This window comes from Methylobacterium cerastii, from assembly GCF_022179125.1.
Lineage (GTDB): Bacteria > Pseudomonadota > Alphaproteobacteria > Rhizobiales > Beijerinckiaceae > Methylobacterium > Methylobacterium cerastii.
The window spans coordinates 55,814-162,741 of record NZ_BPQG01000036.1 but is presented as its reverse complement, the minus strand read 5'-3'; the positions used below and the strand labels follow the sequence as shown (position 1 = coordinate 162,741).

Annotated in this window: 122 protein-coding genes and 2 pseudogenes (1 of these 124 cut by a window edge); 66 read left to right on the top strand and 58 right to left on the bottom strand. The window is 71.3% G+C overall.

The features are described 5' to 3' along the window. Positions 1–253 precede the first annotated feature (253 nt). The 18 genes from rplN (at position 254) to rplQ (ending at position 10,914) form a co-directional block, all read left to right on the top strand. Positions 254–622 (top strand): 50S ribosomal protein L14, encoded by a 369-nt coding sequence (rplN, locus tag MFF13_RS13230; protein WP_147725857.1) that lies wholly within the window; start codon positions 254–256, stop codon positions 620–622. Further along, positions 622–936 (top strand): 50S ribosomal protein L24, encoded by a 315-nt coding sequence (rplX, locus tag MFF13_RS13225; protein ID WP_147752904.1) that lies wholly within the window; start codon positions 622–624, stop codon positions 934–936. The genes rplN and rplX overlap by 1 nt, the downstream gene beginning before the upstream one ends. Continuing rightward, on the top strand, positions 929–1,495 hold the full coding sequence (rplE, locus tag MFF13_RS13220; RefSeq protein ID WP_147752903.1) for a 50S ribosomal protein L5: 567 nt from the start codon (positions 929–931) through the stop codon (positions 1,493–1,495). Before rplX ends, rplE begins: the two co-directional genes overlap by 8 nt. A 43-nt stretch (positions 1,496–1,538) precedes the next feature. Then, positions 1,539–1,844 (top strand): 30S ribosomal protein S14, encoded by a 306-nt coding sequence (rpsN, locus tag MFF13_RS13215; protein WP_147752902.1) that lies wholly within the window; start codon positions 1,539–1,541, stop codon positions 1,842–1,844. A 10-nt stretch (positions 1,845–1,854) separates the two neighbouring features. Continuing rightward, the gene (gene rpsH / locus MFF13_RS13210; RefSeq protein WP_147752901.1) at positions 1,855–2,250 is read left to right on the top strand and encodes a 30S ribosomal protein S8; all 396 of its coding nucleotides are present in this window, start codon (positions 1,855–1,857) and stop codon (positions 2,248–2,250) included. A 23-nt stretch (positions 2,251–2,273) separates the two neighbouring features. Then, positions 2,274–2,807 (top strand): 50S ribosomal protein L6, encoded by a 534-nt coding sequence (rplF, locus tag MFF13_RS13205; RefSeq protein WP_147752900.1) that lies wholly within the window; start codon positions 2,274–2,276, stop codon positions 2,805–2,807. 12 nt (positions 2,808–2,819) lie between these two features. Beyond that, a complete protein-coding gene (gene rplR, locus MFF13_RS13200; RefSeq protein ID WP_147752899.1) occupies positions 2,820–3,182 on the top strand; it encodes a 50S ribosomal protein L18 in 363 nt (120 codons plus the stop codon). A gap of 96 nt (positions 3,183–3,278) precedes the next feature. After that, positions 3,279–3,866: a 30S ribosomal protein S5 gene (rpsE, locus tag MFF13_RS13195; protein WP_147752898.1), complete on the top strand. Its 588-nt coding sequence runs from the start codon at positions 3,279–3,281 to the stop codon at positions 3,864–3,866. Positions 3,867–3,878: 12 nt separating this feature from the next. Further along, positions 3,879–4,070 (top strand): 50S ribosomal protein L30, encoded by a 192-nt coding sequence (gene rpmD / locus MFF13_RS13190; RefSeq protein WP_238272294.1) that lies wholly within the window; start codon positions 3,879–3,881, stop codon positions 4,068–4,070. Positions 4,071–4,080: 10 nt separating this feature from the next. Beyond that, positions 4,081–4,605 carry a 50S ribosomal protein L15 gene (gene rplO, locus MFF13_RS13185; RefSeq protein ID WP_147830480.1) on the top strand — a complete coding sequence of 175 codons (525 nt, stop codon included), beginning with the start codon at positions 4,081–4,083 and terminating at the stop codon, positions 4,603–4,605. A 137-nt stretch (positions 4,606–4,742) separates the two neighbouring features. Next, positions 4,743–6,086: a preprotein translocase subunit SecY gene (gene secY / locus MFF13_RS13180; RefSeq protein WP_147752896.1), complete on the top strand. Its 1,344-nt coding sequence runs from the start codon at positions 4,743–4,745 to the stop codon at positions 6,084–6,086. A 178-nt stretch (positions 6,087–6,264) separates the two neighbouring features. Continuing rightward, the gene (locus MFF13_RS13175; RefSeq protein ID WP_147752895.1) at positions 6,265–6,867 is read left to right on the top strand and encodes an adenylate kinase; all 603 of its coding nucleotides are present in this window, start codon (positions 6,265–6,267) and stop codon (positions 6,865–6,867) included. Between the two features lie 26 nt (positions 6,868–6,893). Continuing rightward, a complete protein-coding gene (locus MFF13_RS13170; RefSeq protein ID WP_147830482.1) occupies positions 6,894–7,124 on the top strand; it encodes a hypothetical protein in 231 nt (76 codons plus the stop codon). A gap of 262 nt (positions 7,125–7,386) precedes the next feature. Beyond that, on the top strand, positions 7,387–7,755 hold the full coding sequence (gene rpsM, locus MFF13_RS13165; protein ID WP_147752893.1) for a 30S ribosomal protein S13: 369 nt from the start codon (positions 7,387–7,389) through the stop codon (positions 7,753–7,755). Positions 7,756–7,924: 169 nt separating this feature from the next. Beyond that, a complete protein-coding gene (rpsK, locus tag MFF13_RS13160) occupies positions 7,925–8,314 on the top strand; it encodes a 30S ribosomal protein S11 (protein WP_147725843.1) in 390 nt (129 codons plus the stop codon). Positions 8,315–8,331: 17 nt separating this feature from the next. Next, complete coding sequence (locus tag MFF13_RS13155; protein WP_238272293.1) at positions 8,332–9,204, top strand: MBL fold metallo-hydrolase; 873 nt, start codon at positions 8,332–8,334, stop codon at positions 9,202–9,204. A gap of 105 nt (positions 9,205–9,309) precedes the next feature. Beyond that, positions 9,310–10,329 carry a DNA-directed RNA polymerase subunit alpha gene (locus MFF13_RS13150; RefSeq protein WP_147752891.1) on the top strand — a complete coding sequence of 340 codons (1,020 nt, stop codon included), beginning with the start codon at positions 9,310–9,312 and terminating at the stop codon, positions 10,327–10,329. 168 nt (positions 10,330–10,497) lie between these two features. Beyond that, positions 10,498–10,914 carry a 50S ribosomal protein L17 gene (gene rplQ / locus MFF13_RS13145; protein ID WP_147752890.1) on the top strand — a complete coding sequence of 139 codons (417 nt, stop codon included), beginning with the start codon at positions 10,498–10,500 and terminating at the stop codon, positions 10,912–10,914. A 76-nt stretch (positions 10,915–10,990) separates the two neighbouring features. Here the strand turns inward: rplQ and MFF13_RS13140 are convergent, their stop codons facing one another. The 8 genes from MFF13_RS13140 to MFF13_RS13105 are packed head-to-tail and all read right to left on the bottom strand — an operon-like array spanning position 10,991 to position 22,339. Continuing rightward, positions 10,991–12,856, bottom strand: coding sequence for a response regulator (locus tag MFF13_RS13140; RefSeq protein WP_147830486.1), 1,866 nt, complete (start codon positions 12,854–12,856; stop codon positions 10,991–10,993). Beyond that, a complete protein-coding gene (locus MFF13_RS13135) occupies positions 12,853–14,586 on the bottom strand; it encodes a response regulator (protein WP_147830488.1) in 1,734 nt (577 codons plus the stop codon). Before MFF13_RS13135 ends, MFF13_RS13140 begins: the two co-directional genes overlap by 4 nt. Next, positions 14,583–15,662 carry a chemotaxis-specific protein-glutamate methyltransferase CheB gene (gene cheB / locus MFF13_RS13130; protein ID WP_238272299.1) on the bottom strand — a complete coding sequence of 360 codons (1,080 nt, stop codon included), beginning with the start codon at positions 15,660–15,662 and terminating at the stop codon, positions 14,583–14,585. Before cheB ends, MFF13_RS13135 begins: the two co-directional genes overlap by 4 nt. A 17-nt stretch (positions 15,663–15,679) precedes the next feature. Then, on the bottom strand, positions 15,680–18,019 hold the full coding sequence (locus tag MFF13_RS13125; RefSeq protein WP_147830490.1) for a hybrid sensor histidine kinase/response regulator: 2,340 nt from the start codon (positions 18,017–18,019) through the stop codon (positions 15,680–15,682). Between the two features lie 16 nt (positions 18,020–18,035). Continuing rightward, positions 18,036–19,709: a methyl-accepting chemotaxis protein gene (locus tag MFF13_RS13120; RefSeq protein ID WP_238272292.1), complete on the bottom strand. Its 1,674-nt coding sequence runs from the start codon at positions 19,707–19,709 to the stop codon at positions 18,036–18,038. Positions 19,710–19,765: 56 nt separating this feature from the next. Then, positions 19,766–20,302 (bottom strand): chemotaxis protein CheW, encoded by a 537-nt coding sequence (locus MFF13_RS13115; RefSeq protein WP_147830494.1) that lies wholly within the window; start codon positions 20,300–20,302, stop codon positions 19,766–19,768. 17 nt (positions 20,303–20,319) lie between these two features. Continuing rightward, entirely contained in the window at positions 20,320–21,819 is a 1,500-nt protein-coding gene (locus tag MFF13_RS13110) for a CheR family methyltransferase (protein WP_238272291.1), read from the bottom strand. A gap of 19 nt (positions 21,820–21,838) precedes the next feature. After that, positions 21,839–22,339, bottom strand: coding sequence for a chemotaxis protein CheW (locus MFF13_RS13105; RefSeq protein WP_238272290.1), 501 nt, complete (start codon positions 22,337–22,339; stop codon positions 21,839–21,841). A gap of 431 nt (positions 22,340–22,770) precedes the next feature. Here MFF13_RS13105 and MFF13_RS13100 point away from each other — a divergent pair, with 431 nt between their 5' ends. The 8 genes from MFF13_RS13100 to MFF13_RS13065 all read left to right on the top strand — a co-directional run bounded on the left by MFF13_RS13100 (position 22,771) and on the right by MFF13_RS13065 (position 29,199). Next, positions 22,771–24,546 carry an acetolactate synthase 3 large subunit gene (locus MFF13_RS13100; RefSeq protein WP_147754013.1) on the top strand — a complete coding sequence of 592 codons (1,776 nt, stop codon included), beginning with the start codon at positions 22,771–22,773 and terminating at the stop codon, positions 24,544–24,546. 134 nt (positions 24,547–24,680) lie between these two features. Next, positions 24,681–25,223 (top strand): acetolactate synthase small subunit, encoded by a 543-nt coding sequence (gene ilvN, locus MFF13_RS13095; protein ID WP_147754014.1) that lies wholly within the window; start codon positions 24,681–24,683, stop codon positions 25,221–25,223. Positions 25,224–25,242: 19 nt separating this feature from the next. After that, positions 25,243–25,578, top strand: a complete 336-nt coding sequence (locus tag MFF13_RS13090; protein ID WP_238272289.1) for an AbrB/MazE/SpoVT family DNA-binding domain-containing protein — start codon at positions 25,243–25,245, stop codon at positions 25,576–25,578. Continuing rightward, the gene (locus MFF13_RS13085) at positions 25,562–25,933 is read left to right on the top strand and encodes a type II toxin-antitoxin system PemK/MazF family toxin (protein ID WP_147830502.1); all 372 of its coding nucleotides are present in this window, start codon (positions 25,562–25,564) and stop codon (positions 25,931–25,933) included. The genes MFF13_RS13090 and MFF13_RS13085 overlap by 17 nt, the downstream gene beginning before the upstream one ends. Continuing rightward, positions 25,930–26,568, top strand: coding sequence for a glutathione S-transferase family protein (locus MFF13_RS13080; RefSeq protein ID WP_147830504.1), 639 nt, complete (start codon positions 25,930–25,932; stop codon positions 26,566–26,568). Before MFF13_RS13085 ends, MFF13_RS13080 begins: the two co-directional genes overlap by 4 nt. 85 nt (positions 26,569–26,653) lie before the next feature. After that, positions 26,654–27,289, top strand: coding sequence for a TetR/AcrR family transcriptional regulator C-terminal domain-containing protein (locus MFF13_RS13075; RefSeq protein ID WP_147763789.1), 636 nt, complete (start codon positions 26,654–26,656; stop codon positions 27,287–27,289). 31 nt (positions 27,290–27,320) lie between these two features. Then, complete coding sequence (gene ilvC / locus MFF13_RS13070; protein ID WP_147754019.1) at positions 27,321–28,340, top strand: ketol-acid reductoisomerase; 1,020 nt, start codon at positions 27,321–27,323, stop codon at positions 28,338–28,340. A 205-nt stretch (positions 28,341–28,545) separates the two neighbouring features. Beyond that, positions 28,546–29,199: a pyridoxamine 5'-phosphate oxidase family protein gene (locus tag MFF13_RS13065; RefSeq protein WP_147830508.1), complete on the top strand. Its 654-nt coding sequence runs from the start codon at positions 28,546–28,548 to the stop codon at positions 29,197–29,199. Between the two features lie 3 nt (positions 29,200–29,202). Here the strand turns inward: MFF13_RS13065 and MFF13_RS13060 are convergent, their stop codons facing one another. The 4 genes from MFF13_RS13060 to MFF13_RS13045 all read right to left on the bottom strand — a co-directional run bounded on the left by MFF13_RS13060 (position 29,203) and on the right by MFF13_RS13045 (position 32,941). Beyond that, entirely contained in the window at positions 29,203–29,904 is a 702-nt protein-coding gene (locus tag MFF13_RS13060) for a haloacid dehalogenase type II (RefSeq protein WP_147830510.1), read from the bottom strand. Further along, positions 29,904–30,968 carry a tryptophan--tRNA ligase gene (trpS, locus tag MFF13_RS13055; protein WP_147754022.1) on the bottom strand — a complete coding sequence of 355 codons (1,065 nt, stop codon included), beginning with the start codon at positions 30,966–30,968 and terminating at the stop codon, positions 29,904–29,906. The genes MFF13_RS13060 and trpS overlap by 1 nt, the downstream gene beginning before the upstream one ends. Before the next feature lie 293 nt (positions 30,969–31,261). After that, positions 31,262–32,029, bottom strand: a complete 768-nt coding sequence (locus MFF13_RS13050) for an endonuclease III domain-containing protein (RefSeq protein WP_147830512.1) — start codon at positions 32,027–32,029, stop codon at positions 31,262–31,264. 102 nt (positions 32,030–32,131) lie between these two features. Then, complete coding sequence (locus tag MFF13_RS13045) at positions 32,132–32,941, bottom strand: GyrI-like domain-containing protein (protein ID WP_238272288.1); 810 nt, start codon at positions 32,939–32,941, stop codon at positions 32,132–32,134. A gap of 313 nt (positions 32,942–33,254) precedes the next feature. Between MFF13_RS13045 and dapF the strand changes: the two genes are divergently transcribed. Both dapF and mtaB read left to right on the top strand, forming a co-directional pair. Continuing rightward, on the top strand, positions 33,255–34,145 hold the full coding sequence (gene dapF / locus MFF13_RS13040) for a diaminopimelate epimerase (protein ID WP_147829537.1): 891 nt from the start codon (positions 33,255–33,257) through the stop codon (positions 34,143–34,145). Continuing rightward, the gene (gene mtaB / locus MFF13_RS13035; protein ID WP_147829539.1) at positions 34,145–35,383 is read left to right on the top strand and encodes a tRNA (N(6)-L-threonylcarbamoyladenosine(37)-C(2))-methylthiotransferase MtaB; all 1,239 of its coding nucleotides are present in this window, start codon (positions 34,145–34,147) and stop codon (positions 35,381–35,383) included. The genes dapF and mtaB overlap by 1 nt, the downstream gene beginning before the upstream one ends. Before the next feature lie 39 nt (positions 35,384–35,422). Here mtaB and MFF13_RS13030 read toward each other — a convergent pair whose 3' ends face one another. Continuing rightward, entirely contained in the window at positions 35,423–36,121 is a 699-nt protein-coding gene (locus MFF13_RS13030; RefSeq protein ID WP_238272287.1) for an RluA family pseudouridine synthase, read from the bottom strand. Positions 36,122–36,163: 42 nt separating this feature from the next. Here MFF13_RS13030 and ftsY point away from each other — a divergent pair, with 42 nt between their 5' ends. Further along, positions 36,164–37,549, top strand: coding sequence for a signal recognition particle-docking protein FtsY (ftsY, locus tag MFF13_RS13025; RefSeq protein ID WP_147829543.1), 1,386 nt, complete (start codon positions 36,164–36,166; stop codon positions 37,547–37,549). Between the two features lie 43 nt (positions 37,550–37,592). Here the strand turns inward: ftsY and MFF13_RS13020 are convergent, their stop codons facing one another. Further along, complete coding sequence (locus MFF13_RS13020) at positions 37,593–38,501, bottom strand: LysR family transcriptional regulator (protein WP_238272286.1); 909 nt, start codon at positions 38,499–38,501, stop codon at positions 37,593–37,595. Positions 38,502–38,593: 92 nt separating this feature from the next. On the opposite strand from MFF13_RS13020, the gene MFF13_RS13015 reads away from it, so the two are divergent. Together MFF13_RS13015 and MFF13_RS13010 are read left to right on the top strand one after the other, a co-directional pair. Beyond that, positions 38,594–39,526 carry an NAD-dependent epimerase/dehydratase family protein gene (locus tag MFF13_RS13015; RefSeq protein WP_238272285.1) on the top strand — a complete coding sequence of 311 codons (933 nt, stop codon included), beginning with the start codon at positions 38,594–38,596 and terminating at the stop codon, positions 39,524–39,526. Positions 39,527–39,659: 133 nt separating this feature from the next. Continuing rightward, positions 39,660–40,268, top strand: a complete 609-nt coding sequence (locus MFF13_RS13010) for a septation protein A (protein ID WP_238272298.1) — start codon at positions 39,660–39,662, stop codon at positions 40,266–40,268. 117 nt (positions 40,269–40,385) lie between these two features. Here the strand turns inward: MFF13_RS13010 and MFF13_RS13005 are convergent, their stop codons facing one another. From MFF13_RS13005 to relB, 11 genes and pseudogenes are all read right to left on the bottom strand, one after another. After that, positions 40,386–40,979 (bottom strand): DsbE family thiol:disulfide interchange protein, encoded by a 594-nt coding sequence (locus tag MFF13_RS13005; protein ID WP_147829547.1) that lies wholly within the window; start codon positions 40,977–40,979, stop codon positions 40,386–40,388. Further along, positions 40,976–41,128, bottom strand: coding sequence for a heme exporter protein CcmD (ccmD, locus tag MFF13_RS13000; protein WP_147829549.1), 153 nt, complete (start codon positions 41,126–41,128; stop codon positions 40,976–40,978). Before ccmD ends, MFF13_RS13005 begins: the two co-directional genes overlap by 4 nt. A gap of 39 nt (positions 41,129–41,167) precedes the next feature. Beyond that, positions 41,168–41,648 (bottom strand): annotated as a pseudogene (locus tag MFF13_RS12995) (VOC family protein). 35 nt (positions 41,649–41,683) lie between these two features. Next, the gene (locus tag MFF13_RS12990; RefSeq protein WP_147751419.1) at positions 41,684–42,484 is read right to left on the bottom strand and encodes a heme ABC transporter permease; all 801 of its coding nucleotides are present in this window, start codon (positions 42,482–42,484) and stop codon (positions 41,684–41,686) included. Between the two features lie 83 nt (positions 42,485–42,567). After that, positions 42,568–42,837: a Txe/YoeB family addiction module toxin gene (locus tag MFF13_RS12985; RefSeq protein ID WP_147751420.1), complete on the bottom strand. Its 270-nt coding sequence runs from the start codon at positions 42,835–42,837 to the stop codon at positions 42,568–42,570. Then, a complete protein-coding gene (locus tag MFF13_RS12980; protein WP_147751421.1) occupies positions 42,834–43,088 on the bottom strand; it encodes a type II toxin-antitoxin system Phd/YefM family antitoxin in 255 nt (84 codons plus the stop codon). The genes MFF13_RS12985 and MFF13_RS12980 overlap by 4 nt, the downstream gene beginning before the upstream one ends. Positions 43,089–43,211: 123 nt before the next feature. Further along, the gene (locus tag MFF13_RS12975; protein ID WP_147751422.1) at positions 43,212–43,559 is read right to left on the bottom strand and encodes a DUF4189 domain-containing protein; all 348 of its coding nucleotides are present in this window, start codon (positions 43,557–43,559) and stop codon (positions 43,212–43,214) included. Positions 43,560–43,689: 130 nt separating this feature from the next. Continuing rightward, complete coding sequence (gene ccmB / locus MFF13_RS12970) at positions 43,690–44,358, bottom strand: heme exporter protein CcmB (RefSeq protein WP_147751423.1); 669 nt, start codon at positions 44,356–44,358, stop codon at positions 43,690–43,692. Beyond that, entirely contained in the window at positions 44,355–45,002 is a 648-nt protein-coding gene (gene ccmA, locus MFF13_RS12965; protein WP_147829553.1) for a heme ABC exporter ATP-binding protein CcmA, read from the bottom strand. Before ccmA ends, ccmB begins: the two co-directional genes overlap by 4 nt. 35 nt (positions 45,003–45,037) lie before the next feature. Continuing rightward, positions 45,038–45,292: a type II toxin-antitoxin system RelE family toxin gene (locus MFF13_RS12960; protein ID WP_147829555.1), complete on the bottom strand. Its 255-nt coding sequence runs from the start codon at positions 45,290–45,292 to the stop codon at positions 45,038–45,040. Continuing rightward, positions 45,276–45,500 (bottom strand): type II toxin-antitoxin system RelB family antitoxin, encoded by a 225-nt coding sequence (gene relB, locus MFF13_RS12955; protein ID WP_147751426.1) that lies wholly within the window; start codon positions 45,498–45,500, stop codon positions 45,276–45,278. Before relB ends, MFF13_RS12960 begins: the two co-directional genes overlap by 17 nt. 214 nt (positions 45,501–45,714) lie before the next feature. Between relB and MFF13_RS12950 the strand changes: the two genes are divergently transcribed. Continuing rightward, a complete protein-coding gene (locus tag MFF13_RS12950) occupies positions 45,715–45,921 on the top strand; it encodes a hypothetical protein (protein WP_147751427.1) in 207 nt (68 codons plus the stop codon). A gap of 267 nt (positions 45,922–46,188) precedes the next feature. Beyond that, the gene (gene acnA, locus MFF13_RS12945) at positions 46,189–48,888 is read left to right on the top strand and encodes an aconitate hydratase AcnA (RefSeq protein WP_147829557.1); all 2,700 of its coding nucleotides are present in this window, start codon (positions 46,189–46,191) and stop codon (positions 48,886–48,888) included. A 101-nt stretch (positions 48,889–48,989) separates the two neighbouring features. Here acnA and MFF13_RS12940 read toward each other — a convergent pair whose 3' ends face one another. Continuing rightward, positions 48,990–49,592, bottom strand: coding sequence for a glutathione S-transferase family protein (locus MFF13_RS12940; RefSeq protein ID WP_147829559.1), 603 nt, complete (start codon positions 49,590–49,592; stop codon positions 48,990–48,992). A 73-nt stretch (positions 49,593–49,665) separates the two neighbouring features. Here MFF13_RS12940 and MFF13_RS12935 point away from each other — a divergent pair, with 73 nt between their 5' ends. Continuing rightward, positions 49,666–50,352 (top strand): helix-turn-helix transcriptional regulator, encoded by a 687-nt coding sequence (locus tag MFF13_RS12935; protein WP_147829561.1) that lies wholly within the window; start codon positions 49,666–49,668, stop codon positions 50,350–50,352. A gap of 94 nt (positions 50,353–50,446) precedes the next feature. Then, positions 50,447–51,130 carry a metal ABC transporter permease gene (locus MFF13_RS12930; protein ID WP_147829563.1) on the top strand — a complete coding sequence of 228 codons (684 nt, stop codon included), beginning with the start codon at positions 50,447–50,449 and terminating at the stop codon, positions 51,128–51,130. Between the two features lie 89 nt (positions 51,131–51,219). Here the strand turns inward: MFF13_RS12930 and MFF13_RS12925 are convergent, their stop codons facing one another. Beyond that, positions 51,220–52,338 (bottom strand): AI-2E family transporter, encoded by a 1,119-nt coding sequence (locus MFF13_RS12925; RefSeq protein WP_147751432.1) that lies wholly within the window; start codon positions 52,336–52,338, stop codon positions 51,220–51,222. A 240-nt stretch (positions 52,339–52,578) separates the two neighbouring features. Between MFF13_RS12925 and MFF13_RS12920 the strand changes: the two genes are divergently transcribed. The 3 genes from MFF13_RS12920 to MFF13_RS12910 are packed head-to-tail and all read left to right on the top strand — an operon-like array spanning position 52,579 to position 54,536. After that, positions 52,579–52,887, top strand: a complete 309-nt coding sequence (locus MFF13_RS12920; RefSeq protein ID WP_147727326.1) for an acyl carrier protein — start codon at positions 52,579–52,581, stop codon at positions 52,885–52,887. 45 nt (positions 52,888–52,932) lie between these two features. Further along, the gene (locus MFF13_RS12915) at positions 52,933–53,412 is read left to right on the top strand and encodes a 3-hydroxyacyl-ACP dehydratase FabZ family protein (RefSeq protein WP_147829565.1); all 480 of its coding nucleotides are present in this window, start codon (positions 52,933–52,935) and stop codon (positions 53,410–53,412) included. Beyond that, entirely contained in the window at positions 53,409–54,536 is a 1,128-nt protein-coding gene (locus MFF13_RS12910) for a beta-ketoacyl-ACP synthase (RefSeq protein ID WP_147829567.1), read from the top strand. The genes MFF13_RS12915 and MFF13_RS12910 overlap by 4 nt, the downstream gene beginning before the upstream one ends. A gap of 213 nt (positions 54,537–54,749) precedes the next feature. On the opposite strand, the gene MFF13_RS12905 is transcribed toward MFF13_RS12910, so the two are convergent. Together MFF13_RS12905 and MFF13_RS12900 are read right to left on the bottom strand one after the other, a co-directional pair. After that, the gene (locus tag MFF13_RS12905) at positions 54,750–55,970 is read right to left on the bottom strand and encodes an ABC transporter substrate-binding protein (RefSeq protein ID WP_147829569.1); all 1,221 of its coding nucleotides are present in this window, start codon (positions 55,968–55,970) and stop codon (positions 54,750–54,752) included. Between the two features lie 111 nt (positions 55,971–56,081). Next, positions 56,082–57,014, bottom strand: coding sequence for an alpha/beta fold hydrolase (locus MFF13_RS12900; RefSeq protein ID WP_147829571.1), 933 nt, complete (start codon positions 57,012–57,014; stop codon positions 56,082–56,084). Positions 57,015–57,188: 174 nt separating this feature from the next. Between MFF13_RS12900 and MFF13_RS12895 the strand changes: the two genes are divergently transcribed. The 3 genes from MFF13_RS12895 to MFF13_RS12885 all read left to right on the top strand — a co-directional run bounded on the left by MFF13_RS12895 (position 57,189) and on the right by MFF13_RS12885 (position 61,483). Next, positions 57,189–59,294 carry a putative bifunctional diguanylate cyclase/phosphodiesterase gene (locus MFF13_RS12895; protein ID WP_147829572.1) on the top strand — a complete coding sequence of 702 codons (2,106 nt, stop codon included), beginning with the start codon at positions 57,189–57,191 and terminating at the stop codon, positions 59,292–59,294. A gap of 102 nt (positions 59,295–59,396) precedes the next feature. Next, positions 59,397–59,837, top strand: a complete 441-nt coding sequence (locus tag MFF13_RS12890; protein WP_238272284.1) for a TadE/TadG family type IV pilus assembly protein — start codon at positions 59,397–59,399, stop codon at positions 59,835–59,837. 8 nt (positions 59,838–59,845) lie between these two features. Continuing rightward, positions 59,846–61,483, top strand: coding sequence for a TadG family pilus assembly protein (locus tag MFF13_RS12885; RefSeq protein WP_238272283.1), 1,638 nt, complete (start codon positions 59,846–59,848; stop codon positions 61,481–61,483). 40 nt (positions 61,484–61,523) lie between these two features. Here MFF13_RS12885 and MFF13_RS12880 read toward each other — a convergent pair whose 3' ends face one another. Continuing rightward, on the bottom strand, positions 61,524–62,144 hold the full coding sequence (locus tag MFF13_RS12880; RefSeq protein WP_147762831.1) for a PAS domain-containing protein: 621 nt from the start codon (positions 62,142–62,144) through the stop codon (positions 61,524–61,526). 573 nt (positions 62,145–62,717) lie between these two features. Here MFF13_RS12880 and MFF13_RS12875 point away from each other — a divergent pair. Continuing rightward, complete coding sequence (locus MFF13_RS12875) at positions 62,718–62,942, top strand: hypothetical protein (protein ID WP_147751440.1); 225 nt, start codon at positions 62,718–62,720, stop codon at positions 62,940–62,942. Positions 62,943–63,059: 117 nt separating this feature from the next. Here the strand turns inward: MFF13_RS12875 and ureG are convergent, their stop codons facing one another. Genes ureG through MFF13_RS12835 form a run of 8 tightly spaced genes read right to left on the bottom strand, consistent with a single transcriptional unit; the run spans position 63,060 to position 68,526 of the window. Continuing rightward, positions 63,060–63,674, bottom strand: coding sequence for an urease accessory protein UreG (ureG, locus tag MFF13_RS12870; protein WP_147751441.1), 615 nt, complete (start codon positions 63,672–63,674; stop codon positions 63,060–63,062). A gap of 22 nt (positions 63,675–63,696) precedes the next feature. Then, the gene (locus tag MFF13_RS12865) at positions 63,697–64,371 is read right to left on the bottom strand and encodes an urease accessory protein UreF (protein ID WP_147829574.1); all 675 of its coding nucleotides are present in this window, start codon (positions 64,369–64,371) and stop codon (positions 63,697–63,699) included. Further along, positions 64,364–64,897: an urease accessory protein UreE gene (locus MFF13_RS12860; RefSeq protein ID WP_147829576.1), complete on the bottom strand. Its 534-nt coding sequence runs from the start codon at positions 64,895–64,897 to the stop codon at positions 64,364–64,366. Before MFF13_RS12860 ends, MFF13_RS12865 begins: the two co-directional genes overlap by 8 nt. Positions 64,898–64,901: 4 nt before the next feature. Beyond that, the gene (locus tag MFF13_RS12855; RefSeq protein WP_147829578.1) at positions 64,902–65,387 is read right to left on the bottom strand and encodes a DUF29 domain-containing protein; all 486 of its coding nucleotides are present in this window, start codon (positions 65,385–65,387) and stop codon (positions 64,902–64,904) included. A 31-nt stretch (positions 65,388–65,418) separates the two neighbouring features. Then, on the bottom strand, positions 65,419–67,137 hold the full coding sequence (gene ureC / locus MFF13_RS12850; RefSeq protein WP_187273668.1) for an urease subunit alpha: 1,719 nt from the start codon (positions 67,135–67,137) through the stop codon (positions 65,419–65,421). A 28-nt stretch (positions 67,138–67,165) separates the two neighbouring features. Next, positions 67,166–67,567 carry a type II toxin-antitoxin system VapC family toxin gene (locus tag MFF13_RS12845; RefSeq protein ID WP_147829582.1) on the bottom strand — a complete coding sequence of 134 codons (402 nt, stop codon included), beginning with the start codon at positions 67,565–67,567 and terminating at the stop codon, positions 67,166–67,168. Then, a complete protein-coding gene (locus MFF13_RS12840; protein ID WP_238272282.1) occupies positions 67,564–67,863 on the bottom strand; it encodes an AbrB/MazE/SpoVT family DNA-binding domain-containing protein in 300 nt (99 codons plus the stop codon). Before MFF13_RS12840 ends, MFF13_RS12845 begins: the two co-directional genes overlap by 4 nt. Positions 67,864–67,905: 42 nt before the next feature. After that, on the bottom strand, positions 67,906–68,526 hold the full coding sequence (locus tag MFF13_RS12835) for an urease subunit gamma (protein WP_147829584.1): 621 nt from the start codon (positions 68,524–68,526) through the stop codon (positions 67,906–67,908). A 191-nt stretch (positions 68,527–68,717) separates the two neighbouring features. Here MFF13_RS12835 and MFF13_RS12830 point away from each other — a divergent pair, with 191 nt between their 5' ends. From MFF13_RS12830 to MFF13_RS12815, 4 genes are read left to right on the top strand one after another with little or no spacing between them, the layout of a single operon-like run. After that, positions 68,718–69,866 carry an acyl-CoA dehydrogenase family protein gene (locus MFF13_RS12830; protein ID WP_147829586.1) on the top strand — a complete coding sequence of 383 codons (1,149 nt, stop codon included), beginning with the start codon at positions 68,718–68,720 and terminating at the stop codon, positions 69,864–69,866. Between the two features lie 27 nt (positions 69,867–69,893). Then, positions 69,894–70,628: a PIG-L deacetylase family protein gene (locus MFF13_RS12825; protein WP_147829588.1), complete on the top strand. Its 735-nt coding sequence runs from the start codon at positions 69,894–69,896 to the stop codon at positions 70,626–70,628. Then, a complete protein-coding gene (locus tag MFF13_RS12820) occupies positions 70,625–71,224 on the top strand; it encodes a class I SAM-dependent DNA methyltransferase (protein WP_147829590.1) in 600 nt (199 codons plus the stop codon). Before MFF13_RS12825 ends, MFF13_RS12820 begins: the two co-directional genes overlap by 4 nt. After that, the gene (locus tag MFF13_RS12815) at positions 71,221–72,069 is read left to right on the top strand and encodes a glycosyltransferase family 2 protein (RefSeq protein ID WP_147829592.1); all 849 of its coding nucleotides are present in this window, start codon (positions 71,221–71,223) and stop codon (positions 72,067–72,069) included. The genes MFF13_RS12820 and MFF13_RS12815 overlap by 4 nt, the downstream gene beginning before the upstream one ends. A gap of 22 nt (positions 72,070–72,091) precedes the next feature. Here MFF13_RS12815 and MFF13_RS12810 read toward each other — a convergent pair whose 3' ends face one another. The 4 genes from MFF13_RS12810 to MFF13_RS12795 all read right to left on the bottom strand — a co-directional run bounded on the left by MFF13_RS12810 (position 72,092) and on the right by MFF13_RS12795 (position 76,920). After that, positions 72,092–73,153, bottom strand: coding sequence for a glycosyltransferase (locus MFF13_RS12810; RefSeq protein ID WP_147829594.1), 1,062 nt, complete (start codon positions 73,151–73,153; stop codon positions 72,092–72,094). Then, the gene (locus MFF13_RS12805; RefSeq protein ID WP_147829596.1) at positions 73,150–74,235 is read right to left on the bottom strand and encodes a glycosyltransferase family 2 protein; all 1,086 of its coding nucleotides are present in this window, start codon (positions 74,233–74,235) and stop codon (positions 73,150–73,152) included. The genes MFF13_RS12810 and MFF13_RS12805 overlap by 4 nt, the downstream gene beginning before the upstream one ends. Before the next feature lie 2 nt (positions 74,236–74,237). After that, on the bottom strand, positions 74,238–75,341 hold the full coding sequence (locus MFF13_RS12800; protein ID WP_147829598.1) for a glycosyltransferase family 4 protein: 1,104 nt from the start codon (positions 75,339–75,341) through the stop codon (positions 74,238–74,240). Positions 75,342–75,573: 232 nt separating this feature from the next. Continuing rightward, on the bottom strand, positions 75,574–76,920 hold the full coding sequence (locus tag MFF13_RS12795; RefSeq protein ID WP_147829600.1) for a PQQ-dependent sugar dehydrogenase: 1,347 nt from the start codon (positions 76,918–76,920) through the stop codon (positions 75,574–75,576). 202 nt (positions 76,921–77,122) lie between these two features. On the opposite strand from MFF13_RS12795, the gene MFF13_RS12790 reads away from it, so the two are divergent. The 3 genes from MFF13_RS12790 to MFF13_RS12780 all read left to right on the top strand — a co-directional run bounded on the left by MFF13_RS12790 (position 77,123) and on the right by MFF13_RS12780 (position 79,678). Next, positions 77,123–78,097, top strand: a complete 975-nt coding sequence (locus MFF13_RS12790; protein ID WP_147829602.1) for a threo-3-hydroxy-L-aspartate ammonia-lyase — start codon at positions 77,123–77,125, stop codon at positions 78,095–78,097. Then, positions 78,094–78,846, top strand: coding sequence for a trypsin-like serine peptidase (locus MFF13_RS12785; RefSeq protein WP_187273666.1), 753 nt, complete (start codon positions 78,094–78,096; stop codon positions 78,844–78,846). The genes MFF13_RS12790 and MFF13_RS12785 overlap by 4 nt, the downstream gene beginning before the upstream one ends. A 148-nt stretch (positions 78,847–78,994) precedes the next feature. Continuing rightward, positions 78,995–79,678, top strand: a complete 684-nt coding sequence (locus tag MFF13_RS12780) for a cell wall hydrolase (RefSeq protein ID WP_373322530.1) — start codon at positions 78,995–78,997, stop codon at positions 79,676–79,678. Positions 79,679–79,787: 109 nt separating this feature from the next. Here the strand turns inward: MFF13_RS12780 and MFF13_RS12775 are convergent, their stop codons facing one another. Together MFF13_RS12775 and MFF13_RS12770 are read right to left on the bottom strand one after the other, a co-directional pair. Then, positions 79,788–80,033 (bottom strand): hypothetical protein, encoded by a 246-nt coding sequence (locus MFF13_RS12775; protein WP_147829605.1) that lies wholly within the window; start codon positions 80,031–80,033, stop codon positions 79,788–79,790. A 112-nt stretch (positions 80,034–80,145) separates the two neighbouring features. After that, on the bottom strand, positions 80,146–80,676 hold the full coding sequence (locus tag MFF13_RS12770; protein WP_187273667.1) for a PRC-barrel domain-containing protein: 531 nt from the start codon (positions 80,674–80,676) through the stop codon (positions 80,146–80,148). A gap of 243 nt (positions 80,677–80,919) precedes the next feature. Between MFF13_RS12770 and lipA the strand changes: the two are divergent. Together lipA and MFF13_RS12760 are read left to right on the top strand one after the other, a co-directional pair. Next, positions 80,920–81,891, top strand: a pseudogene (gene lipA, locus MFF13_RS12765) (lipoyl synthase); the annotation flags it as partial. A gap of 124 nt (positions 81,892–82,015) precedes the next feature. Further along, entirely contained in the window at positions 82,016–82,474 is a 459-nt protein-coding gene (locus MFF13_RS12760; RefSeq protein ID WP_147752042.1) for a type II toxin-antitoxin system RatA family toxin, read from the top strand. Positions 82,475–82,556: 82 nt separating this feature from the next. Here the strand turns inward: MFF13_RS12760 and MFF13_RS12755 are convergent, their stop codons facing one another. The 4 genes from MFF13_RS12755 to MFF13_RS12740 all read right to left on the bottom strand — a co-directional run bounded on the left by MFF13_RS12755 (position 82,557) and on the right by MFF13_RS12740 (position 84,938). Beyond that, entirely contained in the window at positions 82,557–83,042 is a 486-nt protein-coding gene (locus MFF13_RS12755; RefSeq protein WP_147829610.1) for a CinA family protein, read from the bottom strand. A 3-nt stretch (positions 83,043–83,045) separates the two neighbouring features. Continuing rightward, a complete protein-coding gene (locus MFF13_RS12750; protein ID WP_238272281.1) occupies positions 83,046–83,231 on the bottom strand; it encodes a type II toxin-antitoxin system RelE/ParE family toxin in 186 nt (61 codons plus the stop codon). 108 nt (positions 83,232–83,339) lie between these two features. Further along, complete coding sequence (locus tag MFF13_RS12745; RefSeq protein ID WP_147829612.1) at positions 83,340–83,567, bottom strand: hypothetical protein; 228 nt, start codon at positions 83,565–83,567, stop codon at positions 83,340–83,342. Between the two features lie 60 nt (positions 83,568–83,627). Continuing rightward, the gene (locus MFF13_RS12740) at positions 83,628–84,938 is read right to left on the bottom strand and encodes a bifunctional 2-C-methyl-D-erythritol 4-phosphate cytidylyltransferase/2-C-methyl-D-erythritol 2,4-cyclodiphosphate synthase (protein ID WP_238272280.1); all 1,311 of its coding nucleotides are present in this window, start codon (positions 84,936–84,938) and stop codon (positions 83,628–83,630) included. Positions 84,939–85,113: 175 nt separating this feature from the next. On the opposite strand from MFF13_RS12740, the gene dusB reads away from it, so the two are divergent. The 3 genes from dusB (at position 85,114) to ntrC (ending at position 88,771) form a co-directional block, all read left to right on the top strand. After that, positions 85,114–86,118 (top strand): tRNA dihydrouridine synthase DusB, encoded by a 1,005-nt coding sequence (dusB, locus tag MFF13_RS12735; RefSeq protein ID WP_147829616.1) that lies wholly within the window; start codon positions 85,114–85,116, stop codon positions 86,116–86,118. 80 nt (positions 86,119–86,198) lie between these two features. Beyond that, complete coding sequence (locus tag MFF13_RS12730) at positions 86,199–87,302, top strand: two-component system sensor histidine kinase NtrB (RefSeq protein WP_147752054.1); 1,104 nt, start codon at positions 86,199–86,201, stop codon at positions 87,300–87,302. 5 nt (positions 87,303–87,307) lie between these two features. Continuing rightward, the gene (ntrC, locus tag MFF13_RS12725) at positions 87,308–88,771 is read left to right on the top strand and encodes a nitrogen regulation protein NR(I) (RefSeq protein WP_147752036.1); all 1,464 of its coding nucleotides are present in this window, start codon (positions 87,308–87,310) and stop codon (positions 88,769–88,771) included. 16 nt (positions 88,772–88,787) lie between these two features. Here ntrC and MFF13_RS12720 read toward each other — a convergent pair whose 3' ends face one another. Continuing rightward, complete coding sequence (locus MFF13_RS12720) at positions 88,788–89,582, bottom strand: flagellar hook basal-body protein (RefSeq protein WP_147830186.1); 795 nt, start codon at positions 89,580–89,582, stop codon at positions 88,788–88,790. 230 nt (positions 89,583–89,812) lie between these two features. Further along, on the bottom strand, positions 89,813–90,511 hold the full coding sequence (locus MFF13_RS12715) for a DJ-1/PfpI family protein (RefSeq protein ID WP_147830188.1): 699 nt from the start codon (positions 90,509–90,511) through the stop codon (positions 89,813–89,815). A 189-nt stretch (positions 90,512–90,700) separates the two neighbouring features. Here MFF13_RS12715 and MFF13_RS12710 point away from each other — a divergent pair, with 189 nt between their 5' ends. From MFF13_RS12710 to MFF13_RS12695, 4 genes are all read left to right on the top strand, one after another. After that, positions 90,701–91,996, top strand: coding sequence for an alpha-hydroxy acid oxidase (locus MFF13_RS12710; RefSeq protein WP_147752035.1), 1,296 nt, complete (start codon positions 90,701–90,703; stop codon positions 91,994–91,996). A gap of 178 nt (positions 91,997–92,174) precedes the next feature. Further along, complete coding sequence (locus tag MFF13_RS12705; RefSeq protein ID WP_238272279.1) at positions 92,175–93,920, top strand: ArnT family glycosyltransferase; 1,746 nt, start codon at positions 92,175–92,177, stop codon at positions 93,918–93,920. Further along, positions 93,917–94,654, top strand: coding sequence for a glycosyltransferase family 2 protein (locus tag MFF13_RS12700; RefSeq protein ID WP_147830192.1), 738 nt, complete (start codon positions 93,917–93,919; stop codon positions 94,652–94,654). The genes MFF13_RS12705 and MFF13_RS12700 overlap by 4 nt, the downstream gene beginning before the upstream one ends. Continuing rightward, on the top strand, positions 94,654–94,989 hold the full coding sequence (locus MFF13_RS12695; protein WP_147762798.1) for a lipid-A-disaccharide synthase N-terminal domain-containing protein: 336 nt from the start codon (positions 94,654–94,656) through the stop codon (positions 94,987–94,989). Before MFF13_RS12700 ends, MFF13_RS12695 begins: the two co-directional genes overlap by 1 nt. 46 nt (positions 94,990–95,035) lie before the next feature. Here the strand turns inward: MFF13_RS12695 and MFF13_RS26400 are convergent, their stop codons facing one another. After that, positions 95,036–95,170: a hypothetical protein gene (locus MFF13_RS26400; protein WP_281406034.1), complete on the bottom strand. Its 135-nt coding sequence runs from the start codon at positions 95,168–95,170 to the stop codon at positions 95,036–95,038. Between the two features lie 226 nt (positions 95,171–95,396). Between MFF13_RS26400 and MFF13_RS12690 the strand changes: the two genes are divergently transcribed. After that, entirely contained in the window at positions 95,397–96,008 is a 612-nt protein-coding gene (locus tag MFF13_RS12690) for a pyridoxamine 5'-phosphate oxidase family protein (protein WP_238272278.1), read from the top strand. A gap of 7 nt (positions 96,009–96,015) precedes the next feature. On the opposite strand, the gene metC is transcribed toward MFF13_RS12690, so the two are convergent. Together metC and MFF13_RS12680 are read right to left on the bottom strand one after the other, a co-directional pair. Beyond that, complete coding sequence (gene metC / locus MFF13_RS12685; protein WP_147762796.1) at positions 96,016–97,203, bottom strand: cystathionine beta-lyase; 1,188 nt, start codon at positions 97,201–97,203, stop codon at positions 96,016–96,018. Between the two features lie 121 nt (positions 97,204–97,324). Further along, positions 97,325–97,498 (bottom strand): ribosome modulation factor, encoded by a 174-nt coding sequence (locus MFF13_RS12680; RefSeq protein ID WP_187273697.1) that lies wholly within the window; start codon positions 97,496–97,498, stop codon positions 97,325–97,327. Positions 97,499–97,582: 84 nt separating this feature from the next. Between MFF13_RS12680 and MFF13_RS12675 the strand changes: the two genes are divergently transcribed. From MFF13_RS12675 to MFF13_RS12655, 5 genes are all read left to right on the top strand, one after another. Then, complete coding sequence (locus tag MFF13_RS12675; RefSeq protein ID WP_238272277.1) at positions 97,583–97,855, top strand: hypothetical protein; 273 nt, start codon at positions 97,583–97,585, stop codon at positions 97,853–97,855. Positions 97,856–97,967: 112 nt separating this feature from the next. Continuing rightward, complete coding sequence (rarD, locus tag MFF13_RS12670; protein WP_147765132.1) at positions 97,968–98,870, top strand: EamA family transporter RarD; 903 nt, start codon at positions 97,968–97,970, stop codon at positions 98,868–98,870. A 48-nt stretch (positions 98,871–98,918) separates the two neighbouring features. Continuing rightward, entirely contained in the window at positions 98,919–101,285 is a 2,367-nt protein-coding gene (locus MFF13_RS12665; protein WP_238272276.1) for a hybrid sensor histidine kinase/response regulator, read from the top strand. Between the two features lie 105 nt (positions 101,286–101,390). Next, complete coding sequence (locus tag MFF13_RS12660; protein WP_147752028.1) at positions 101,391–101,597, top strand: hypothetical protein; 207 nt, start codon at positions 101,391–101,393, stop codon at positions 101,595–101,597. Between the two features lie 13 nt (positions 101,598–101,610). Continuing rightward, positions 101,611–101,889 carry a hypothetical protein gene (locus MFF13_RS12655; protein WP_147752027.1) on the top strand — a complete coding sequence of 93 codons (279 nt, stop codon included), beginning with the start codon at positions 101,611–101,613 and terminating at the stop codon, positions 101,887–101,889. Positions 101,890–101,914: 25 nt separating this feature from the next. On the opposite strand, the gene MFF13_RS12650 is transcribed toward MFF13_RS12655, so the two are convergent. Next, complete coding sequence (locus MFF13_RS12650) at positions 101,915–102,931, bottom strand: P1 family peptidase (protein WP_373322529.1); 1,017 nt, start codon at positions 102,929–102,931, stop codon at positions 101,915–101,917. A 75-nt stretch (positions 102,932–103,006) separates the two neighbouring features. Here MFF13_RS12650 and MFF13_RS12645 point away from each other — a divergent pair, with 75 nt between their 5' ends. Continuing rightward, positions 103,007–103,468 (top strand): GNAT family N-acetyltransferase, encoded by a 462-nt coding sequence (locus MFF13_RS12645; RefSeq protein ID WP_147752025.1) that lies wholly within the window; start codon positions 103,007–103,009, stop codon positions 103,466–103,468. Between the two features lie 116 nt (positions 103,469–103,584). Continuing rightward, positions 103,585–105,147, top strand: coding sequence for an ATP-binding protein (locus tag MFF13_RS12640; protein WP_147765130.1), 1,563 nt, complete (start codon positions 103,585–103,587; stop codon positions 105,145–105,147). Positions 105,148–105,165: 18 nt separating this feature from the next. Here MFF13_RS12640 and cysC read toward each other — a convergent pair whose 3' ends face one another. The 4 genes from cysC to MFF13_RS12625 form a co-directional block, all read right to left on the bottom strand. After that, entirely contained in the window at positions 105,166–105,795 is a 630-nt protein-coding gene (gene cysC / locus MFF13_RS12635; RefSeq protein ID WP_147830196.1) for an adenylyl-sulfate kinase, read from the bottom strand. Between the two features lie 99 nt (positions 105,796–105,894). Continuing rightward, complete coding sequence (locus MFF13_RS12630) at positions 105,895–106,320, bottom strand: acyl-CoA thioesterase (protein ID WP_147754715.1); 426 nt, start codon at positions 106,318–106,320, stop codon at positions 105,895–105,897. Positions 106,321–106,386: 66 nt separating this feature from the next. Next, positions 106,387–106,515 carry a hypothetical protein gene (locus MFF13_RS26395; protein WP_281406758.1) on the bottom strand — a complete coding sequence of 43 codons (129 nt, stop codon included), beginning with the start codon at positions 106,513–106,515 and terminating at the stop codon, positions 106,387–106,389. A gap of 161 nt (positions 106,516–106,676) precedes the next feature. Next, a protein-coding gene (locus MFF13_RS12625) for a hypothetical protein (RefSeq protein ID WP_147729335.1) crosses the window boundary here: on the bottom strand, positions 106,677–106,928 show its 3' portion. Its footprint extends 30 nt past the window's final position; the window shows 252 of its 282 coding nt (coding positions 31–282); the start codon falls outside the window, past its right edge; its stop codon occupies positions 106,677–106,679.

Sequence of the window (106,928 nt, the reverse complement as noted above, 5' to 3'; positions counted from 1 at the left end):
GACCCTCCGTGCTCCTGCCCGTAGAGCTTGCACGAATCGTCGCCTTGCTGTAGGCGACCTTTCTTCGCGACAGATCAGCGGTGACCGGTTCTCCGGTTCCCCATCGACTGCGGTGACCGCGCCGGCGCTGAAAAAGCGCCGATAGCGCGGTCTGTTATATGAGCCGGGGACATCAGATCCCCATCAGGCGTCGTCCGCCGGGCAATACCGCCCGTGTGCGGAAACCCGCCTGAAACAAGGAAAGGTCACTCCTGTGATCCAGATGCAGACGAATCTGGACGTCGCCGACAACTCTGGTGCGCGTCGCGTGATGTGCATCAAGGTCCTCGGCGGGTCGAAGCGGCGCTATGCCGGCGTGGGCGACATCATCGTCGTGTCCATCAAGGAGGCGATCCCGCGCGGCCGCGTCAAGAAGGGCGACGTCATGAAGGCGGTGGTCGTGCGGACCGCCAAGGAAGTGAAGCGTCCCGACGGTTCGGTGATCCGCTTCGACAAGAACGCGGCCGTTCTGATCAACAACCAGAAGGAGCCGATCGGGACCCGCATCTTCGGGCCGGTGCCGCGCGAACTGCGCGCCCGCAACCACATGAAGATCATCTCGCTGGCTCCGGAGGTGCTGTGATGGCAGCCAAGATCAAGAAGGGCGACACGGTCGTCGTCCTCACCGGTCGCGACTCCGGTCGCTCCGGCGAGGTCATCCAGGTGATGCCGAAGGACGACAAGGCGCTCGTCCGCGGGATCAACCTGGTGAAGAAGCACCAGAAGCAGTCCCAGAGCCAGGAAGGCGGCATCATCTCCAAGGAGGCCGCGATCCAGCTCTCGAACCTCGCGTTGCAGGACGCGAACGGCAAGCCGACCCGCGTGGGTTTCCGCATCCTCGAAGACGGTCGCAAGGTCCGCTTCGCCAAGTCCACGGGGGACCAGATCGATGGCTGAGGCCAACAAGGACGCCTACGTCCCGCGCCTGCGCACCCACTACGACGAAGTCATCCGCCAGAAGCTCATCGAGCAGTTCGGCTACAAGAACCCGATGCAGGTTCCCCGGATCGACAAGATCGTCATCAACATGGGCGTCGGCGAGTCCACCGCCGACTCCAAGAAGGCCGCCGTCGCCGCCGGCGACTTGGCGCTGATCGCCGGCCAGAAGCCGGTGATCACCAAGGCCCGCAAGCCGATCGCGACCTTCAAGGTCCGCGAGGGCATGCCGATCGGCTGCAAGGTCACCCTGCGCCGCCAGAAGATGTACGAGTTCATGGACCGCCTGGTCACGATCGCGCTGCCGCGCGTCCGCGACTTCCGCGGCCTGAACCCGAAGTCGTTCGACGGCCGCGGCAACTACGCCCTCGGGCTCAAGGAACACCTCGTGTTCCCGGAGATCTCGTACGACAAGGCCGAGCAGACCTGGGGCATGGACATCGTCGTCGCCACCACCGCCACCACCGACGAGGAGGCCCGCGCTCTGCTGGCCGCCTTCCAATTCCCGTTCCGGCAGTAGGCGTCCCTCGGGGCACCTAGACGCGGACACCGGAGGATAGACAATGGCAAAGAAGAGTTCAGTCGAACAGAACAACCACCGGAAGGAGCTGGTCAAGCGCTTCGCTGCGAAGCGCTCGGCCCTGCTCGCGACCGCCAACGACGAGTCCCTCGAGATGGAGGAGCGCTTCGAGGCGCGCCTCAAGCTCGCGGAGCTTCCCCGCAACTCGTCGCCGACCCGCGTCCGCAACCGGTGCGAGATCACCGGCCGGCCGCGTGCCTACTACCGCAAGATGGGCGTCTCGCGCATCGCACTGCGCGAGCTCGGGAACCGGGGTCTGATCCCGGGCCTCGTCAAGTCGAGCTGGTAAGGAGGCACCCATGGTCAACGATCCCGTGGGCGATATGCTCACCCGCATCCGCAACGGCCAGATGCGCCGTCGCAACGTGGTCTCGACGCCCGGCTCACGCCTGCGCGCCAACGTCCTGAACGTGCTGAAGTCGGAAGGCTACATCCGCGACTTCGCGACCACCGACCTCGGCAACGGCCGGACGGAGTTCGCGATCGAGCTGAAGTACTATGACGGCCAGCCCGTCATCCGCTCGATCCAGCGCGTGTCGAAGCCCGGCCGCCGCGTCTACTCGGCCGTCGGAGACCTGCCGCGCGTCGCCGACGGCCTCGGCGTCACCATCGTGTCCACCCCGCAGGGCGTCATGGCCGACCACGAGGCGCGCGAGCGCAACGTCGGCGGTGAAGTGCTCTGCAAGGTGTTCTGATCCCCGGATAAGGAGAGAGGCAGATGTCTCGCGTAGGCAAGAAGCCCGTCCCCGTTCCGGCCGGCGTCACGGCGTCGGTCACGGGTCAGACGGTGAAGATGAAGGGCTCGAAGGGCGAGCTCGAGTTCGTGGTTCCCTCGCTCGTCCTGGTGGCGTTGGAGGACGGCGCCGTCACGGTGACCCCGAAGGACCAGTCCAAGGCGGCCCGTTCGCTCTGGGGCACCTCGCGGGCCCAGGTCGCGAACCTCGTCGAGGGCGTGTCCAAGGGCTTCGAGAAGAAGCTCGAGATCACCGGCGTCGGCTATCGCGCCGCGATGGCCGGCAAGGCGCTCAAGCTCTCGCTCGGGTACAGCCACGACATCGAGTACCAGATCCCGGCCGGCATCACGATCGTGACGCCCAAGCCGACGGAGATCACCATCTCCGGCATCGACCGCCAGGTCGTCGGCCAGGTCGCCGCGGAAATCCGCGACTACCGCGGCCCCGAGCCCTACAAGGGCAAGGGCGTCAAGTACGCCGGCGAGTTCATCTTCCGCAAGGAAGGCAAGAAGAAGTAAGGGGGCTGAGACATGTCACGCAAACTCGAAGCCCTCGACCGCCGCAAGGCGCGGGTGCGCCGGGCGCTCCGCGCCTCGGCCAACGGCCGGCCGCGCCTGTCGGTGTTCCGCTCGTCGAAGCAGATCTACGTCCAGGTCATCGATGATGCGGCGGGCGTCACGCTCGCTGCCGCCTCGTCGATCGACAAGGGCCTGCGCGCCGACCTGAAGACCGGCGCCGACATCGCCGCCGCGTCCGCAGTCGGCAAGCTCGTCGCCGAGCGCGCCAAGGCTGCCGGCGTCTCGAAGGTCGTGTTCGACCGCTCGGGCTACCAGTACCACGGCCGGATCAAGGCTCTGGCCGACGCCGCCCGCGAGGGTGGCCTCGACTTCTAAATCTCGGCGGTGCGGAGGCGGCTCGCCCGCCTCCGTCGATGACGAATCAAGCGAGCGGGCCCGCCGCCTGCGCCAGTGAGATGAAACGGGAACAACATGGCACGTGAACGTGAAGGCGGTGGCCGCGGCCGCCGCGACGATCGCGAGGAGCGCGACAGCGAGTTCGTGGACAAGCTCGTCCACATCAACCGCGTCGCCAAGGTGGTGAAGGGTGGCCGTCGCTTCGGCTTCGCCGCCCTCGTCGTCGTCGGCGACCAGAAGGGCCGCGTCGGCTTCGGCCACGGCAAGGCTCGCGAAGTCCCCGAGGCGATCCGCAAGGCGACGGAAGCCGCCAAGCGCGGCCTCGTCCGCATCTCGCTCCGCGAGGGCCGGACGCTGCACCACGACGTGCAGGGCCGTCACGGCGCCGGCAAGGTGATCCTCCGCGCGGCGCCCCAGGGTACCGGCATCATCGCCGGCGGCCCGATGCGCGCCGTCTTCGAGACGCTGGGCATGCAGGACGTCGTGGCCAAGAGCCTCGGCTCCTCGAACCCCTACAACCTCGTGCGCGCCACCTTCGAGGCGCTCAAGAACGAGGACAGCCCGCGCTCCGTCGCCGGTCGTCGCGGTCTCAAGGTGTCCACGCTCCAGGCGCGGCGCACCGATGCGGACCCGTCCGACCAGTCCGAAGCCGCAGTCGCGTAAGGGGAGGGCAGCATGGCTAGCAAGACTGTCCGCGTCGAGCAGATCGGTTCGCCGATCCGCCGCGAGGCCTCCCAGCGTCAGACGCTGGTGGGCCTGAAGCTGAACAAGCTTCACCGTATCTCCGAGCTCGAAGACACCCCCGCCGTTCGCGGCATGATCCGAAAGGTCGCGCATCTCGTGCGCGTCCTCGACGACGCGGCTTGAGGAGGGCGCGATGAAGCTCAACGAAATCCGCGACAACGAAGGCGCAACCAAGAACCGGATGCGCGTCGGCCGGGGCATCGGCTCCGGTAAGGGCAAGACCGCAGGGCGCGGCGTGAAGGGTCAGAAGGCCCGGACCGGCGTGGCCATCAAGGGCTTCGAGGGCGGCCAGATGCCGCTTCACCGTCGCCTGCCGAAGCGCGGCTTCAACAACCTGTACTCGACCGACCTCAACGAGGTGAACGTCGGCCGCGTCCAGCAGGCGATCGACGCGGGCCGTCTCGACGGCGCCGCGACCGTGACGGTCGGGGCCTTGGTCCAGGCCGGGATCATCGCCCGTCCCCGTGACGGCGTGAAGCTGCTCGGTGTCGGCGAGCTCACCGCGAAGGTCGCCTTCGAGGTGACCCGGGCGTCGAAGTCGGCGGTCGAAGCGGTCGAGAAGGCCGGCGGCAGCGTCGTCGTCGCCTACGGCGCCGGCGTCTCGGTCCGCGGCAAGGGCGGCAAGGACTTGGGCGGCAAGGGCGAGGCGACCGCCTGAGCGCGGTTGCCTCTCCGTCACCGACCCCTTAAGTCGAAGCCTCGAGCGGCGGCCCATGCGACCTCGCATGTGGCCGCCGCTCCCGTTTTCAGGGATGCCCCGCGGCACCCTCGTGACCCATCATCAGGACACAGGCCATGGCCTCAGCCGCCGAGCAGCTCGCCGCGAACCTCAATTTCGGTGCCATCGCCAAGGCCGATGAGCTCAAGAAGCGCATCTGGTTCACCTTGGGTGCACTCGTGGTGTTCCGGCTCGGGACCTACATCCCGATCCCCGGCATCGATCCGGAGCAGTTCGCGCGGAACTTCCAGAGCCAAGCCGGCGGCGTGCTCGGGCTGTTCAACATGTTCTCCGGCGGTGCCGTGGAGCGCATGGCGATCTTCGCGCTCAACATCATGCCCTACATCTCGGCCTCGATCATCATCCAGCTCCTCACCTCGGTGATCCCGAGCCTCGAGACGCTGAAGAAGGAGGGCGAGTCCGGCCGGAAGGTCATCAACCAGTACACCCGCTACCTCACCGTAGTGCTGGCGCTGGTCCAGTCCTGGGGCATCGCCGTGGGGCTACAGAGCTCGAGCGCGGCGATCGATCCCGGCCCGTTCTTCCTCGCCTCCACCGTGATCACGCTGACCGGCGGCACGCTGTTCCTGATGTGGATCGGCGAGCAGATCACCTCGCGCGGCATCGGCAACGGCTCGTCGCTGATCATCTTCGCCGGCATCGTCGCCCACCTGCCGACCGCCATCATCGGCGCGCTCGAGCTGTCGCGCACCGGCGCGCTGTCCTCTGCGGTGATCCTCGGCGTCGGCGTCGCCGCGATCGGCCTCGTCTACTTCATCGTGTTCATGGAGCGCGCCCAGCGCCGCCTTCTGATCAACTACCCGAAGCGCCAGGTCGGCAACCGAATGTACGAGGGCCAGACCTCGTTCCTGCCGCTGAAGCTCAACACCTCGGGCGTGATCCCGCCGATCTTCGCCTCGTCGCTGCTGCTGCTGCCGGCTACCGTGGCGAGCTTCTCGGCCAACCAGGGCACGGGCTTCCTCTCGACGGTGACGACTTATCTCGGCCACGGGCGGCCGCTCTACATGGCGCTCTACGCGGCGCTGATCATCTTCTTCGCGTTCTTCTACACCGCGGTCGTGTTCAACCCGCAGGAGACCGCAGACAACCTGAAGAAGCATGGCGGCTTCATCCCGGGCATCCGCCCGGGCGAGCGCACCGCCGCCTTCATCGACAAGGTTCTGACGCGCATCACCCTGATCGGCGCCCTCTACCTCACCTTCGTCTGCCTGGTGCCCGAGATCATCGCCTCCTACGCCTCGGCGAGCCTCGGCTTCGGCGGCACGTCGCTGCTCATCGTGGTCTCGGTGACGATGGACACGGTGGCCCAGATCCACGGGCATCTGATGGCGCACCAGTACGAGGGCCTCGTGAAGAAGGCCAAGCTGCGCGGTGCTTCGACGACCCAGCGACGGCGCTGAACGGCCGCGTTCGGCGACACGAGAGACACAATCGCCGGAATGACGGGCGGACGGCGATTTGTCGCTCGCCCGCCCGGTGGAAGCCGCTACAAGACGACCCCGACGCGGAACGATGTCGCCAAGGCATCGCCGCACGGCACCGAGCCCTGAGAGACGGGCAGGGACGAGGACAACGCCAATGCGGATCATTCTGCTCGGACCACCCGGCGCGGGGAAGGGGACACAGTCCGAGCGGATCGTCGCGCGGTTCGGCATCCCGCAACTCTCCACCGGCGACATGCTGCGGGCCGCGGTCGCGGCCGGCACCCCGGTCGGCCTTCAGGCGAAGGCGGTGATGGAGAGCGGCGGGCTCGTGTCCGATGCGATCGTCGTCGGGATCGTCGCGGACCGGATCGAAGAGCCTGACGCGCGCGGCGGCTTCATCCTCGACGGGTTCCCCCGCACCGTCGAGCAGGCCAAGGCCCTCGACGTGATGCTGAAGGAAAAGGGCCTGCGGCTCTCGACCGTGATCGAGTTCAAGGTCGACGAGGCGGCCCTGGTCGGCCGCATCGCCAAGCGCGCCGAGGAGACGGCGGCCCGCGGGCAGCCGGTGCGCAAGGACGACACGCCGGAGGTGTTTGCTTCCCGGCTTGAAGCCTACCGCATCCAGACCGCGCCGCTCTCGGCCTATTACGAGCGTGCCGGGATGCTCGAGACGGTGGACGGCATGGCACCGATCGGGTCGGTGACGGAATCGTTGATGACGATCCTCGAGTCGCATCGGGAAGGCGTAACCTCCTGACGTTCTTATCTCCAGGACCCGCGACCATGATCTCTCATTCGGCCCGGGCGTTCCTCGCCACTCTGACGTTGACGGTGGGTCTCGCGCCGGTGACGGCGTTCGCCGGCCCGGCGCAGTCGTACCAATACGAGCGGCGCACGACGGGCCGGATGTGCCGGCCGCCGTTGAAGTTCGCGGCCGGAGCCTGCGTTCGGCGCTGCCCGGCGGGCTTTCGTGACAACGGCGGCTATTGCCGCCAGCTCAGCCAGCGCTTCTGACGTCGCCGCCGGGACACCGAAGCCCGGCGCCTCGGCACCGGTCCGATCGGCGCTTCTTATCGTCCCTGCCGTTGACATCGGGATCGGCCCGCGCTAGCAGGCCGGTCTTCGTCTGCACAGCCGTTGGTCCGAGGTGCCCTTAAAGGGGCGGCCGCGGGCCGATTTGTCGTTGACGGGCGTGCAAGGGCCGGCCTCCACCGGACGCGCGCTTTCTCGATCACACGGCCCGGGCGGACGCCCGCGCGCCACATGGAGCATGACCTTGGCCCGTATCGCCGGCGTTAACATCCCGACCAACAAGCGCGTCGTCATCGCGCTCCAGTACATCCACGGCATCGGCGCGAAGAAGGCCGAGGAGATCACGGGGAAGGTCGGCATCCCGGCCGAGCGCCGCGTGAACCAGCTCACCGACGCCGAGGTGCTGCAGATCCGCGAGACGATCGACCGCGACTACCTCGTCGAGGGCGACCTGCGCCGCGACGTGTCGATGAACATCAAGCGCCTGATGGACCTCGGCTGCTACCGCGGACTGCGCCACCGCCGCAACCTGCCGGTCCGCGGCCAGCGCACGCACACCAACGCGCGCACCCGCAAGGGCAAGTCGAAGCCGATCGCCGGCAAGAAGAAGTAAGTTTTCGACATTCGGAGGCAGCGCGCCGCGCTGCCCCCGTTTCATCGTGCCGCGCGTCCCCGATCGGATGCCGGCGTGACGGGTCGGTGCTCCGCAGGCGCCCCGGCTGAACTCCAAAACATCCCGAGCACCTGGAATTACGGGTGCGCTTGAAGGACGAGAGACACAGATGGCCAAGGAACCGACCCGCGTCCGCCGGCGCGAACGCAAGAACATCGTCTCGGGCGTGGCGCACGTCGCCGCCTCGTTCAACAACACGATGATCACCATCACCGACGCGCAGGGCAACACGATCTCGTGGTCCTCCTCGGGCGCCATGGGCTTCAAGGGCTCGCGGAAGTCGACCCCCTACGCCGCGCAGGTCGCCGCCGAGGACGCCGCCCGCAAGGCCGCCGAGCACGGCATGCGCACCCTCGAGGTCGAGGTTTCCGGCCCCGGTTCGGGCCGCGAGTCGGCGCTCCGCGCCCTCCAGGCCGCGGGCTTCACCGTGACCTCGATCCGCGACGTCACCTCGATCCCGCACAACGGTTGCCGTCCGCGCAAGCGTCGGCGCGTCTGAGGAGGCCGGAGACACACGTGGCGAATTCGAAGATCCTTCCGGGCGTCAAGCGCTGGGGCGTCGGCGACCTCACGGTCACCGTGCTCAACGACGGGTGGTTCCAGGGATCCCTCGATCTCGTCACGGGTATCTCGAAGGACGAGGCCGGCGCGCTGCAGCGGGCCGGCTTCCGTACCGAAGCGCCGCGGGTGACGCTCAACGCGTTCCTCGTCACCGGCCCCGGCCGCAAGCCGGTGATGATCGACACGGGCTATGGCGCGTTCGGTCCGCCGACCATGGGCCGCGTGTCCGAGGCGCTCGCCGTCGCCGGCGTGAGCCCCGACGAGATCGAGACGATCCTCGTCACGCATTGTCATCCCGACCACGTCGGCGGCCTGCTCGCCGGCGGGAAGGCCGCCTACCCGAACGCGGAGATCGTGCTGCATTCGGACGAGGCGAAGCACTGGCTCCCCGACGCGGCGCTCGCCGCCGCGCCGGACGGGGCCAAGCCGTATTTCGAGAACGCGCGCAAGGCCCTGGCACCCTATGCCGGCCGGATGCGCGAGCAGTCCGGCGGCGAGGTGCTGCCGGGGATCACGGCGGTCCACCTGCCCGGCCATACGCCGGGCCATTGCGGCTTCCGGATCGTTTCGGGGGACAAGTCGCTGCTGGTGTTCACGGATGTGGTGCACCTGCCCGCGATCCAGTTCAAGCAACCGGAGGCGGGCGTCGGCTTCGATGTCGACGGCGACCAGGCGCGGGCGACGCGCACGGCGATCCTTGCGGATCTCGCGGCCGACGGCACCCGCATCGCCGGCTCGCATCTCGAATTCCCGGCCGTCGGCTTCGTGGCGCGGGACGGGGATGGATACCGGTTCGTGCCGGAGCTCTGGGTCGCCGACGAGGCGTAGGCCCGGAGCCATCATTTTAGGGACCGACCGGGGCTGGGGGCAGCATCGTTCGGCCGAAGCGCGGACCCGGACGTCGCGGGCTCGTGCGTCAGGAGAGGTAGGATCGTGGTCATTCAGAAGAACTGGCAAGAGCTGATCAAGCCCAACAAGCTGCAGGTCTCGACCGGCGACGACCCGAAGCGGGTCGCCACCGTCGTCGCCGAGCCGTTGGAGCGCGGCTTCGGCACGACGCTCGGCAACTCCCTGCGCCGGGTGCTGCTGTCGTCCCTCCAGGGCGCGGCCGTGACCTCGGTCCAGATCGACGGCGTGCTGCACGAGTTCTCCTCGATCCCGGGCGTCCGCGAGGACGTCACGGACATCGTCCTGAACATCAAGACGATCGCCATCCGTTCGCAGACCGACGCCCCGAAGCGCATGACCCTGCGCAAGACCGGCCCCGGCCTCGTCACCGCCGGCGACATCGGCACGGTCGGCGACATCCAGATCCTGAACCCCGACCTCGTGATCTGCACGCTCGACGACGGCGCCGAGATCCGGATGGAGTTCACCGTCGCCACCGGGAAGGGCTACGTTCCGGCCGAGCAGAACCGCCCCGAAGACGCGCCGATCGGCCTGATCCCGGTGGACGCGCTGTTCTCGCCGGTGACCAAGGTCAGCTATCGCATCGAGACCACCCGCGAGGGCCAGGATCTCGACAAGGACAAGCTGACGATGACGGTCGAGACCAACGGCGCGGTGTCGCCGGAGGATGCGCTCGCCTACGCCGCGCGCATCATCCAGGACCAGCTCCAGGTGTTCGTGAACTTCGAGGATCCCCGCAAGGAGGAGGCCGCCCCGCTCGCGCCGCAGCTGCCCTTCAACCCGGCTTTGCTCAAGAAGGTCGACGAGCTGGAGCTCTCGGTCCGTTCGGCGAACTGCCTGAAGAACGACAACATCGTCTACATCGGCGACCTCATCCAGAAGTCGGAGGGCGAGATGCTGCGCACCCCGAACTTCGGCCGCAAGTCGCTCAACGAGATCAAGGAAGTGCTCGCCGGCATGGGCCTGCACCTCGGGATGGACATCCCCGGCTGGCCGCCGGAGAACATCGAGGATCTCGCCAAGCGCTTCGAAGAGCACTACTGAACCGAAGCCGGTTCGGTCCCAAGCCGGCGGTGTGTCGCCGCCGGGTCAGGACCGTCGAAAAAAAGAATCCCGCCGCGGGGTCATGCGGACCAACGAAGACGCCCCGCTCACGGGGCATCCGGCCGTACCGTGGCACGGCGGCCGGAGACATAAAGAAGGGCCAAGCACATGCGTCACGGATTTCGCGGTCGTCGTTTCAACCGCACCACCGAGCACCGCAAGGCGATGTTCGCCAACATGTCCGCCGCGCTGATCAAGCACGAGCAGATCATCACCACGCTCCCGAAGGCCAAGGACCTGCGTCCGGTCATCGAGAAGCTGATCTCGCTCGGCCGCATCGACAGCGTCCACACCCGCCGTCTGGCGATGTCGCAGATCCGCGACCACGACATGGTGAAGAAGCTCTTCACGGTGCTGGGCCCGCGCTACACCGCCCGTCCAGGCGGCTACTGCCGCATCATGAAGGCTGGCTTCCGCAAGGGCGACAACGCCCCGCTCGCCGTGATCGAGTTCGTCGATCGCGACGTGACGGCCCGCGGCAAGGATTCCGGCCCTGTGCTGGGCGGCGAGAGCGAAGCGGCCTGATCGGCGGCATCTCAGTCAAGATCGATCGAAAGGCGGCCTTCAGGCCGCCTTTTTCGTTTCGGGTTTAGTGCTTCCCTCAGGCGCCGGGGCCGTCGCCGAGCAGGGACGAGACCCGGCGGGCGAGCTCGGCCGACTGGAACGGCTTCGTCAGCACCGGCAGGTCGTGCGGGATCTCGACCGCCTCGGCATGCCCGGTCACGATCAGCACCGGAACCTCGGACCAGCGGCTGCGGACTTCCGCGGCGAGCTCGACGCCGGTCATGCCGGGCATCGCCAGGTCTGCGACGACGAGGTCGAAGCGGCGCTGCTCCATCAACGCGAGCGCGGCCGCCCCGTCCGCGGCCTCGATCTCGTCGTAGCCGAAGCCGTTGAGGAACGATGCCGTGACGTGGCGGACCTCGGCGTCGTCGTCCACCACCAGGATCGCGGCCGCCCGCGCGGCGACCGGCGCACTCGCGGTGTCGGCTTCCTCGGCCGCCACGAAAGCCGAGGCCTCCGGCAGGGCGAGGTCGACGCGGGTCCCGTGCCCGACGCGGCTCTCGATCCGCAGGCGGCCGTGCGATTGCTGGGCGAGGCCGAACACCATCGCGAGGCCGAGGCCGGTGCCCTGGCCGACGGCCTTGGTGGTGAAGAACGGCTCGCAGACCCGCGCCAGGATCTCGGGCGGTATGCCCTCGCCGGAATCGCTCACGGACACGCCGACATACGCGCCCGGGCTCAGGTCAGGGTCGTCCTCGATCGTCAGGGCCTCGGTCTCGACGACGATGGTGCCGCCCTCGCGCATGGCGTCGCGGGCGTTGATGCAGAGGTTCAGGATCGCGAGCTCGAGCTGGTCCGGGTCGACCTGGGCGGGGCCAAGGTCGGCGCCGAGACGGGTCTCGACCGCGACGAGGCCGCCGAGGCTGCGAGAGAGCAGTGCCGACATGCCCTCGACCAGGGCGTTCACGTCGGTGGGCCGGGCGCGCAGGTCGTTGGCGCGGCTGAAGCTCAGCAGGCGCTTGGTCAGCGAGGCACCGCGCTCGGCCGCACCCCGGGCGTTCTCGATCAAGCGCAGCACGCGCGGCTGCTCCTGCACCTTGGGGGCGGCGAGTTCGAGGCTGCCGAGGATCGCGGTTAGCAGGTTGTTGAAGTCGTGCGCGATGCCGCCGGCCAGGGTCCCGAGCGCCTGCATCTTGTCCGACTGGCGCAGGCGCGCCTCGAACCCCTTCTGCTCGGTGATGTCCCGCTCGATGGTGGCAAGATGCGCGACCCCGCCGGCCGGCCCGCGGATCGGCACGCGGACCACGTGGCTCCAGCGTTCGGCGCCGAGCGGCCCTTCCGCCGACACCACGTCGCCGACCTCGCCCGAGCGGATCGCGGCGGCGTCGGCCTCGGCGCTCTCGTCGGCGCGGGCGACGGCCAGCTCGGCCTCGCTCCGGCCGAGGCAGGTCGCCACGTCGAGGCCGAGGAGCGCGGCCTTCCGCGCGTTGAGGCGCAGGAAGCGCCCCTCCGCGTCCTTGAACGAGATCGCGTCGTCGGAATGGTCGAGGAGGCCGCGCAGCAGGGCCCGCTCGGTGGCGAGCTCGCGCCCGAGGGCATGCCGCTCGAAGGCGTTGCGCACGGTGCCGCGCAGCAGGTCCGCGTCCCAGGGCTTGGCGACGTAGCCGCTGATGCCGCCCCGGTTCAGCGCGCCGATCACGGCGGAGATGTCGGCGTATCCCGTGAGTAGGATCGCCTGGGCCTCGTGGAAGCCGCGCATCTCGGAGAGCATCGCGTCGCCGGCCATGCCCGGCATGCGCTGGTCGGAGAGGACGACGGCGATGTCGGGGTCGTCGCGCAGGATGGCGAGGGCGTCCGCGGGCTTCGTCGTGGTGACGACACGGTAGGTGTCCTCGAACAGGTCCTCGAGGGCGATCAGGATGTCCGGCTCGTCGTCGACGGCCAGGATCGTGCCTCTGGTCATACGGTCGCCGTCTGCCTCGGAATCCCGATCACGAAGCAGGCCCCGCCTCCGGGAGCCGTCTCCACCGTGAGCGAGCCGCTATGCGCCTGAACCACGCTGTAGGCAATCGCGAGGCCGAGGCCGGTGCCGGCTCCGACCGGCTTCGTCGTGAAGAACGGCTCGAAGATCTTTTCGCGCAGGTCCTCGGGTATCCCCGGGCCGGTATCGCTGATCCGGATCAGGTCGGTCTCTGGGGTCGTCTCCGTGACGACGTGGATCTGCCCGCCCTCGGGCATCGCGTCGGCGGCGTTGCCGAGGATGTTCATCACCACCTGGTTGAGCAGGGCAGGGGTGCAGTGGATCTCGGGCCGGCCCAAGAAGGTGCGTTCGACGGTGATGCGCCCGCCGAGCTTGTGCTGGATCAGCGCGAGCACGGTCTCGATCGCCTCGGGCACGTTGACCAGCGAGCGCTCGCCTTCGTCGAGCCGCGAGAACTTGCGCAGGTTCAGGACGAGATCCTGGATGCGGGTGAGGCCCATGCGCATCGCGCCGACGCGGTCGCGCGCCTTGGCGAGCCCCTTCTGCGCCGCGGGGTCGGTCTCGGGCATCGGCAACGCGGCGAGCACCCGCTCGACGGTGCCCTGATGCGCGAGGATGAAGGCCAGCGGATTGTTGATCTCGTGGGCGATGCCGGCGACGAGCTCGCCGAGCGAGGCCATCTTGGCGGCCTGGACGAGTTTGGCCTGGGCGTCGGTGAGCTTGCGGTTGGCGAGCGCAAGGTCGGCGTTGGCGCGCTCCAGCGCGTCGGCCAGCCGCGCGCGGGCCTCGGCTGCTTCGGCTTCCGCGCGCGCCCGCTCAACCGCCTGCTGCCTTGCGCCGAACTCGCCGGCGATGCGGCGGTCGTCCTCCTCCAGGAAGCGGCGGCGCACCAGCCCGCGCACCCGCAGCGCCAGGACCTCGGCGTCGGATTTCGAGACCACGTCGTCCGCGCCGGCCGCGTAGGCCTGGACGAGGAAGTCCTTGGGCGGGTTGCTGCCGGCGATCCCGACGAGATGGAAGCCGGCACCCGCGACCCGGGCGCCGCGACGCTGGTCGATCGTGCGGCACAGGGCGAGGCCGTCGAAGGTCGGCCCGAGCAGATCGACGGTGACGCAGTCGAAGGCCGTCGCCTCGCCCTCGGCGTCGAGGGCGGCGAGCGCCTCCTCCGCCCCCGCGCCGACGGTGACCGCGTGTCCGTCCTGGCTGAGCAGGCCGGCCAGGAAGGTGCGGTAGGTGGCGCTGCCGTCGATCACCAGCACGCGGCCGCGCCGGAAGGCCGCCGCCGACGGCGTCTCCCCGGCGCCGGGCGCCACGCTGCCGAGCCGCTCGCGCAACAGGGCACGGATGCGCAGGATCAGCAGGTCGCGGTCGCCGGATTTGGCGACGTAGGCGTCGGCGCCGCTCTCCAGGCCCTGCCGCTCGCCGTCGCGGGCGCCGGTGAGCATCAGCAGGGGGAGGGCGCGGGTGCGCAGCGACAGCCGGAGCTGGCGCGTCAGCTCGTCGCCGTTCATGCCGGGCAGGTGGTAGTCTGCCACGACGAGGTCGGGCAGGCCGTGGTTGAGGTGATCCAGTGCCGCCTCCGCGGTGGCACAGCGCTCGACCCGGAAGCCATGGCTCTCCAGCAGCAGGCGCAGCTCCAGCGCCTGCGTCTCCGAATCCTCCACCAGGAGGATGCGGGCGGGCTCCGTCGCGGTGGCGGCATCGGCGTTCATGCTGGCCGGTCCGGCCAGGCGCCGGGCGAGGTGGCGGGCATGGCAGGAGGCATGGCGAGCCGCAAGAGGTGGGCGGCGATGCGGTCGAGGGGCAGGACCGCGCGGGCGGCCTTGAGGCGCACGGCCGCCGCCGGCATGCCGTAGACCACGGCGGTGCTCTCGTGCTCGGCCACCGTCTGCGCGCCGGCGGCGTGCATGTCGAGGAGGCCGAGCGCCCCGTCCTCGCCCATGCCGGTGAGCAGCACGCCGAGCCCCGAGGCGCCGGCCTGACGCGCGACGGAGCGGAACAGCACGGTCGCCGCCGGACGCTGGCCCGAGACCGGCAGGCTGTCGAGGAGGCGCAAGGTCCGGCCGGGCCCGTATTCGAGGTGCCGGTCGCCCGGCGCGACGTAGACCCGGCCGGGCTCGGCCCGCTCGCCGTCGCGGGCGACCGAGACGGGCATCGGAACGACGCCGTCGAGCCAGCTCGCGAACCCGTCCATGAAGGCCGCACCCATATGCTGGACGACCAGCACCGGCAGCGGGAACGTCTCGGGCAGGGCGCCGATCACCCGGGCGAGGGCCGGCGGGCCGCCGGTCGAGGCGGCGATCGCCAGCACCGTCGGCGGCAGGGACGCCGCGGACGCGAGTATCGCCGTCGCCGGGCTGCGCCCGAGCCATTCGGTGCCGATCGGGCGGCGGCGGATCACCGGGACCTGCGCCATGATGCGCAGTTGCGTGCAGATCTCGCCGGCCACCGCGTCATAGCCGGCATGGGTCGTCGCCACCGGCTTCTCGACCACCGAGAGCGCGCCGGCCCGCAGGGCGTTCATCGAGATGCGCAGCGAGGAATCCTCGACCGCGTCGGCGATCACCACGATCGGCGTCGGGTGCTCGGACATGATGCGACGGGTGGTCTCCAGCCCGTCGATGCCGGGCAGCCGGATGTCCATCGAGATCACGTCGGGCCGGACGCTGTCGATCGCGGACAGGGCCTCCTCCCCCGACGCGACGGCGGCGACGCAGGCCAGGCGCGGATCGCGCGAGAGGATGTGGCGCAGCAGCTCGCGCACCACCAAGCTGTCCTCGACGAGCATGACGCGGACCGGATCGCTCACAGCAGCTGCCCGATCGTGTCGAGGAGCTGGCGCTGGTCGAACTTCTGCTTGGTCAGGTAGGCGTCGGCGCCGAGATCGAGGCCGCGGGCGACGTCGGCCGCGTCGCCGCGCGAGGTCATCAGCACCACCGGCAGGCGTGCGAACCGGCTCTCGGCACGGATCGCGCCGAGCAGGCCGAAGCCGTCGAGCCGCGGCATCTCCACGTCGGCGAGCACGAGGTCGAAGACCTCGATGTCGGCGTGCAGGCGGTCGAGGGCGTCCTGCCCGTCGACGCACACGACCACGCGATAGCCGGCGGCTTCCAAGATGCCCTTCTCCAAGGTGCGGGTGGTGATCGAGTCATCGACGACGAGAATGGTCGCGCGGTGTTTCGAACGTGGCGCCTCCCCCAACGTTCCGCCGGGTCCTGCGGCGGAGTCGACCGGCGACGCCGCCGCGCCGACGAGGCCCGCCCGGGCGGCGAGCCCGTCGGGATCGAGCACCAGGGCCGGCACGTCGCCGGGCAGCACGACGGTGCCGGCGACGAGGCCGGAATCGCCGCCGACCGGCGGGGCCGGCAGCACGAGGAGCGTGCGCACGTCGCGGAGCGCGTCGACGGACAGCGCGAACCGGCGCCCGCCGGCCCGCACCAGGATCGCGGTGAGGTGCGGGCTCGCGGACGCGCCGCCGCCGAGGATCTCACCCAGCGCGACGATCGGGAAGGTCTCCTCGGTACCGGAGGGGTTCGGGACCCGCAGCACCGGGCGGCCCATCGCCCGGGGCAGGGTGGACTGGTGGAGTCGCAGCAGGCGCTCCACCGCGGCTCCGGGCAGCGCATAGGTCGCCCCGCCCGCCTCGACGAGGAGCATCGCGCGGCGTGCCGCCGAGAGCGGTGCGGCGATCGTGAGGACGCTGCCCCAGGGCTCGCGGGCTTCGAGCCGGACGACGCCCTGCAGCGCGCGGGCGGCGTCGGCGACCACCGAGAGGCCGAAGCCGCGACCGGACAGGGCGTCCACCGCTCCGGCGGTCGAGAAGCCCGGCTCGAACACCAGGGCCAGGAGCGTCTGCGCGTCGGCCGGGTCCTCGGGCCGGAGCAGGCCGCGGCGGCGCGCCGTCGCCTCGATCGCGGCGAGGTCGGGACCCGGCCCGTCGTCGGCCACAGACACGACGAGGCGGCCGCCGCGGATCGCGACCTCGAACAGGATCGCGGCCGCGTCGGGCTTGCCCGCCGCCCGCCGGACCGCGAGCGGTTCCGCGCCGTGGCTCAGGGCGTTGCGCAGGGCGTGCAGCACCGGATCCTTGAGGGCCTGCAGCATGCCGCGGTCGACGGGAAGGTCGAGGCCGCGGACAGTGAGGTCGATCTCGCGGCCCTGCTCGCGGGCGGTCTCGCGCAGCGAGCGCGGGAAGCTGCCGAACACCGTCTCGGCCGGCACCAGGGCGAGGCGCTCGGCCTGCAGCCCGACGCGGGCGGCCGCGCCCTCGACGGAGCCGGCGGCCGCCGCCTGCCGGCGCGACAGGTCGGCGGCGTCCCGCGCCAGCACGGCGAGGCTCGCCTCGACCGCGCGCATCTCGGTGCGGACGGCCTCCACCGCGAGGTCGACGGCGTCGTCGGCCCCGGTCTCCTGCCGCGCGAGGCGGACGAGCCCGGCCACGGCGCCGCGGGCGAACGACGCCTCGGCCTGCCGCCGCAGGTCCTCGGACAGGCGGGCGAGCCGCACGAGCCCGTCCGAGATCGCGGCGCCGGCACTAAGGGTGGTCGCGAGCTCGTGGTTCGCGCGGGTCAGCGCCTCGACCGCGTCGGCCGGAACGCGCAGCAGCGCCGACCCGGCTTCGGGCGACGGCTCGACGGCGGGCGGTGGGGAGACAGGGGGCGAGGCCGGAGCCACGGCCGGGGCAGGAGCCGCCTCGATCGTCGGCACCGGTGCGGGCTGATCCGGCGGTTCCGCCTCGGCCGTCGGGGTTTCGGCGTCGTTCGCCGGCCGGGCTCCCTCCAGGCAGCGGTCGAGGGCTGCGATGGCGTCGTCCGGCATCGCGAGATCCGGGTCGGCCTTCATCCCGGCGACGTAGGCTTCGATCCGGTCGAGCGCGAGGTGGGTCGCGTTGCGGGCCTCGCGATCGAGGGGGGCGCCGGCCGAGACCTGCTCGAACAGGCTTTCGAGCCGGTGCGCCACCGCCTCGACCGGCGGCAGGTCGACGGCCCGGGACGCCCCCTTGAGACTGTGCGCCCGGCGGAAGATGTCGTTCCAGTCGGGCGCACGGCCGGTGCCCTCGGCCCCCAAGGCCGCGCGGATCGCGTCGATGTGCTCGCGGTGCTCGACCTCGAAGGCCGCGAGCAGAAGCTGGCGGATGTCGGTCACGGCGCCCTGCGGCCGATCAATGCCGGTAGCGCTCGGCGAGCGCCATCAGCGCGCCGGCCAGTTCCGTGAGGTTGGCCGAGGCGGCCTCGACCTCGCGGGTGCCGGCGGCCGTCTGCTGGCTCGCCTGCCGGATGTTCTGGAGCGCGCCCATCACCTGCTCGATGCCGAGCTGCTGCTGGTTGGTGGAGGCCACGATCTGCTGGAAGGTCTGGACGTTCTCCTCGACGCGCGCCGTGATCTCCTCGATCGTCCGCTGTGTCGTGTCGGAGCGCGACTTGCCGGTGGCGGCGCGCTTCACCGCCTCCTCGGTCAGCATCACCGAGGTGTTGATGCCGCGCTGGATCTCCGAGAGGATGCCGCGCACCTGGGTGGTCGCCGCCTTGGCCTGGTCGGCCAGCAGCTTCATCTCCGAGGCCACCACCGCGAAGCTGCGCCCGCTCTCGCCGGCCGCCGCCGCCTCGATCGCGGCGTTGAGCGCCAGCAGGTGGGTGCGCTCCGAGATGTCGTTGACCGTCTCGATGATGTCGCCGATCGTCTGGGTCTTCTCCGACAGGGCTACGATGTTGCCGGCCACCGCCTCCGCCTGCTCGCGGATCGCGTCCATGGCCTTGGCGGTGTCGGCCACCGCCCGCAGGCCCTGGCGCGAGGTCTGGGCGGTGGCCTGTGCGGTGGCGATCACCTCGCCGGCCCGCTTCGTGATCTGGGCGCCCGAATGGGTGATCTCGTCCACCGTCGCCGCCGTCTCCTGCACCGCGGCGAACTGCTCCTCGACGGAGGCCGCCTGCTCCTGCGCCGAGGCGCGGATCTCGGCGGCGGCGGCGTTCAGGTCCGAGGTCGCGGCGCGGTTGGTGCGGGAGAGGTCGGCCAGGCCCGCCACCATGCCGTTCAGCGCACGGCCGAGGCGGCTGATCTCGTCGCCGCCGCGCACCGTCAGCGTCTGGGACAGGTCGCCGCCGCCGACCTTCTCGGCGAAGGCCATCACGCCTTCGAGCGGGCGCACCACCGCGCGGCTGATCAGGATGGTGACGAGGATGGCCAGCACGACGCTGGCGAGCAGCGTCAGCAGGATCGAGAGCCGCGAGCGCTCGTGGATGTCGCCGATCCCGCGCTGGCCGACGCTGATGCTGTCGTCGACGGCGACCCGGGTGCGCTCGACGGCGACAATGGTCGCCTCGTAGGCGCGGTTGATCTCGGCGTTGCGGCCCTCGACGCTGGCGACGTCGCCGGCGAGCGCCGCCACGAGCTGTGCCTCGCTGGCGTCCCGGTACGGGCGATAGATCTCGACGGCCTGGCGCAGGACGGCGTGGAGGCGGTCCCAGGCCGCCGTCCGGTCCACCGAGAGGGCGCGGTTGCGATAGGTGTCGGCCTCGCGGATCAGGTCGGCGAAGAGGCCTTCGGTCGAGGCGGCCGTGCGGCGCCAGGCGGCGAGGACGTCCTCCTCGCCCATGGGCCGACCCTGCGCCTTCATCAGCGTGGCGATCACCGCGTTGCGGCGCATCACGCCGAGGTCGCGCGTCTGGTTGCCGAGGATGTCGAGCTGGCGCAAAACCGCGAGGTCGCGGGCGACGATGGTGTCGGTGGCGTCGCGGACCGACCCGATCTGGCCGATGGCGTAGAGGCCGAGGGCGACCAGCACCACCGTGACGGCGGCGAAGCCGAGGAGGATCCGATTTCCGATGGAGATCGACAAGGCGGCTGATGCTCCGGGTCAGGCGGCGGCGTCGTGGATCGCGCGCGTCTCGCGTCTCAAGGCAGGGTGCGCCGCAGCAGCTGCGGCAGGTCGATGACGACGAAGTCGCCGAGGCCGGACGGGCCGGGATCGGCCGGGGCATAGCGCGAAACCGCATCGCTGCCGAATCCGCCCTCCGCACCCTCGGCGTCGCCTGCGACCTCGGCGAGATGGGCGAGCCCGAGCACGCGGTCGACGGCGAGCGCGGTCGGCGTCCCGCCGGCGCGAAGGACGACGAGGTGGCCGCCGGCGGCAACCTCCGCTCCCGGCCGTCCGAGGGCGCGGGCGAGGCCGACGACGCTGACGATCCGGCCGGACAGGGCGACGAGGCCGAGGATCGCGGGGGCGGCGCCCGGCACCGGCGTGCACGGCCGCGCCGCGAGCACGCGCGCGACCCCGGAGAGTGGCAGGCCGAAACGCTCCGTCCCGCAGGCGCAGACGAGGTAGGCCGTGCTCGGGGCCGCCGCGCGCGCCGTCGCCCCGCGCCGCGCGAGGGCGGCCGTCCGTTCCGCGCGCAGCGCCGCCGTGCGGGACGGCCGGTCGGCTGGTTTCATCTGGCGATCCGCCGCGTTCACGCCGCCCCCGTTCCGATGCCGTCGCGGATCGCGGCGGCGCTGAGGGCGATCTCGCCGGCGCACGCCCCGTCGCCCTCGGGCAAGGGCGCATCCGGCGGCAGCGCTTGGCTCAAGGCGACCGCGTTGTCCAGCGCCCGGCGCGCGTCGGCGGTCCGCCCGAGGGACCCGAGCAGCAGGCCGAGATGGTAGTGGGCCATGACGTAGCCGCGGTCGAGGTAGAGCGCGCCGCGGAAGGCCCGCTCGGCCTCCGCCTCGCGGCCGAACCCGAGGGCGAGCAGCCCCTCGTAGAGCCGCAGGGCCGGGTCGGTGGGTCGCACGGCGAGCGCGTCGCGCAGCAGGCGCCACGCCGCGCCGGTGTCGCCGGCGTCCGCCAGCGCGCGGACGGCGAGCGCCACGTCCTCCGCCACCAGGTCGGGCGTCATGACCACCGCGGGCGCCGGATCGATCGGGGCCGCAGCCTTCGCGGACGGCGCCGGGCGGACGATCTCGGCGACGGCCGACGCGCCGGAGGCCTCGAGGAGCATGTCTGCCGCCGGACGGAATTCGAACGACGATGCTTCGACGAGGGGCGAGGACGGCGGCGGCTCCCCGCGAGTCTCGGGTTGCGGTGCAGGAGCCGATTCGGGCGGCCGGCGATAGGCGACGGTGCCCGGCAGGTTCACCGCCTCGAGCCAGCCGGCGAAGGCCGGGTGGGGCTCGGCGTGGCCGATCAGCAGCCAGCCTCCGGGGCGCAGGCGCCGTCCCAGCGCCCGCACGATCCCGGCGACGGTCTCGGCGCTGAAATAGATCAGGACGTTGCGGCACAGGATGAGGTCGAACCCGTCGAAGCCCTCGGGCATGCTGCCGTCGAGGAGGCTCATCAGGTTCTGGCGCTCGAAGCGCACCATGCGCCGGAACTCCGGCCGCAGGGCGTAGCCGCCCTCGCGGGTCGCGCCGGGGCTCGCCGGGACGCGGTGGAAGTAGCGCACGCGCTCCTCCACCGGCAGCGTCCGCAGGGCCCAGCGGCCGAACTCGGCCGCCCGCGCGGTGGCGAGCGCGGCGATGCTGATGTCGGTGCCGACGACCGAGACCCGCCAGTCGGGAAGCGCCGGCCCGAGCAGCTGATGCAGCAGGATCGCCACCGAGTAGGGCTCGGCGCCTGTCGAGCAGCCGGCGCTCCAGACCCGGAGGGTGCGTTCGGTCCCGCGGGCCGCGACCAGGCCGGGCAGGATGGTCTCGCGCAACGCGGCGAACTGCTCGGCGTAGCGGAAGAAGAAGGTCTCGCCGATCGTGATCTCGGCCTCCAGCGCCGCCCACTCTCCGGCGCCGTCGTCCAGGCGCGCGTCGTAGGCGGCGGCGTCGGCCACGTTGCAGGCCTTGAACCGCCGCCGCAGGCGGTCGAACAGCAGGTCGTCCTTGTCGGCGTAGTAGTGGTGGCCGGTGCGCGCGATGATCCGCACCTTCAGGGCGGCGTAGCCCGGGTCGGCGTGAGGGCTCGGACCGGACGGCCGCCGCATCGGGTTTGCCGCCGTCCGCTCAGGCGGCCGGCAGCGCGGCGAGGCGCGCCTTCGCCGCCCGCGTCAGGGCGCCGACCCGGGCGCGCTCCTCGGCGCCGAGCAGGCGCTCCGGGTCGAGGGCGTGGATCAGCCGGTCGCCCTGGGCGATCTCGGCGGACACGCAGCCGTTCAGACTCGCCTGCGCCGCCACCGGCCGGATCGCCTCGGGCTCGATGGTCACGAGGTCGGTCACCCGGTCGACGAGCCAGGCCCCAGCGGCGTCCGGCGTCAGGATCAAGTGGGCGTAGGGACCGGGATCGTGCGCCCCCTCGCGCAGGCCGAGGAGGCGCGCGAGGTCGACGACCGGCACCGGATCGCCGCCGAGGTTGAGGAAGCCGGCGAGCCACCCGCCGGCGGCCGGCGGGCGAAACAGGTCCGGCAGCGGCAGCACCTCGCCGGCCGCAGAGCGCGGCAGGGCGCAGGGCGTGCCCGCGACGTCGAGGAGCAGGTAGCTGAGCGAGGCCGTCTCGGGCTGGGCCACCGGCGTTCCGTGCACTCGCGCTCGCTGGGCTGAGGATATGAGGATCGTTGATAGGCCCGGCGCCGAGCCGGGGCAATCGCGCGGCGCGCCCTGGGGCCGGCCTGCGGCAAATGCTTCGCGGAGGCCCGATCCCTGATGAAGACCTCGCGCCCCGCCCGAATGCCGTTGACCATCGCCGGAGCGTTCGTTAAGACACCCGTCACTTTTCACGCGGAGCGCCATGCGGGCGGCCTGCGTTGGGCGAAAGATCGATCGCGATGAAGACGATCCTTATCGTAGCGGAAGCGCCATCGACGGGGCGGCCCTGAACTCAGGGCCGCGATCCGGGCGGTGGCGCATGCAGGGTCCCTCGCGGGGCCCTTTTTTGTTGCCCGCGCCCGATCGACGACATCGAGACGACGAAGACCAGCAAGACGAGTAGGAGGAAGACGATGGGCGGCGAGGTCATGACCGGGGCCGAGATGGTCATCCGGGCGTTTAAGGATCAGGGTGTCGACACGTTGTTCGGGTATCCCGGCGGCGCGGTGCTGCCGATCTACGACGCGCTCTTTCACCAGGAGGCGGTCAAGCACGTGCTGGTCCGCCACGAGCAGGGCGCCGTGCACGCCGCCGAGGGCTATGCCCGCTCGTCCGGCAAGGTCGGCTGCGTGCTCGTCACCTCGGGCCCGGGCGCGACCAACATCGTCACCGGCCTGACCGACGCGCTGCTCGATTCGATCCCGCTCGTCTGCATCACCGGCCAGGTCCCGACGCACCTGATCGGCACCGACGCGTTCCAAGAGTGCGACACGGTCGGCATCACGCGCCACTGCACGAAGCACAACTACCTGGTCAAATCGATCGACGACCTGCCGCGCATCCTGCACGAGGCCTTCTACGTCGCCTCGCACGGCCGGCCCGGCCCCGTCGTCGTCGACCTGCCCAAGGACATCCAGTTCGCGAGCGGGCTCTACGAGCGTCCCTCGGTCGACGGCCACAAGACCTACAAGCCGGCGGTCAAGGGCGACGCGGACAAGATCCGTACGGCCGTCGAGCTGATGGCGGGCGCGCGCCGCCCGGTCTTCTACACCGGCGGCGGCGTGATCAATTCCGGCCCCGAGGCCTCGCGCCTGCTGCGCGAACTCGTCGCCGAGACGGGCTACCCGGTCACCTCGACCCTGATGGGGCTCGGCGCCTTCCCGGCCTCCGACGACAAGTTCCTTGGGATGCTCGGGATGCACGGCACCTACGAGGCCAACCTCGCGATGCACGAGTGCGACGTGATGATCTGCGTCGGCGCGCGGTTCGACGACCGCATCACCGGCCGCCTCGACGCGTTCTCGCCGTTCTCGAAGAAGATCCACATCGACGTCGACGCCTCCTCGATCAACAAGGTGGTCAAGGTCGACGTCGGCATCGTCGGCGACTGCGCGAGCGTGCTGTCCGACATGCTGGAGGCCTGGCACGCCCTGCCGGCGCGGCCCGAGAAGTCCAACCTCGACGGGTGGTTCGCCAAGATCCGCACCTGGCGGGCGCGCGAGTGCCTCGCCTACTGGCCCTCGGGCACGATCATCAAGCCGCAGCATGCGGTGCAGCGCCTCTACGAGGCGTGCAAGGACCGCGAGACCTACATCACGACGGAGGTCGGCCAGCACCAGATGTGGGCGGCGCAGTACTTCAAGTTCGAGGAGCCGAACCGCTGGATGACCTCCGGCGGCCTCGGCACCATGGGCTACGGCCTGCCGGCGGCCATCGGCACGCAGCTGGCCCATCCCAAGGGCCTGGTCATCGACATCGCGGGCGAAGCCTCGATCCTGATGAACATGCAGGAGCTCTCGACCGCGGTGCAGTACCGCCTGCCGGTCAAGATCTTCATCCTGAACAACGAGTACATGGGCATGGTGCGCCAGTGGCAGGAGCTGCTGCACGGCTCGCGCTACTCGCAGAGCTACTCGGAGAGCCTGCCGGACTTCGTCAAGCTGGCGGAGGCCTACGGCGCCAAGGGCATCCGCTGCGACAAGCCGGGCGACCTCGACGCGGCGATCGCCGAGATGCTCGACTACGACGGCCCGGTCGTCTTCGACTGCATCGTCGACAAGAAGGAAAACTGCTTCCCGATGATCCCGTCGGGCAAGGCGCACAACGAGATGCTGCTCTCCGACTACCTTGGCGAGACCGGAATGGAGATCGGCGACGTGATCTCCGAGGAAGGCAAGATGCTGGTGTAGGCTTCGGTGGCGGCCCGACCCTGCGGTCGGGCCGCGATCCGCCGCATCGGCGGCGACGCGCAGCCGCGCCCGCCTCGCCCCAGGGGTGCGAGGCCGCGGATTGGACGAACTGGACGACGAGGACGCGCCCCGCAATGAACGCCATGAACACCCACTATCCCGACGCCGGCAAGATCGAAGCCGTCAACCGGCACACCCTCGCCGTGATCGTCGACAACGAGCCGGGCGTGCTCGCGCGCATCTCCGGGATGTTCTCGGGGCGCGGCTACAACATCGAGAGCCTGACGGTGTCGGAGACGGAGGAGGCGCGCCACCTCTCGCGCATCACCATCGTCACCGCCGGCACCAACGCGGTGATCGACCAGATCAAGGCGCAGCTCGACCGCCTCGTGCCCGTGCACCGGGTCGTCGACCTGACCCTCCAGGGCAGCGCGCTCGAGCGCGAGTTGTGCCTCGTGAAGGTGGCGGGGCAGGGCGAGCATCGCGGCGAGGCGCTGCGGCTCGCCGCCGCCTTCGGCGCCAAGACGCTGGACGCGACGCTGACCTCCTTCGTGTTCGAGCTCACCGGCGCGACCGAGGAGATCGACCGCTTCATCCGCCTGATGACCGTGCTCGGCCTCGTCGAGATCTCCCGCACCGGCATCGCCGCCATGGGCCGGGGCGCCGACCCGATGTGATTTCGCGAGAGCCGGCGCTATGATGGTGCCGGCTCGCGAAAGGAGCGTCGGGATGGAAGGGAAACTGGAACGATCTGGTCAGGCGTTCGCCGTCCGGTTGTCTGCGGACGACGTCCGCTCGCATGGCCTCAGCGAGGGCCAGACCGTCGAGGTGACGGCGAAGGACCGTATCGTCACGACGACAGATGCCGGCCCTCACGCTCAGGGCCGCCGGCACGTGAACGGGATCCCGGTCTTCACGATGGCCGAGATGGTCGCGGAAGCGCGCCGCCTCGGACCCGCGTTCGAGCCTCCCACCGTCGATTGGGGACCGGATCGCGGATCCGAGATCATCGACGATGACGACCCCCGCTGAGCGGCGGGCGCGTCCCGGCGAATTGCTCCTCGTCGACCTGGAGCCCGTCCGCGGGACCGAGCAGAACTGCCGCCGTCCGGCCCTGGTGGTCTCGAACGACGAGATGCACCTGCTGGCTTGCCGCGTCATCGTCTGCCCGATCACCCGGAACCGCGATCCCTGGCCGACGAAGGTGATGTTGCCGGCTGGTCTCGCGGCTGAGGGCGCGGTGCTGGTCGATCAGGTCCGCTCGATCGATCGGGACGCACGCATTCTCAGATCACTCGGTTTCGTGCCGGACGTGGTCCTCGCCGAGGTCCGCGGCAGGCTCGCGACGCTTCTCAGCCTCCTCAGCGACGACGGTGCACGCCCATGACGACCCTCTACTACGCCCCCGGCGCCTGCTCGCTCGCCTCGCACATCGCCCTGGAGGAAGCAGGCGCGCCCTACGACACCGTGCGCCTCGACCTCGCCGCCGGCGACCAGCGGGCGCCGGAATACCTCGCGATCAACGAGCGCGGCCGGGTGCCGGCCCTGGTCGTGGGCGACTGGGTCCTCACCGAGAACAGCGCCATCCTGCGCCACGTCGCCCGCGCGCACCCGGAGGCGCGGCTCTGGCCCGAGGACCTGACGGCGCAGGCGGTGGCCGACGAGTGGTTGTGCTGGCTCGCGACCAACCACCACCCGGCCTACGCCCACATCCGGCGGGCGGAGCGCTACAGCGACGACGAGGCGGCGCTGCCCGGCATCCGCGCCAAGGCGGCCGACACCTTCGGCGACCTCTGCACGATGACCGAGGTCCGACTCTCGAACGGCGGCTGGGCGGTGGAGGACCGCTATGGCGTGGTCGACGCCTACCTGATGGTGTTCTGGGTCTGGGCCCGCGGGCCGACCCTGCGCTTCGACATGCCGGCCCGGTTCCCGGCCTGGACCGCCCACGCGTGCGCCATGGCCGAACGGCCGGCCGTGCAAGCCGTCTTCGCCCGCGAAGGCCTGCCGCTTCCGGCCTAAGGCATCCCCTGACCGTCGCCCTTGCGATCCAGAACGAATCGCCCTATCAGGCGAACCGTACGGTACGGTACGGTTTTAGCGCACGATGGCATCTGGCTCGGCGATCCACGACGCGACCCCTTCCGTCCGCCAGCAAGCCGTCCTGGACGCGGTGCTGGACCTGATGGTGGAGGAGGGCGACCAGCTCACGATGGATGCGGTCGCGCGCCGTGCGAGCTGCTCCAAGGAGACCCTGTACAAGTGGTTCCGCGACCGCGACGGCCTGCTCACCGCGACGGTGCGATGGCAGGCCTCCCGCGTGCGCACCGGCCAGTACGAGGCGCACGCCCTCGACGTCGCCGCCCTGAGCGAGAGCCTGCGCGATTTCGCGACGACCTGGCTCGGCGTGATCTCGAGCCGGGCTTCGATCGCCCTCAACCGCATCGCCATCGGCGACGCGGCGTCGCGCAAAAGCAACCTCGGCAGCATCGTCCTCGCCAACGGGCGCTTCGCGATCGGCGACCGGCTGAAACCGGTGCTGGAGGCGGGCCGCGCGGCGGGGCTGCTCGCCTTCGACGACACCGAGACCGCCTTCCGCACCTTCTTCGGCCTCGTCGGCCGCGACGTGCAGATCAGACTTCTGCTCGGCGATGCGATCACCTTCGACGCCGCCGAGATCAGACGCGACGCCGCCCGCGCGGTGGAGCAGTTCCTGGCCCTCTACGGCCAGCCCAAGCGCTAACCACACCCCTTCACCAGAGAGGACCAACACTATGAGGGTTTACTACGATCGCGACGCCGACCTGAACCTGATCAAGGGCAAGAAGGTCGTCATCGTCGGCTACGGCAGCCAGGGCCACGCCCACGCGCTCAACCTGCGCGATTCCGGCGTGAAGGACATCGCCATCGCCCTGCGCGCGGGCTCGGCCACCGCCAAGAAGGCCGAAGGCCAGGGCTTCAAGGTAATGTCGGTCGCCGACGCCGCCAAGTGGGCCGACGTGGTGATGATGCTCACCCCGGACGAGCTGCAGGGCGACATCTACAAGGAGTCGCTGGAGCCGAACATGAAGCAGGGCGCCGCCCTGCTGTTCGCCCACGGCCTCAACGTTCACTTCAACCTGATCGAGCCGCGGTCCGACCTCGACGTGCTGATGGTCGCCCCGAAGGGCCCGGGCCACACCGTGCGCTCCGAGTACCTGCGCGGCGGCGGCGTGCCGACGCTGATCGCGATCGCCCAGGACGCCTCCGGCAACGCCCACGACCTCGGCCTGTCCTACGCCTCCGCCAACGGCGGCGGCCGCGCGGGCATCATCGAGACTACGTTCAAGGAAGAGTGCGAGACCGACCTGTTCGGCGAGCAGGCCGTGCTCTGCGGCGGCGTCGTCGACCTGATCAAGGCCGGCTTCGAGACCCTGGTCGAGGCGGGCTACGCCCCCGAGATGGCCTATTTCGAGTGCCTGCACGAGGTGAAGCTCATCGTCGACCTCATCTACGAGGGCGGCATCGCCAACATGAACTACTCGATCTCGAACACCGCCGAGTACGGCGAGTACGTCACCGGCCCGCGCATCGTCACCGCCGAGACCAAGGCCGAGATGAAGCGCGTCCTCGACGACATCCAGTCGGGCAAGTTCACCCGCGACTGGATGCTGGAGAACAAGGTCGGCCAGACCTCGTTCAAGGCCACCCGCGCCAAGCTCGCCCGTCACCCGATCGAGGAGGTCGGCGCCAAGCTCCGCGGCATGATGCCGTGGATCTCCGAGAAGGCGCTGGTCGACAAGACCAAGAATTGATCCGTTCGGACGTTCGGTCGAGCCCTTCCAGGCGACCATGATCGATGAAGGCCGGCCCCGTGGAAGCGGGGCCGGCCTTTTTCATGCGGCGGGCAAACTCGGCAATTGCCCGCGCCGACGTTTGCGGGGACAGTGCCGCCGCGAAAGTCCGAGACAACTCCGCGACGCAAGGATCGCGGAGGCTCGGCCGGCTCGGGAGGAAACCATGGCCTCGCTCTATTCGGACGCGCACCGCGCGCTCCAGCAGGAGTTCAAGACCACCAAGCTCGCCGACCGCCTCGACACCCAGTGGGTGCACGAGACGATCCAGGACGACGAGGCGGCCTTCATCGGCTCGCGCGACATGTTCTTCCTGTCGACAGTCGATCCCGACGGCATGCCGACGGTGTCGTACAAGGGCGGCGGCCCCGGCTTCGTGAAGGTCGTGGACGACCACACGCTGGTGTTCCCGGGCTTCGACGGCAACGGCATGTTCTACTCGATGGGCAACATCGAGGGGCAGGCCAAGGTCGGGCTGCTGTTCATCGACTTCGAGACGCCGCACCGCGTCCGCGTGCAGGGCACCGCGACGCTGCTGCGCGACGATCCCCTGATGGCGCACTACACCGAGGCCAAGTACCTGGTACGCGTCGACGTGGTGAAGATCTGGGTCAACTGCCCGCGCTACATCCATAAGTACGAGAAGATCGCACAGAACAAGTACGTCCCGACGCCGGGCCGCGAGACGCCGCTGGCCGCGTGGAAGCGCTTGGACTTGGCCGGCGACGTGATCTCCGACGCGGACAAGGCCCGCGTCGCGAAGGAAGGCCGCCTGGAGGTGCCGGAATACGAGGCGCTGGTCGCCCGCGGCGAGGCGTAGGTCTCAAACGCCGAGCTGGCGCGCGAGGTCGGCGAGGTCGGCGGCCGCATAGGTCACCGGCACGCCGGGCGCGGTCTCGCCGCCGGCCGGCCCGTGCTCGCGCGGGCGGGCGATGTGGGCGGTCGCCAGCCCATGCTGCGCCGCCGCCGCGAGGTCGAGCGAATGCGCTGCGACCATCAAGGTCTCGGAGGCCGAGAAGCCCAAGGCCGCGACCGCGTCCCGGTAGAGCGCGGGCTTCGGCTTGTAGTCGCGGGAATAGCCCGCCCCGAGGATGGCATCGAACGTGAAGCCGTTGCGCCGGGCGAGGTCGACCATCAGCCGGACATGCCCGTTCGAGACGGGCGCGAGCAGGTGGGCCGCCCGCAGGCGCACGAGCGCATCCGGCACCTCCGGCCACGCATCGAGCCGGTGCCAGGCCAGGACAAGGTCGGCCAGGACCGCCTCGGGAACCCCGTCGATCCCGAAGGCAGCCAGCACCGCGGGCAGCGACTCCGCCTGGAGCGCGTCGAGGTCGACGTAGCCGCGGGCGCCGGAGCGCACCGTCTCCATCGACGGCCCGTAGCGCGCCCGCCACGCATCGGCGAAGGCACCGCCATCGAGCTGCGGGGCATAGGGCGCGAGCAGCTGCTCCGCCTCACGCGCCACGCCCGAGCGCCAATCCACCAGCGTCCCGAAGACGTCGAAGATCAGGGCCCGGACCGCCATCACACGCTGCGCAGGCGCGTGCGGCGGACGAAGCCGACGATGTCCTTGACCGCATCGAGCGTCGGCGCGGCGATGGCCTCGGCCCGCTCCGAACCGTCGGCCAGCACCGCGTCGATGTGGGCGGGATCGGCGGTGAGCCGCTTCATCTCGGCGGCGATCGGCGCCAGCGTCTCGACGGCGAGCTCGACGAGCGCGCCCTTGAAGGCCGAGAACTGCGCGCCGCCGTAATCGGCGAGCACCGCGTCGCGGGTGGTGCCCTTGAGCCCGGCGAAGATGCCGACGAGGTTGTCGGCCTCCGGTCGGCCGGCAAGGCCAGCGGCTTCCGAAGGGAGGGCGTCGGGATCGGTCTTGGCCCGGCGCACCTTGCTGGCGATCGCGTCGGAATCGTCGGTGAGGTTGATGCGCGAATTGTCCGAGGCGTCGGACTTCGACATCTTCTTGGTGCCGTCGCGCAGGCTCATCACCCGGGCGGCCGGCCCGCCGATCAGCGGCTCGGTGATCGGGAAGAAGCCGGCGCCCTCGTCGTGCCCGTGCGCTGCGATCGAGCCGGCGAAGTCGGTGTTGAACTTCTGAGCGATGTCGCGGGTCAGCTCGAGATGCTGCTTCTGGTCCTCGCCGACTGGCACGTGCGTCGCGCGGTAGGCGAGGATGTCGGCGGCCATCAGCACGGGATAGGCGTACAGGCCGATCGAGGCCGCCTCGCGGTCCTTGCCGGCCTTGTCCTTGAACTGGGTCATGCGGTTGAGCCAGCCGAGGCGCGCGACGCAGTTGAACACCCAGGCGAGCTCGGCGTGCTGCGGCACCTGGCTCTGGTTGAACACGATCGAGCGCTTCGGATCGATGCCGGCGGCCAGGAACGCGGCGGTGACCTCGCGGATCTGACCCTTCAGCGCCTCCGGGTCCTGCCACAAGGTGATCGCGTGCAGGTCGACGACGCAGTACAGGCACTGCGCCTCGCGCGCCTGCATCTCGACGAAGCGCTTGATCGCCCCGAGGTAGTTGCCGAGATGCAGGTTGCCCGTCGGCTGCACGCCCGAGAACACCAGTTCCTTGAACGCGGCCATCGGCGCGGTCCCTCGAATGCCGGGCCGAGGCGATCTCGCGTCCCTGGAAGGGCGGGTTTCTGGCACCCGGGGGACGAGCCGGTCAAGGCGAGGGGCGACTACGGCTCAGGGCAATCGCCTGAAAGCGCTGGCCCTGTCTTTCTGACGCCCTCAATCGCCGACGCCCGCCTCCACGAGCACAAACTTTCGCCCCGCTACGCTTTGCAGGACCGAAGTCCTGAAAGGCCCGGTCCTCCGCGAGCGCTCTTCGCGCCCTCAAGTTGCTGAACGCGGCTTCGACCGACCGCTATTGTCTATGGCTCGCGGTAGGCCACCTGCGCGCTCGGGCAGAGGTCGACGAGCACGCAGCGGCAGCAGGCGGGCTTGCGGTGGTGGCAGACCTGCTGGCCGTGCAGCATCAGGATCTCGTGGTTGTCGTAGAGGTCCTGGGCCGACCAGTCGGCGGGAAGCTGCGACCTCAAGATCGGGTGCGACGGGCCGACATCCATCTTCGGACCGATCAGCCCGAGGCGCTGGGCGACGCGGTGGTGGTGGCTGTCCACCGGCAGAGCCGCCATGCGCAGCACCGAGAACGACAGCACGGCTGCGCTGGTCTTGGGGCCGATTCCGGGGATCGCCTCGAGCCAGGCCCGCGCCGCGTCCACCGTCATCTCCCCCAGGAAGTCGAGCGACAGGCCGCCGTGGCGCGCCTCCACCGCCCGCAGAACGGCCTGGATGCGCGGCGCCTTCAGCTCCGGCCAGGTCACGCCGCGGATCGTCTCCTCGATCGCCTCCACCGGGGCGGCGAGCAGGTCCGCCCAGTCCGGAAAGCGCGCGCGCAACGCCTTGAACGCACGGCCCGAATCGGCGTTGCGGGTGCGGTGCGAGAGCAGCGACGAGACCAGCTCGGAGAGCGGATCGAGGCTGTGGAAGTACGGGATCGGGCAACCGTAGACCGGGCACAGCCGGCGGTGGATCTCCAGCGCCTTCGCCGTGAGGTCGGCGGGCGGCCCATCCGTCGCCGCGGCTGCGCGGAGAGGGCGGGCGGCGGCGAAGAGGTCGTGGCGGTTCGCGCTGGGCATGGGGGCGGAATCCGCGAGGATTCCCGCCGGTTCCCCAGCCCGATGCCGCAGGGTTAGAACATGTTCTTCACGCGAGCCGGCATCCACCTCGCTTGGAAATGCTCAACGGGTCAGCGCGTAGATGTTCACGTCGAGCTTGTCGTCGGCCTTGTCGGCGAGGTCGGTGACGTATTCCTCGATGAAACGGTCCTGGACGACGATGTCCTTGGCGTCGAGGTAGGTCGTCAGGGTCTCGTAGGTGCCGTCGATGTCGTCGTAGGAGCCCTTGTGCGGGAAGCGCAGGGCCTTGCCGGACGGGGTGGTGCCGAAGCGCAGGCCGTCGGCGGCGGTCGGCGCCGGGTCGGGCGCGGACGCCACTGGGATCATCGCCTCGTAGGCGAAGCCGTCGTCGTCGGTCCGGGTGAAGACCGCGAGCGGGCGACCGGTCGGCGCGATGCCGGCCTTGGCCAGGTCGGCCTCGATCCGGGCGAAGGCGTCCTTAAGGCTCGGCACCGCCTCGTCCCACTTCGTCTTGCCGGCCAGGATCGCGGCGGGCTTGGCCGGCAACGTCACCGCGTCCACGTCGTCGGCGTTGGCCGGCGCCTCCACCAGGGTTTTTCGCCCGGAGGTCTGGGGAGGGGACGAGGAAGGAGCCTGCGCTTGCGGCGGGGCAGGAGGCGGCGCGGCGGCGGGGGACGGCGCCGAAGGCAGGGTCGGCGCGGTGATCGCCTTCTCGGGCGCGGGCGCGGCGGACTTGTTCGGGTCGGCCGGCGGGTTCGGCGCGGTGGTCGTCGGCAGCGGATCGGTGACCGCGGGGGAGGGCGCCGTCGAGGCCGGCGGCGGGGGCTGCTGCGCCAGGGCGGGCAGGCTCCCGCAGGCGGCGGCGGAGGCGGCAAGGAGGCCGGCGACGAGCGTGAGGCGAGGGCGGGTCAAGGCGGCGCTCCGGGGAAGGCAGTGGAGGCGAGGGCAGTGGAGGCAAAGGAAAAGGAGACAAGGGCGTCGAGGCTACGGCCGAGGCCGCCGCGAACCGAATCGGTACGGTCCCGTCTCGCCCGAAGGTAGTGACGAACACCGTCCTTCGCGAGGCCATGCACGCGCGTTCCGATCGCACGGTGCGCGGACGCGGCGGATCTGCCACGCCCCTCGCGCCGGAGGCCGGCCTTGCCATATACGGTGCTCCGACGGGCTCTCGGACGACGCCCGGCCCCCACCCCCGCGACGACGCGGTTCGAACCACCATGGCCGCATGAGCGCACTCGCCCACAGACGCTTCCTGAAGATGCACGGCGCCGGCAACGCGATCGTGGTGCTGGACCTGCGCGGCACCGACATCCGCGTCGCCCCCGAGGAGGCGCGCGCCATCGCCGCCGATCCGGCCTCGAGCTTCGACCAGCTGATGGTGCTGCACGATTCCGCGAGCCGCGGCGCCGACGCGTTCATGCGGATCTACAACACCGACGGCTCGGAATCGGGCGCCTGCGGCAACGGCACCCGCTGCGTCGCCTACGCGATGCTCGACGACCCGGCCATGGCGCGGCCCGTCGAGACCGGGCGGCTGGTGCTGGAGACGGTCGCCGGCCGCGTCGAGGTCAAGCGCGTCGCCGAACGCTCCTTCACCGTCGACATGGGCCGCCCGCGCCTCGCCTGGAACGAGATCCCGCTGCGCGATCCGTTCCCGGACACGCGGCGGATCGAGCTGCAGATCGGGCCGATCGACGACCCCATCCTGCATTCGCCGGGCGCGGTGAACATGGGCAACCCGCACGCGGTCTTCTTCACCGATCGCGACCCCGACACGTTCGACCTCGGGCAGATCGGCCCGATGCTGGAGAACCATCCGATCTTCCCCGAGCGCGCCAACATCTCTGTGGCGCAGGTCCGGGGGCGGGAGGCGATCAAGCTCCGGGTCTGGGAGCGCGGCGCCGGCTTGACGCTGGCCTGCGGCACCGCCGCCTGCGCCGCCGTCGTCGCCGCCTCGCGCCTCAGGATGATCGGCCGGCAGGCCACCGTGAGCCTGCCCGGCGGCGACCTGTTCGTGGAGTGGCGCGCCGACGACCACGTGCTGATGACCGGCCCGGTCTTCCTCGTCGCCGAAGGCCGGTTCGCACCCGCCCTGTTCGCCCAGGACGCCGCCTGATGGCGGTCGAGACGCTGACCTTCGGCTGCCGGCTGAACACGGTCGAGGCCGAGGTGATGCGCGGCCTTGCGGAGCCAGGAGCGCATGGGCGCGACCGCGTCGTGGTCAACACCTGCGCCGTCACCACGGAAGCCGGGAGGCAGGCGCGCAAGGCGATCCGCCGCCTGCACCGCGAGCGGCCCGACGCCGAGATCGTCGTCACCGGCTGCGGCGCGCAGATCGAGACCGCCGCCTACGCCGCGATGCCCGAGGTCGCCCGGCTGGTCGGCAACGGCGACAAGCTCTCGCCCGCGGCCTGGCGGCCGGACGCGAAAGGTGCGCGCGACGCGGTCGGCGACGTGTTCGCCGCCCGGCACGCCGAGCCGACGCGGATCGCGGGCGTGGCCGGGCACACCCGCGCCTTCGTGCCTGTGCAGAACGGCTGCGACCACCGCTGCACCTTCTGCGTCATCCCGTTCGGGCGCGGGCATTCGCGCTCGGTGGCGCCCGACGCGGCGATCGCGCAGGTCCGGCGCATCGTCGCCCACGGTGGGCGCGAGGTCGTGCTGACCGGCGTCGACCTCACCGCCTACGGCCGCGACTTCTCGAACGCTGGCGAGAGCCTCGGCACGCTGGTCCTGGCGATCCTCGCCGCGGTGCCGGAGCTGTCGCGCCTGCGCCTGTCCTCGATCGATTCGATCGAGGCCGACGACACCCTGATGCGGGCGATCGGCGACGAGCCCCGGCTGATGCCGCACCTGCACCTGTCGCTCCAGGCCGGCGACGACCTCGTGCTCAAGCGGATGAAGCGCCGGCATGGGCGCGCCGACGCGATCCGCTTCTGCGACGCGGTGCGGCGCCTGCGGCCGGACGCGGTGTTCGGCGCCGACCTCATCGCCGGCTTCCCGACCGAGACCGAGGACCAGTTCGCCCGCTCCCTCGACCTCGTCGCGGAATGCGGGCTGACGCATCTCCACGTCTTCCCGTACTCGCCCCGCCCGGGGACGCCGGCCGCGCGGATGCCGCCGGTTGCGCCCGAGGTCGTCCGCGCCCGCGCCGCGCGCCTGCGTGCGGCGGGCGAGGCGGCCCTCCTCCGCCACCTCGACGGCGAGGTCGGCCGGTCGCACCGGGTGCTGGCGGAGCGCGGCGGCGTCGGCCGCACCGAAGGGTTCACGCCGGTGCGGATCGCGGCGGAGCCCGGCACGATCCTCGACGTGACGATCGCCGGGCACGACGGCCGCGCGCTGCTGGCCGCCTGATCGCAAGCGAACCGGCGCGTGGCCGCCCCGGTCCGAGGGTCACCCGGCCCAGCCGCAGGCCGACAGCCCGTCCCGCATGTGCTCGGGTGCCGGCGCCTCGGCGACCACGGGCGGCTTCTTCGGGTAGAGCGGCAAGGCGAGGCCGCGCGCATGCAGTTGCAGGCCGGGGCCGCCGTGGCGGGCCGCGGTGCCGTAGATCGGATCCCCGACGATCGGGAACCCCGATGCGGCGCAGTGCACCCGGAGCTGATGGGTGCGGCCGGTGACCGGGATCAGCTCGAGCCAGGCCTGGCTCGCGGACCGACCGAGCACGCGCCAGCGCGTCGTCGACGGGTCGCCGGCCGGGTCGGCCTTCATCCACCACGAGCGTGGATCGCTCGACCGCCGTGCGAGCGGCAGGTCGATCTGGCCCTCGTCGTCCGGGGGCGCACCCTCGACCAGCGCCCAGTAGGTCTTCCGCGCCTGCGCGTTGGCGAACAGCTTGTTGAGGCGCGCCAGCGCCTGCGCATGACGCCCGAGGGCTAAGCAGCCGGAGGTGTCGCGGTCGAGCCGGTGCGCGGCCTCCGGGCGCCGCGGCAGGCCGAAGCGCAGGCCGTCGAGGTGGTCGGTCAGGGTCTCGCCGCCCTTGGGCCCCGGATGCACCGGCAAACCCGCGGGCTTGTCGATGACGAGGACCAGGGCATCGCGGTAGAGCAGGCGCACGCCTATGTCAGACGAGAATGCGGCAGGCGACGACATGCCTCCCGGCTAACGGTGCCGGGGCGCGGGAGCAAGGACGACATGAGCCAAGACGAGAAGCCGGGCTGGTTCGGCCGCCTGTTCGGGCGCAAGGGCGCGACCGAAGCCCCCGAGCCGCCGCCGGACTCGCCCGCCTCCCCGGCGGAAGGGCAGCCGGACTTCGCCACGGCTGCCGACGACGTGGCGCACGTGCCGCTGCCGCCGGCCGAGCCGTCGCCGGTCGACCCCGAGCGGAACGCGGTGCCCGACGAGATCGAAGGCGCCGACCTTCAGCCGATCGCGGGCGAGCCCGAGACGCCCCCCTCCGGCACCGCCGGCGACGACCCGGCCCGCGGCGCCGAGCCTGCCGACACCACGACGGTCGCCCGCGAGCCGGTGACCGCGCCCGACGCTGGGCCTGAGGCCGGCGCCGGCGCGCCGGACATCCAACCGGTCGACGTCGCGGCCGCGCTCGCTCACGACGCCCTCGCCGACGACGAGACGGCATCGGAGCCGGCGTCGGAGAAGCGCGGCTGGTGGACCCGGCTGACCTCGGGGATGAAGCGGACCTCGTCGGCCCTGTCCGACCGGGTCACCGGCCTGTTCACGAAGCGCAAGCTCGACGCCAACACCTTGGAGGACCTGGAGGACGCGCTGATCCAGGCCGATTTCGGCGTCGAGACCGCGACGCGGATCTCGGATGCCGTGGGCAAGGGCCGCTACGAGAAGGGCATCTCCCCCGACGAGGTCCGGGCGATCCTGGCGACCGAGGTCGAGCGGGCGCTGGAGCCGGTGGCCAAGCCCCTGGTCGTCGATCCCACCAAGAAGCCGTTCGTGATCCTGATGATCGGCGTGAACGGCGCCGGCAAGACCACGACGCTGGGCAAGCTGTCGCTCAGCCTTAAGGCGGAGGGCCGCTCGGTGATGCTGGCGGCGGGCGACACCTTCCGCGCCGCCGCGATCGAGCAGCTGAAGGTCTGGGGCGAGCGCACCGGCACGCCGGTGGTGAGCGGGGCGCAGGGCGCGGACGCGGCGGGGCTGGCCTTCGACGCCCTCAAGCGCGCGAAGGCCGAGGGCACCGACGTGCTCCTGATCGACACCGCCGGCCGGCTGCAGAACAAGGCCGGGCTGATGGCGGAGCTGGAAAAGATCATCCGCGTGCTGCGCAAGAGCGATCCCGAGGCGCCGCATGCGACGCTGCTGGTTCTCGACGCCACCGTCGGCCAGAACGCCCTGTCCCAAGTCGAGCTGTTCTCGAAAGCCGCGCCGGTCTCGGGGCTGGTGATGACCAAGCTCGACGGCACAGCCCGCGGCGGCATCCTGATCGCGCTGGCCGCGAAGTTCGGCCTGCCGGTGCACTTCATCGGCGTCGGCGAGGGCGTCGACGACCTGGAGCCGTTCGCGGCGCGCGACTTCGCGCGGGCGATCGCGGGGCTGGAGAAGGGCTGACGCCCGACGCGGACCGAACGGCCTGCAGTGCAGTCGCGGGTCGTCAGCAGGTCGCCGTCGCGCCGGGTGCCGCCTCCGAAAGGTCGAGCCCTTCGACCAAGGCATCGAACACCGCGCGACAGCGGGCGTTCGTCTTCAGGTCCTCGTGCATCACGATCCAGAGGGGCAGCGTCAGGGTGATCGCGGGCAGGACGCGCACCAGCGCCGGGTCGCGCCGGGCGATCGCCACCTGGCAGATGCCGATGCCGAACCCTGACCGGATCGCGGCGACCTGGGCGAGGTTGCTGTCGGCCCTCAGAGCGAACGTGCGCCGGTCGAGCGGCGGCAACCGGGCGGCCATGGCCCGAAGCGCCGGGGTCTCGGTGTCGTAGCCGATCACGTCATGGGCTGAGAGGTCGCCGATGGCGGCCGGCGTCCCGGCTCGGTCCAGGTAGTCGCGGTGGGCGTGGAACCCGAGATCCACCGGCGGCAGGCGGCGCGCCAGCAACGCCCCCTGGGTCGGCTCGACCATGCGGATCGCGATGTCCGCCTCGCGCGCGAGCAGGTCGCCGACCACGTCCGAGAGCGCCAGCTCGATCGCCAGAGCGGGATGCGCCCGCCTGAGCCGGGTCAGGATCGGCGGCAAGTGCTCGACGCCGACGACGTCGCTCGCCGTGATCCGCACCGTCCCGGCGAAGTCGCCCTGGGCGCCGCTGGCGGCCCGCAGCAACGCGGCGGCGGTCGTCGCCATGGTCCGCGCGTGCGGGCGCAGCGACACCGCAAGCTCGGTCGGTTCGAGCCCGCGCTGCGACCGCACGAACAGGTCGGCGCCCAGCGCCGACTCCAGCGCATCCACGTGGCGGGCGACGGTCGGTTGCGTCGTCCCGAGCGCACGCGCGGCTGCCGACAGCGAGCCAGCGTCGAGCACGGCGAGCAGAGTGCGATAGAGCGCCCAATCGGGATCGTGGTTCATCCGTTTGCGTATAGCAGGACCACGGACTTCGCCAATTTTCGATGTGCCCGCCGAGGTGCATCGTCCTGCCTTCAGCGATGAGGGACAGGACGATGACGCAGCAGATCACGATCTTCGGCTACGGCGCGGTCGGGCGGCCGATCGCCGAGCGGCTGGCCGCACGCGGAGACCGCATGCGGGTCGCAACCCGCACACGCCCGGCGGACCTCCAGGCCGGCGTCGAGCATCAGGTCTGCGACGTCCTGAATCCTGCCGACGTGCGGCGCGCGCTCGACGGGTCGGCGCAGGCGGTACTCGCGGTCGGCTTCCCCTACGACGCGCGGGTGTGGCGGACGGCCTGGCCGCGAACGATGCACGCCGTGGTCGAGGGCTGCGCCGAGGCGGGGGCGCGGCTGGTCTTCATCGACAACCTCTACCAACTCGGGCCGCAGACGGCGCCGCGCACCGAGGACATGCCGCTGACCGCAGGCGGCGAGAAGCCGGCGATCCTGGCCGAGGTCACCCGGATCTGGCAGGGAGCGCGAGCCCGCGTGCCGGTGGCGGCCCTGCGCTGCTCCGATTTCTACGGACCCGGCGTCGCCAACTCCCATCTCGGCGCCTTCGCATTCGGTGCGCTGGCGAAGGGCCGGCCGGCGCAATTGCTCGTGCCGGCCGACACGGCGCACGACTTCGCCTACGTCCCGGACGTCGCGCGGGCGGCTTTGCTGCTTCTCGACGCCCCCGACGCGGATTTCGGGCAGGCCTGGAACGTTCCGTGCGCGCCGACGCGGAGCCCGCGCGCCCTGCTGACGATGGGCGCCGGCGTGCTCGGCAAGCGGCTCAGGCTGTGGGCCGTCCCCTTCGCGATGCTGCGGCCGCTCGGGCTGGTCTACCGCTTCGCGCGCGAGGTGGCCGATGTCGGATTCACCTGGGATCGTGCCTACGTGATCGACGGCGGCAAGTTCGCCCGCCGCTTCGGCTTCGTGCCGACCCCGTTCGAAGTGGGCGTGCCGGCCACCGTCCGCCGTTTCGCCGAGGCGCGTTGACGGGGGCGAGGACACGATGGCGCAGGGCCGGCCGGCATCCGGCCCGTGCCGGCAGCCCCGGTGGACCGCACCCGTCGTCATCGATACAGACGCATCGACGCGATGGGCCCGTTCCGGCTCCCTGGCCAGCATGATGCAGATCGAATCCGTACCCCCGCGCCGACACCTCGCGCCGCTCCCCAAGCTGGCGCTCGAACTCGGGCCGCTGGTGATCTTCTTCCTCGGCAACGCCTACGCCGAGCGCTTCGGCGTAGACCCCGACCACAAGCTGTTCGTGGCGACCGGGGTGTTCATCGTGGCGACCGTCGTGGCGCTCGCCGTGCACTTCGCCCTGGTGCGCCGGCTGCCGATCATGCCGATGGTGTCGGGCGTGGTGGTCGTCGTCTTCGGCGGGCTGACGCTCTACCTGCAGGACAAGACCTTCATCATGGTGAAGCCCACCATCGTGAACACGCTGTTCGGCCTGGTGCTGCTCGGCGGCCTCGCCTTCGGCAAGTCCCTGCTCTCGGTGGTGCTCGACTCGGTGTTCTCGCTCACCGACGAGGGCTGGCGGAAGCTGACCTTCCGCTGGGGGCTGTTCTTCCTGGCGCTCGCCGTGCTCAACGAGGCGGTGTGGCGGACGCAGAGCGAAGATTTCTGGGTGAACTTCAAGGTGTTCGGCATCATGCCGCTCACCGTCGTGTTCGCGCTCGCCCAGACGCCGCTATTGACCCGCTACGAGCGCAGGAAGTCCGACGTGTAACGGCGCGCAGGTTCTCGCGCAGAGACAGCCCCGACGGCGTCGGCCGGCGGCAAGCGCGACCGCGCGCCGCCGCCGGTGCGGCGGACGGCCCGCCAGGGCCAACGAAGAATTTCCTTCCTACTTCGCGGCTACCTTGCCGGCCGCGCGGATCTTGGCGATCACCTCGGCGAGATTTTCCGGGGTGACGATACCGACGAGCTTGTCGCGGATCACGCCGTCCGGGCCGATGATGAAGGTCTCGGGCACGCCGTAGACACCGAAATCGATGCCGACGCGGCCGGTCTCGTCGTGGCCCACCGCCTGGAACGGCACGCCGTTGCGCGTCAGGAACCGGCGTCCGTTCTCGGCGGCGTCCTTGTAGTCGATCCCGACGAGCCGGATGCCGGGCTCGCGCGCCAAGCGCATCAGCATCGGATGCTCGACCTGGCACGGCGCGCACCACGAGGCCCAGACGTTGAGCACCGTGACGCCGCCCTTCAGGTCGGCGCTCGACAGGCCGGGCACCGGCTTGCCGTCGGCGGTGAGGCCGGCCACCGCCGGCAGGGTGAAGCTCGGCACCGGCTTGCCGATCAGCGCCGAGGGGAGGGCGGCTGGGTCGGCGCCGGAGCGCAGGCGCAGGAAGAACACCGCCGCCAGCACCGCGAAGGCCAGCACCGGGACGACGACGAGGAGCGAGCGGCGGACCGGCTCCGGAGGGGTCTCGACGCTCACCGGCGATCCTCCGCCTGGAGCTGGGACAGCGCCCGCCGCTGCGCGCGCCGGTCGCGGACCGCGTTGAGCACGAGCCCCGCCATCACCAGCGCGGTGAAGGCGTAGGAGGCGAGAATGAAGCCGCCGTGGCTGCCGAGGTCGAGACTCATGCGTTTATGAAATCCGAAGGAGCTTGTGCAGAAGCGCGCTCATGCCTGCGCCGCCCGCTCGAGGGCGGCGACGTCCAGCTTGACCATGGTCTGCATGGCCGCGAAGACGCGGGCCGAGACGGCGGGGTTGGGGTCGGCCAGGAGGCGCGGCAGCACCTCCGGCACGATCTGCCAGGGCACGCCCCAGCGGTCGCGAAGCCAGCCGCACATGATGGCGCCGCCCCCGTCGGCGATGAGGCCCGCCCAGAGCCGGTCGACCTCCGCCTGGTCGGCGCAGGCGACCGAGATCGAGGCCGCCATGCCGTACTCGGCCGGCGTGCCGCCGTTCAGCGCCTGAAAACTCTGGCCGCCGAGGGTGAAGGCGACGAGGATCGCATCGCCGGCCGCCCCGCCCGGCCACGCGCTGGATGCGGTCGATGCGCGAGTCCGGAACGAGGTCGACGTAGAGGCGGACCGCCGCCTCCGCGTCGGTGCCGAACCACAGGCAGGTGCTCGCTTTCGTCGGGCTCGCCTTGGTCATCAGCCGCATCTCCCTTGCGGACGGCGCGTCCGCGATCAGACCGCCTGGCCGAGGGGCAGGGCGCGACCGGCCTCGGAGGCCGTCACGGTCGAGCCGGCGTCGAGGCGCTCCGCCTCGCGGATCGTCAGCGTCCGCACGCGGCGGCGCATGATCTCGGTGCGCATCGCGTAGAGGTGCAGAGTGGTGCCGCCGAGGGTGGCGGCACCGATCATCACCAGCAGCGGGTAGAGCATCGACGGGTCGATGGTCGAGCCGCCCATGCGCAGGATCGAGGCCGGCTGGTGCAGAGTCGACCACCAGTTCACGGAGAACTTGATGATCGGCAGGTTGATCGCGCCGACGAGCGTCAGGATCGCGACGGAGCGGGCGGCCCGGTTCGGATCCTCCATCGTCCGCCACAGGGCAATGATGCCGCAATAGATCAGGAACAGGATCAGCATCGAGGTGAGCCGCGCGTCCCAGACCCAGTAGGTGCCCCACATCGGCTTGCCCCAGAGCGAGCCGGTGACGAGGCAGATCAGGGTGAAGGCCGCCCCGATCGGGGCTGCGGCGCGCTGCGCCACGTCGGCGAGCGGATGGCGCCAGACCAAGGTGCCGATCGCCGACAGGCTCATCGAGCCGTAGAAGAACACCCCGAGCCAGGCCGCAGGCACGTGGATGAACATGATCCGCACGGTCTCGCCCTGCTGGTAGTCTGGCGGGGCGACGAACCACGACAGGTACAGCCCGAGCGCGAGGATCGCGGTCGAGATCGCGGCGAGCCACGGCACCAGCGTGCCGGACCAGCGCATGAAGTGGCTCGGGTTGGACAGGCGCGTCCAGAGGGGCGTCGACATGGGCCATGTCTTAGCGCGGGGTGCGGTGCAGCGGCAATGCGCACGTCTGGCGCAGGGGGACGCCGAGCTGGAGGCCGCCGAGCTCAGGCGTAGCGCCACCGGCATTGCAGGATCTCGACGGCCTGCGTCTCACCATGGCCGCCGACCCGGTAGACGAGGCGGTGGGAGCCGGTGATCCGCCGAGACCACCATCCGCTCAGGTTGCCGCGCAGCGGCTCGGGTTTGCCGATGCCGGTGAACGGCGTCCGCCGGACCTCGCGGATCAAATCGTTGATGCGCTTGAGGGTTGCGGGGTCGGATGCCTGCCAGAACAGGTAATCTTCCCAGGCGTGGTCGGCCCAGAGGAGCTTCACCCCTCGATCAGATCGTGTTCGGACCCGCCACCGGCCTCGATCTGGGCGGCGGCTTCGAGAAGCCGCTTCGCGTTGGCCGGCGTGCCGAGGAGATGGAGCGTCTCGCGCAGCTGATCGAGTTCTGCGAGCGGCAGAATCACGAGAGGCTCGTGGTTCTGCCGCGTGACGACCAGTTCCGATCGGTCGTTCTCAACCTGGTCGAGATGCGCGGCGAAGTTCCGCCGAAGCTCGGTCAAGCCGACTTGCGCCATGACAACCATCCGATCTGTACAGGAGAACGTACATATCGCGCGATGATGCCACGGCGCAAGGTCGAGCGCGGAAGGATCGTGCTTCGCGGACCCGGAAGCCCGTCGGCGTTCAGGCGCCCCGGATCATTCGCACTCGGAAAGGACGAGCTTGCAGTTCGGACACTTGTCGAAGGCCATCTCCTTGGCGGCGGCCTCGGTGCGGCCCCAGCCGACGCCGTAGGTGGTGCGGTTGGAGACGTAGGCGCCGCAGCTGTCGAAGCGGGCCACGACCTTGCAGTTGTCGTTGCCCATCTTGGCGCATTGCCGCATCGCGGCGGCGCCGGCGGCCTCGCGCGAATCGCCCCAGCCGATGCCGTAGCCCTCGTCGCCGGCCTTCTGGCCCTCTTCGGTGTCCACGGCGAAGGCGCCGGCGGCGGCGGCGGGTGCGGTCGCGAGAAGCGCCAGGAGCAGCGCGGACATCAGGGTCTTCATCGGTACGTCCCCATCGAATCTGACAGGGCGGGCGAACCCTTCGCGCCGCCCCTGCAGGACGTCTGATAAGGCAGTGCGGCGCAAAGGAAATTGCACCTCCGTTCCGATCTCTTGCCTCAGCGTCCCGGGCTCATTCCGACCAGCGCAGGGCCGCCGCCGCGGCGAAGGTCCCGACCAGGGCCGCGATCAGGCTGAGGCCGGTCAGGATCATCAGCGGGGTCGCGAAGGGCACGGTGCCACCGAGCGCCGACTGCGCCGCCGAGACGCCGAAGATCAGCGTCGGGATCATCAGGGGCAGCACCAGCACGGCGAGGATCAGGCCGCCCCGACGGATCGAGGCGGTGAGCGCGGCGCCCACCGCACCCACGAAGGTGAGCGCCGGCGTGCCCACGAGCAGCGTCAGCGCGGTCGCGGCCATGGCGGTGCCGTCCAGCGCCACCAGCAGCCCGAACAGCGGCGAGGCCAGCGCCAGCGGCAGCCCGGTGGTGAGCCAGTGCGCGATCACCTTGGCCAGCACCACGAGTTCGAGCGGAACCGGGGCCGCGGTCATCAGGTCGAGGGAGCCATCCTCCTCGTCGGCCTGGAACAGGCGGTCGAGTCCGATCAGCGTCGCCAGCACCGCCGAGAGCCACAGGATCGCCGGGCCGATCCGCGAGAGCAGGTTGAGGTCGGGGCCGAGCGCGAACGGCACCAGCGCGACGATCATCAGGAAGAAGACCAGCGACAGCATGCCCGACCCGCCGACGCGGGAGGCCAGCGTCAGGTCGCGGGCGACGAGGGCGACGAGGATGCGGATCACGCCCAAACCTCCTCCGAGTCGGCCGCCGGCTCGGGCGCCCGCGGCGCGGCCTGCGCGATGTGGAGGTTGCGCGCGTCGTCGAGGCCGAGGGCCTGGTGGGTGGCGGCGATGACGAGGCCGCCCGCCGCCCGATGCTCGGCCATCAGCCCGGCGAGCACGCCCTGCGACGCGGTGTCGAGGGCCGCCGTCGGCTCGTCGAGAAGCCAGAGCGGGCGGGCGCAGACGAGGAGGCGGGCGAGCGCCACCCGGCGCCGCTGCCCGGCGGACAGGTAGGCGACCGGCAGGTCCAGGGCGTGGGCGAGGCCGAGCCGGTCGAGCGCCGCCCGCGGGCTCAGCCGCTTCGTCCCCAGTAGGCTTTGGGCGAAGGCGAGGTTCTCGGCCGCCGTCAGGCTGCTCTTCAGCCCGTCGCGATGGCCGACCGCGTGCAAGCATTCGGGAAGCGCCGCTTCGCCCATGTCGTGGACGGTGAGGCGCCCGGAATCCGGCCGCAGCCGCCCGGACAGGATCGCGAGCAGGCTCGACTTGCCCGCCCCGTTGCGGCCGGTGACGGTGATCGCTTCGCCCGGACCGATCGCGAAGGACAGCCCGGAGAAGATCCTTCGCCCCGAGCGGCGGCAAGTGAGGGCGTCAACGGTCAGCCGCACGAAGGTTGCCTGTTCAGGAGGTGAAACGTCTCGATTTAACGGTAGACGGCCCGGCGGTGGCCGATCCGAACGGTCTCGTCCTCGATCGATGCAATGATCCGATAGTCGCCGACCCGATATTTCCAGAGGCCGCCCAGCCGCGAACCCTTCAGCGCTTCACCGAGGCTTCGCGGATCGTTCGAGGGCGATAGGCGGTCCTGAAGAAAGCGGAGAATCCGCGTGGTTGTCTCTCGGTCGAGCTTGTCGAGTTCGCGTTCCGCGGACCGTTCGAACTCAATCCGCCAAGCCATATCGGTCCATAACCGCCCGCAGGGGAACGGCCTGGCTCTCGCCGCGCTGCAGGGCTGCGACCCGGCTCTCCGCGATCTCGACGTCCTCGATCTCGTCGAGATGGTCCTGGATCGCCTCGCGCACGTGGTCGTCCGCGCTGCGGCCGGTGCGTCTGGCCAGGGCGTCGAGGCGGCGTTCGATCTCCGGCGGCAAGTCGAGGGCGAGCATGGCAGTCTCCAGCGCGCGCAAGGCTTACGATGGCGGCGCGCATCCGTCCATTCGCCCTGCCGCGTCCTGCGATCACGATGAAGCCCGCGGCCCCCGCGCCGCCTTGCCCGGTTGCGCGAGGCGGCGGAGCCGCGCAACCTCCCCCGTCCCGGGGCAAGCGGCGTTCCGCGATCTTGGGACGCCGGGACGCACCGCCGACACGGAGGATGTCGCCATGACCAAGCCCTCGCACTCCGCGAAGCTTCGCGTGAACGATCCGCAAGCCCGGACGGAAGCCGAGATGGCCCAAGACCCCGATGCGGTCGCCGGCCGCGCGATCGTGGAGGCGCGGGTCGCGCTCTGCACCCGGGACGAGCAGGCCGCGTTCTGGGCGGCGGTGCGGCGCTGCTTCGGCGGCCCGGCGCCGGAGGCCACCGCCTGAGCCGGGCGGAGAAGGCCGCGGGGGCGGACAGCCTCGCGGCACTGTCACCCGCGACACGGTAGCGGGCAGATTCGAATCGTTCTATACGGTCCCCAGGCTGCGCCGCGCGACCTTCGAGCGTCCAATTCGCTCCTCGCGCACCCTCCTGCCCGGGCACCCCCGGGGCGGCGCGCGCTCCCTGCGAGCGCAGTCAGGCCGAACACCGGTTTCGTGGCGCGGGTTATGCCTGCGCGTGTTCGACAAACGCCAGCGAGGATCAGACCAGCCGTGGCTTCACTCGACAGCTTCAAGTCCCGTCAGACGCTTACCGCGGCGGGCAAGACCTATACCTACTACTCGATCCCGGAGGCCGAGAAGAACGGCCTCGCCAACTCCACCGCCCTGCCGTTCTCGATGAAGGTGATCCTCGAGAACCTGCTGCGCTACGAGGACGACCGCTCGGTCAAGAAGGGCGACATCGAGGCGACCGTCGCCTGGGTCGACAACCGCGGCAAGACCGAGACCGAGATCGCCTTCCGCCCCTCGCGCGTGCTGATGCAGGACTTCACCGGCGTGCCGGCGGTGGTCGACCTGGCGGCCATGCGCGACGCCATGGTGGCGCTGGGCGGCGACCCCCAGAAGATCAACCCGCTGGTGCCGGTCGACCTCGTGATCGACCACTCGGTGATCGTCGACGAGTTCGGCACGCCGAAGGCGCTGTCGGACAACGTCGCGCTGGAATACGAGCGCAACGGCGAGCGCTACACCTTCCTCAAGTGGGGCCAGTCGGCGTTCGACAACTTCTCCGTGGTCCCGCCCGGCACCGGCATCTGCCACCAGGTCAACCTCGAATACCTGTCGCAGACCGTCTGGACGAAGAAGGTGGACGGGGCTGAGGTCGCCTATCCCGACTCGCTCGTCGGCACCGATTCGCACACCACCATGGTCAACGGCATGGCCGTGCTCGGCTGGGGCGTCGGCGGCATCGAGGCGGAAGCCGCGATGCTCGGCCAGCCGCTGTCGATGCTGATCCCCGAGGTCGTGGGCTTCAAGCTCTCCGGCAAGCTGCCCGAGGGCACCACCGCCACCGACCTCGTGCTCACCGTCACGCAGATGCTGCGCAAGAAGGGCGTGGTCGGCAAGTTCGTGGAATTCTACGGCCCCGGCCTCGACGCGATGGCGGTCGCCGACCGCGCCACCATCTCGAACATGGCGCCGGAATACGGCGCGACCTGCGGCTTCTTCCCGATCGACCGCAAGACCATCGACTTCCTGACGGTCACCGGCCGCACCGACGAGCGCATCGCCCTGGTCGAGGCCTACGCCAAGGCGCAGGGGATGTGGCGCGACGCCGACACCCCGGACCCGGTCTTCACCGACACCCTCGCCCTCGACATGGGCGACGTGCGGCCCTCGCTCGCCGGCCCGAAGCGCCCGCAGGACCGGGTGCTGCTCGACGCCGCCAAGCCCGGCTTCGCCGGCTCGATGGAGACCGAGTTCCGCAAGGCCGCCGACATCGCCAAGCGCTACCCGGTCGAGGGCGCGAACTACGACATCGGCCACGGCGACGTGGTGATCGCGGCGATCACGAGCTGCACCAACACCTCGAACCCGTCGGTGATGATCGGCGCCGGGCTGCTCGCCCGCAACGCCGTCGCCAAGGGCCTGCGCTCGAAGCCCTGGGTGAAGACGTCGCTGGCGCCCGGTAGCCAGGTCGTCGCCGAGTACCTCGAGAAGGCCGGGCTGCAGCAGCCGCTCGACGCGCTGGGCTTCAATCTGGTCGGCTTCGGCTGCACCACCTGCATCGGCAATTCCGGCCCGCTGCCGGCCGCGATCTCGAAGGCGATCAACGACAACGACGTGGTCGCCGCCGCCGTGCTCTCGGGCAACCGCAACTTCGAGGGCCGCGTGAACCCCGACGTGCGGGCGAACTACCTCGCCTCGCCGCCGCTCGTCGTCGCCTACGCGCTCGCCGGCTCGATGCAGATCGACATCACCACAGAGCCGCTCGGCGTCGGGTCGGACGGTCAGCCGGTCTACCTCAAGGACATCTGGCCGACGACGGCCGAGGTGGCGCAGTTCATCGAGGCGAACATCACCTCGGCGCTGTTCAAGTCGCGCTACGCCGACGTCTTCACCGGCGACGCGAACTGGCAGGGCGTCGAGGTCGTCGAGGCCGAGACCTTCGCCTGGAACGGCGGCTCCACCTACGTGCAGAACCCGCCCTACTTCGAGGGCATGACCATGGAGCCGGCCCCGGTCCAGGACATCCAGGACGCACGCATCCTCGGCCTGTTCCTCGACTCGATCACCACCGACCACATCTCGCCGGCCGGCAACATCCGCGCAGCCTCGCCCGCCGGCGAATACCTGCAGGAGCATCAGGTCCGGGTGCAGGACTTCAACCAGTACGGGACCCGGCGCGGCAACCATCAGGTGATGATGCGCGGCACCTTCGCCAACATCCGCATCAAGAACCAGATGGTGCGCGATCCCGCCGGCCAGGTGGTCGAGGGCGGCTGGACCCTGTTCCAGCCGTCGGGCGAGCGGATGTACATCTACGACGCGGCGCAGAAATACGCCGCCGAGGGGACGCCGCTCGTGGTCTTCGCCGGCAAAGAATACGGCACCGGCTCGTCGCGCGACTGGGCGGCCAAGGGCACCAAGCTGCTCGGTGTCCGCGCCGTCGTGGCCGAGAGCTTCGAGCGCATCCACCGCTCGAACCTCGTCGGGATGGGTATCGTGCCGCTGGTGTTCCAGGGCGAGACCTCGTGGTCCTCGCTCGGCCTCAAGGGCGACGAGACCATCACGATCAAGGGCATCTCGGGCGAGCTGAAGCCGCGCCAGACCCTGACCGCCGAGATCACGTCCGCCGACGGCACCAAGCAGGAGGTGCCGCTGACCTGCCGCATCGATACGCTGGACGAGCTGGAATACTTCCGCAACGGCGGGATCCTGCCCTACGTGCTGCGCTCGCTCGCGGCCTGAACCACGGGCCGGGCGGCCTTCGGGCCGCCCCGAACCGAAGCATCGTCAAGCCGCCGCGGGTTCGCCCCGCGGCGGCTTTTTCATGATCGTGGCCCGGCAGTTCAGGGCGCCGGCGGCGCCGCGTCGAAGGCCGCCGCGAAGGCGGCGCCCGGCCGCGCGGTGCAGCGGTCGACCCAGGCGTCGATCGCCGGCACGCCGGGCTTGCCGAACCACGCGAAGGGCGAGTGCAGCAGCAGGTCGGCCGCGGTGAAGCGGTCCCCGAGCAGGAACGGGCTGTCGCCGAGCGCCGAAGCCAGACGCGCCCGGGCCTCCGCGCCGCCTCGGAACGTCTGCCTCAGGAGCGGATGGTCCAGTCCGGCAGCCTCGACGATCAGCACCGGCTCCAGGACGCCGGCGTACCAGGCGAGCCATCCAAGGTAGGCGCCGCGCTGCCTGTGCCCGTGGGGGATGGCGAGCCCCGACTTCGGGAACAGGTCGGCGAGGTGCTGCACGATGGCGCTCGACTCGCGCACCAGCGTGCCGTCGTCGTCGAGCAGCGGCACCTTGCCCTCGGGATGCGGGTTGGCCGGGTCGCGAGCCCCCGATCCGTCCGTGCGCGGGATCGTCACCCGCTCGATGCGCACGTGATCCAGTGCATGGAGCTCCTTGAGCAGGGCGACGATGCGGGTCGATCGGCTGTTGGGGGAATGATAGAGCGTGATCATGGCGGGCTCCTGCTGGCGGGTCGGCAGGGGATGGTCTAGCCAGGTCCACCTGCCAGTTTCCGTCAGTTGCACGATGGCCCGAGCCGACCGGCTGCTTCGATTGCTCCACGCGATGCGCGTCCTGCCGGCGCCGGTCACGGCGGCCCGGCTCGCCGAGGAGACCGGCGTGTCGCTGCGCTCGATCTATCGCGACATCGACAGCCTGCGCACCGCCGGAGCCGGGATCGAGGGCGAGCGCGGCTACGGCTATCGCCTCGTCGAGGACGTCGCGCTGCCGCCGCAGACCTTCGACCGGATCGAGATCGAGGCGCTGGTGCTGGGTCTCGGCGAGGTCCGGCACATGGGCGACCCGGCGCTCGCGGAGGCCGCCGCCTCGGTCCTGGCCAAGGTTGCGGCGACCCTGCCAGACCGGCGCGAGCAGCACCTGCTTCACGCCGTCTCGCAGGTCCGCCGGTTCGGGACGCGCTATCCGGCGACCGTCGACATGGCAGCGATCCGGTCCGGGTGCTGGCGCGAGGAGGCGGTGACCATCCGGTACGCGGACAAGGACGGGGCGACGAGCGTCCGCACGATCCTGCCGCTCTCCATCGTCTACCTCGACGACAAGATGACGGTGCTCGCCTGGTGCTGCCTGCGCGAGGCGTTCCGCATGTTCCGGGCAGACCGGATCGCGGGGGCGGAGCCGGCCGGCACCAGCTTCCGCCCGCGACGGGTGACGTTGCTGCGCAGCTACCTCGCCGAGCTGCGCCGACGGGGATGACGGGCGACTCGGAAACAAAAATAGATTGCGCGCAAGGGTGTTTTGCGGTCGTTGGCGCCCCATAACCCTCCGGTCACGACAACCGGAGCGCTACATGAAGACCTTCACCACACTCGCCGTCGCCGGCCTGATGACCCTGTCCGGCGCCGCCTTCTCCGCCCAGGCGCTGGAGCGCGTCCGCGGCACGATCGAGAAGGCCGACGGCGGCATGGTCACGATCAAGACCGTCGACGGGGCCACCGAGACCGTCGACGTCGGCGGCGCCAAGTTCGCCTGGGTCGTGAAGTCGAGCCTCGACCAGATCAAGGACGGCGTCTTCATCGGCACGGCGACCAAGGGCGAGAACCCGATGACGGCGCTCGAGGTCGTGCTGTTCCCCGAGTCGATGCGCGGCACCGGCGAGGGCCATTACGGCTGGGATTCGATCGCCGACCAGACCGCCGCGGGCGGCGCGGCGGTGAAGAGTTCGATGACCAACGGCACGGTCAAGGCCGAGTCCGGCGCGCCGCGCGTCAAGAGCGCGATGACCAACGGCACCGTGAAGGCCGACACGGCCGGCGCCTCGGGCACCAAGACGCTCACCGTCGGCTATGGCAAGGACGGCGCGGCCAAGACCATCGAAGTGCCGCCGACCGCACCGATCGTCGCCTTCGAGCCCGCGGACAAGGCGATCCTCACCCCCGGCTCCAAGATCTTCGCCGTGGTCGACAAGGCCGGCTCGAAGATCGAGGGCAAGCTGATCGCCGTCGGCAAGGACGGCCTCACCCCGCCGATGTAATCGAACCGAGTCCGGCGGCACGCAGCTCCGTGCCGCCGAAGTCGTCGCAAAACGGCCGCGGGATCTCGGATCCCGCGGCCGTTCGTATGTCAGGGAGCCTTCGCGTCGGCGCCGACCGTGAACTCGCGCCACAGCAGCATCAAAGCGGCCATCACCGCCGGGCCGAGGAACAGGCCGAGGAGGTGGAAGGTCTCGACCCCGCCGAGGATGCCGAGCAGCACCCACAGGAACGGCAGCTTGGTGGTGCCGCCGATGAGCGCCGGGCGCACGAAGTGGTCGGCCACGAACGTCACGACGAAGCCCGCGACGGCCACGATCACCGCCGCCTTCACCGAGCTCGCCGCCACGAGCAGCAGCGCCGCGATGGCGATGGCGAGCGCCGCGCCGAACGGAATCATCGCGGCGACCGCGGTGAACGCGCCGAGCAGCACCGGGTGCGGCACGCCGGCGAAGTAGTAGACGATGCCGAGGACGACGCCCTCGCCGAGGCCGACGAGGACGAGGCCGTCGACGGTGCCGTGCACCGAGGCGACCATCTGTCGGCCGACCCGCTCGCCGCGCGGCCCGAACAGGCGGTTGCACGCCACGAGGACCTGGTCGCGGATGGTGCGGCCGTCGCGGAACAGGAAGAACAGGGCGACGAGGCTGAAGCCGAACAGCACGACGCGATGCACCACCTCCTTGCCGACGTTGCGCGACACCCCGATCACGGAATCGTTGTCGAGCTTGCGCAGCAGGTCGGAGCCGGCGTCGGGATGGCTGAGGTTGGCGCTCCACCAAGCGGACGCCTGGGCCGCGCCGTAGGGCAGGTGATTGATGACGTCCGGCACGGGGACGCCGTCCTTCTCGGCCGTGCGCACGAAGTCGAGCACGTCGTGCGCCTCGCGGGCCGCCTGGACGCCGAGGATGACGAGCGGCGCGAGGAAGACGAGGGCGACGAGGAGCGTCGCCACGAGCGGAAGCACGACGTTGTGGCCGCCGGGGGGAAACCGCCGTTCGGCGCGCGCGTAGAGCGGCCACAGCGCGATCGCCAGCACCACCGCCCAGGCGAGCGCCGGCAGGAAGCCGGACAGGATCCAGAGGCCGAGCGCCGACAGCGCCAGCACGAGCGCCACGCGGGCGATCCCCTGGCCGCGCGCCTTCTCCACCGGCGGGAGCGGCGGGGCGCGGTCCGGCGGCGCGTGATCGGTACGAAGCGTCTGGTCCATCAGGCGGGTCCTCCGGCGCGATCCGCCGCGCGCTCATGTAGGCCGCCGTGGGACCTTTGCCATCCGGCGAAGCCCGCCTGAAGGGCCACATGGTTGCCGGGCCGAACCCCCTCGTGTAGAGGTCGCGGCCACTTGACGGGGCGGCGCAGGGCGCCCTCCGCCACCGGGCCGTGCGGATGGGGGCGCCGCGTCGAGCATCGGCGGCGGCCCGTCGCACCCATCCCGATTCGGCGAGAACGCATGTCAGACCAGCCCAGCACCGGCACCGCCACCTTCGAGCGCGTGGCCGACATCATCGCCGACACCGCCGACATCCCGCGCGAGAAGATCACGCCCGAGAGCCACGCGATCGACGACCTCGGCATCGACAGCCTCGCCTTCCTCGACATCGCCTTCGCCGTCGACAAGGCGTTCGGGATCAAGCTGCCGCTGGAGCGCTGGACCCAGGAGGTCAACGAAGGCAAGGTCCCGGCCGAGGAGTACTTCGTGCTGAAGAACCTCTGCGCCCGCATCGACGCGCTGGTCGCGGAAAAGGCCGCCAAGGTCTGAGCCGACGCGAACGACCTTCCGAACACGCCTGCGGATCGGCAGCCCATGCGCCTCGAATACTTCGAGATGATCGATTCCGTGGTGAGCCTCGACCGCGCCGCCGGCCGGATCGAGGCCCTGGCCCAGGTCCCGACGGAGAGCCCGGTCTTCGAGGGGCACTTCCCCGGCCACCCTCTGGTGCCGGGCGTGCTGCTCACCGAGACCATGGCGCAGGCCTCGGGCTACCTCGTGCTCGCCCACCTGAACTTCGCGCAGATGCCGTTCCTGATGGCGGTGGACAAGGCGCGCTTCCGCTCCTTCGTCGGCCCCGGCGCGACGCTGACCGTGACCGCGAGCCTGGAGCACGACGGCTCGGGCTACGCGGTGACCAAGGCCGCGATCCGCCACGACGGCAAGCTCCTGGCCGACGCCGAGCTCCGCTTCCGCACCATGCCGTTCCCGGACGGGCTCGACGCCCTGATGCGCGCGCGCACCGCGAAGATCGGCCTCGTGATCGACGGGGATGCTCCGGGAGAAACCGAATGAGCCGCGCCGTCGTCGTCACCGGGATCGGCCTCGTCTCCTGCGTCGGCGAGGGCCTGGCCGCCCACCTCGACGCCCTCGACGCCGGCGCCGCGCCACGGACCGACGCGGCGACCTTCGCGCCGTATCCCGTCCACCCGGCTCCGGCGATCGCCTGGGACGGGCAGATCCCGAAGAAGTCCGACCAGCGCCAGATGGAGGCGTGGCAGCGCCTCGGCGTCTACGCCGCCGGCCTCGCGCTCGACTCGGCCGGGGTGAAGGACGACGCCGGGTTCAAGCAGGCGCTCCATCTCGTGGTCGCGGCCGGCGGCGGCGAGCGCGACTACGCGGTCGACGGGGCGATCCTCACCGGCCTGCGCGAGGCCGAGCACGCCGGCGCCTACCTCAACGATCGGCTGCAGAACGACCTGCGCCCGACGCTGTTCCTGGCGCAGCTCTCGAACCTCTTGGCCGGCAACATCGCCATCGTCCACGGCGTCACAGGCGCGTCGCGCACCTTCATGGGCGAGGAGGCCTCGGGCGTCGACGCGCTGCGCATCGGGCAGGCGCGGATCGCCTCGGGCCAGATCGACGCGATGCTGGTCGGCGGCTCCTACAGCGCCGAGCGGCCGGACGTGATGGTCGTCCACGAGATGGGCGGTTTCCTGCGCAAGCCCGACTACGCGCCGGTCTTCGACCGCGCGGATGCGCCGGGCTTCATCCTCGGCAGCTGCGCCGCCTTCCTGATGCTCGAATCCGCCGAGACCGCGGCTGCGCGCGGCGCCCGCGCGCTCGCGCGGCTCGGACCGGTGGCGAGCGATCGGACGCGGCGCGAGCCGGGCGGCGTCGCGACCAGCCTCGACGCCCTGTGGCGGCAAGCGGGCATCGCGCAGGCCGCGGCGATCGTCTCGGGCGCCACCGGCGTTGCGGCGATCACCGACGAGGAGCGCGCGCGCCTGTCGGTCCTGGCACCCGACCGGCCGGTCCACGCCCTCGGCGACCTGGTCGGCCATGGCCTCGAGGTGACGGCGCCGTTCGGCGCGGCCCTTGCGGCCGGGCTCGTGGCCGAGCGGGGCCTTGCCGAGGTCGCGGTGACCACCGTCGGCCACCGTCGCGGCGAGGGCGTGCTGCGGCTGACGTCCGCCTGAGCGGCGGTCTTCCAGACGCCCCTTCGACAAGTGTCACTCCCACCCGCCACCTCATCCTGAGGTGCCCGCCTTGGCGGGCCTCGAAGGAGGCCTCCAGCCGACGCGCGATCCCTGGAGGTCTCCTTCGAGGCGGCTTGCGGCCGCACCTCAGGATGAGGGGGGTGGACGGGAGTCGGCCGCCGCGGTCGGCGGGTTCGTCCCTTCTTGCCGTTCCTACTTCGCCGCCGTCGTCAGCGGGCAGCCGCTGGCCTCGGCGGTGGCGAAGGCCTCCGGGCCGGGCACCGTGGCGAGCTTCTTGTAGAGGTCCCAGTCGCCCTTCGACTCGGCGGGCTTCTTGACCTCGAACAGATACATGTCGTGGACCATGCGCCCGTTCGGCAGGACCTTGCCGCCCTTGGCGAAGACGTCGTCCACCGGCATCGTGTGCAGCAGCGTGTTGACCGCCTCGGTCTCGTCGGTGCCGGCGGCCTTCACCGCCTTCAGGTATTGCAGCACCGCCGAATAGGTGCCGACATGGATCATGTTCGGCATCTTGCCGGTGCGCTTCATGAAGCGCTGCCCGAACGCGCGGGTCTCGTCGGTGAGGTCCCAGTACCAGCCCTCGGTGAGGGTCAGCCCCTGCGCGACCTTGAGGCCGAGGCCCTTCACCTCGGCCAGGGTGAACAGCAGCGCCGCGAGCCGCTGCCCGCCCTCGACGATGCCGAACTCGGCCGCCTGCTTGATGCTGTTGGAGGTGTCGAGCCCGGCGTTGGCCAGGCCGATCACCTTGGCGCCAGACCCTTGCGCCTGCAGCAGGAACGAGGAGAAGTCCTGCGCCGAGAGCGGGTGGCGGACGTTGCCCAGGATCTTGCCGCCCTTCGAGGTGACGTAGCGGGCGATCTCGGCTTCCAGCGAGTAGCCGAAGGCGTAGTCGGCGGTCAGCATGAACCAGGTGTCGCCGCCCTGCTGCACCAGGGCGCCGCCGGTGCCGACGGCGAGCGCATGGGTGTCGTAGGCCCAGTGGTAGCCGTAGGGGGTGCAGGCCTTGCCGGTGAGGTCGGCGGTGGCCGCGCCGGTGGTGATGGTGATCTTGCGCTTCTCTTTCGACAGGCCCTGGACGGCGAGCGCCACCGACGAGGTCGTCAGCTCCATGATCGCGTCGACGTTGTCGCGGTCGTACCATTGCCGGGCGATGCCGGACGCGATGTCGGGCTTGTTCTGGTGGTCGGCCGAGACGAGTTCGATCGGCGTCCCGTTCATCGAGCCGCCGAAATCCTCCACCGCCATCCGCGCCGCCTCGATCGAGGAGCGGCCGCCGAACTCGGCGTAGGTGCCGGACTGGTCGTTGAGGATGCCGATCTTCACCACGCCGTCCGAGAAGCCCTGCGCGGCGGCGGGCGCGGCGAGCGCGGCGAGCGCGACGCCCAGCGCGAGACGAACCTGTCCCTTGGTCATGCGTATCCTCCCGGAGGTCGTGATCTTGTCGTCCGGCCGCCGTTCGGGCGGTCCGGGGCGCATGCTAGGCGAAGGCCGGGCGCACAACCACGGCGAGCGTCGGCTTCCGTGTTACGCTTTGGGCGGAGCTTCACCGGCGAGGAAGGGGCGGAGCGCCGCGAGCGTCGCCGACGGGTTCTCCTCGGCCAGGAAGTGGCCGGACTCGATCGCGGCGCCGACCGCGTCCGGCGCGAGCGTCCGCCGCCAGGCCGCGAGCGCCGTCTCGGGCTTTTCGTGGTCCAGGTAGCGTGTGCTGGCGAGAACCAGAACCGGCATCGCCAGGGTGCGGCCGGCCGCGATGTCCGCTTCGTCGGCCGCGCGGTCGGGGCCGGCGCCGGCGCGGTAATCCTCGCACATCGCGTGGATGCGTTCGGGCACGCCCCAGGCCTGGGCGTAGAGGTCGAGCGCACGCGGGTCGAAGGCCGAGAGGTCCTTGCCCGCCGTCCACCCGGCGATCAGCCTCCGGAAGTAGCCGTCCGGGTCCCGGCCGATCGCGGTCTCCGGGTTCGGGGCGGGCTCGGCCAGGAACGGCCAGTGCGGGTTCATGCCCGGCGCGGCCTCGATCCGCGCCCACTGCACCGCCGTCGGCACCACGTCGAGGAGGGCGAGCTTCGAGACGCGGCCCGGATGGTCGAGGGCGAGGCGGTAGGCGACGCGGGCGCCGCGGTCGTGCCCGACCAGCGCGAAGCGGACATGGCCGATCCGCTCCATCAGCGCCACGATCTCCGCGCCGACCCGGCGCTTGGCGTAAGGCTCGTGTCCGGAATCGCTCGGGGGCGCCGACGACCAGCCGTAGCCCGGCAGGTCGAGGCAGATCACGCGATGGTCGTGCGCCAAGTCCGGGGCGACGCGGTGCCAGAGCGCGTGGCTTTGCGGAAAGCCGTGGAGCAGCAGCAGCGGCGGCGCGTCCGCCGGGCCGCCGACCCGGGCGAAGGCCTTGCCCCAGGCCGCCTCCATCCAGAGGGCCTCGAACCCGGAAAACAGATCCTCGCCACCGCTCGGCATGCGCCTTCCTCCGACGTTTCGCGACCGCGGCCCGGAGCGCCGGCGGCGCGCGTCCGCAGGCAACGCATCGGAAGGCGCGGGGCTCCGCCCACGACGCGCAGGATCGTGAAGTGCGGTACGAATAATATCTTAATGCCTGCCTTGGAGGATAGGGTCACGATCGATGGTGCCCGAATGCCCGTACGAACCTTGGTAGATCTTGCGAAGACCGAACCCGACTGGTTCTGGGAGACCGACGCGTCGCAGAACTTCAGCTACCTGTCTCCCGAGGCGGAACGCGTCCTCGGGCGCAACGCCGAGACGCTGACCGGCACGTCGCGGATCGCGGTCGCCGCGAACGGGGGCGACCGCCTGTCCTGGATGCCGTACGTCACCGCGATCGACCGGCGGGAGGCCTTCGCCGGCTTCATCTTTCCCTACGCCCATCCCGACGGCAACGTGCGCTGGTTCCGGATCGGCGGCGAGCCGGTGGTCGCGCAGGACGGGACCTTCCGCGGCTATCGCGGCATCGGCACCGACATCGGCTCCGAAGGCCAGACGCGAAGCGCGCTCGCCGAGACGCTGGCGGAGCTGCGCGCCTCGCATGCCAGCCTCGTCGAGCAGAACAACCGCTTCGCGGCGGCGCTGAGTAACATGACCCAGGGCCTGTGCCTGTTCGACGACGCGGCGCGCCTCGTCATCTACAACCAGCGGTATTGCGAACTCTTCGGCATCGCTCCGGACAGGCTGCACGTCGGCATGACCCAGCGCGAGATCTGCGCGATGCTGGTGGCCGCCGGCCGCTACCGCGGCGACCCCACGGCCGACGCCCTGTGCGAGGGCACGCGCCGGGCCCTGCTCGACGCCGACCCGAAACCGATCCAACGCGAGCTCGCCGACGGCCGGATCCTCGCCGTGTGCTACCGCACGATCGAGGGCGGCGGCTGGGTCTCGACCTTCGAGGACATCACCGAACGGCGCCGCAACGAGGCGCGGATCGCGCACATGGCGCGCCACGACGCGTTGACCGACCTGCCGAACCGCACGGCGTTTCGCGAGCACGGCCTCGACATGCTCGGCAGGCCGCGGCTCGCGGGCGAGACCAACCGGCTGGCGATCCTCTGCCTCGACCTCGACCGGTTCAAGGCGATCAACGACATGCACGGGCACGGCGCCGGCGACGCGCTGCTGCGGGCGGTCTCGGAACGGCTTTGCGCCCGGGTGCGCACGGGGGACCTCGTGGCGCGCCTCGGCGGGGACGAGTTCGCGGTGCTGCACCGGGTCTCCGACGCCGCCGGCGCGCTGGCGCTGGCCGGGCGGATGATCGCGATGGTGAGCACGCCCTACGACCTCGACGGCTACACCGTCGAGATCGGCATGAGCGTCGGCATCGCCATCGCCGACGACGCGGCCGACGACATCGACCGGCTGCTCAAGAACGCCGACACCGCGCTCTATCACGCCAAGGCCAAGGGCCGCGGCACCGCCTGCCTGTTCGAGCCGGCGATGGACGAGACCGCCGAAATCCGCCGCGCGATCGAGCGCGACCTCGCCGACGCCCTCCGGCAGGGCCTGTTCGAGGTGCATTACCAGCCGCTGGTCAACCTCGGCAGCAATCGGATCACCGGCGTGGAAGCCCTGGTCCGCTGGCGCCACCCGGAACGCGGGCTGATCTCGCCCGCCACCTTCATCCCGGTGGCCGAGGAGACCGGTCTCATCGTCGCCCTCGGGGAATGGGTGCTGAACCAGGCCTGCCGCGACGCCGTGGCCTGGCCGGAGGGGATCAGCGTCGCCGTCAACGTCTCGGCGGTCCAGCTCCGCAATCGCACCTTCGCGCAGACGGTGCTGCTCGCCCTCGCCGCGAGCGGGCTGCGCGCCGACCGCCTGGAGCTCGAGATCACCGAAAGCGTCCTGCTCGACGAGACCGAGGCCAACCTCGAGACCCTGCACCTGCTGCGCCGGACCGGGATCCGCATCTCGATGGACGATTTTGGCACCGGCTATTCGAGCTTGACCTACCTGCGCCGCTTCCCCTTCGACAAGATGAAGATCGACCGCTCCTTCGTCCAAGACGCCGGCAAGGCGACCGAGGCCGGCGCGATCATCCGCGCCCTCGTCGCCCTCGGCGGCAGCCTCGGCATCACCACCCTAGTCGAGGGCGTCGAGACCGAGGAGCAGCTCGCCGCCGTCCGCGCCGAGGGCTGCCAGGAGATGCAGGGGTTCCTGTTCAGCCGGCCGCGCCCGGCCGGCGAGATCACCGCGATGCTTGCGGCGGCGCGCGAGGAGGCGGTTGCCGCCTGAGAGTTAATACAACTCGGGATTGTATTTACATCATTTCTTAAGCGGAGACCCATACGATAAGTTGTATCGCTAATCTGCGATGCAGCTATGGGATGTCGCGCGATGGGATCGACGGCGGGACGCGAGGGCAGGAAGCTGGCGGCCTGCCGCGGCGGCAACGCGGCGGTCGAGTTCGCACTGGTGACGCCGGTCCTGCTGCTGCTGTTTGCCGGCATCTGCGCCTTCGGCATCTATCTCGGCGCGGCGCACACCCTGCGCCAGGTCGCGGCGGAGGCGGCCCGCGCTTCGGTCGCCGGCGTCAGCGACGGCGAGCGCGCCTCCCTCGCCCAGGCCGTGGTGCAGCGCAGCCTCGCCGCCAGCGCGATGTTCAAGGCCGGCAGCGTCGCGGTCTCGGTCGGCACGAGCCCGGGCGACGCCACCGTCTACACGGTCACACTCACCTACGATTCCTCCGTCCTCGGGCTGAAGGCCCTCGGCAAGCTGGTCCCGCTCCCGCCGGACGTCCTCACCAGCACGGTCAGCGTGCGCCGGGGCGGCCTGTGAGGGCCCGGGTGCGCGACCTCCGATCGGACCGGGGCGGCTCGGTCGCGGTGCTGGTTGCGCTCGGCGCGACCGCCTTGATGGGCGCGGCCGCGGTCGGGATCGACCTCGGCATGGTGATGCAGGCCAAGCGCAAGGCGCAGGGTGCGGTCGACATCGCCGCGATGCTGGCCGCCGCCGGCGCAGGCGGGGCCGACGCGCTCGCCCGCCGGTCGCTCGCCGACAACGGCTACGCCGCCGCCGCGGTGACGGTCTCGCCCGGCAGCTACGTCGGCGACGCCAAGGTCGCCCCCGCCGGCCGGTTCCAGGCCGGCGCCAGCCCAGCCAACGCCGTCCGCGTCGGGCTGAAGACGGGGGTGCCGGTGCACTTCGCGCAGGTGCTCGGCCTGCCCAAGACCGTGCCGATCCAGGTGACGGGCACGGCCGCGAGCGCCCGGTTCGCGGCCCTCTCGATCGGTTCCGGCGTGGCGGCGCTCGACGGCGGCGTCGCCAACGCCCTGCTCGGTGCGATGCTGGGCACCAAGCTGTCGCTCTCCGTCCTCGACTACAACGCCCTGCTGTCGACCCAAGTCGACGCCTTCCGCTTCCTCGACGCGCTGGCGGTCGGCCTGAACCTCCAGGCGGCGAACTACGCCGACCTCGTCGCCGCTAAGGCCAGCGTCGGGCAGCTCACCGCCGCCCTCAAGGTCGCCGCGCAGGGCACCTCCGGTGCCGGCGCCGCGGTGACGGCCCTGGCCAAGCTGATGGCCGCGCTGCCGAACGCCGGCGCGCTGGTTCCCGTCGCGCAGGTCGTCGACCTCGGCGACGCGGGAGCGCTGTCCCCCGCCCGCGGCGCCGCCGGTCCCCTGGTCGGCCTGATGGACGTGGTCGCCGACATCGCCGCGGGCGCCAACGGCCAGAACCAGATCGCCCTCGACCTCGGAGCGACGGTGCCGGGCCTGCTCGGCACCCGCCTGACGTTGGCGATCGGCGAGCGGCGGCAGAATTCGGGCTACGTCCAGCCGGGCACGGCGAACGCCACGGTCCACACCGCGCAGGTGCGCCTGCTGATCGAGACGACGCTGACGGCGCCGCTCGGCCTCGGAACTGTGACCCTGCCGATCTATGTCGAGGCGGCGCAGGCCTCGGCGACCCTACGCACCATCGCCTGCCCCTGGACCGCCGCGACCCGGCGGCAGGTGACGGTGGACGCCCAGCCCGGCCTCGCGACGCTCGCCATCGCCAACGTGTCCCGCAGCAGCATCGCGGTCGGCGCCCCCACCCCCGACCTGACCCGCCCCGCGAACCTGATCGCGTTGCCGCTGCTGACCGTGCAGGGCACGGCGCGGGCGACCATCGCCAGCCCGACGCCCCAGACCCTGACCTTCTCCGACGACGACATCACGCGCCAGATCACGAAGACCGTGTCCACGACCGGCCTGACGCAGTCGCTGACCGGCAGCCTCGTCCAGGGCTTGTCCCTCTCGATCAACGGGCTGATGATCGTGCCGCCCCTGCTCGGGCCGCTCCTGTCCACCGCACTGATGGCGGTGACGCCGGCCCTCGACGGCGTGCTCGACACGACGTTGCGCATCCTCGGCCTGCGCCTCGGCTACGCCGACGTCACCGTCGACGGCACGATGTGCAACCAGGCCGTGCTGGTTCAGTAGCCCGCACGTGCACGGCGCGAGGCGGGGGCCTCGCTTTCGATCAGTGCCCGCGTCCGAGCCCGCGTGCCGACCCGCGTGCTTGCCCGCGCGACAGGGCGGCGATCTGCTGGCCGAGGCTGAGGAGCAGCACGTCGACGAGCAGACGCAACTCCGAGTTGTCGAGATGGTCGATCGACTCGCGGCAGGCGAGGGCGTGCGCGGCGGCGGTGTCGAGGATCGTCGCCGGGTCTGGGCGCTCGCTGAAGGCGCCGAGGTCGAGGTCGCCCTCGGTGACGTCGATGATGATGCCGTGGCCGTGCAGCACGGTCCCGGCCTCGCTGCGGACGAGACGGCCGCGGTCGAGGATCCGGCGCACGCGGCCCGTGGCCGAGACGGTGCGGTATTCCGCGACGAACAGGCCGCCGCTCCGGCGCAGGCGCTTGAAGTGGCGCGACAGCTTGGGCAGGTCGTCCGGATGCACCCGGGCCTTGGCGCGCTCGAACGGGACGGGCAGCCCGGCGATCGCGTGGTCCCCCGCCAGCACGTCGGCGGCCCCGGCATCGAGGATGCAGCGATCGGGCTGGGCCGACCACGACCAGGTTCCGACGACGCCGGAGGCCGACAGGGCTGCGGTGAGGTCGACGGGCAACGCACGGGGCCGGTCGATGACTTCGGGGCGCATGGAGGACCTCCACGGTTCGGTTGTAATTTCGCTCGGGAACCGGCGACATACAACCAAGGATGGAATTAATAGAGCGTTAATTCAACACGCGCTCCAGGCTCGACCCCGCTGCATTCTACCGATCCCGACGGGTTTCACGGTCGTGCCGCCCCGGCGATGCCGATCGCGATGTCTCGCGGTCCCCGCAAGGGTACCCTGGCCGAGACGCAGCGAAGTCGGGCGCCGGGAGGCAGGGTGTGCGGGGGCGTCAGCCGATCTGGCTGAACAGCGTCACGGCCCCGAAGATCAGCACGGACACGACCACCGCGGCGATCAGGATCAGGGCCGCACGCGATTCCTGCAATTCCGGCGACATGCCCACTCCATCGAAGCCGGCGACACGATGCGGTCGCGCGCAACCCGTTGACCTTGCGAACCTCGCATCGATCGTTCCGGCTGTCGAGGCGCGGACAGCCGGCCAAAGCGGTGCGCCAGCGCACAGCTTGGCCGCAGTTTCACCCCTACGTTGAAATCCTGCCGAAGCCCAGCCTGCGTCCGCGCAAGGCGCGCCGCATCCGGCATGGAGTGGTGGTCATGACCTCGTCCCTGCGCATCGCCGCCCTCGTGCTCGTGGCCCTGCCGATCGCCTCGGCGCAGGCCAGGGACACGCATCAGAAGCCGATGACCCCGCGCGACCGCGCCGCCTTCGAGACCGCCCAGAAGTTCTCGGCCCGCATGGGCCGGCTCGACGCGCTGATGGGCGGCGTCCCGCGCGGCACGGCCGCGCCCCGCGCACGCTCGGCCAACGCCGAGCACTGATACGGCATCCGCTTGATTAAAGCGGCTGCCGTATCGGCAAGCCCGCGCGGCGCACGAGCGAAGGTAAAATCCGCCATCCCGGAGGGATCAACCGGATTTGGTATGACGCGGCGCGACCTAGCCGAGGCCGCCGGCCTCGACGACGAAGCGCGCGACCGCGTCGGCCCCGGCGCCCTCGCGCAGGGACGCGAACACGTAGGGCCGCGTCCCGCGCATGCGCTTGGTGTCCGCCTCCATCACCCCGAGGTCGGCGCCGACCAGCGGCGCGAGATCGGTCTTGTTGACGATGAGCAGGTCCGAGCGGGTGATGCCGGGGCCGCCTTTCCGTGGGATCTTCTCGCCGCCCGCCACGTCGATGACGTAGAGCGTGATGTCGGCAAGCTCCGGCGAGAAGGTCGCCGCGAGGTTGTCGCCGCCCGACTCGATCAGGATCAGGTCGAGCTTCGGAAAGCGCCGGCGCATCTCGGCCACCGCCGCGAGGTTGATCGAGGCGTCCTCCCGGATCGCCGTGTGCGGGCAGCCGCCGGTCTCGACCCCCATGATCCGCTCCTCGGGCAGCGCGCCGGCCACCGTGAGGATGCGGGCGTCCTCCTTGGTGTAGATGTCGTTGGTGATCGCGCAGATCTCGTAGGTGTCGCGGAACCGCTTGCAGAGCTGCTCCATCAGCGCGGTCTTGCCCGAGCCGACGGGGCCGCCGATGCCGACGCGCAGAGGTCCGTTGTTCGATGCCATGCGGGCAAGCTCCGTCAGAGGATCACGAGCGGAAGATCCGCGAATACTGGGTCTCGTGCCGGAACGAGCCGAGATCCAGGCGAAGCGTCGCCGAGCCGAGGTCGTCGAGGCTGCAGGCCTCGGCCTGCTCCGCGAGCGCGGCGATGCGGGGGCTCAAGGCCGCGATGATCCGGGTGCCCGCGGCCTGCCCGATCGGCGCGGCGCGCAACGCCGCCGAGACGAGGTTCTGGATGAAGGCGAGGCCGTAGGCGGCCAGAAGCGCCGGCCGATCCATGCCGTGCGCCGCCGCCGCAGCCCCCACCGCGACGGGGTAGGCGACCGCTTCCGGCAGCGCCTCGGCGACCGCGTCGAGGGGTGGGCACGGCCACGCCGCCAGGGTCGCGTCGAGGAAGCTGCGGCCCTGCTGGCTCGTCTCGAGGTGGAGCTCGCGCGAGGGCGCCAGCGCCAGGGCGAGATCGTCGATCGCGACAAGCTCCGGCATCGTTCCGGCCGCGGCGGCGCGGTGGGCGTGGGCTGCCAGGATCAGGTCGTTGCGGCCGGCGCCGTGCTCCATCACGTCGCCGAGCCAGCCGGCGATGCCCGCCTCGTCGGCGACGTCGCCCGCCTCCACCGCCCATTCGAGCCCGTGCGAGTAGGCGTAGGCGCCGACCGGGTAGGTCGGCGAAAGCCACGCCATCAGCCGGATGCGTTCAATCATGGATGTGGTAGCGCCCGTCGCCGTGATGGTGGGCGTGGCCGCCCGCAGGCTCGCCCGGGTGGCCGGCATCGTGGCCATGCGCCGGGGCGTGGCCGCCGGCGTAGGCGCCGCCTTCCGGCCGGAACGGGCGCTCCACCGGTTCGGCGCTGCCCCCTAAGCCCCGCACCATCTCGGCGAGCACGTGGTCGTAGGCGATGAACACCGCGTCGTCCGTGATCTCGGCCGGGATGTGCCGGTTGCCGATGTGCCAGATCAGCCGCTTCAGGGCGTGGTCCGAGCCTGCGCGCACCGCCAGCAGGCGCTCGGGCGCGGCCTCGACCCAGACCAGCCGCCCGTCCTCCAGCGCCAGCGCGTCCCCGTCGTCGAGCACCGTGGGCTCGGGCAGGTCGAGCAGGAAGGCGAGCCCGCCGACCCCGCGCATCGCCATGCGGCGGCGATGGCGGTCGCCGTGGTCGAGGACGATGCGGTCGACGATCTCGCCCCGGGCCAGGGCGGCGGCGCGGATGACGCTTGTGGCGCGGATCATGGGGTCAGGACTGATCCAGCAGGTCGGGCTCCTTGGGCAGGTAATCGAGATCGAGCGCCTGGACGACCGTGAACGGCGGCACTTCTGGGAACAGCGTGAAGTCGATGCCGGTCTCCTTCGACGCCAGCAGGCGGCCGGACAGGTAGCTCGCCGCGAAGACGCTCGCCGGATGTGGTTTCAGGCTGGGACTTGCCCGCAGGATCAGTGCGATCTGCGTGCGCTGCTCGAAGATCGTCGCCGTCCACCCGTTCTTGCGGGCACCGGGCTGATATTTCCACTTGAGGAGGTGACCCAGCAGGACGACGAGGCGATTTCCGATCTCGCGCCTCTCGCTGCCGCCCACGCTCGCCACCTCGTCGATCAGGTTTTCCAGGTCGAGCTCTTCGAACCGGCGGGTCCGCAGCAGTTCGGCCTGGGCCTGCGTCCAGAGGTAGAAGTCCGTCTCATACGGATCGGCAACTGGCGGCGGCTTCAGCGCGGCGTTCGACATCGTGGCTCTCCTCGAACGCTCCCATCCTACCTCAGAATAGGAAATACCGCTGCGCCATCGGCAGCACGTCCGCCGGCTCGCAGACCAGCAGCTCGCCGTCGGCACGCACGTCGTAGGTCTCGGGGTCGACTTCGATCTCGGGCGTCGCGTCGTTGAGGATCATGCTCTTCTTCGAGATGCCGCCGCGCACGTTCTCCACCGCGACGAGCTGCTTCTGGACGCCCAGGCGCTCGCGCAGGCCGTCCTCGATCGCCACCTTCGAGACGAAGGTCAGCGCCGTGGAGAACGGCGCGCGGCCGAAGGCGCCGAACATCGGGCGGTAATGCACCGGCTGCGGCGTCGGAATCGAGGCGTTGGGGTCGCCCATCGGCGCCACCGCGATCATGCCGCCCTTGATCACGAGATCGGGCTTCACCCCGAAGAAGGCCGGCGACCACAGCACGAGGTCGGCGAGCTTGCCGGGCTCCACCGAGCCGATATGGGCCGAGACGCCGTGCGCGATCGCCGGGTTGATCGTGTACTTGGCGATGTAGCGCCGCGCCCGCAGGTTGTCGTTGCCGCTCCCGTCGCCGGGCAGGGCGCCGCGCTGGCGCTTCATCTTGTCCGCCGTCTGCCAGGTGCGGATCGCGACCTCGCCGACCCGGCCCATCGCCTGGCTGTCCGACGACATCATCGAGAGCGCGCCGATGTCGTGCAGGATGTCCTCGGCGGCGATCGTCTCCTTGCGGATGCGGCTCTCGGCGAAGGCGAGGTCTTCGGGGATCGACGGGTCGAGGTGGTGGCACACCATCAGCATGTCGAGATGCTCGTCGATGGTGTTCTTCGTATAGGGCCGCGTCGGATTCGTGGACGACGGGAGGACGTAGGGGAGCCCGGCCACCTTGATGATGTCGGGCGCGTGCCCGCCGCCGGCGCCCTCGGTGTGGAAGGCGTGGATCGTTCGGCCGGCAAACGCCGCGATCGTGTCCTCGACGAAGCCGGACTCGTTCAAGGTGTCGGTGTGGATCATCACCTGCACGTCGTGCTCGTCGGCGACCGTCAGGCAGGTGTCGATCGCTTTCGGCGTGGTGCCCCAATCCTCGTGGAGCTTCAGCGCGCAGGCGCCGGCCCGCACCATCTCGACGAGCGCCTCGGGGCGCGAGGCGTTGCCCTTGCCCGCGAAGGCCAGGTTCATCGGGAAGCTGTCGGCCGCCTCGATCATCCGGGCGATGTGCCAGGGGCCGGGGGTGCAGGTGGTAGCGAAGGTGCCGTGCGCCGGCCCGGTGCCGCCGCCGAGCATCGTGGTGATGCCCGAGCACAGGGCCTCGTCGATCTGCTGCGGGCAGATGAAGTGGATGTGGCTGTCGAAGCCGCCGGCGGTGAGGATCTTGCCCTCGCCGGCGATGACCTCGGTGCCCGGCCCGACGACGATGTCGACGCCCGGCTGGATGTCCGGGTTGCCGGCCTTCCCGAGCCGGACGATGCGGCCCTTCACGATCCCGACGTCGCACTTGATCACGCCCCAGTGGTCGAGGACGACCGCGTTGGTGATCACCGTGTCGACCGCGCCGCCGGCGTTGGTGACCTGGCTCTGTCCCATGCCGTCGCGGATCACCTTGCCGCCGCCGAACTTCACCTCCTCGCCATAGGTGGTGAGGTCGCGCTCGACCTCGATTTCCAGGCAGGTGTCGGCGAGCCGGATGCGGTCGCCGGTGGTCGGCCCGAACATGTCGGCGTAGGCGGCACGGGGGAGGGCGGCGCGGGGGGGCATGTTGGCCAAGACGGCTCTCCGTGTCCGTTCAGGACGTCAGAAGCGAAAATGCCGGCTCTGCGGCGGCGTCGACATCGAACGTCACGGTGGTGGAAGCACCTGCGAGGCGGTTCAGATGCCCGATCAGGTAATCTGGGAAGTCGGCTCGTCCGATCCGCCAGTCGGCAATCGCTGCGCAGATCGCGGCCCGATCGGTGAACACGACGTGCGGGGATGCCGCGAGCACGTCCATGAGCGCGAGGAGATCGGATTTCGTGAATCCTTCCCGGCGCATCAACGTCCAAACGAACTCGATCAGCACCACGGGATTCACCAGGGCAGGCTCTGCCAGCCGTTCGGCAGCGAGCAGGAAGGCGGTCCCTATCGGGGCCTGTACCGCGTCGTCCTGCAGGGTATGGCGAAGCAGGACGTTCGTATCGACGCCGATCATGCGCGAGTCTTCGTCCGCTCGTCCTCGGAAACGAGGTAATCTCCAATCGGATCGCCATCGGCATGCGCAACGGCGCGACGCCGTGCGGCAATGCCGATCGACGGCATCGAAGACAGGTCGCTCGGCGTCACAGCCCGTTCTCGGCCCAAGCCCGGCTGCGCCTGCAACAGGACGCGACCCGCCTCGTCCTGATCGAAGATCACGGTATCGCCCGGCCTAAGCTTGAGCGCTTCCCGCACCGGGAAAGGGACCGTCACCTCCCCGCGGATCGACATGGTCGTCTCGAACTTTCCCATCGTCCATCTCCAAATCCGTCCGTACGGTGGACCCGATCTCCGTTACAGCGCCCCCATCCCGTCGCCGCGAAAACCATACACGGTCCGCCCGCCGGACAGCGGCACCAGCACGACCTCCCGCGTCGAGCCCGGCTCGAACCGCACCGCCGTGCCCGGGGCGATGTCGAGGCGTTGGCCGCGCGCCTTCTCGCGGTCGAAGCGCAGCCCTGGGTTGACCTCGAAGAAGTGGTAATGCGAGCCGACCTGGATCGGTCGGTCGCCGACGTTGGCGACCTCGACCAGGGTGCGCTCGGCGCCTTCGTTGAACACGATCTCGCCCGGCTGCGTGGTGATCGCGCCGGGTACGTCGGGGGAGGCCACGCCGCGCACCGGATGGTGCACCGTGACGAGCTTGGTGCCGTCGGGGAAGGTCGCCTCGACTTGGATGTCGTGGATCATCTCACTGATGCCCGGCATCACCTGGTCGACGGTGAGCACGTTGGCGCCCGCCTGCATCAGCTCGGCGACCGAGCGCCCGTCGCGGGCGCCCTCCACCACGAAGTCGGTGATCAGCGCGATCGCCTCCGGGTGGTTGAGCTTGACGCCGCGGGCGAGGCGGTTCCGCGCGACCTGCGCGGCCATCGCCACGAGGAGCTTGTCTTTTTCGCGGGGGGTCAGGAGCACGATGGTCCCTCTCGCATGCCGGCGGCCCGAAGCGCCCGTTTCAAGCATCGGTTCGTGGGGGAGCAAGGATCATGCTGGTGCGACGGTCAAGCCGCAGGGCGCACCGGAACGACGAACCGCGGGGCTGATTGGTCCGACGCGCGTCCGTACATGGCGCGTTCACGCGCACGCTGCATCCTGCGGACCCGAACATGACGATTCCCTTCCCCATCGCCCAGGTAAACGCGCGTCCCGTGGGCCTCGCCGAGCTCGCCGCCTCCGCTGTGGCGCGCGCGCCGGCCCCCGATCGCCACGACAGCTTCCCGGTGGAGGCGATGGCGGCCTTGCGCGGGGCCGGCCTGCTCGCCGCGCCGCTGCCCGAGGCGCTGGGCGGGGCGGGCCTGTGCACGCCCGCGGGCACCGAGCGCCTGCGCGACGTGCTGCGCGGGATCGGCCGCGGCAACCTCGCGGTCGGCCGGATCTACGAGGGCCACGTCAACGCGCTGGCGCTGGTGCTGCGCTACGGCAGCGACCCGGTGCGCGCCCGGCTCGCGGCCGACGCCCGCGCCGGACACCTGTTCGGCGTGTGGAACACCGAGCCGGCGGAGCCGGGCGGCCTCGCGATCGGCCCCGAGGCGGACCCGGTGCTCACCGGCGCGAAGTCCTACGCGTCCGGGGCCGGATACGTGACGCGGCCGCTGGTGACGGCGCGGTTGCCCGACGGGCGCCGCCAGATGCTCGTGGTGCCACTCGATCCGGAATCCCGCGCCGACCTGTCCGGCTGGCGCGCGCACGGGATGCGGGCCTCGGCCACCGGGACGGTCGACTTCACGGGCCTGCGGGTCAACCCCCTGGACCGGGTCGGCGCGCCGGACGACTACTACCGCCAGCCGTTCTTCGCGGCCGGCGCCTGGCGCTTCCTCGCGGTGCAGTGCGGCGGGATCGAAGCGGTGCTGGAGGCACATCGCGGCCATCTGGCGGCCACCGGGCGCGGCGCCGACCCGCACCAGCGCGCCCGCCTCGGACAGGCGGCTACCGCCGCCGAGACCGCGCGCCTGTTCGTCGAGCGCGCCGGCCACATGGCCACCGCCGAGCCCGTCTCGGGCGACCGCGCAGTCGCCTACGTCGCCCTCGCCCGCGGCGCGGTCGAGCGGGCCGGCCTCGACGCGATCGAGCTGGCCCAGCGCTCCGTCGGGCTCTCCGGCTTCCTCGAGGCCCACCCGCTCGAGCGGCTGGCGCGCGACCTCGCGACCTATCTGCGCCAGCCGGCCCCCGACGGGGCGCTTGCCGGCGCGGCGACCTACGTCGCCGAGTCCGAGGCCCCGGTCCACGCGCTCTGGCACGATTCCGAACCGGCCTGACGCCGACCGACCCGAGAAGACGACTTCATGCGCGCCGACGCCTTCCTGCCCCTGCTCGACAGCCTTCCCGTCGCCGACCTGTCGGCGATGGCGACGCGCGGCCTCGTCGTGGTGGCGCCCCATCCCGACGACGAGAGCCTCGGCTGCGGCGGGCTGATCGCCGAGGCGCGGGCGCGCGACCTGCCGGTGCGGCTCGTCGTGGTCAGCGACGGCTGCGGCTCGCATCCGAACTCCCACCTGTACCCGCCCGAGCGGCTGCGCGGCTTGCGCGAGGAGGAGACCCGCCGGGCGGTGGCCGAGCTCGGGCTGGCACCGGAGCATGTCACCTTCCTGCGCCTGCCCGACGCGCACGTGCCGAGCGCCGGCGCGACGGCGCAGGCCGCAGCCGAGACGGTCGCGGACGCCGTCAGCGCAAGCGGGGCCGACGCAGTGTTCGTCACCTGGCGGCACGACCCGCATTGCGATCACACCGCGGCGGCCGACATCGTCGGGCTCGCCCGCCCGATGCTTCCCGGCATCCGCGCCTACGCCTACCCGGTCTGGGGCTGGACCCTGCCACCGGAGCGCGAGGTCGGGCCGGCGCCGACCGGGTTCCGGCTCGACGTGTCGACCCACCGCGCCGCCAAGCGCCGCGCGGTGGCGGCCCACGCCTCGCAGACGACCGGACTGATCGCCGACGATCCCGAGGGCTTCCGACTCTCGGAGGATATGGTCGATCGCCTGTGCGGCCCCTACGAGCGCTTCGTGGACCTGGCAGCATGACCCGCCGCGACGCCTCGCTGACGCCGGACTACTTCGCCGGGCTCTACGGAGCCGACCCCGATCCCGACCCATGGGGCTTCACCACCAGCGCCTACGAGGCGGCCAAGTACGCGGCGACGCTCGCCGCGCTCCCGCGCGACCGCTACGCGTCGGGCCTCGAAATCGGCTGCTCGATCGGCGTCTTGACGCAACGTCTGGCGCCGCGCTGCGAAACGCTGCTCGGCGTCGACGTGGTCGAGACGGCGCTGAGCGCGGCCCGCGCCCGCAACGCCGCGACCCCGTGGGTGCGCTTCGAGCCCTGCGCGATCCCGGACGCCTGGCCGTCCGGCCGGTTCGACCTGATCGTGCTCTCGGAGGTCGCCTACTTCTTCACCCGCGCGGACATCGCCCGGATCGCGGCCCGGATCGGCGCATCGATCCTGCCCGGCGGCGACATCGTGCTGGTGCACTGGCTCGGCGAGACAGACTATCCGCTCTCGGGCGACGGTGCGGCCGAGGCGCTGATCGCGGAAGTGCGCTTCGCCCAGGTCGTGCATCAGGCCCGCACCGACGCGTACCGCCTCGAGGTGCTTCACGTGGACGAGGCGTCGGCATGAGCGTCAGCGTCGTCACCCTCAACAAGGGCCGCGGGCACCACCTCGCGCGCCTGCTCGAAGGCCTCGGGCGCTGCGCCCCGCCGGACGAGGCCGTCGTCGTCGAGATGGGCGGCGACAAGGCGACGCTTCCCGATCTCGGCTTCCCGATCCGGCGCACGCACCTGAGCCTCGACGGCCTGCCGCTCGCCGCGGCCCGCAACGCCGGGCGCCGCGCGGCCTCCGGCGACATCCTGGTATACCTCGACGTCGACTGCATCCCGTCCGCCGGCTTGGTCTCCGGACTCGCGGCGGCCGTGTCCGAGCATGACGGGCTGATCTGCTGCGAGATCCGCTACCTGCCCGGCGGCGCGGTCGCGGACGGCTGGACCGAAGCCGGCCTCGACCGGGTCGGGCACCGCCATCCCGCGCGGCTCTTCCCGGAGGCCGGCGTGATCCCGGCGCCGCAGCCCGGCCTGTTCTGGTCGCTCGCCTTCGCGGTGCGGGCGGCGACCTACGACCGCGTCGGCGGCTTCGATGAGGGGTTCATCGGCTACGGCGCCGAGGACACAGACCTCGCCTTCCGAGCGGAGCGGGCCGGGGTGCCGGTGCTGTTCGCGGGTGGGATGCACGCCTTCCACCAGCACCACCTGTCGTGCGACCCGCCGCTGCAGCACTTCTCCGACATCGTCGCCAACGCCCGGCGCTTCCACGACCGCCACGGGATCTGGCCGATGGACGGCTGGCTCGACGCCTTCGCCGAACTCGGGCTGGTGGAGGCCGACCGAGGCGGCGGACTCACCGTTCTGCGGCAGCCGACCGAGGCCGAGATCGCGGCCGCGCAAGTGCCGGCGCACCGGCCGTTCTGAGGCTCGGCCCGCCGACGCCGATTCAGCTCGCTTCGAGGCCGGCGGCGATGCCTTCGATCGCGGCGGCGAGGCGCGGCACCGCGTCGGGATCGTGCAGGGCGGAGATCGCCGCGGGGTCCAGGGCGAGGCCGGCCTTCACCAGGGCGGGCCATTCGCCGGCCTCGGGCCAGGACGAGCGGACCACGGCCGCGCCGAGACGTTCGAGCGCGGCCGCCTTCTCGGTCTGCTCGCCGAAGGCCCGCGGTTCGGGCAGGCAGACGAAGCGCCGCCTCGCCGCCGCCACCGCCGCGACCACGCCGTCGCCGGCGCCGCCGACGGCCAGGGCGGCGCGAGCGAGGTGCGGGCCGATGTCGGCGACCCATCCGTGCAGGTGCAGGTTGGGGGGCAGGGTCGAGGGCAGGGCGGCACCCGCCACGGGTCCGAGGACGTGCCAGGCGCGCTCCGGCACCGCGCGCGCCGCGGCGGCGAGCGCCGCCACGGTTCCGCCCGCGCCGCCGCGGCCGAACACCACGACGATCGGGCCGTCGGGCTCCGGCGCGGGGCCGGGGCGGGCGGTCGCGCCGAGAAAGCCCGCGTAATGCGTCTTGTCGCGGACCCAGGCAGGGAGGGCCGGGCCGTCGAGGACGCTCGGAAACGGGGCGATCAGGCGCTCGGCGCTGCGGAAGGCCTCGAGATGGGGTTGGTCGTCGCGGGTGCCGGCAAGCCGGACCATCAGCACCGGTACCGACAGCAGCCGCGCGAACAGCGCGACCTCGACCGAGACGTCCACCACCAGAAGCACCGGGTCGGCTTCCGCAATCCAGGCCGCGATCGCCGCCATCCGGTTGCGCAGGCCCGGCAGACCGAGGGGCGCGTAGTGGAACGCTTCCGGGCGCGTCTCCGCGCCGTCGCGCCCGTCGAACCCGCCCTCCGGAAGTCGGTCGTCGGGCAGGTCGAGTGTGGCCCCGGGCGCGCCGCCGCGATCGAATGCGGCCAGGGTGCCGATCAGCGTGCACGGCCGCTTCATCTCGCGGGCGATCAGGCAGGCCCGCTGCCAGTGGCCGGCGCCCTGATGGTGGACGTAGTAGCCGACTGGTCGCGTCACGCCGCCGCGCTCGGGCGCAGGATCGCGTCGAAGCCCGCGAGCGCGTCGTCGAGATCCATCTCCGGGGCAGGCCCGTCGGCGGCCTCGCAAAGCGGGCTCGCCCGCTCGACGAAGGCGATGTCGTTGACGCAGGCGTCGGGATCGATGGCCGCGAGGTCCGCCGCGGTCAGGCCGAACGCCGCCAGGGCCGCGTGGCGCGCCGTGCCCTCCAGGCCGAGCCAGGTGCGCCGGAGGGCGGCACGGCGGGCGATCACCGTTTCCCAATGGCGCGGCGCGGGGAGGCGGTAGGGCAGTCCGGCGCGTGCGGTCGCGGCGCGGCGCACCATCTCGGTGGCCATGCCGCCCTGGGCCCGGCCGGCGGCGCGGTCGGAGACCATCACCGACACGTCGGGGCAGTGGCGCAGGCGGCCGCCGGCCTCGCGGACGCGGGCGACCAACGCGTTGTCTTCGCCGCGCGGCAGGGCCGGCAGGCCGCCGACGCTCCGGTAGAGGGCGGCCCGAAGCGCCAAGCTCGCACCGGTATGGTCGCCGTGCCGGGGGGCCGGATCGTGCGGCGGCGGATCGAGCGCGTCCTCGATCCGGCGAACGGAGGCCCAGTAGCGCTCGATCCGGGCGTGCAGGTCGGCGAGCGCCGGGTCGATCGCGTCCTCCGGGTCGATCACGAGGCGGCCGCCGACGATCTCGGCCCCTTCGAGCGCCCGAAGGTTGGCCGCGAGCCAGCCGCGCGGCACCCGCGCGTCGGCATCGGTGGTGAGCAGGATCCCGTCGGGGCATCCGTCGGCTTCGAGCCAGGCGGCACCGGCGTCCAGCGCCATCCGCCGGGCGGTCCCGACATGGGCCTCGGCACCCGACAGATGCGCCTCGACGACACGGATCGCGAGCGTGGGTGCGATGTCGGAGGCCTGCATCGCGCGCACGGCGGCGACGGTGCCGTCGGTGCAGTTGTTGGCCACGATCAGGACGCGAAGGCGCACGTCGGCCGCGATGCCGTCCTGGGCGGCGAGCGAGCGCAGGAGGCGCGGCAGGCACACCTCCTCGTCGCGGGCGGGCACGCAGACGACCGCCTGTTCGGACGGGCGCATGGTCAGGCCTGGGCCCCGGCGACGCGGCGCAGGCGCGGCGGCGGAAGGCGCGAAAGGTCGTGGGCGGCGAGCGCCGCCTCGTACAGCGCCTCGTAGCCGGCGGTCATCGCGTCGGCGTCGAACAGGTCCTCGGCCCGCTGGCGGCAGGCCCGGCGGTCGAGGGCGACGGCGCGGACGATGGCGTCGGACAGGCTCGCGACGTCGTCGGGCTCGGCGAGCGCGCCGCACGACGCGTCGAGGATGTCGGGCAGCGCGCCGCGGCGGAAGCCGGCGACCGGGGTGCCGCAGGCCAGCGCCTCGGCGACCACGAGGCCGAACGGCTCCTCCCAGCGCGGGGTCACCAAAGCCGCCCGCGCCCCGCCGAGGTGGCGCGCGAGGTCGGCATGGCCGAGGTGGCCGAGATCGGTGAGGTCGTCCCCGAGCCGCGGGGCGATCCAGTCGGCCCAGTAGGCGGGGTTCGGCCGCGGGCCGGCGAAATGCAGCGGCAGGCCGGCGGCGCGTGCGGCGTCGATCGCCAGATGGAGCCCTTTCTCGGGCACGATCCGGCCGGACCAGAACACGTACGGCACCGGGTCCGGCGCCGGACAGTAGACGAAGACCGAGAGCTCGACGCCGTTGCCGATCACCACCGGCTCGGCGACGATCTCGCGCCAGGCGTCGGCGGTGTGGTTCGAGACGGCGGCGAAGGGCATGGTTGCGTGCGCGGCGCGCACGCCCGCCTCCAGGGATTCGAACGGCGGCGTGTGCAGGGCCGTCACCATCGGGATCGCGAGGTCTCGGCTTCGGCGCAGCGGGAGATCGTGAAGACTGTTGTTGTGCACGATGTCGAAGTCGCCGTTGCGCACCGCGTCCATGATCCGCGCATAGGCCGCGTTCTCGGCGCGGTCGATCGAAGCATGCCGCAATGGATCGCCGAGGCCGTCGCCGGTGGGCTGGCAGACGTAGACCGGCGCAAGTGCCGGATCGGATCCCTCCGACGCGAACAGCGTCACGTCGTGGCCGCGTCGCTTCAGGGCGCCGGCGAGGAGATGCGTGTGCATCTCCAGACCGCCCGGATACGGCTGCGCGATGGGGAACTTCAGGTGGGCGATGAGGGCGATCTTCACGGAAGCTCGTTTTTCCAGCGACGGAGGCCGTGATCGCACATCGCATACCCTGTCTGTGTGCAGGATGAACGGATGCGGCATAAGTTATTCACCGACCCAATCCCGGAAGCCTGCCACCATCACAACGGTTCCCAGCGCCGCCGAAGGCGCTGGGGACAGCCTCAGTCAGGGCCGCGGCAGCACCATCTCCACGCTCGACTTCACCCGTACGCGCACATCTGACCGCGAGCCCTCACTGCGAGGCGGTCGCCCCCGTCACGCGCCAGACCGCGTTGCCGACGTCGTCCGAGACGAGCAGCGCCCCGGTCTTGTCGAAGACCACGTCCACCGGGCGCCCCTGCGCCTTCTCGTCGGCGTCGAGGAAGCCGGCGAGCACGTCGATTGGCTTGCCCGCGGGGCGGCCGTCGGCGAACGGCACGTAGATCACCTTGTAGCCGCTCTTCGGCCGCCGGTTCCACGAACCGTGCTGGGCGACGAACAGGCCGCTCGTCCAGGCCGGCGACAGGTTCGCGCCCTGCGAGAAGGCGATGCCGAGGGAGGCGGTGTGGGGGCCCAGCGCGTAGTCAGGCACGATCGCCTTGGCGACGAGGTCCGGCCGCTGCGGGCTGACGCGGTCGTCGACGTGCTGGCCGTAATAGCTGTGGGGCCAGCCGTAGAATCCCCCCTCCTTCACCGAGGTGACGTAGTCCGGCACGAGGTCGCTGCCGATCTCGTCGCGCTCGTTCACGGCGGCCCAGAGCGTGCCGGTCTTGGGCTCGAAGCCGAGGCCGTTCGGGTTGCGCAGGCCGGTGGCGAATTCGCGGAAGGTCTTGGTTGCGAGAGTGTATTCCCAGATCGCGGCGCGGCCCTTCTCGGCCTCGAGCCCGTTCTCGGCGACGTTGCTGTTCGAGCCGACGGTGACGAACAGGCGGGTACCGTCAGGGCTCGCGACGACGTTCTTGGTCCAGTGGTGGTTGATCCCGGCCGGCAGGTCGACGACCTTCTCCGGAGTCGCGCCGTTCTCGGTCTTGCCCGCCTCGTAGGGCACCCGCACCAGGGCGTCGGCGTTGGCGACGTAGAGATCGTTGCCGACGAGCGCCATGCCGAACGGCGAGGTCAGGTTCTTGAGGTAGACCGTCTTCACCTCGGCGACGCCGTCCCCGTCGGCGTCGCGCAGCAGCGTGATCCGGTCCGGGCTCTTCACGCCCGCGCCCGCCCGATCCATGATCTTCCCGGCGATCCAGGCCTTCACGCCGGGGAATTTCCCGTCGGAGGGCGGCGTGTTGCTCTCGGCAACCAGCACGTCGCCGTTCGGCAGCGTGTAGAGCCAGCGCGGGTGGTCGAGCCCCTCGGCGAAGGCGGCGACCGACAGGCCGGAGGCAGGCGCGGGCTTCGCACCCTTCGCCCAGCCCGCGGCCGGCGCGATGTTGACGGTGGGCAGCGGCGTGGCGTTCGGAGCGGGCAGGGTCGGGCTCGCCCCCTGGCCGTCGGCGAGCTGGAGCGACGCGCTCTCGGGATAGACCGCGAAGCGCACGAAGGCCGCACCGCCGAGGAGAAGGACCGCCAGCGCCCCGAGCCCGATCTTCGTACCTGTCCGCATGGTCCCGTGAATCCCTGTTTAGCAAGCCACCAAGCCCAACCAACCGGGCTGACCGGGAGATAAGAGCCGAGCGGCCGATTGGCTCCGATCGCGCCGAGGGTGCCGGAGCCGCCTGGCAGCGCGTATAGGATGTGGCCGAGGCTCCCTCGCCGAAGGGTCGCGCCCGGGGCGCGAGCGGTGCGGGCGCCCCAGCGAGCCGCCGATGACCGATGCGACCCAGCGCCTGCCGACCTTCGCCGACGTGGCGCGCGCCGCCGAGCGCATCGCCGGCGTGGCGCACCGCACCCCGGTGCTGACCTCGCGCACCGCCGACGAACGCACCGGGGCGAGCCTGTTCTTCAAGGCGGAGAACCTGCAGCGGGCCGGCGCCTTCAAGTTCCGCGGCGCCTACAACGCGATCGCGGCGCTCGACGAAGACGCGCGGGCGCGCGGCGTCATCGCCTATTCCTCGGGCAACCACGCCCAGGCGATCGCCCTGGCGAGCCGCATCCTGAACGTGCCGGCCACCATCGTGATGCCGGAGGACGCGCCGGCGATGAAGGTCGCGGCGACCCAGGGCTACGGCGCCGAGGTGGTGCGCTACGACCGCTACACCCAGGATCGCGTCGCCCTCGGGCGGACGTTGGCGGAGGCGCGTGGCCTAACCCTGATCCCGCCCTACGACCATCCGGACGTGATCGCCGGCCAGGGGACGCTGGCCCTCGAGTTGATCGAAGAGACCGGGCCGCTCGACATGCTCGTCGTCTGCCTCGGCGGCGGCGGCATGCTGTCGGGCTGCGCGCTGGTCGCCGCCGAGCGCGCGCCGGGCTGTTTGGTCGTCGGCGTCGAGCCGGAGGCCGGCGACGACGGACAGCAATCGTTCCGCGCGGGGCGGATCGTGACGATCCCGGTGCCGCGGACCATCGCCGACGGCGCGCAGACCACGTTCCTCGGATCGATGACCTTCCCGATCATTCAGGAGCGCGTCGCCGACATCGTCACTGTGACGGACGACGAGCTCGTCGCCACGATGCGCTTCTTCGCCGAGCGCATGAAGCTCGTCGTCGAGCCGACCGGCTGCCTCGCGGCCGCGGCGGTGATGCACGGCCGCCTCGACGTGCGGGGCAAGCGCGTCGGCGTGGTGATCAGCGGCGGCAACATCGATCTCGCGTCGTTCGCCCGCCACGTGGCGGGTTGAGGCCGGAGCGCGCCCTCGTCCTTTTCTGCGCGGGCCTGTGGGCCGGCGCCGCGCGCGCTGAGGACATTGCCATCGAGGCGGAGGCCTGGCCCTACAGCGCGATCGGCAAGCTCAACGTGGTGCTCGGCACCAACCGCCTGCAATCCTGCACCGCGACCCTGATCGGGCCGCGGCTCGCGCTCACCGCCGCCCACTGCCTGTGGGACGAACCGCGCAAGCGCTGGGTCAACCCTGGCGTGGTCCACTTCGTGGCCGGCTATCGCCAGGGCACCTACCGCGCCCACAGCCTGGCCGCCGCCTACCGCAAGCCGGACGACTACGCCTACGCCTACGGCACCGCGCAACCGAACATGCAGGCCGACTGGGCCCTCGTGGAGCTCGTCGAGCCGATCCCCGGTACGCCGCTGACGCTGGAGGATGCAGCCCCCGACGCCGACCCGGCCGCGATCCGCCGCGAGATCCGGCGGGCGGGCTACAGCCGGCTGAAGCCGCAGCTGATGACCGCGCAGGGGCATTGCAGCGCGTGGCGAAACCCTGGGCCGGCGCCGCTGCTGCTGCACGATTGCCGCGCGGTGCCCGGCGAATCCGGCTCGGCGCTGCTGCAGGTCGAAGGCGGACGCCCCGTGGTGGTCGGCGTGCTCGTGGCGGGCAACCCGGAGGAGGGGCGAGCCCCGTCCGTCGCCGTGCCGACCGCCGCGTTCCGCGAAGCCGCCGCGGCGATGCTGAAGGCGCAAGCCCAGCCGCGCTGATGCAACCGTCGGTTCACCACCACGCCGAAAAATCCGGGCGCCACAAAATCCGCGCCTTTCGGACAGAGCTTGGCCGGAACGCGTCGCATCGGCGGGGCGACGGGCTGGGAGGCGGGACGGCATGCAGGGTGTTCGGGCGAGATGGACGGTGCCGGCCCTGTCGGTCCTGCTGCTCGGACCGAGCCTCGGCGCCTGCAACACCAGCGCGAACACCGCCCTCGTCACCGGCGCGACGCACGGCAAGCCGATGGTGGTGTCGGACGCGGAGCGCGACTGCCTCGGCCGCGCGATGTACTTCGAATCGAACCGCAGCGACCCCGAGGGCCTTCTCGCGGTCGGGACGGTGGTGATGAACCGCCTGGAGAACGCCGCCTTCCCGAACGGCGGAATCTGCTCGGTGGTCGGCCAGCCACGGCAATTCGCGGCCGGCGTGCTGACGAAGCCGATGGCGGAGAAGGATCTGTCGAAGGTCGCCGACGCGGCGGACGCGATCCTGGCCGGCGAACGCCATCCCAAGGTCGGCCGGGCGATGTACTTCCACACCGCAGGCCGGAAATACCCCTACGACAACATGCACTACGTGGCGGTGGCCGGCGGCAACGCCTTCTACGAGAAGCGCAAGGCCGGTAGCCCAAGCCAGACGCCGCCTCCCGCCCCGACGGCGATGGCCTTTGCCGAGACAATCCCGGCCGAGGCGATCCCCGCCGCCCAGCCCCTCGCCGCGTCTGCGCCCGCGCAACCTGAAGTCGCGGCCGCCCAGACGGTGCTGGCCGAACCCGCCCGCGACATCTGCCAGGTGGCGGGCCTCGGCGCTGCCCCGGGCGGCGGCTAGAGCATTTTTGAGCGAGGTGGATGCCGGCTCGCGTGAGGAAAATGCGACCACACAACAAGATAGAGCATGTTCGGTGATCCAGAGATCACCGAACATGCTCTACGACACCTCAGTCCTCTCGCGTCTCCGGGCTCCGCGTCCGGCGCGCGGCCTGCGCCATCGCGATCAGCTCGCGGGCCGTGAGGCTGTGGGCGGAGGGCGCGGCGCGGTCGGCGATGCCGGCCGGCGGCGTGCGGGCGCAGCCGCTGGTGCCGATCCGCAGGTCGCGCGAGCGCCGCGTCGCGCGCAACCGGATCGCCTTCCGCAAGGCCTCGACCATCACCGTTCCCACCGAGAATCCCGTGGACGGCGTCATAGCCAAGCTTGACCGTAAGCGACATTCTTGAAGGCGGATTTCGGCGCCCTAGCAGGGCCGGGATCGGCCGGCTCCTAAGCTCCGGAACCGACAGCAACCACCTGACGAGGCGTCAGTTTTGGGGCTTGTACTTGCTGTACTTGAAATCCGGCGCGGCCCCGAGCTGTTCCTTGCTCATGTCCAGCGTGGCGGCGTAGCGGTCGCCGCCCGGCGACAGGATCAGGGCGGCCGGCTGCACCGCGACGTAGCGCGTGCCGACGCCGAGGAAGCCGCCGATGTCGAGCACCACCGCCGTCAGAGTGCGCCCGTCCTCCATCACCAGGTCGACGACGGTGCCGAGCGCGTTGCCGGCATTGTCCGAGACCTTGATGCCGATCACGTCGGTGGTGAGGAAGCCGGCGGGCACGAGCTTGTTGCGGCCCTCGGCATCCGCCTTCGATCCGGCGCGCTTGATCCCGACGTCGGAAGGGCCGCCGCCCGCGCTAGTGCCCGGTCCGGTGCCCGGCACCACCAGCCCGTCGCTCTGCGCCGGCTTGTCCTCCGGGCCGGGGGCGGCGAGGGCGACAGAGGCGCCGAGCGCAAAGTGTGCGCCGAGCGCGAGCGACAGGGGCGCGGCGAGCGCGAGGCGCAGGATCCGGGTCAAGCGATCGTCCTTCGATGCGGGCCGCGTACGGCTGGAAACCGAGGGAACCGGATCGGTCCCGCCGGGTTCCGGCGGCCGGTTGCGGCCGATCGCGCGGGCCGGTCCGCCGTGACGAATCCGCAAGCCCTGTCTCGGGTTCGTGGGCGACCTGCGGTCGCGGCGGTTTGCGGCACGGGTCCGGACGCCTTAAGTCGAAGCTCTCCCTCGATGCCCGCGCCGCGGGTGCCTCGCACGCGGTGTGGCATGGCGACCGTCCTCGATCTGCTGAAGAACGATCCGCGGCCGCCGCTCGCGCCCCGCATCCGCCACCCGGAGAAGGCGCACCGGCCGGACCAGCCGGTGCATCTGCGCAAGCCGGACTGGATCCGCGTGAAGGCGCCGGGGTCCCCCGCCTGGGCCGAGACCCGCGCGATCGTGCGCGAGCACGGCCTCGTGACGGTCTGCGAGGAGGCCGGCTGCCCCAACATCGGCGAATGCTGGGAGAAGCGGCACGCCACCTTCATGATCATGGGCGACACCTGCACGCGGGCCTGCGCCTTCTGCAACGTGCGCACCGGCCTGCCGGGCGCCCTCGACGCCGACGAGCCGGAGAAGATCGGCGACTCGGTGGCCAAGCTCGGCCTGCACCACGTCGTCATCACCTCCGTCGACCGCGACGACCTCGCCGACGGCGGGGCCGAGCACTTCGCCCGCACCATCGCGGCGATCCGCCGGCTCAGCCCCGGCACCACGATCGAGATCCTGACGCCGGACTTCCTGCGCAAGGACGGCGCGCTGGAGACCGTGGTCGCGGCGCGGCCCGACGTGTTCAACCACAACCTCGAGACGGTGCCCGGCAACTACCTCACGGTCCGACCCGGCGCCCGCTACTTCCACTCGGTGCGCCTGCTCCAGCGGGTCAAGGAGCTCGACGCGTCGATCTTCACCAAGTCCGGCATCATGGTCGGCCTCGGCGAGGAGCGGAACGAGGTCGTGCAGCTGATGGACGACCTGCGCTCGGCCGACGTCGACTTCCTCACCATCGGCCAGTACCTGCAGCCGACCAAGAAGCACCACGAGGTGATCCGCTTCGTGCCACCCGACGAGTTCAAGGCCTTCGAGACCACCGCCTACGCCAAGGGCTTCCTGCTGGTCTCGGCGACGCCGCTGACCCGCTCGTCGCACCATGCCGGCGAGGATTTTTCGAAGCTGCGGGCCGCCCGCAACGCGCGGCTCGGCGTGCCGGCGGAGGCGGCTGCGGCGATGGTGCGGACCTCGTCCGAGGGAACCGCGCAGCGGGGCGGCGCGCTGATGCCCGCGGGAGCTCTCGCCTCCGCCCCCTTCACAGCCTGAGCCGTCGATGCCGTCCTTCCGGATCACCCGCTGGGTGCGTCACTCGCCCCAGCAGATGTACGACCTCGTCGCCGACGTGGAGCATTACCCCGAGTTCCTGCCGCTGTGCGAATCGCTGCGCGTGCTGCGGCGCCAGCCTGGAACCGGGGAGGGGACGGAGGTGCTCGTGGCTGAGATGGGCGTCGGCTACAAGGCGATCCGCGAGCGCTTCACCACCCGCGTCGGCCTCGCCCCCGCGGACCTCAAGATCACCGCCGAGTACATCGACGGCCCGTTCCGGCACCTCGAGAACCGCTGGGCGTTCAAGCCCGGCCGCGACGGCGGTTGCGACGTCGACTTCTTTATCACCTACGAATTTAAGAGCTTCGCCCTCGGCCTGCTGATGGGCACGATGTTCGACCGCGCCTTCCGCAAGTTCACCGACGCCTTCGAGAGCCGGGCGGACCGGGTCTACGGCACCGCCTGAGGGCGGTTCAGGCGGTTTGGGGCGCGTCGCTTCCGCGAGGGTTGGTCCAGCTCGTCTCGTCGCTGAACCGCGCGGCTCAGCTTCAGAGCGCCGATTCCAGTAGGTCCAGCGCGTCCAGCACCGCGCGGCGTCGGATTTCGGCGCGGCCGAGGTCGCCGTAGCGCCGCTCCAGGTGGTGTACGCCACCTCTTGTCGCCAGGCCGAAATGCACGAGGCCGACGGGCTTGGCCGCGCTTCCGCCGCCGGGCCCGGCGATCCCGGTGATCGCCACCGCCACGTCGGCCCGCGAGGCCGCGAGCGCGCCGTCCGCCATCGCGCGGGCGACGGCCTCGCTGACCGCCCCATGCGCCTCGATGAGTTCGGCGGGCACCCCGATCGCCTCGGATTTCGCCTCGTTCGAGTAGGTGACGAAGCCGCGCTCGACCACCGCCGACGAGCCGGGCACCGCGGTCAGCAGGCCGGCGACGAGGCCTCCGGTGCAGGATTCCGCCGTCGCGATTCGGGTGCCGGCCTTGGCGTAGGCCGCGACCAGAGCCGTGGCGCGGGCCAGGAGGGCGTCGTCGAACATCGCTCAGGTCTCCTCGCCGTCCGGCATCGAATCGGGATCGCGGGCGGCGTGGCGGATCGCGATGACGACGATGGTATCGCCCGAGACTTCATAGAAGACGACGTACGGATACGGGTTGGCTGCGATCCAGCGCAGCCCGGGCAGGCGCGTGCCGCGTTCAGACTCGGGATGAAGCAACAACAGGTCCAACGTGGCGCGCAGCCGTGCCTGGACCCGATCGGCGCCATGCGGCGAGCGCGCGGACGTAGCTTAGCGTATCGTCAAGTTCCGCGAGGGCCGCAGGCGTAAAGCGAAGCTTCACAAGCCGTGCTTCGCCCAGACCGCCCGCACCACGTCGTCGGTGGCGAACTCGCCGCGGGCGGACTGGGAGCGGGAGATCGCGAACGACGCTTCGTCCTCGGCGGTCAGGGCGGCCGGCCGTCGCGCCTCCTCGGCGATCCTCAGGACTATGCGGGCGATGTCGTCCTGCCGGTCGGGGGCCAAGCCCCGGGCCGCGGCGACCGCCTGTTCGAGAAGATCCGTCATTTCCGCATCCTGCACCGGATCATCGGGATGAGGAAGTCCGGCGGTGCCGGCCCGAGGCCGTCAGCCCTGGCGCATGGCCGTCTCGGCCTGGGCGTCGACGGGGTCGGCCTCCGCGTCCTCCGGCAGCCGCACCGTGGCGGCGGCCTGGGCGGCGAGGCCTTCCGCGCGGCCGACGAAGCCGAGCTTCTCCGTCGTCGTCGCCTTGATCGACACCGCGGTGAGCGGCACGGCGCAGATCTCGGCGATGCGCGCGCGGATCGCCTCGCGGTGGGCGCCGATGCGGGGGGCTTCCGCCAGCACCGTGATGTCGAGGTGGTCGATGCGGCCGCCGCGCGCACGGACCAGCGTGCAGGCGTGGGCGAGGAACCTGTCCGAGGACGCGCCGCGCCACTGCTCGTCGGAGGGCGGGAAATGCGTGCCGATGTCGCCGTCGGCGATGGCGCCGAGCAGGGCGTCGGTCAGCGCGTGCAGGGCGACGTCGCCGTCGGAATGGGCGAGCACGCCGCGGTCGGCCGGGATCTTCACGCCGCCGAGCCAGACGTGGTCGCCCTCGGTGAAGGCGTGCACGTCGAAGCCGGTGCCGAGGCGGGTCACGTAGGTGGTCATGGCAATGTCCTTGGCGGTCTCCGCGCCCGAGCCCGTGGCGGACGGGCCGGCGAAGGCCCGGTCGGCCTCGATCAGGTCGGCGGGTTGGGTGATCTTGCGGTTGCGCAGGTCGCCGGCGAACACCACGACGGCGTGCCCGGCCCATTCGGCCAGTGCCCCGTCGTCGGTGAAGGCGTGGAGGCCTTCCTCGGCCGCGGCCCGGTGCGCAGCGCGCAGCAGGCCGAAGGCGAAGGCCTGCGGCGTCTGCACCGCGCGCAGATTCTCGCGGGCCGGGGTCTCGCGCACGCGCCCGATGGCGTCCCGGTCCTCGACGAGCTTGATCGTGTCGGCGACCGCCACGCCCGGCACCGCAGCGCCGTGGTCGCGGCCGGCGGCGACCGCGCGCGCGATCAGCTCGGAATCGACGAAAGGCCGGGCCGCGTCGTGGACGAGGACGACGTCCGGGGCCCCGGCCGCGGCGAGCGCCTCGAGGCCGGCCCGGACCGAATCCTGCCGGGTCGCGCCGCCCTCGACCGGCGGCAGCAGCTTGTCGGCGACGGCGGGCGACAGCTCGGCGCGGCAGGTCTCGAAGAACGCCGCCGCGTCGGCCGCGATCACCACCTGGATGCGGCCGATGACGGGATCGCCCCCGAGGGCGTCGAGGGTGCGGGTGAGGACCGCCTGCCCGCCGACGCGGCGGTATTGCTTGGGCATCCCGCCGCCGATGCGGATGCCGCGACCGGCCGCCACGACGACGGCGGCGACGCTCGATCCAGGTTCGGACATGGCTGGGGTTCCGTCGTGCCGTGGCCGCGACCGCCTGCCATGCGGCCGGTCCGGGTCCTCAAAAATCTGCCTGTCGTTTAAGCGGGGGATGAAGCGAAATCAAATCGCGCGGTTCCCCGCCCGACCCCCGCCTTGGGGCTTGCATCGAACCGCTTTTGTCTATTTGTTGTGCAGAATGATGGCTGATCATTATTTGAGCGTCCTGCGAGGGGAGCGCTCGGTCGACCCAGTGGTGCTGCTGGCGCCGCTGTCGGGCGTCACCGACCTGCACATGCGCCGGATCGCTCAAGGCGCCGGCGCGAGCGCGGTGGTGTCGGAGATGGTCGCGGCCGCCGAGTTCGCCCGCGGGTCGGAGGAGGCGCGGCTTCGCGCGGAGGGCTCGGGCATCGCGCCCCACATCGTCCAGCTCGCCGGCTGCGCGCCCGAGCCGATGGCGGAGGCCGCGCGGATCGCCGAGGCGAACGGCGCGGACGTGATCGACGTCAACATGGGCTGCCCGGCCAAGGTCGTCACCGGCATCGCCTCCGGCTCGGCGCTGATGCGCGACCTCGACCACGCCGGCCGCCTGCTTGCGGCGGTCCGCGAGGCGGTGTCGATCCCGGTGACGGTCAAGATGCGTCTCGGCTGGGACCACCAGAGCCTGAACGCCGCGGACCTCGCCCGCCGGGCGCAGGCGCTGGGGCTGAACGCGGTGACCGTGCACGGCCGCACCCGCCAGCAATTCTACAAGGGCAACGCCGATTGGGCGGCGATTCGCGCGGTCGTGTCCGCGGTGTCGATCCCCGTCATCGCCAACGGCGACGTGACGGACCTGGCCACCGCCAGGGCGTGCCTGACGGCCTCGGGTGCCGCCGGCATCATGGTCGGCCGCGCGGCCGTCGGGCGGCCGTGGCTCGTCGGCGCCATCGCCGCGGGCCTGGCCGGGCGCCCGGTGCCGTCGCTCTCGCGGACGGAGCGGGCGGCGCTGGCGGCGTCGCACTACGCTGGGCTCATTGCGCTCTACGGCCCACACATGGGGGTGCGTCACGCCCGCAAGCACCTGGCGGCCTATGCCGAGGCCGCCGGCGGCCTCGGCGCATCCGAGCGCACGCGGCTCCTGACCACCACCGACCCGGAGGTGGCGGATCGGCTCCTGCGGGCCGCTTTCGAGGCCGCCCCGGCGATCGCGGAGGCCGCATGAGCGACGGGGAAAGTAGGGGCGAAGCCGTGCCGGTCGGCCATGAGGCTTCGAGCAAGGACCTTGCGGCGAGACCGCGCGGCATGCCGAGCGCGGAGGCCGTGATCAACGCCTTGCCGCTGCCGGTGCTGACCATCGGCGCGGACGATCGCATCATGCACTGCAACCACGCGGCCGAGGCGTTCTTCGACTACTCCGCCCGGCTGATGCAGCGGCGTCGGCTCCGCGACATCATCCCCTTCGCCTCGCCGATCATCGCGCTGGTGGCGGAGGTGCGCCGCCGAGGCTCCAGCGTCAGCGAGTACCGGGTCGAGCTGACCCAGCCGCGCTCGGGCGCCGAGCGCAGCGTCGACGTGTTCGCGACCTCGCTCGGGGACGACGCCGAGGCGGTGGTGCTGATGCTCCAGGAGCGCACCATCGCCGACAAGATGAACCGCCAGCTGACGCATCGCGGCGCGGCGCGCTCGATGGTGGCGCTCGGCGCGATGCTCGCACACGAGATCAAGAACCCGCTCGCCGGCATCCGCGGCGCGGCCCAGCTGCTCGAGCAGTCCGGGCCCGAGGAGGACCGGGTGCTGACCAGCCTGATCTGCGAGGAGACCGACCGGATCGTGCGGATCGTCGAGCGGATGGAGCTGTTCGGCGACGAGCGGCCGGTCGAGCGCGGCCCGGTCAACGTCCACGGGGTGCTCGACCAGGTGAAGCGCTCGGCGCAATCCGGCTTCGGGCGCCACATCCGCTTCGTCGAGACCTACGACCCGTCGCTGCCGCCGGTGCTCGGCAACCGCGACCAGCTGGTCCAGGTGATCCTGAACCTCGTGAAGAACGCGGCGGAAGCGATCGGCGCCGACGCGGTCGACGGCGAGATCACCCTGTCGACCGCCTTCCGCACCGGCCTGCGCCTCCAGGTCCCGGGCTCGCGCGAGCGCGTCAGCCTGCCGATCGAGGTGGCGGTGCGCGACAACGGCCCCGGCATCTCGCCAGACCTGCTGCCGGACCTGTTCGATCCGTTCGTGACGACGAAGGCGCAAGGCTCCGGCCTCGGACTTGCATTGGTCGCCAAGATCGTCGGCGACCATGGGGGCATCGTCGAGTGCGATCCCGCCCCCCGCCGCACCGCCTTCCGAATCCTGCTGCCCATGTCGAGCGCCCGCGACGGGCGCGAAGCGGTCGCGGAGCCCGAGTAAGAGTCATGCCCAACGGCCACATCATCGTCGCGGACGACGACGCCGCGATCCGCACCGTCCTGAACCAGGCGCTGTCGCGGGCCGGCTACGAAGTCCGGTCCACCGGCAACTGCGCGACCCTGTGGCGCTGGGTGGCGCAAGGGGAGGGCGACCTCGTCATCACCGACGTGGTCATGCCCGACGAGAACGTGTTCGACCTGCTGCCGCGCATCAAGCGGGTGCGGCCGGAGCTGCCGGTCATCGTCATGAGCGCGCAGAACACCTTCATGACCGCGATCCGCGCGTCCGAGCGCGGCGCCTACGAGTACCTGCCGAAACCCTTCGACCTGAAGGAGCTGATCGCCATCGTCGGCCGGGCGCTGTCGCGGCCCCGCGGTACGGCGGCGGCCGCCTCGGCCCCCGACAACGAGGACATCCCGCTCGTCGGGCGCTCGCCGGCGATGCAGGAGATCTACCGGGCGCTCGCCCGGCTGATGCCCACCGACCTCACCGTGATGATCACCGGCGAATCCGGCACCGGCAAGGAGCTGGTGGCGCGCGCGCTCCACGATTACGGCCGCCGCCGCACCGGGCCGTTCGTGCCGGTCAACATGGCCGCGATCCCCCGCGACCTGATCGAATCGGAGCTGTTCGGCCACGAGAAGGGCGCCTTCACCGGCGCGCTGCAGCGCTCCGCCGGCCGCTTCGAGCAGGCGGAGGGCGGCACGCTGTTCCTCGACGAGATCGGCGACATGCCGATGGAGGCGCAGACCCGGCTGCTGCGCGTGCTGCAGCAGGGCGAGTACACCACGGTCGGTGGCCGTGTGCCGATCAAGACCAACGTCCGCATCATCGCCGCGACCAACAAGGACCTGCGCATCTCGATCCAGCAGGGGATCTTTCGCGAGGACCTGTTCTTCCGGCTCAACGTGGTGCCGCTGCGGCTGCCGGCGCTGCGCGAGCGCTCCGAGGACGTGCCGGACCTCGTCCGCCACTTCTTCATCCAGGTCGAGCGCGAGGGCCTGACGCGAAAGATGCTCGACGGCGAGGCGATGGAGCGGCTGAAGCGCTACCGCTGGCCCGGCAACGTGCGCGAGCTCGAGAACCTCGTCCGACGCTTGGCCGCCCTCTACCCGCAGGAGACCATCACCGGCCCGGTCATCGAGGCGGAGCTCGATACGCTGCCGCTCAGCCCCCCGGCCTCGGCCGGCAACGGCACCGCCCGCAAGGCCGGCGCCGACAACGAGACCCTGTCCGGCGCGGTGGAGCGCCACCTGTCGGATTACTTCTCCAACTACCGGGACACCCTGCCGCCGCCCGGCCTCTACCACCGCATCCTGCGCGAGATCGAAGGCCCGCTGATCGGCGCGGCGTTGGCCGCCACCCGGGGCAACCAGATCCGTGCGGCGGAGCTGCTCGGCGTCAACCGCAACACCCTGCGCAAGAAGGTGCGGGACCTCGACCTTCAGGTGTTCCGCACCGCGCGTTGAGATCAGCGCGGCTGCGTCAGACGTACATCGCGATGGCGGATTGCAGCATCTCGTTGACGGTGCCGATGACCTTGGTGTTGGACGTATAGGCCTGCTGGGTCTCGATCATCTTTGAGAACTGATCCGAGATGCTCGCGTTCGACTGCTCGACCGAGCCGGCGGTGACGGTCGCGCCGTTCAGGCCGAAGCTCGGCGCCCCGGTGCTCGCGGTCGCCACGAAGGCGCCGCCGTCGAGCGAGGCGAGGGTGTCCCGCGCGCCGAACTGGGCCAGGGTCAGGGTTCCGAGCGCCTGGGTGCTGCCATCCGACAGGGTGCTGGTGAGGGCGCCGGCGGGCGAGACCGACAGGCTGGAGAGCGCGCTCGTGCCGGTGGGCGGCATCTGGACCGGCGCACCCTTCGAGGATCCGGCGAACAAGTAATACCCGGTCCCGTTGACGAGATACCCGCTGGCATCCGGCGCGAAGTCGCCGCGCCGGGTATAAGCGAGGTCCGACCCGAAGCTCGGCGTCGATGCCGTCCCGAGATTCTGCCGGACGATGAAGTAGCCGTCGCCGCCGATGGCGAGGTTCGTCGCGATGCCGGTCGATCCCACCGTGCCCTGAAGCCCGAGGTTCGACCGCGTGCTGATCGCGACGCCGCCGGCGGGCTGCGTGCCGGCCTCGGTCTGTGCGAGCATGTCGGCGAAGCTCGTATCCGTGTTCTTGAAGCCGGCCGTTGTGCTGTTGGCGATGTTCCCGGAAATGTTGTTCAGCGCGAAGGATTGCGCCGATGTGCCGGTGATGGCGTTCGAGAGCGCATCCATCAGGCTCATCGTAGATCTCCTTCAGGGAACGGCCGCGCCCGATAAGAACACCGACGTCGGCGTGCCGACCGACCGCTCCCGAGCCAACCCTGATTAGAGATTTTATCGTTAATACACGGTGTGTAACGAATTATATCTGATGAATCCATGATGCCGCCCTAGAAACGAAACTCGACATCTTGGAAATATTCAGACACAAAAATATCGGCGGCGACGATACTTCCACACGACGCTCAGGCCTACTCCCATTCCATTCGCGTCACGGCCACGCCGGTCAGCGCCGCGACGATGCGTTCGCGCTCGGCCCGGCTCGGGGCGATGCGCGCGCGTGCCGCCGCCAGCACGGCGGGCGAAGCGGTTTCGGGCGTGCCGGCGTCGAAGGGCGGGGCTGGAGCGTATTCGTGCCCGAGCTGGATCGCCTCGGCGCGCTCACGGCCGACGAGTTCGGCTGCGAGCGTCAGGGCGAAGTCGAGGCCGGCGGTGACGCCGCCGCCGGTCACGAAGCGTCCGTCGCGCACCACGCGCTCGCGCACCGGGATCGCTCCGAAGGCGGACAGCAGATCGTGCGCGGCCCAATGGGTCGTCGCCCGGACGCCGTGAAGCAGGCCCGCGGCTCCGAGCACCATCGCGCCCGTGCAGACCGACGTGACGTAGCGCGCGCCTTCGGCCTGTCGGCGCACGAAAGCGAGGGCCGTGTCGTCCACCATCAACGCGTTCACGCCGACGCCTCCGGGCACGCAGAGCACGTCGAGGGCCGGACAATCGGCGAAGGTCGTGGTCGGCGTCAGGATCAGCCCGGTCGCGCTGCGCACCGGCGCAAGGCTCGCGGCGACGAGGTGAACCTCCGCGCCGGGCACGCCGACGAAGACCTCGTAGGGCGCCGTCAGGTCCAGCTGCTGAACGCCGGGGAAGGCGAGCAATCCGATCTGAAAGGGCATCCAGCGCTCACCTCGGCGGCTCGGCAAGTCGGCCGAATCCGCAGACCCGATCCTATCACCGCGATCGCACCGTGACAAAACAGCATCTTGTGCGCTGCAACATACCTGCCGTGCGCAGGCGCGCCTTGCTGCCAAGCTCGCCGAAGGCCAAGCACAAGTCTCTGTAGAACTTGGCCTTTCGAGAATCATATGTCCGACCGCCTGCATCCCCGGCCCGCTGCCGCGACCGATCCTGCCATCAGCCGCCGCAAGCTGCTGGAGTTCTTCTCTGCCAGCCCGATCCTCGCCTCGGGGGCGGTCGGCGCGCTCGCCACGCTGCTCGAATCAGGCGCCTCGGGGGCGCTCGCCCAGAGCTACGACGTGCTGCGGCAGGCGCCGGTGATGAACGGCGACCTGATCGCCGCGCCGGCCCAGGCGCTCAACGTGTTCGACTTCGAGATGGTAGCCAAGAAGGAGCTGCCGCCGGCCCATTACGGCTACCTCGCCAGCGGCGTCGACGGCGACGAAACCCTGAAGGCGAACCGCGACGGGTTCGAGCACATCCGCATCCGCGCCCGCCGGCTGATCGACGTGCGCAAGATCGACACGAGCGTGAAGATCTTCGGCGAGACCTGGGCGAGCCCGATTGCGCTGGCGCCGGTGAGCAGCCAGGGCGCGTTCCACCCGGACGCCGAGCTGGCGGTGGCGCGGGCCGCCCGGGTGAAGGGCCACCCGATGATCCTGTCGACGGTGGGGTCGTCGGCGATCGAGGACGTGATCAAGGAGCGCGGCGCCCCGGTCTGGTTCATGCTCTACCCCACCGACGACTGGGCGGTGACCGAGGCGCTGGTGAAGCGCGCGGAGAAGGCCGGCGCGCCGGCCATCGTGCTGACGGTGGACCGCCAGGGCGGGCGCAACACCGAGACCCTGTTCCGCGAGCGCCGCACCGACACCCGCACCTGCACCGATTGCCACACGCCCGGCTTCAAGAACGAGGTGAGCCGCAAGCCGATGTTCGACGGGATCGACGTCGATCGCGTGACCAACCTCTACGGGACCGGCATGACCTGGGACTACGTGCGGCGCCTGCGCGGCATCGTGAAGGGCAAGCTCGTGCTCAAGGGCATCGTCACCAAGGAGGACGCGAAGACGGCCCTCGACCACGGCGTCGACGCGCTGATCGTGTCGAACCACGGGGGCCGGGCCGAGGAGAGCCTGCAATCGACCATCGGCGTGCTGCCGGAGGTCGTGGCGGCGGTGAACGGCCGGGTGCCGGTGCTGATCGACGGCGGCTTCCGCCGCGGCACCGACGTGCTCAAGGCGCTGGCGCTGGGCGCCACCGCCGTCTGCGTCGGCCGCCCCTACGTCTGGGGCTTGGCCGCCTTCGGCCAGCCCGGCGTCGAGGCGGTCCTCAACATCCTGCAACGCGAGTTCGAGACGATCATGCGCCAGGCCGGCGCCACCAAGATCGCCGAGATCACCGCCGCCAGCGTCGACCGGGCGTAGCCCGCATCCTGTGACCGGCCCCACGGCTTTGGCGGCGGGGCCGGCATTTGACAATCCCGCCCGCATCATCGACACCGCCGCCCGTCTGGGCATCGACCGAACGACGAGGCCGGTTGCCGGTTCCGGAGCCGCGCATGACCGCCTTCTCGGCTTATCCCCTCCCGTCCGCACGGCGCCCATGACCCCCAGCGAAGCCGCGGGGCGACCCGTCCTTGCCGCGCGGCCCGGCCCCGGCTTCGCGTTCGGCGACTTCCTCCTGAACACCGTGTCGGCGAGCCATGCGCGGGCCTGCGCGTGGCTCCTCGCGCTCTGCCTCGTCTGCTTCCTGCCCGGCCAGATCTCGCTGCAGCCGATGGACCGGGACGAGCCGCGCTTCGCCCAGGCCTCGAAGCAGATGCTCGAGACCGGCGACGGCGTCGACATCCGCTTCCAGGGCGAGGCCCGCCACAAGAAGCCGGTGGGCATCTACTGGGCGCAGGCCGCCGCGGTGGCGGCGGGCGAAGCGCTCGGCGTGCCCGAGGCGCGGACCGCGATCGCGCTCTACCGCATCCCCTCGCTGCTCGGCGCGACCGCCGCCGCGCTGCTGGCCTATTGGGCGGCGCTCGCCTTCCTCGCCCGCCGCGGCGCCTTCCTCGCCAGCGCCCTGTTCGGCGCCTGCTTGATGCTCGCGGCCGAAGCGCACCTCGCCAAGACCGACGCGCTGCTGACCGCGTGCTCGGTCGCCTCGCTCGGCGCGCTCGCCCGCGCCTGGCTCGGCCGGTCCGGCCCCGGGCCCTCGACCGCAGGCCGGCTCGCGTTCTGGCTCGGGCTGGCCCTCGGCATCCTGGTGAAGGGCCCGATGGTGCCGCTGTTCGTCGGCCTGCCGATGCTGGCGCTGTCGTGGAAGGCGCGCTCCGGCCGCTGGATCCTGTCGCTGCGCCCGTGGTCCGGCCTCGCGATCGTCGCCCTCATCGTCGCGCCGTGGTTCCTGGCGATCGCCTGGCGCAGCGGCGGCGCCTTCTTCACCGAAGCCGTCGGCCACGACATGCTGGCCAAGGTCGGCAGCGCCAAGGAGAAGCACTGGGCGCCGCCGGGCACCTACGCGCTGGTGTTCTTCGCGACCTTCTGGCCCGGCGCCGCCTTCGCCGCCCTGGCGATCCCGTTCGCGTGGCGCCGCCGCGGGGACGATGCCGTCGCCTTCCTGCTGGCGTCGATCGTCCCGGCTTGGGCGATGTTCGAGGCGGTGCCGACCAAGCTCCCGCACTACGTCCTGCCGCTGATGCCGATGGTGGCGACCCTCGCCGTGCTGGCGCTGCGCGCCGGCGCCCTCGATCCGACGCGGCGCGGCGCGCGCGCGGTGGCGCTGCTCGTGCCGGCGATTCCCGTCGGGTTGACGATCGGCCTCGTCGCGGTCGCGTGGCGCCTCGATCGGGTGCTGCCCGTGCTGTCGCTGCCGCTGCTCGGAACCGCCTGTGCGCTGGCCTGCGCCGCCTGGATGGCCTACGCGCGGGGCGGCCCGGAGCGGGCGATGGTGTTCGCGATCCTCTCCGCCTGCCTGCTCTCGCCCGCGGTGCTCGGGCTGGCGCAGACCGAGATCCCGGCGCTGAAGGTCTCGAATCGGCTCGCCGCGATCGGCGACGCGCTGCCGTGCCGGCCGCAGGTCGCAAGCCTCGGCTACCGCGAGCCGAGTCTGGTGTTCCTGATCGGAACGGACCTCGCCACCCCGAACACCGGCGCCGACGCGCTGGCCTTCCTCAACGCCGGCGGCTGCCGCCTGGTCTTCGTCGAGCAGCGCTCGGCCGCCGACTTCGCCGACGCGTGGCCCGTCGGCGGCGCCGGGCCGAAGGCGGTCGGGCAGGTATCGGGCTTCAACATCAACGCCGGCCGCCGGGTCGACCTCACCGCCTATGCGGTGACGCCCGCGGCTCAGACGGTGGCCCCATGAACCCGACCTCCCCCCGCCTCAGCATCGTCGTGCCGGTGAAGAACGAGGCCGGCAACATCGCGGGCCTCGTCGCCGAGATCGAGGCCGCCTGCGCAGGCTTGGCGCCGTTCGAGCTGATCTACGTCGACGACGGCTCCACCGACGCGACGCCGGCCGCGCTCGAGGCCGCGCGGCAGGGCCGCCCGTGGCTGCGCGTGCTGCGCCACGCCCGCAGCGGCGGCCAGTCGGCTGCCGTGCGCAGCGGCGTCTCGGCGGCGGCCGGCCCGATCGTCGCGACGCTCGACGGCGACGGCCAGAACGACCCGGCCTTCATCCCCGTCCTGGTGGCGGCGCTCGAGCAGGCGGGCGAGGGAGCCGGCCTCGCTCAAGGGCAGCGCAAGGGCCGCAAGGACGGGCGCTTCAAGATGATCCAATCCCGCATCGCCAACGGCGTGCGGGGCAAGATCCTCAACGATTCCACCCGCGACACCGGCTGCGGCCTCAAGGTCTTCCGCCGCGCGGTCTACCTGCGCCTGCCGTACTTCGACGCCCTGCACCGGTTCATGCCGGCGCTCGTGGTCCGCGAGGGCTTCGCCATCGTGCACCGCGACGTGGTCGACCGGCCGCGCTTCACCGGCGTGTCGAATTACGGGCTGTTCGACCGGCTCTGGGTCGGCCTGCTCGATCTCGCCGGCGTCTGGTGGCTGATCCGCCGCAAGCGGCCGACGCCCGCCGTCACCGAGGTCCGGACCTGATGCTGATCCAGTTGGCGAAAGACCTGCCGGACTACTTCTACGACGTGTTCGTGACCCGGTTCGACTTCTGGCTGGTCTTCGGCATCGTCGCGCAGCTCGTGTTCGGGTCGCGCTTCATCCTGCAATGGATCGCGAGCGAGCGGGCGGGCCGGAGCGTGATCCCGCTCTCGTTCTGGTTCCTGTCGATCGCCGGCGGGATCATGACCCTGGTCTACGGCTTCGTGCGCCGCGAGCCGGTGATCATCATCGGCCAAGGCCTCTCGACCGGGATCTACCTGCGCAACCTCGCCCTGATCTTCCGCAACCGGCGCGCGGCCGAGACCAAGGCCGGCTGAGCGGGCGCTCCGCTCGAGCCGACCGGTCCCGGGGACCGCTGTGCGATCAGCGCCGCAGGGACGACGGTCGCGGCAGCGTCCACAGGTCGTCGTGGGCGTCGGAGAACCGGGCGAGATGGCGGTCGGCGTAGAGGCAGAGAAAGCCGAGGGCACAGGGCAGCCCGAACAGCATGGCCATCATCCACGGCATATCGTCGACGTCTCTCTGAGAGCGGAAGCCGCGCGACGCTTGCCGACGCGATGCCGATTCGTAACAAATGATAGGGGTGCGTCAAGGCACGCTAGGACACGCCGCCTAGTTTTTCCGGTTCGGCGTTGCGCGCGCAACGCGGCGACGCCGCGCTTGATCCGGCGCTGCGCCCGTGTTTCGTCTCGACCCGTCCAACCCCCACGCCGCCCGGAGCCCGATGCCACAGGACGATGCCCGCGACCCGCTCCCGACGTTCCACGCCGACCTGGACGCGGCCTTCGCCGAGCTGTGGCGGCTGCTGGCGGACGGAGTCGCACACGGGCGGAGCGCGTTCCACACGCCGAGCGTCGCGACACTGGACCGTACAGGGCGGCCGCGCAGCCGCACGGTGGTGCTGCGGCAGGCCGACGCCGCCACCGGCATCCTGCGCTTCCACTGCGACCGCCGCTCGGACAAGGCCGCCGAGGTCGCCGCCGGGCGGCATTGCGCCCTCCACGCCTACGATCGCGCCGCCAAGGTCCAGATCCGGATCGAGGGCAGCGCCCACGTCCACCTCGACGACGCCGTGGCCGACGCGGCCTGGGACGGCTCGCGGCCGATGAGCCGGGTCTGCTACGGCATCGCGCCCGCGCCCGGCACCGCGATCGAGGCCGGCGGCGGCTACGCGCTGCCCGACGAAACGGAAGCGCCGCCCGGCCGCCCGAACTTCGCCGCCGTGCTCGTCCGCGCCGAAGCCCTCGACTTCCTCTACCTCGACCGCCGCGGCCACCGCCGCGCCGGCTGGCGGCGCGAAGGGGAGGGGTGGCAGGGCGAATGGCGGGTACCGTGAGGCCGCCTCAGCCCGCTGCCCGCAACCGCGAGAACCCCGCGTCGAGGTCTGCCTTCAGGTCGGCGACGTCCTCGAGCCCGATGTGGAAGCGCAGGGCCGGGCCGCCGGGCGCCCACTGCGTCGCCGTGCGGTAGGGCTTGCAGTCGAAGGGGATCACGAGGCTCTCGAAGCCGCCCCAGGAGAAGCCCATCCCGAACAGCTCCAGGCCGTCGAGCATCGCGGCAAGGGCCGTCTCCGAGACCGGCTTGAGGATGACGCCGAACAGTCCCGACGCGCCGGAGAAGTCGCGTGTCCAGATCGCGTGGCCGGGATCCTCTGGCAGACCCGGATGGAGGACGCGCAGCACCTCCGGCCGCGCCTGGAGCCACCGCGCCATCTCGAGGCCGGCGCGGCCGTGCTCGCGCAGCCGCAGGCTCATCGTGCGCAGGCCGCGGAGCGCCAGGAACATGTCCTCGGGGCCGGCGCAGGGGGCGATCTGGTCGAAGGTCCGCCGCACCGCCGGGAAATGCGTGGCGTTGGCCGAGGTCAGGCCCAGCAGCAGGTCGGAGCCGCCGCTGAGGTACTTGGTCCCGGCCTCGACGGCGATGTCGACGCCGCGCTCGTGGGGCGGGAACAGCAGCGGCGTCGCCCAGGTGTTGTCCATGATGACGGTGCCGCCGCGGGCGTGGACCGCCTCGGCGATCGCCGGCACGTCCTGCATCTCGAAGCTCTGCGAGCCCGGCGCCTCGACGAGCACCGCCTTGGTGTTGTCGCGCATCAGGCCCGCGATGCCGGCGCCGACCAGCGGGTCGTAATAGGTCGTCTCGACGCCGAAGCGGGCGAGCAGCCCGTCGCAGAAGATCCGGGTCGGGCGGTAGGCGGAATCGGCGACGAGCAGGTGGTCGCCGGCCGAGACCGAGGCCATCAGCGCGACGGAAAGCGCGCACAGGCCCGAGGGCGTCGCCACCGTGCCGGCCGCGCCCGCCAACGCGGTCCACGCGTCGGTGAGCGCGTCCATCGTCGGCGTGCCGCTGGTGCCGTAATTGTAGCGCCCGCGCCGGTGCACGATGTCGTCGTAGGTCGGGTACAGCACGGTGGAGCCGCGATAGATCGGCGTGTTGACGAACCCGTGCTGCGCCGACGGATCGCGCCCAGCATGGACGAGGCGCGTCGCGACCCCGAACGACTCGGCGGTCTTGGACGAAGGCTTGGACATGGTCGCCATGGGTTCGGGCTGCGATCGGGCGACGAAGCCCGGCAACCCGGCGGAGGTCAAGCGCCCGACTCGGCAGCCCCCCCGGCAAGCTCCTTCGTAAGCCCCTTCGCAAGCCTCTTGGTCAACCGGCGTCCGTGACGGTGGCTTCCTCGTAGGCCTGCAGCCAGGCGGTGCGTTCCTCCGAGCCCTCGGCGTAGGGGCAGTCGTCGATCGGCTTGCCGTAGAGGCGGGCGTTGCGGCCCTGGATGAACGGGCTGTCGCTGGCGGTGGCCTGGGCGTTCGCTTCGGGTTTCATGCGATCTCCTGTCGAGTGTCCCTTCGTTAACGGCCTTGGGCCATCCTCGGCTCCGTCGTCGTTCGCGTTGTCGGAACCCGTCGCTTGCGTATCCTGCGTCTCCTCGCCGCCGGCGTCTCGGCCGGCGCCTCGATCCTCGTGATCGGGTTCGTCTGCGCCGACCGGCTGGCCCACATGGCGCCGAGCCCGGTCGCCCGCATCGTCCTGCCCGAACCGTCGGCGACCGGATCGATCCCGGTGCAGCCCAAACCCGTCGCGGCCGTGAAGCCCGCGCCGGCGAAGATCCCGAACGGGTTCGACACCGAGCGCCTGAACGCCCTGATGCGCGGCGACCCGATCCTGCCCTCGAAGCGCTGACGGCGCGGATGGCTGGCCTGCGCCGCCGGACGTGACGCCCGCCGCCGGCACAGGGTAAGGCTCCGGGGCAGGTCCGCAGCGGATGCCGGCGGACGCGATCGGGACGGACACCGTGGGCCTCGTCTACGCGCTCGGCGCCTATCTGAGCTGGGGCCTCGTCGTCCCGGTCCATTTCCGTCTGCTCTCGGGCTTCTCTCCGAGCCACATCCTGTCGGTTCGCATCCTGTGGTCGTGCCTGTTCGCGATCCTGCTGGTGCTGCTGTGGCGCAACCGGGTACGCACGCCCTTCCCGCTGCGGCCGCGGCACGCGCTGCTCTTCGCCTCGGCCGGGCTGATCGGCGTGAACTGGCTCCTCTACCTGCAAGCGGTGAACAGCGGCCACCTGCTCGATGCAAGCCTCGGCTACTACATCAACCCGCTGGTCAGCGTGGCGCTCGGCGCGCTCGTCCTGCGCGAGCGGCTGCGCCCGCTGCAACTGGTCGCCGTGGGCGTCGCCGCGGCCGGAGTCGGCATCGCCGTGGTGCTCGCCGGCACGCTGCCCCTGGTGGCGCTCGAACTCGCGATCAGCTTCGCCCTCTACGGGCTGGTGCGGAAGGTGGTGGGCGTCGACCCGGCGGTGGGGTTCCTGGCCGAGACCCTGATCCTGACGCCGGCGGCGCTCGCCTGGGCGCTGTCCTCGCCCGAGCCCGTGCTGCCGTCCGACCCGCGGGACTTCGCGCTGCTGGCGCTGACCGGGGTGACGACGGCGCTGCCGCTGATCTGGTTCGCGGCCGCCGCCGAGCGCCTGCGCCTCGCGACCCTCGGCCTGATGCAGTACATCGCGCCGACCTGCCTGCTGGCCTTGAGCGTCCTCGCCTACGGCGAGCACGTGGCACCGCACGCGATCCCGATGTTCGGGCTGATCTGGCTGGCGCTGGCGCTCTACGCCTTCGACCTGCTCCGCGCCGGGCGGGCGGCCCGGGAGCGCGCACCCGGCGAAACCGCCGCGCCGACCCCGCGCGCGATGCGTGTATAACGCGGCCGCGCCCGGCCTTTGCCACGGGAAGCCAGTCCGAGTGTTGCGATGCGTGATCCCGCCGAGCCCGCCACGGTCACCCAGGCCGACTACGAGAACCTCGCCGAGGCGCTGCCGCAGCTCGCCTGGATCGCCACCGCCACGGGCGACATCGTCTGGTATAACCGGCGCTGGTACGACTACACCGGCACGACCCTCGAGACGATGCGCGGCTGGGGCTGGCGTGCGGTCCATCATCCCGACCACGTCGAGGCGGTGACCGAACGCTTCCGCACCGCGATCACCGCGGGCGCGGCATGGGAGGACACCTTCCCCCTGCGCGGCCGGGACGGGAGCTTCCGCTGGTTCCTGTCGCAGGCGATGCCGCACCGGGACGCGGACGGCCGCATCCTGCGCTGGTACGGCACCAACACAGACATCACCCACAAGCAGGAGGCCGAGGACCGGCTGCTGCAATCCGAGGAGCGGTTCCGGGCGCTGGTCGACGCCTCCACCGCCGTCATCTGGAACACCGACGCGGCCGGCGCCCTGCTACCGCCGCAGCCGCGCTGGAGCGCCTATACCGGCCAGTCCGAAGAGGCGTTCCAGGGCTGGGGCTGGATCGACGCGGTCCACCCCGACGACCGGGCGCATGCCGCCGAGGTCTGGGCGGGCTGCATCGAGGCGCGCACGCCCTACGCCGTCGAGTATCGCCTGCGCCGGCACGACGGGCAGTGGCGCGACATGGAGGTGCGCGGCGTGCCGGTGCTGGCCGCCGACGGCGCGTTGCGCGAATGGGTCGGCTCCAACGCCGACGTCACCGAGCGGAAGGAAGCGGAGGCCGAGGTCGAGCGGGCGCGCCAGGCGGCGGAGGCCGCCAACCTCGCCAAGAGCCAGTTCATCGCCAACATGAGCCACGAGCTGCGCACCCCGCTCTCGGCGGTGATCGGCTACTCGGAGATGCTCGGCGAAGAGCTCGAGGATATCGGCCAGGCCGCCCTCCTGCCCGACCTGCGCAAGATCGAGGCGGCGGCCCGCCACCTGCTCTCGCTCATCAACGACGTGCTCGATATCTCGAAGATCGAGGCCGGGCGCATGACCGCCTCGGGCGAAACCTTCGCGGTCGCCGACCTGATCTCGGACGTCTCCGACGCCACCGGCTCGCTCGTCGAGAAGAAGGGCAACCGCTTCGTCCTCGATCTCGCCGACGACCTCGGCACGATGCACCAGGACCAGACCAAGATCCGCCAGTGCCTGCTCAACCTGATCGGCAACGCGGCGAAGTTCACCGAGGGCGGCACGATCACCCTCACGGTCGCACGCCATCGCGAGGCCGGAGCCGACTGGTTCGGATTCTCGGTGACCGACACCGGGATCGGGCTCACCGAGGAGCAGATCGGGCGCCTGTTCGAGCGCTTCGCCCAGGCCGACGAGTCGACCACGCGCCAGTTCGGCGGCACCGGCCTCGGGCTGGCCATCACACGCGCCTTCTGCCGCACCATGGGCGGCGACATCGGCGTGACCAGCGTGCCGGGGGAGGGCTCGACCTTCTCGCTGCGGCTGCCGGCGACGCTCGCGGTGGAGGACGAGGCGCAGGTCGCCGCCGAGCTCGCGATCCCCACCCCGGTGTCCACGCACGAGGAGCACGACGCGGTGCTGCTCGTGGACGACGACCCGGCGGCCCGCGAGCTGCTGCAGCGCTTCCTCGAACGCGAGGGCTTTCGCGTGCGTACCGCCAGCGACGGGCGCGCCGGGCTGACCCTGGCGCGGGCCCTGAAGCCGCGGGCGATCCTGCTCGACGTCGAGATGCCGCGCATGGACGGCTGGGCGGTGCTTCACGCCGTCCGCAACGATCCCGAGCTCGCCGGCATCCCCGTGATCATGACCTCGGTGGTGGCCGAGCAGGGCCTCGGCCAGGCGCTCGGCGCCACCGACTACTTCGTCAAGCCGATCGACTGGGACCGGCTGAAGGGCCTGATGGACCGCTACCGGCCGGAGGGCGTCGAGGCCCGGGTCCTCGTCGTCGACGACGACGCCGACGCCCGCGAGCGCCTGCGCCGGACCCTGGTCCGCGACGGCTGGGGCGTCGACGAGGCCGAGAACGGCCGGGTGGCGTTGGAGCATTTCGAGGCGCAGCGCCCGAACCTGATCCTCCTCGACCTGATGATGCCGGAGATGGACGGGTTCGGGTTCCTCCGGGCGCTGCGGGCGCGGCCGGACGGCGACGTGCCGGTGGTGGTGCTCACCGCCAAGGAGATCACCGACGCCGAACGCCAGAGCCTCCAGGCCCAGGCCGACCGGGTGATCGAGAAGGGCTCCTTGAGCATCGCCGAGATCGGGCGCCAGCTGCGCGTGCTCTACGCCCGCGAGGCCTCGGCGCCGTTGCCGCAGGGCATGCAGGGGCTGCTCGACGCGCTCGCCGCGCGGGAAGGGTAAAGGGCGCGCGACCATCGGCGCAGGTAGCCCGTCGGGAACCTTCCTCCGGTCCCGCCCCTTGCATTCCCGGCACGCGCTCCGGAAGGCGTGGCCGAGGAGCGCGCCATGAACGCCATCGTCGTCGTCGCCCTGATCTGCGCCTCGTCGGTCCAGGTCCAGGATTGCAGCCGGGAGAACGCCCTCGACGTGGTGACCGGCCCGGCCCACACCCTGCAGGAATGCCTGATCCAGGGTCCCGTGCTGGCTGCCAACGCCGGCCTCGGCAACGCCAAGGACAGCTACGTGAAGACGCGGTGCGAGCCGCGGCGCTAGGAGTCGGACGCAGATGAGCGACGCCGTCGATCCCGAACGGGCCGTGATGATCCGGCTGCGCGCCCGCCTCGCGGTGGTCGAGCGTGCGGCGTGGTTCGGGATGGTCCACGCGATGCGGACCCGGCCCGACGAGGTCGAGGCCTACATCGCGGGCGAGCGCGAAAAATGCGCCGCCGGGTTCGCCGGCCCGAAATGGGCGCGCGACCTCACCGACGCCGAGCGCGCCATGCTCGGCTCCGAGGTCGATGCCGGACTCGCCCAGCTGCTGCAGGACGCCCGCGACGAAGTTTGAGGCTCGCGCTCGCCCTGTTCGGCGTCTAGCCTCGGGTTCCGCCCGCGCCGAACCGGTCCCGCCAAGCCGGAGGGAGGCCGGGCGTCCCGATCCCGTCGAGGCCGGCGGCTGAGAACACGCCGATCGCGATCGAGCGGGCCAGCACCTGTGCCGCCATGTCGCCGAGCCGCGCGAGGTCGCCGACCGGGTCCGCGAGCGGCACCGCCCCCGTCGCGACCGCAAAGACGACATCGCCGTCGAGCGGCGTGTGCACCGGGTGGATCGCCCGTGCGAGGCCGACCTGCGCCGCCACCGCGAGGCGTTTGCACTGCGCCTTGGTCAGCGCCGCATTTGTGGCGACCACCGCCAGCGTCGTCGCGGCGCCGGGAAGGGTGCGGACGGGGAAATCGAGGGCGCCCTCCGGCATCGCGGCGGGCCAGCCGAGGCCGCCGAACTCGGCCCCCCGCTCGAACGGCGCCGCCCAGAAATGCGGGCCGTCACCCACCGTCACCCGGCCGAAGGCGTTCACCGCAGCCAGCGCGCCGACCCGGAAGCCCGTGCCGGGGATGTCGGCCGAGGCCGAGCCGAGGCCGCCCTTCAGGTTGGCCGTGCGGGCGCCGGTGCCGGCCCCGACCGAGCCGAGCGCGACGTCCTCGGAGGCCGCTTGCGCCGCCAGGTAGCCGAGTTCGCGATAGGGCGGATAGCGCCCCCACGCCTTGTCGCCGCCGTTGAGGAGGTCGAACAGGATCGCGCCCGGCACGATCGGCACCCGCATCCCGCCGACGGGAAAGCCGCGCCCGGTCTCGGCGAGCCGCGCGACGACGCCCGCGGCGGCGTCGAGCCCGAAGGCCGAGCCGCCCGACAGCACAATGGCGTCGACGCCCTCCACGGTGCGCTCGGGATCGAGAAGGTCGGTCTCGCGGGTGCCCGGCCCGCCGCCGCGGACGTCCACGGACGCCGTGAACGGCCGGTCGAACATCAGCGCGGTGACGCCGCTGGCGATCCGTGCGTCCGCGGCGTGCCCGACCCGGATGCCGGCGATGTCGGTAATGGCGTTGCGCATGGGCCTGAGCATGCCACGAACGCGGCGGCGCCGCACGGCTTGAGCGGGGAGGCGGGCGGGTGCAGGATCGGCCTCATGCCGCAGGATTTCGTCATCCGCCCCGTCGCCCGCGCCGACCACGCGCAGTGGCTGCCGCTCTGGGAAGGCTACAACCTGTTCTACGAGCGCGTCGGCCCGGCGGCGATCCCGCCCGCGGTGACGCAGGCCAACTGGGACAGATTCTTCGACGCCGACGAGCCGATGCACGCCCTGGTCGCCGAGCGCGCCGGACGGCTGATCGGCCTGACGCACTACCTCTATCACCGCACCACCACGGCCATCGCGCCGTTCTGCTACCTGCAGGACCTGTTCACGACGGAGGAGGCGCGCGGAAGCGGGGCCGGACGTGCGTTGATCGAGGCCGTCTACGCGGACGCCCGCCGCGCCGGCTCGCCGCGGGTCTACTGGCAGACCCACGAGACCAACGCGACGGCGATGCGGCTCTACGATCAGGTCGGCGACCGGTCGGGCTTCGTGGTCTACCGCAAGCCGCTCTGACCCTGTGGCCGCGACCCCACGCCTGTGGATGCGCGGCGTCTCCGCCGCATCCAGGGATGCGCTCGCGTGTTAGTGGGGGCCTTCGGAATTTCCCGTGGCGAGCAACCGGAGCGGCGATGGCGTTCGGCATCGAGATGGGGCTCGGGCTCGACGGGCAGGGCATCGGCCAGCCGGCCCGCCTCGACCTGGAGGAGCTCCTCGCCACCCGCCTGCTGGTCCAGGGTAATTCCGGCTCGGGCAAGTCGCACCTGCTGCGCCGCCTGCTGGAGCAGAGCGCCGGCCATGTGCAGCAGGTGGTGATCGACCCCGAGGGCGACTTCGTCACCCTCGCCGAGGCGCACGGCCACCTCGTCGTCGACGGAAGCCACGGCGAAGGCGACTTGCAGGCGATCGCAGCCCGCGTGCGCGCCCACCGCGTGTCGGTGGTGCTCGACCTCGAGAGCCTCGACATGGAGGCGCAGATGCGCGCGGCCGCCGCCTTCCTCGGCGGGCTGTTCGAGGCCGAGCGGGCGCATTGGTACCCCTGCCTCGTCGTCGTCGACGAGGCGCAGATCTTCGCGCCGGCGGCCGCCGGCGACGTCTCCGACGAGGCGCGCAAGATCGCGCTCGGCGCGATGACCAACCTGATGTGCCGCGGGCGCAAGCGGGGCTTGGCCGGCATCATCGCGACGCAGCGCCTGGCCAAACTCGCCAAGAACGTCGCGGCCGAGGCCACCAACTTCCTGATGGGCCGCACCTTCCTCGACATCGACATGGCGCGCGCCGCCGACCTCCTCGGCCTCGACCGGCGCGGCGCCGAGCGCTTCCGCGACCTGGCGCGGGGCGAGTTCGTGGCGCTCGGGCCTGCCCTCAGCCGCCGGCCGCTCGCGCTTCGGATCGGACCGGTGACCACCTCGTCGCGGGCGGCCTCGCCAACCTTGATCCCGCTGCCCCAGGCGGCGGATGCGGACCTGCGCGCCCAGATCCTGGCGCCGGCCGAGGCCGGCTTCGCCTACCCGACGCGGGCCTCGCGCGCGCCGGCCACGCCCCGCGTCAGCCCCGCCGACCTGATGCGCGAGCTGGCCGCCCACCGGCCCGAGCCGGCGACCGCCCCGCCTGTCCTCGACGAGGCCGAGAACCGCGCCGGCTGCGACGCGATCCTGCGCGGGCTCGTCGCAGAGCCCGAGGCCGGGCGCCAATCCGTCGCCGTGGTCTACCAGGACTTCCTTGTCCGCTGCCGGATGCGCGGGCTCGACGGCGAGCGCGTCGGCCTCCAGGCGTTCCGCCGGTCTCTGAGCGTGGCGCGGGCCGGAATCGACGCGGCGGCGCCCGCCGCGACGGACGGAGACGCGCGCTGGACCCAGGCGCAGGACGCCGCCGCCGGCATGCCGGAGGAGGTCCAGGGCCTGTTCCTGCTGCTGGCGCGGGCGGCGCTCGCGGGCGAGCCGTGCCCGGGCGATGCGGCGCTGGCCCGGGCCATCGGCAGCCGCTCGCCCGGCCGCGCCCGGCGCCTGCTCGGCTACATGGAGAGCCGCAACGCCATCGTCTGCCGCGTGGATTTCTCGAAGAACCGCATCGTCGCCCTGCCGGCACTCGGCTGCGAAACGGCGCCGGGCGACCCGAAGGCGGACGTGGCGGAGGCCGCGCCACCGGAGCAATCCGAAGCGGGGGCCGGATGGGGATTGTTCGCCGCGGAGTGAGGCGTCCCGCGCGGGAGGTCAGGCGGCGCTGAGCCGCATCAGCTCCGCGATCAGGGGCTCCGCCGAGGCCGCGACGCTCAAGCCATCGGTGGCCAGGGTCAAGTCGGGGGCGAGCGGCGCCTCGTAAGGCGCGGAGATCCCGGTGAAATTCGGGATCGCGCCGGTACGCGCCCGGTCGTACAACCCCTTCGGGTCGCGGGCCTCGCAGACCGCCAGCGACGTGTCGATGAAGACCTCCAGGAACGGGATGTCGCCGGCGATCTGCCGCGCCGTCTCGCGCTCGGCGCGGAAGGGCGAGATCAGCGAGACGATCACCACCAGCCCCGCCTCGGCCATCAGCCGCGCGGTCTCGGCCGCCCGCCGGATGTTCTCGACGCGATCCGACGCGGTGAAGCCGAGGTCGCGGTTGAGACCGTGGCGCAGGTTGTCGCCGTCCAGCACCATCGCGTGCCGGCCCGCCTCGGTGAGCGCCCGATCGACAGCGTTGGCGATGCTCGACTTGCCCGCGCCCGACAGCCCGGTGAACCAGGCGATGGCCGGGCGCTGGTTCAGGCTGCGCCAGCGCGTCTCGTGGGGCTGGAGCGTCTGCCAGGTCAGGTTGTCGGATCGCCGGGTGGGGTCGGCGGCGTGCTTCGACGGATCGGGCAACGGCGGGGCTCCTTGAGCCTGCTCACGCGTCCTCCCGCCCCCTCCGGGATCCGCTCGGCTGATTCTTAGCCGGAACCGGGCTGTAACGGAACCCGTCGATCACGCGTCCGTGAGCACCGCCTCAGGCGCGGGCGCGGCCTTGGGGATCGCCCTCGGCCGGCCCTCGTCGTCGATGGCCACGAAAGTGAAGGTCGCCGAAGTCACCTTCTCGCGAAGCTGCGTCCGGAACCGCCGGGCCCAGGCCTCGACCTCGATCTTCATCGAGGTCCGTCCGACATGCCCGATGCGGGTGTAGACGCAGAGCACGTCGCCGATCCGCACCGGGCGGATGAAGGTCATCGCGTCGAGCGCGACGGTGACGACGCGGCCTTCGGCCCGGTCGACGCCGGCGATACCGCCGGCCTGGTCCATCTGCGACAGCACCCAGCCGCCGAAGATGTCGCCGTTGGCGTTGGTGTCGGCCGGCATTGCGATGGTGCGGACCGTCAGGTCGCCCTTCGGTTCCTCGGCGCTGTCCCGGTCCATGCGATCCTCGTCCTTGGCGCTAGGCGCGGCGCCGATTATGCGCGAACGCGGCGGCGTCGAAAGGGGTCAGGGCATCAGGCCGGAGAGTTTCAGGCCGGCCGCCAGAAAGACGGCGACGGCGCAGACGACGCATTCCAGCGGAATCGATTGCCAGAGGTCGCGCGCGACCACCTCGCGCGTGGCGATATCGTCCATGGGGCGTTCCTCCCGGGCGGACCGATCTGATGCCGGCCGTCCCGAAGCGGCGAGCCTACACCAGATCGACGGCCGACGCAGCCCGCTTCCATAGACGACAAAAAACCCGGCGGCCCCATGGGCCGCCGGGTTCTGGACTTCGGTACGGAATGATCTTGCGATCAGTAGAAGAAGCGGCGACGCGGGCCGTAGAAGCGGCGGCCGTAATACGGGCGGCGGTAGAACGGACGCGGGCCGTAGAAGCGGCGGCCGTAATACGGACGACGGTAGAACGGGCGCGGCCCGAAGCGGCGGCGGTAGAAGTATTGCGCCTTCTCGGCAACGGCCGGGGCGGCCTCGGTCTGGAGCGCAAGGCCGGGACCGACCGGGGCGGCGGATGCACCCTGCGGGGCGGCGGCGGCGAAGCCCAGCAC

Excerpts from the sequence above, each read along its gene's own strand:
- rplX (WP_147752904.1), top strand. The coding sequence starts at position 622 with ATGGCAGCCAAGATCAAGAAGGGCGACACGGTCGTCGTCCTCACCGGT.
- rplE (WP_147752903.1), top strand. The coding sequence starts at position 929 with ATGGCTGAGGCCAACAAGGACGCCTACGTCCCGCGCCTGCGCACCCAC.
- rpsN (WP_147752902.1), top strand. The coding sequence starts at position 1,539 with ATGGCAAAGAAGAGTTCAGTCGAACAGAACAACCACCGGAAGGAGCTG.
- rpsH (WP_147752901.1), top strand. The coding sequence starts at position 1,855 with ATGGTCAACGATCCCGTGGGCGATATGCTCACCCGCATCCGCAACGGC.
- rplF (WP_147752900.1), top strand. The coding sequence starts at position 2,274 with ATGTCTCGCGTAGGCAAGAAGCCCGTCCCCGTTCCGGCCGGCGTCACG.
- rplR (WP_147752899.1), top strand. The coding sequence starts at position 2,820 with ATGTCACGCAAACTCGAAGCCCTCGACCGCCGCAAGGCGCGGGTGCGC.
- rpsE (WP_147752898.1), top strand. The coding sequence starts at position 3,279 with ATGGCACGTGAACGTGAAGGCGGTGGCCGCGGCCGCCGCGACGATCGC.
- rpmD (WP_238272294.1), top strand. The coding sequence starts at position 3,879 with ATGGCTAGCAAGACTGTCCGCGTCGAGCAGATCGGTTCGCCGATCCGC.
- rplO (WP_147830480.1), top strand. The coding sequence starts at position 4,081 with ATGAAGCTCAACGAAATCCGCGACAACGAAGGCGCAACCAAGAACCGG.
- secY (WP_147752896.1), top strand. The coding sequence starts at position 4,743 with ATGGCCTCAGCCGCCGAGCAGCTCGCCGCGAACCTCAATTTCGGTGCC.
- MFF13_RS13175 (WP_147752895.1), top strand. The coding sequence starts at position 6,265 with ATGCGGATCATTCTGCTCGGACCACCCGGCGCGGGGAAGGGGACACAG.
- MFF13_RS13170 (WP_147830482.1), top strand. The coding sequence starts at position 6,894 with ATGATCTCTCATTCGGCCCGGGCGTTCCTCGCCACTCTGACGTTGACG.
- rpsK (WP_147725843.1), top strand. The coding sequence starts at position 7,925 with ATGGCCAAGGAACCGACCCGCGTCCGCCGGCGCGAACGCAAGAACATC.
- rplQ (WP_147752890.1), top strand. The coding sequence starts at position 10,498 with ATGCGTCACGGATTTCGCGGTCGTCGTTTCAACCGCACCACCGAGCAC.
- MFF13_RS13140 (WP_147830486.1), bottom strand. The coding sequence starts at position 12,856 with ATGACCAGAGGCACGATCCTGGCCGTCGACGACGAGCCGGACATCCTG.
- MFF13_RS13135 (WP_147830488.1), bottom strand. The coding sequence starts at position 14,586 with ATGAACGCCGATGCCGCCACCGCGACGGAGCCCGCCCGCATCCTCCTG.
- cheB (WP_238272299.1), bottom strand. The coding sequence starts at position 15,662 with ATGCTCGTCGAGGACAGCTTGGTGGTGCGCGAGCTGCTGCGCCACATC.
- MFF13_RS13115 (WP_147830494.1), bottom strand. The coding sequence starts at position 20,302 with ATGAAACCAGCCGACCGGCCGTCCCGCACGGCGGCGCTGCGCGCGGAA.
- MFF13_RS13110 (WP_238272291.1), bottom strand. The coding sequence starts at position 21,819 with ATGCGGCGGCCGTCCGGTCCGAGCCCTCACGCCGACCCGGGCTACGCC.
- MFF13_RS13100 (WP_147754013.1), top strand. The coding sequence starts at position 22,771 with ATGGGCGGCGAGGTCATGACCGGGGCCGAGATGGTCATCCGGGCGTTT.
- ilvN (WP_147754014.1), top strand. The coding sequence starts at position 24,681 with ATGAACGCCATGAACACCCACTATCCCGACGCCGGCAAGATCGAAGCC.
- MFF13_RS13090 (WP_238272289.1), top strand. The coding sequence starts at position 25,243 with ATGATGGTGCCGGCTCGCGAAAGGAGCGTCGGGATGGAAGGGAAACTG.
- MFF13_RS13085 (WP_147830502.1), top strand. The coding sequence starts at position 25,562 with ATGACGACCCCCGCTGAGCGGCGGGCGCGTCCCGGCGAATTGCTCCTC.
- MFF13_RS13080 (WP_147830504.1), top strand. The coding sequence starts at position 25,930 with ATGACGACCCTCTACTACGCCCCCGGCGCCTGCTCGCTCGCCTCGCAC.
- MFF13_RS13075 (WP_147763789.1), top strand. The coding sequence starts at position 26,654 with ATGGCATCTGGCTCGGCGATCCACGACGCGACCCCTTCCGTCCGCCAG.
- ilvC (WP_147754019.1), top strand. The coding sequence starts at position 27,321 with ATGAGGGTTTACTACGATCGCGACGCCGACCTGAACCTGATCAAGGGC.
- MFF13_RS13065 (WP_147830508.1), top strand. The coding sequence starts at position 28,546 with ATGGCCTCGCTCTATTCGGACGCGCACCGCGCGCTCCAGCAGGAGTTC.
- MFF13_RS13060 (WP_147830510.1), bottom strand. The coding sequence starts at position 29,904 with ATGGCGGTCCGGGCCCTGATCTTCGACGTCTTCGGGACGCTGGTGGAT.
- trpS (WP_147754022.1), bottom strand. The coding sequence starts at position 30,968 with ATGGCCGCGTTCAAGGAACTGGTGTTCTCGGGCGTGCAGCCGACGGGC.
- MFF13_RS13050 (WP_147830512.1), bottom strand. The coding sequence starts at position 32,029 with ATGCCCAGCGCGAACCGCCACGACCTCTTCGCCGCCGCCCGCCCTCTC.
- dapF (WP_147829537.1), top strand. The coding sequence starts at position 33,255 with ATGAGCGCACTCGCCCACAGACGCTTCCTGAAGATGCACGGCGCCGGC.
- mtaB (WP_147829539.1), top strand. The coding sequence starts at position 34,145 with ATGGCGGTCGAGACGCTGACCTTCGGCTGCCGGCTGAACACGGTCGAG.
- MFF13_RS13030 (WP_238272287.1), bottom strand. The coding sequence starts at position 36,121 with ATGTCGTCGCCTGCCGCATTCTCGTCTGACATAGGCGTGCGCCTGCTC.
- ftsY (WP_147829543.1), top strand. The coding sequence starts at position 36,164 with ATGAGCCAAGACGAGAAGCCGGGCTGGTTCGGCCGCCTGTTCGGGCGC.
- MFF13_RS13020 (WP_238272286.1), bottom strand. The coding sequence starts at position 38,501 with ATGAACCACGATCCCGATTGGGCGCTCTATCGCACTCTGCTCGCCGTG.
- MFF13_RS13015 (WP_238272285.1), top strand. The coding sequence starts at position 38,594 with ATGACGCAGCAGATCACGATCTTCGGCTACGGCGCGGTCGGGCGGCCG.
- MFF13_RS13010 (WP_238272298.1), top strand. The coding sequence starts at position 39,660 with ATGCAGATCGAATCCGTACCCCCGCGCCGACACCTCGCGCCGCTCCCC.
- ccmD (WP_147829549.1), bottom strand. The coding sequence starts at position 41,128 with ATGAGTCTCGACCTCGGCAGCCACGGCGGCTTCATTCTCGCCTCCTAC.
- MFF13_RS12990 (WP_147751419.1), bottom strand. The coding sequence starts at position 42,484 with ATGTCGACGCCCCTCTGGACGCGCCTGTCCAACCCGAGCCACTTCATG.
- MFF13_RS12980 (WP_147751421.1), bottom strand. The coding sequence starts at position 43,088 with ATGGCGCAAGTCGGCTTGACCGAGCTTCGGCGGAACTTCGCCGCGCAT.
- MFF13_RS12975 (WP_147751422.1), bottom strand. The coding sequence starts at position 43,559 with ATGAAGACCCTGATGTCCGCGCTGCTCCTGGCGCTTCTCGCGACCGCA.
- MFF13_RS12960 (WP_147829555.1), bottom strand. The coding sequence starts at position 45,292 with ATGGCTTGGCGGATTGAGTTCGAACGGTCCGCGGAACGCGAACTCGAC.
- relB (WP_147751426.1), bottom strand. The coding sequence starts at position 45,500 with ATGCTCGCCCTCGACTTGCCGCCGGAGATCGAACGCCGCCTCGACGCC.
- MFF13_RS12950 (WP_147751427.1), top strand. The coding sequence starts at position 45,715 with ATGACCAAGCCCTCGCACTCCGCGAAGCTTCGCGTGAACGATCCGCAA.
- MFF13_RS12940 (WP_147829559.1), bottom strand. The coding sequence starts at position 49,592 with ATGATCACGCTCTATCATTCCCCCAACAGCCGATCGACCCGCATCGTC.
- MFF13_RS12935 (WP_147829561.1), top strand. The coding sequence starts at position 49,666 with ATGGCCCGAGCCGACCGGCTGCTTCGATTGCTCCACGCGATGCGCGTC.
- MFF13_RS12930 (WP_147829563.1), top strand. The coding sequence starts at position 50,447 with ATGAAGACCTTCACCACACTCGCCGTCGCCGGCCTGATGACCCTGTCC.
- MFF13_RS12925 (WP_147751432.1), bottom strand. The coding sequence starts at position 52,338 with ATGGACCAGACGCTTCGTACCGATCACGCGCCGCCGGACCGCGCCCCG.
- MFF13_RS12920 (WP_147727326.1), top strand. The coding sequence starts at position 52,579 with ATGTCAGACCAGCCCAGCACCGGCACCGCCACCTTCGAGCGCGTGGCC.
- MFF13_RS12915 (WP_147829565.1), top strand. The coding sequence starts at position 52,933 with ATGCGCCTCGAATACTTCGAGATGATCGATTCCGTGGTGAGCCTCGAC.
- MFF13_RS12910 (WP_147829567.1), top strand. The coding sequence starts at position 53,409 with ATGAGCCGCGCCGTCGTCGTCACCGGGATCGGCCTCGTCTCCTGCGTC.
- MFF13_RS12905 (WP_147829569.1), bottom strand. The coding sequence starts at position 55,970 with ATGACCAAGGGACAGGTTCGTCTCGCGCTGGGCGTCGCGCTCGCCGCG.
- MFF13_RS12900 (WP_147829571.1), bottom strand. The coding sequence starts at position 57,014 with ATGCCGAGCGGTGGCGAGGATCTGTTTTCCGGGTTCGAGGCCCTCTGG.
- MFF13_RS12895 (WP_147829572.1), top strand. The coding sequence starts at position 57,189 with ATGCCCGTACGAACCTTGGTAGATCTTGCGAAGACCGAACCCGACTGG.
- MFF13_RS12890 (WP_238272284.1), top strand. The coding sequence starts at position 59,397 with ATGGGATCGACGGCGGGACGCGAGGGCAGGAAGCTGGCGGCCTGCCGC.
- MFF13_RS12880 (WP_147762831.1), bottom strand. The coding sequence starts at position 62,144 with ATGCGCCCCGAAGTCATCGACCGGCCCCGTGCGTTGCCCGTCGACCTC.
- MFF13_RS12875 (WP_147751440.1), top strand. The coding sequence starts at position 62,718 with ATGACCTCGTCCCTGCGCATCGCCGCCCTCGTGCTCGTGGCCCTGCCG.
- ureG (WP_147751441.1), bottom strand. The coding sequence starts at position 63,674 with ATGGCATCGAACAACGGACCTCTGCGCGTCGGCATCGGCGGCCCCGTC.
- MFF13_RS12865 (WP_147829574.1), bottom strand. The coding sequence starts at position 64,371 with ATGATTGAACGCATCCGGCTGATGGCGTGGCTTTCGCCGACCTACCCG.
- MFF13_RS12860 (WP_147829576.1), bottom strand. The coding sequence starts at position 64,897 with ATGATCCGCGCCACAAGCGTCATCCGCGCCGCCGCCCTGGCCCGGGGC.
- MFF13_RS12855 (WP_147829578.1), bottom strand. The coding sequence starts at position 65,387 with ATGTCGAACGCCGCGCTGAAGCCGCCGCCAGTTGCCGATCCGTATGAG.
- ureC (WP_187273668.1), bottom strand. The coding sequence starts at position 67,137 with ATGCCCCCCCGCGCCGCCCTCCCCCGTGCCGCCTACGCCGACATGTTC.
- MFF13_RS12845 (WP_147829582.1), bottom strand. The coding sequence starts at position 67,567 with ATGATCGGCGTCGATACGAACGTCCTGCTTCGCCATACCCTGCAGGAC.
- MFF13_RS12840 (WP_238272282.1), bottom strand. The coding sequence starts at position 67,863 with ATGGGAAAGTTCGAGACGACCATGTCGATCCGCGGGGAGGTGACGGTC.
- MFF13_RS12830 (WP_147829586.1), top strand. The coding sequence starts at position 68,718 with ATGACGATTCCCTTCCCCATCGCCCAGGTAAACGCGCGTCCCGTGGGC.
- MFF13_RS12825 (WP_147829588.1), top strand. The coding sequence starts at position 69,894 with ATGCGCGCCGACGCCTTCCTGCCCCTGCTCGACAGCCTTCCCGTCGCC.
- MFF13_RS12820 (WP_147829590.1), top strand. The coding sequence starts at position 70,625 with ATGACCCGCCGCGACGCCTCGCTGACGCCGGACTACTTCGCCGGGCTC.
- MFF13_RS12815 (WP_147829592.1), top strand. The coding sequence starts at position 71,221 with ATGAGCGTCAGCGTCGTCACCCTCAACAAGGGCCGCGGGCACCACCTC.
- MFF13_RS12805 (WP_147829596.1), bottom strand. The coding sequence starts at position 74,235 with ATGCGCCCGTCCGAACAGGCGGTCGTCTGCGTGCCCGCCCGCGACGAG.
- MFF13_RS12795 (WP_147829600.1), bottom strand. The coding sequence starts at position 76,920 with ATGCGGACAGGTACGAAGATCGGGCTCGGGGCGCTGGCGGTCCTTCTC.
- MFF13_RS12790 (WP_147829602.1), top strand. The coding sequence starts at position 77,123 with ATGACCGATGCGACCCAGCGCCTGCCGACCTTCGCCGACGTGGCGCGC.
- MFF13_RS12775 (WP_147829605.1), bottom strand. The coding sequence starts at position 80,033 with ATGACGCCGTCCACGGGATTCTCGGTGGGAACGGTGATGGTCGAGGCC.
- MFF13_RS12760 (WP_147752042.1), top strand. The coding sequence starts at position 82,016 with ATGCCGTCCTTCCGGATCACCCGCTGGGTGCGTCACTCGCCCCAGCAG.
- MFF13_RS12755 (WP_147829610.1), bottom strand. The coding sequence starts at position 83,042 with ATGTTCGACGACGCCCTCCTGGCCCGCGCCACGGCTCTGGTCGCGGCC.
- MFF13_RS12745 (WP_147829612.1), bottom strand. The coding sequence starts at position 83,567 with ATGACGGATCTTCTCGAACAGGCGGTCGCCGCGGCCCGGGGCTTGGCC.
- MFF13_RS12740 (WP_238272280.1), bottom strand. The coding sequence starts at position 84,938 with ATGTCCGAACCTGGATCGAGCGTCGCCGCCGTCGTCGTGGCGGCCGGT.
- dusB (WP_147829616.1), top strand. The coding sequence starts at position 85,114 with ATGATGGCTGATCATTATTTGAGCGTCCTGCGAGGGGAGCGCTCGGTC.
- MFF13_RS12730 (WP_147752054.1), top strand. The coding sequence starts at position 86,199 with ATGCCGAGCGCGGAGGCCGTGATCAACGCCTTGCCGCTGCCGGTGCTG.
- ntrC (WP_147752036.1), top strand. The coding sequence starts at position 87,308 with ATGCCCAACGGCCACATCATCGTCGCGGACGACGACGCCGCGATCCGC.
- MFF13_RS12720 (WP_147830186.1), bottom strand. The coding sequence starts at position 89,582 with ATGAGCCTGATGGATGCGCTCTCGAACGCCATCACCGGCACATCGGCG.
- MFF13_RS12715 (WP_147830188.1), bottom strand. The coding sequence starts at position 90,511 with ATGCCCTTTCAGATCGGATTGCTCGCCTTCCCCGGCGTTCAGCAGCTG.
- MFF13_RS12710 (WP_147752035.1), top strand. The coding sequence starts at position 90,701 with ATGTCCGACCGCCTGCATCCCCGGCCCGCTGCCGCGACCGATCCTGCC.
- MFF13_RS12705 (WP_238272279.1), top strand. The coding sequence starts at position 92,175 with ATGACCCCCAGCGAAGCCGCGGGGCGACCCGTCCTTGCCGCGCGGCCC.
- MFF13_RS12700 (WP_147830192.1), top strand. The coding sequence starts at position 93,917 with ATGAACCCGACCTCCCCCCGCCTCAGCATCGTCGTGCCGGTGAAGAAC.
- MFF13_RS12695 (WP_147762798.1), top strand. The coding sequence starts at position 94,654 with ATGCTGATCCAGTTGGCGAAAGACCTGCCGGACTACTTCTACGACGTG.
- MFF13_RS26400 (WP_281406034.1), bottom strand. The coding sequence starts at position 95,170 with ATGATGGCCATGCTGTTCGGGCTGCCCTGTGCCCTCGGCTTTCTCTGC.
- MFF13_RS12690 (WP_238272278.1), top strand. The coding sequence starts at position 95,397 with ATGCCACAGGACGATGCCCGCGACCCGCTCCCGACGTTCCACGCCGAC.
- metC (WP_147762796.1), bottom strand. The coding sequence starts at position 97,203 with ATGTCCAAGCCTTCGTCCAAGACCGCCGAGTCGTTCGGGGTCGCGACG.
- MFF13_RS12680 (WP_187273697.1), bottom strand. The coding sequence starts at position 97,498 with ATGAAACCCGAAGCGAACGCCCAGGCCACCGCCAGCGACAGCCCGTTC.
- MFF13_RS12665 (WP_238272276.1), top strand. The coding sequence starts at position 98,919 with ATGCGTGATCCCGCCGAGCCCGCCACGGTCACCCAGGCCGACTACGAG.
- MFF13_RS12660 (WP_147752028.1), top strand. The coding sequence starts at position 101,391 with ATGAACGCCATCGTCGTCGTCGCCCTGATCTGCGCCTCGTCGGTCCAG.
- MFF13_RS12655 (WP_147752027.1), top strand. The coding sequence starts at position 101,611 with ATGAGCGACGCCGTCGATCCCGAACGGGCCGTGATGATCCGGCTGCGC.
- MFF13_RS12650 (WP_373322529.1), bottom strand. The coding sequence starts at position 102,931 with ATGCGCAACGCCATTACCGACATCGCCGGCATCCGGGTCGGGCACGCC.
- MFF13_RS12645 (WP_147752025.1), top strand. The coding sequence starts at position 103,007 with ATGCCGCAGGATTTCGTCATCCGCCCCGTCGCCCGCGCCGACCACGCG.
- MFF13_RS12640 (WP_147765130.1), top strand. The coding sequence starts at position 103,585 with ATGGCGTTCGGCATCGAGATGGGGCTCGGGCTCGACGGGCAGGGCATC.
- MFF13_RS12630 (WP_147754715.1), bottom strand. The coding sequence starts at position 106,320 with ATGGACCGGGACAGCGCCGAGGAACCGAAGGGCGACCTGACGGTCCGC.
- MFF13_RS26395 (WP_281406758.1), bottom strand. The coding sequence starts at position 106,515 with ATGGACGATATCGCCACGCGCGAGGTGGTCGCGCGCGACCTCTGGCAA.